The following is a 115,343-nucleotide window of genomic DNA, read 5'->3' on the forward strand; positions in this document are numbered from 1 at the left end:
ATCACTTACGCCCGTGTTTCCAAGGAAGATAGCAAATAGCGTTAAAACGATTACAGAAGGAAGTGTGAATCCTATGAAGGAGATGATCCCCCCAAATTTCCCACCTTTAAGAATTCCGATTCCGATCCCTACCTGGCTGCTGGCCGGGCCGGGGAGGAATTGACAAAGGGCAACCAGTTCCGAATATGTTTTTTCATCAATCCATTTCTTTTTTCTCACATACTCTTCATGGAAATAACCCAGATGGGCGATCGGACCGCCAAATGAAGTCAAACCAAGTCTGGTAGAGATCAGTAATAGCTCAAGCCAAGTCACGATTTTAGATTTCATTTTCCTTATCACCTCGTTAATCCTTTATTTCTTTAAAGAGTTCATAAGCTTTATTTCTGGCTTCATCCAGCACGATGATTCCTTTAGGGGTGATGCTGTAATACTTTCTGATTTTACCTTCCACCTTTTTGTCTTCCCGCTCCAATAGCCCATTTTTTTCCATGGAATGGAAGATAGGGTATAACGTTCCCGAGCTCATTTGATAACCATGCTCTTGAAGTTCATGAAGCATCCACGTTACATATAGGGGCTCTTTTTTGGCATGGTGAAGAATGTGTATATGAATGAATCCTAGAAAGAGCTTCCTGAGTACTCGATCTTCCATGCTATTGACCTCCTTGTGAATGTTAAAATCGAAAATCGATATCGAATTTCGTAATTATAATATCAGGAATGGTTGATCGGTTTCTATAGATTTCTGGAATTTTACACAATCTTAACAATTCATTTTTCAGAAGACGGACAAAAAAACATATTCTCCTGTGGCAGATATCCAAGCTATTTTTTTTGAATTGAATATGATAATGAAACTGTTTAGTGGGGTATTGTTTATGAAAATTAATGGTGATTTTAAAAACAACCGTTCTATGGATGTGAATGAAAGTTTTGATTATGTAAAATCGATAAATTTGGATCCGTATCATTTTCCAACTGGCTGCCCTTCTATTTTTCCAAAGTGTTCTTCTCCATGCCCCTCAGGACCCCAGGGGCCACAGGGACCACAAGGAGACCAAGGTGCAACCGGAGCTCAAGGTCCGCAAGGGGAACAAGGTGTTACTGGAGTCCAAGGGCCACAAGGAACTCAAGGTGTTACTGGAGTCCAAGGCCCACAAGGAACGCAAGGCGTAACAGGGGCTCAAGGCCCACAAGGAACACAGGGAGTAACTGGCGCTCAAGGATCACAAGGATACCAAGGTGCAACCGGAGCTCAAGGACCACAAGGAGTCCAAGGTGCAACCGGAGCACAAGGACCACAAGGAACACAGGGAGTAACTGGCGCTCAAGGACCACAAGGAGTCCAAGGTGCAACAGGAACACAAGGACCACAAGGAACGCAAGGCGTAACCGGAGCTCAAGGACCACAAGGAAGCCAGGGTGCAACCGGAGCTCAAGGACCACAAGGAACACAAGGAGTTACTGGAGCTCAAGGACCGCAAGGAGATCAAGGTGCAACAGGAGCTCAAGGACCGCAAGGAGATCAGGGCGCAACAGGAGCCCAAGGCCCACAAGGAACGCAAGGTGTTACGGGAGCCCAAGGCCCACAAGGAACGCAAGGTGTAACTGGAGCACAAGGGCCGCAAGGAGATCAAGGTGCAACAGGAGCTCAAGGACCACAAGGAGATCAAGGTGCAACAGGGGTTCAAGGACCGCAAGGAGCTCAAGGCGCAACCGGAGCACAAGGACCACAAGGAACGCAAGGTGTTACGGGGGCTCAAGGGCCACAAGGAACTCAAGGCGCAACCGGAGCACAAGGACCACAAGGACCACAAGGAACTCAAGGCGCAACAGGAGCTCAAGGACCACAAGGAACGCAAGGTTTAACGGGAGCTCAAGGACTTCAAGGGAACCAAGGTGTTACGGGAGCTCAAGGTCTGCAAGGAGATCAAGGCGTAACCGGAGCACAAGGAGCTCAAGGACCACAAGGAGCGCAAGGTGTTACGGGAGTTCAAGGACCGCAAGGAGCTCAAGGCGCAACCGGAGCCCAAGGACCACAAGGAACGCAAGGTGTAACAGGAGCTCAAGGGGATCAGGGGTTAATAGGGTCTCAAGGTCCACAAGGGGATCAAGGTGTCACTGGAGCTCAAGGAGTAACCGGATCCCAAGGACCGCAAGGGGATCAGGGGTTAACAGGGTCTCAAGGTCCTCAAGGAGATCAAGGCGCAACCGGGGCACAAGGCCCACAAGGAGACCAGGGTGTAACTGGAGCTCAAGGGCCACAAGGATCTCAAGGAGTAACCGGAGCTCAAGGGCCACAAGGAACTCAAGGCGCAACCGGAGCTCAAGGACCGCAAGGAGATCAAGGTGCAACTGGGGCTCAAGGAGCTACCGGAGCACAGGGTGCAACAGGAGCTCAAGGAACACAAGGAACACAAGGAGTAACCGGAGCTCAAGGGCCGCAAGGAGATCAGGGTGTTACGGGAGCTCAAGGACCGCAAGGAGATCAAGGCGCAACCGGGGCACAAGGCCCACAAGGAGACCAGGGTGTAACTGGAGCTCAAGGGCCACAAGGATCTCAAGGAGTAACCGGAGCTCAAGGGCCACAAGGAACTCAAGGCGCAACCGGAGCTCAAGGACCGCAAGGAGATCAAGGTGCAACTGGGGCTCAAGGACCTCAAGGCGCAACGGGGACGCAAGGAGCTACCGGAGCACAGGGTGCAACAGGAGCTCAAGGAACACAAGGAACACAAGGAGTAACCGGAGCTCAAGGGCCGCAAGGAGATCAGGGTGTTACGGGAGCTCAAGGACCGCAAGGAGATCAAGGCGCAGCCGGGGCACAAGGCCCACAAGGAGACCAGGGTGTAACTGGAGCTCAAGGGCCACAAGGAACGCAAGGTGTAACCGGAGCACAGGGACCACAAGGAACGCAAGGACCACAAGGAACGCAAGGTGTAACCGGAGCGCAGGGACCACAAGGAACGCAAGGTGTAACTGGAGCCCAAGGACCACAAGGAACGCAAGGTGTTACAGGAGCTCAAGGGCCACAGGGAACTCAAGGAGCAACCGGGGCACAAGGCCCACAAGGAGACCAGGGTGTTACGGGGGCTCAAGGGCCACAAGGAACGCAAGGTGTAACCGGAGCCCAAGGCCCACAAGGAGACCAGGGTATTACTGGCGCTCAAGGACCACAAGGAACCCAAGGTGCAATCGGAGCTCAAGGACCACAAGGCACAATCGGAGCCCAAGGACCACAAGGGACGCAAGGTGTTACTGGCGCTCAAGGACCACAAGGAACACAAGGAACACAAGGAACACAAGGTGTAACTGGAGCACAAGGGCCACAAGGAACCCAAGGTGCAATCGGAGCTCAGGGACCGCAAGGCACAACCGGATCTCAAGGTCCACAAGGTACTCAAGGACCACAAGGTGTACAGGGCGCACAGGGGCCAGCTTTCGCGGCAGAAGGTTTTTCAGGTAGAGCGGCTGGGATTACAACAGCAGCTTCCCAACAGATTGCCAACTTTTCGGTAGCAGCACCGTATTATAGCAACGCAAACTTTAACGCCACGACAGGGACCTATACAGTACCTGCAACTGGAAGATACTCAATAAAGGCAACCATCAATTATACGACGACAGCTGCCATTTCGGTCACTTTGGGTGGGGGAATTAATCCATCATTTGTGGTCAGAAGGATCGCAGATAGTACGACACTCGTATCAGGTTTGTTCCCCGTACTCAATGTTAACATTGCTTTGGTGTTGACGCTAAGGACCATATTAGGAAATGGGACTGTTACGCTTGCTGGAGATGTTCAGCTGAATGCCAACGATACAATTGGATTGTTTTATGTATCCGACGGTCTAACAGTTAACTTGAATCTCGGTGGTGGCCAAGGAATTGTCTGGTCGGTATATCGAATCGCATAATGTGAAAAGGATACGAATAAAGCCCCTATCTGTAGGTAGGGGCTTTATTAGGTCCATGGGATGAAATGATCAAGAATGGCTAGTTCTTTCTTCTCTTTTCAATATTCCTTCAACATATTGGCAAAAAATAGACAATAATAGTAAGTAGACAGAATAGTTAGAATAAGGAGTGAGGAAGTTGAAAAGAAAGATCAGTTATTCCTGTTTACTTCTCATGTTCCTGTTTCCTTCTTGGTCGTTAGCCGGGGATTTTGGTAAAGATGATCCTTCGGGCAATCCCGGTGAGTGGTATGTCGGAACGAATCCAGCTGCTCCAAAGCAGCCGATATTGTTTGTGCATGGGTTGAATAGCTCTTCAAATACATGGTGGAATGAGAATGATATGTACGATGTTGCTTATCGCAGTGGTTATAAGACCGCATTCATCGATTTATATCCACAAAAAGATATGTGGGCCAATGGTGCAATGTTAGCCGCGAAACTAGAAGAGATTTATGATTATTTTGGCGAAAAAGTGGTGGTTGTGGCTCATAGTAAAGGAGGAATCGATACTCAATCAGCTCTTGTCCATTTTGGGGCTGATCGCTATGTCTCCAAAGTGATCACACTATCGAGTCCTCATCATGGGTCACAGCTTGCTGATTTGGCTTATAGCAATTGGGCAGGCTGGCTGGCAGCCATCATCGGAAGCAAGAATGAGGCGACCGCATCTTTACAGACCGGGTATATGAGTCAGTTCAGGACACAAACTGATGGACGTAGTGGGAAGGTACCTTTTTACACGATGGGTGGAACTTCCTGGGGAGGATTCGGGGGATCATTGTATTGGGGAGGCTTATACTTATCTGGATATGGGAGTAATGATGGGGCTGTGACCATAGCAAGTTCAAGATTGTCGAATGCACAGGAGGTGGCCATAGGGAAGTGGGACCATAAAACAGTCAAAGAGGGATCTTCGACTTTCTCTATTTTTCAGTCATTATTATCATCATCCTCCACTCATGATGCGATATCCAGGAAGGAATCGGCCCTCAAGACCAATACTTCATCCTTCATCCGCGGAGGTGAGTACAAAGAGCATGCGGATGAAACTTTCTGGGTAGAGGTTGGGGCAGAAAGGATTACGATTGACTGGTTGGCTTCGAACTCGATGGAAGATGTCTACCTTACAAGCCCAGATGGGAAGGTAACGGCATTGAAACCATCTGGAAAGGATCAGGAAAGTTACTTCAACGGTGCGTTTCATCATGTGGGCACGGTTGAAAACCCTATTGAAGGCGAGTGGAAGGTGTCATCTTTGTCAAAAGAACCTGGGGCGTATTTACTGAATGTTGGTTTCACAAGTCCATTGAATGATGACTTGGTGGTAACGACGACCGAGAAGGGAGTCAGCGTTCAATCAAGTATCGTCAGTGGGTTCACCGAGCACACAATGTTTGAGTTCTACCCTAAGGGAAAATCTTTGTCCCAGTCTGTCAAGGGGAGTGGTGCAGTGTTCAATGGAGGAGAAGGAACCTACAACCTGACAACGGATATTAAGTCTGATTATAAAGGGAAACCGTTTAATAGAACCATCATCCAGAGTGTTTACCTGAACCAAAACGGCCAGATCGTAAAACAGTAGTGAACATAATGAAAGAGCCCACCATTCACGGTGGGCTCTTGTTTTATCCATTAGTATCTTACAGCTTTGTTTGAGTTGATTTTACCATACTTGAAGTTTGTTCCAGTGCCAGAGATCTTATCGGCGGTTTGCTCAATGGCCTGGCGGATTTGTACGTTATTCTTACCTTGACTTGCCAACAAAGCAGCCAAACCGGCCACGTGAGGGGATGCCATGGACGTACCAGACATGTAGGAGTAGCCATTATTCGGAACGGTTGATGCTATGTTCACACCTGGAGCAGTGACATCCACCCACGTTCCGTAATTGGAGAATGATGCTTTTCGATCATTGGAGTCAATGGCACCTACTGCAATGGCATTAGGGTAAGAAGCTGGTTGGAATGTACGGGATACATTGTCATTCCCTGCAGCGGCAACGACTACAGCTCCTTTGTTCCATGCATAGTCGACGGCACTCTTAAGAGTTGAGGAGTTGCATTCGCAACCAAGGGAGAGGTTGAGTACCTTTGCCCCTTGATCAGCAGCATAGCGGATACCTGAGGCAATGCTGTCAAGTGAGCCACTTCCATTGGCATCAAGGACCCGTACGGCAAGGATCTTCGTATCTGGCGCCATACCGGCTACGCCAATTCCATTGTTCGTATCAGCAGCAACAGTACCGGCAACATGGGTACCATGTCCGTTAAGATCCATTGGGTTATTGTCCCTGTCGATAAAGTCGTACCCTTTTATTACTTTTCTTGCAAGATCAGGGTGGTTATAATCCACTCCGGAATCAAGGACCGCCACCGTTTGAGTGCTGCTTCCACGGGTTACATCCCAGGCAGCAGGGGTTGAGGTGTTTTGTGGTCCATACTGGTAAGCAGAATAGTAAGGGTCATTGGGTGACCAAGTCGCTTGGAAGGTATAGTTTGGTTCAGCATATTCTACATTCGGATTGTTTTCCAGTGCTTTAACAGCTTGATCGACGTCCGCTACTTCCAATACCTGAAATGGATCTTTTGCTGATGCTTTCTGTTCATTTGCCTCCGCTTTGTTCAGAGCAGAACCTTGTGCCTTTTTGGATACACCATCTTTGAATTTGACGATGACTTCACCGGATTCGAAAGCGCCTTTATCCACAGTTTTGTTGATAGGTTGGAACGGTTTCGGTGCTTCCTTGGCCAGTGAACTACCTCCGAAGGCAGGGAATAAAGCAAGGGAAGTTGCTAAGGATAGAGCGGCTATTTTTTTGAACTTCATAAAAGCATTCCTCCATTTTCTATTTTTTTACGACAAATTAGCAGGTCGATCCTCCCTTCAGAATTCAAGATGAACAAAGGTCATTGTGATGAATGATAGATATGTAGGGGACCCTTATTACCTAGGATTCTAGCAGGTTGTGACAAAATATTGAATAGTTTTAATTTTCTATCAAAAAATGAATTCACTCTCAGTTTTTGATAGATTTCGCATAATGAACGTTTGGCATGAAAAGTTTCATGGTTTTATGGGGTTGAGCAACTTTAAGGCTAGGTGAATGGTCACTTATTTTCTCAAATTGAAAATCAAATCTATTAGGTTTATATAATATTATTATGGTAACTATAAGAAATTCTTATGGAAATCTTTCTGCTAGTATCAGTATACTGATACTAGGAGGTGATCATATGGAAATCCGTTTTCCGAAATCTGCAGTATCTCATGCAAAGCCTGTATGATTCGGCGATCCTTTGCATGGGGCGGTAGATATAGATGAATCGCCATTCATATGTCGGCTTTGTCCCTTATTGATCCAATAATGATAAGGAGCTGACACGATTGAAAGCAGTAAACCAAATACCTGATTACTTAATGAGAGAATTACAAAACTATGTTCAAGGTCAAACCATTTATATCCCAAAGCGAAAAGAAGAATATAATGCCTGGGGCTCAAAGTCAGGAGGAAGGGAAGCGCTTAAACGGAGAAACACGTCGATTCTTGAAGCCTTCACTGGAGGAGAGTCGATTGCTTCCATTTCAGATAGGTACTTTTTATCCATCGAGACTATAAAGAAAATCGTCTACGGTAAGCGCTGAAGCGATACATCGGGATGATCAAGCATTCATAAGAAACAGCTTGCTTTGGCCGAAAGGGGTCTGAGCAGGCTGTTTTTTAAAATGAGACAACCTTTACTGGCTTAGGCTACGAGCCAAAATGATACTTGAGTCCTGGTGCATAAAGCAGAAGATCATTCATGACAACTTGACTCACCTTTCATGTAGTCCGAAATCGGTTTTTATCATATATGTGACGTTCTTTCTAACATTGTTCTTTACCTATGAACATGTGGACGAATGGGATATAGTAGAGGTGAAAAGACGTAAGGAGAGGTCGTAATGGAACGATTTATACGAAATGATCAATATAATGAAATATCAAATCAAACGCAAATCTTACTGAATGGTTATTCCACTGTGAATGACCTGAATGTTCTGCACGCCCTAAGGGGACTTGTGAAAGACAAAGTGACAGGGCTGTTTACCGATCTAACCGTTTATCAGGAGGGAATGCTTAAAGCAATTGAGGCAGTAAAGGACCCTGAGCAGGCATCGGACTTTCTTTCAGGACTTGAACCCTATGTGATCCCGTTTCCACCACTGACCGAGGCAAAACTGAAGAAGCTATTTCCAAAAGTGAAGAAGCTGAAGATACCGGATCTTTTGGAGTTGAACGAAACAAACCTTTCGTATCTCGGATGGAATGATTACGGTCAGGAACGGAAATATTTAGTGATTGAACGGGAGGGGAAGTTGACAGGTTTAAAAGGCAGATTCACTCCTTCTAATAAAAAAGGGATCTGTGCCATCTGTCATTCATTCAGTGAAATTGGAATGTTCATGTCAGAATCAAAAAAATCCCAACAAGGAACCTACGTGAACAGAGGGAACTATGTCTGTCAGGATAGCATGGTTTGCAATGCTCGAATAAAAGGTCTTGAAAGACTACACGATTTTCAAGAGCGGATGAAGTCGTAATCCTCAGTGACTGTGTATAAATCCCTTGAAACATTGCGATACTTTCAGTAGTATAGATAAGTAGAAAATCGTAATGTTTTGAAATGAGGGTATAAAAATGGAGAAAACATCCATATACGGATTAACGATAGATCAGCTCACAGATTGGCTAGTCGAGCACGGCCAGAAGAAATTCCGTGCTGCCCAAGTGTGGGACTGGTTATATAAGAAGAGAGTAACGGAATTCTCTCAAATGAAAAACCTGAATAGTACCTGCATCGAACTGTTGGACAACCATTTCCACATTCAAACCCTTCAACAGGAAATCAAGCAGGAGTCCAAGGACGGAACAATCAAATTCCTATTCAAGCTTCAGGATGGGAACCTGATTGAGACGGTTCTTATGCGTTTTAATTATGGTCTGAGCGTATGTGTGACCACTCAGGTAGGGTGCAACATCGGTTGTACGTTCTGCGCAAGCGGCTTGCTGAAGAAAAATCGCGATTTATCCAGTGGTGAAATCGTGGAGCAGATCATGAATGTACAACATCACCTTGATGCTGCCGGCAAGGATGAGAGGGTCAGTCATATTGTGGTTATGGGAATCGGCGAGCCATTTGATAACTATGAGAATATGATGGACTTCTTCCGGGTCGTGAATGACCAGAAGGGCCTATCCATCGGAGCACGTCACATTACTGTTTCAACGAGTGGTTTGGCTGATAAGATTTATAAGTTTGCCGATGAAAACATCCAGATCAACCTGGCTGTATCCCTTCATGCACCAAACAACGAACTACGGACCAGGATCATGAAGATCAACCGTGCCTATCCACTAGAGAAACTGATGCCGGCGATCGATTATTACCTTGAGAAGACAAACAGAAGGATTACGTTTGAGTACATCCTCTTGAGTGACGTGAATGATCATGTCGAAGAAGCGAAGCAACTTGCCAAGCTCCTGAAGGATAAGCGACACCTGTCGTACGTCAATCTGATTCCATATAATCCGGTTGATGAGCACAATCAATATCAAAGAAGCACGAAGGATGCCATCGTGAAGTTCTACGGAACTCTCCTGGATAATGGGATCAATTGCGGAGTGCGAGTGGAACAAGGTTCAGATATTGATGCCGCATGCGGTCAATTGCGCAGTAAACAAATCAAGAAAGCTATGGCGTAATAGAAGGACTGCAGTTAAAATACAATACATGACCGGACGATTAGCTGATATGTTGATTCATATCGAGATCGTCCGGTTTTTATTTTTATTCTGTGACCTTTCTCCAGACGTTGAGGCAGAAGCCTCATCACCAAATGAGAATACAATTGATACATCAACGATTGAGTATTTGATTGAAACTTATTAGTTGACGCATCAATTATATCGTAGTATCATCATGCTTGTAACCTTTTAAAACAGTGCTTTAAAGAGATTACACCCTATGTTTGACGGGTCATGTAATATGAGCTGCATCCTTGACAGTCAGGTCGCTTTATAGTATATTAATTGATGTATCAACTATTGAGTGATCAATTGTTAAAGGAGGGGGATGCTTTGCCGAATCACTGTTCAGAAGAAGGTAAGATCATCTATCAGCTGAATGACATCTATAAATTAATGAGTCCCAAGTTCGAACGCTGTACCGGTATCAGTCAGTCACGCCTCGAGCTTCTCCATAAATTATTTGATGTTGACGAGATCAGTCAGACCCAGCTACAAAAAGAGGTTTGTATAGATGGTGCTGCCGTTACAAGACATTTGAAACAGCTTGAAGCACAAGGCATGGTCTCACGCAGGAAGAATCCTGCAGATAATCGTTTTACATTCGTCCGCCTGACGAAAGAGGGAAGAGAAAAAATCGATTCCTTTAAGCGGGAGAAAGAGCAATTCATCAGCAGGGTCCTGGACGGTTTTTCAGAGGCCGAGATGAAGAATCTTTCCGACAGTCTTTCCAGGATCCAGGACAACGTCAATAAAATAAACTATTAAGAAAAGGGGAATACCATCATGAATTCAATTCGCAATAACGACTTCCAAGACCTCATTACCGGTCGCCGTTCCATCAGGAACTATGATCCGAGTGTGAAAATCAGCAAAGAGGAAATGAAGGAGATCTTGACTGAAGCAACACTTGCTCCGTCTTCTGTAAACCTTCAACCATGGCGCTTCCTTGTCATCGATAGTGAAGAAGGAAAAGCCACTCTTGCACCACTTGCAAAATTCAACCAAACTCAGGTTAATACATCTTCAGCAGTCATTGCTGTTTTCGTGGATATGAACAGTCTTGACTACACGGATCGCATCTACAACGATGCTGTAGAAAAAGGCCTTATGCCTGCAGAAGTAAGAGACAGGCAGATTCCTGGGATTAAAGGAATGCTAAGTCAGGTTCCTGTACAGGAAATGCGTGAAATGAACCTGATTGATGCCGGCCTTGTATCCATGCAACTTATGCTTGCAGCACGTCACCACGGGTATGACACCAACCCAATCGGTGGGTATGAAAAAGATCAAATTGCCGAAGCCTATGGAATGGATAAAGAACGCTACTATCCAGTTATGTTGATTTCAATCGGTAAAGCTGCAGACGCCGGGTACCAATCAGTCCGCCTTCCAATCGATGAAATCACAGAATGGAAATAATACAGAACCAATACTAACCATCAGAGGAGAATGAACCATGATTATTACACACGCTGAACTACAAGTGAACCCTGCAAAAGAAGAAGAATTCCTAGCTGAGATCCGTACACTCATTGCTGCTTCTAAACAAGAAGAAGGAAACGTGGACTACTCACTTAAACGCGATGTTGAAAACCCAAATCATTTCACTATGATCGAAATATGGAAAGACATGGATGCAGTCCAAAGCCATAATAATAGTGAGCACTTCAAGGCATTTGGTGCGAAAGCACAAGCTTTCTTAGCCGGCCATCTTGCAGTGCGCATGTTCGAAGGACAAGAATTGAAACTTTCTTAATTGATGAATCAATAAGAAGCAGTTCCTCTTGGGACTGCTTTTCTTAATGGGAAAATGGAGGATGTACAAAAATGGAAAATTTACAAAAATACTTTGATCTATTCGATCAATCCAGAACAAGTGAAAAAGCGTTTGAGGAATTGAGCGGACTATTTACAGAAGACATGACGTTTGTATTGAATGGGCATGAAAAACATGGCATTGATCAATGGAATCAATTCGTAAAGATGGTGTTCCAGGAAAATGTCGACCTTAAGCATATGTTTGAAGGCTGGGTATACGATGAGAAAGAAGATCAGTATGTAACACCGTGGGCGGTTTGTGGAAAACGCAAATCGGGGGAAGTCTACACCCAGACAGGGAAAGATTTTGCCAAGCTAGACACTTCAGGGAAAATCACGTATCTTGCCAATGTGCCTGACAATACAGACATGTTCTCGGATTATAAGAAGTAATGCGGCATGGATTGACACCTTCTACAATAAGAAGGTGTTTTTTAATGGGCAGGGAATTTCTCTTGTGTCCTTTACACTATTTTATAAGTTTGAAACACCCTTCTTACGTCTATTCCCATGTATCGAATAGGATGAGCTGTTGACCACTACAGCAGCAATACATATATTCTAGAGAGGACAATACATGTAGTCCCCTTGGCTTTGAGAGCATCCAGTCTTTCTTCGGGGGTAGGGTTTGGCATGTCTATAAGTGGAAAGATAAAGGGTAATCATCATCATGCAGTGAGAAGCGCTGCTTTTTTTTATGAAAATCTTTCGGAAATGGGTATTCATACAGACAATGGACGCTTGTCCTGCTTATACTATCTTAGACCCAGAGAAAGAGAGGAGGATACAGATTATGTATAAAGGAAATAAAGGAGTCCAAGGTGCCCAAAGCGGACAGCAGCCAATGAACTGCGGCTATCCGCAGGTTTCTCCAGCCCAAACAAAACCAACACAAATGATGCCTGCCCAGACCAGCCCAACAAAACAATACACTGAAAATGTAAACCAGGAAGTTCAAATCCCTATGGTTCACCCGAGCCACACGACACAGGTGAATCACACACATTATAAATATGTACACTCTTATCCACACACACAATCGGTGGTCAATTCCGCTTCTGAAGAACATGTATGCGCAGAGCCGCAACAAATGATGCCGATGCATCACTGCCCACCGCCATGCCCGCCTCGTCCATGCCCACCACGTCCATGTGGAAGGCCTAGACCAGGATTCTTCTGGTAATACTTGATGGTGTCCTAAAAGGGCACCATTTTTTATTGTTTGGTTCCGTTCCAAACGGATAGTTGGTATCATGAGGAGTAGAATGCTGAAAGGAATCGAGATATGTACAGAATAACAGACCGCAAGATCAAAGATCGTTGTGGGGATCAATCGTATAAAAAAGGGCAAGAGTATGTTAGACGCGATCGCGTCTCCATCCTCTCTATGGGGGATGGGCATGTGAGCGCAACGGTGAAGGGCGATGAGGACTTTTCTGTGATGATCGACCTGAGCAATGACTCTGCGTCTTGTTCATGCCCCAAACTGGCATCGTTCAAAAAAGAATGCCAACACATTGCCGCGGTGTGGCTGACCATGAGAGATGAGGCGGCAGCTGAAGAACTGATCGCACTCTTCAATCAGGATACAAGTGTCCCCACCGTCAAGTCGCATTTTGAAACTAGGGAAATCTTGCAGTTATATTGGTACATAAAGTATGAAGAAATCATATACCTATCTCTTGAAATCGAAGGTAGGCCCGTTCAAGACATCCATGGCTTCACTCAAGCGGTTAAGGAGGGGAAGTGTTTCAGGATCTCAGACGATTTCGATTATCTCCCTTCCTCTCATTGCTTAGAGCAGGAAGATATGAAACTGTTAAATTGTTTCGAGCGTGGGAAGGAAGGCAATCAAAAAGCGGGATCACTTGTTGTTACAGTTCCTATATGGAGGGACATTCTTCCTCTTTTAGAGACAGTTAAGGCTTTCTTCGAATATCCAAAGGGGGAGCGTGTAGAATTTAGTATCAACCATGAGATGGCGGACATTGGTTTTCATTTTGATCAATCAGATCTAGGCTTTACCCTTCATATCAGGGGTGTACGGGATTTGGAGGTCATTCCTTCCTATGGAATGGTCATCGATCGCGGGACCTTCAGGGCATTGTCTGCACAAAATGGAAGAAAACTGATTGAGATGAAGAAACTGCTTGGGTCATCTACTGATGTGATCAGGATTCCTCAGACTCAGATCAATCTGTTTGTTGATAACGTCGCAGTAGGCTTGAAAGATCTGGGGGAAGTCACGTTCTCTGAAACGATGATGACCTTGCTCTCTCGCACCCCATTGGAAGCGAAGCTATACCTTGATCGAGTAGGGAATAGGTTGTTGGCTGGATTGGAATTTCAATATGGGCACCTCTCGATTAATCCGCTTGCTCCTGTTCAAGAGGATGGACAATTCCTGAGAGATCGTGTCCGGGAACAGCGCATTCTCGAGAAAATCGATGGGATTCCATTCACGCGAACGGAAGAAGGTTTATACCTCCAGAATGAAGAATTGGAATTTGATTTTTTGACATACGGGGTGAACGACCTAAAAGGGTATGTGGACATCTTTGCCACCACCGCAGTCCGCAATCGACTATATAAGCGCAAGGCATTACCGAGGCTTCGAGTGAAGGTGAATAAGGAACGGGGGAACTGGCTTCATTTCTCATTTGATATGAACGGGATCCCACATAAAGAAATTGAAGGGATCCTGGAGGCATTAGAGGAGAAGCGCGCCTATTATCCGATGAACAACGGGTCACTCCTATCCTTGAAATCGAAAGAAATACGCGACATGGAGAAGTTTCTTCATACCGTCCAAGCCGATCGCCAAGATCTCTTGAATGGAATAGGCATAGCCGTCCCACCAACCTCTGAACTTCTTGACCTCGTAGAAGATAGTGACCTCTATCATCGGGAGGAATCATATGATGCATTCATTCAAGGGATCCATCATCCTGAAACATTGCATTATCCTGTTCCTGAAGAATTGAAAGGGGTTTTGATGCCCTATCAGGAAACAGGTTTTGCTTGGTTGAAATATTTGGCTTCATTCCGATTTGGTGGATTGCTCGCTGATGATATGGGACTAGGAAAAACCTTGCAGGCAATCGCCTATATCCTCTCTGAAAAAACAGGATCCAATAAAACGAAAAGTCCGATTCTGGTGGTGTGCCCGTCTTCTTTGGTTCATAACTGGCAAAGGGAAGTTGAGAAATTCGCCCCCGTTTTGAGGGTGCAGGTAATTGGAGGAGCGCCAGCAAATCGAAAAAAACTCATGTTGAATACAGAGGCAGATGTATGGATTACTTCTTACCCCCTCATAAGAATGGACCATAGGCAGTATGAAAAGATGGAATTTCATACAGTATTTTTCGATGAAGCCCAAGCATTCAAAAATACATTCACTCAGACCAGCAGGGCGGTGAAGAAACTCCGTTCTCAGCGGATCTTTGCCATGACGGGCACCCCGATTGAAAATACTTTAGAAGAACTATGGTCGATTTTCCATGTGATCTCACCAGGTGTTTTGGGAGGGATTACTGATTTTAGCCATCTGCAACCTAAAGAAGCATCAAGGAAGGTGCGCCCGTTCATTTTGAGGCGAATGAAGAAGGACGTATTATCACAGCTGCCAGAAAAACATGAGTCGGTTGAAATGATTGACCTATTACCTGAACAGAAGGCATTGTATGCGTCTTACTTAGCAAAGCTGAAGCACGATGAATTAAAGCATCTTGACCGCCATACATTGGACAAGAATCGAATCAAGATCCTTTCGGGTCTTACAAGGCTACGCCAGCTTTGCTGTCATCCGGGTCTGTTTGTAGAGGGCTATCGGGGAGGATCTGCCAAACTCCTTCATCTCCTTTCTCTCGTTAAGGATGCCAAAGCGGAGGGAAGGAGGGTCCTGATTTTTTCCCAATTCACAAGTATGCTGAGAATCATCGGGGGCGAGCTGCTGAAACAAAGCACGCCGTATTTCTACCTCAGCGGTGAAACCGATCCTCTAGAGAGGGTTGAGCTCTCAAGGCGCTTTAATGAGGGGGAACGAGATTTCTTCTTGATTTCCCTGAAAGCGGGAGGGACAGGTTTGAATCTGCAAGGAGCCGATACCGTCATCTTGTATGATACATGGTGGAATCCGGCAGTAGAGAATCAAGCAATGGACCGCGCCCACAGGATGGGGCAAACGAAAGAAGTCCAAGTGGTCAGACTACTATCTAAAGGAACAATCGAAGCAAAGATGAATGAACTTCAGTTGAAGAAGAAGGCGTTATATCATGAGGTGATCGATCAGGATTACCGCTGGAGTCTGGAGGATTTAAAGATCTTAGTAGAAGAGTAAAAGAGCGCCTGGCTCCCAGGCGCTCTTTTACAATCAGATCAGATCTGCTTTTAATTCACGAATCTGATCGATATGCCGTTTTTCATGATACCCGATAAAAGGCACCCATTGATCTAATCGCACCATTCCGAATACTGGATGAGGGTTTGCCTTTGATTTCAAGTCATCCTCTGAAGGGATTGATTCAAGGAAATGTAGAAGGTCCTCGCGCGAGCTTTCAAGTCTGTCCTTCATCTCAACGAGCGTTTTCATTTCGTCAGCAGGTTCTACATATGAGGGGGCTTGAACTTTTTTCGAGCGGTCGACGGTAAGATGCACCGGTTTATCGTCGACACTTTGTTCATCACCCTGTTCAAGTGTTTGAATCAATGAGGCCGTAATAGCCTTTTCCATTAGATAGAGGTGATCGACAACTTGCATGATCGTCCACCGATTTGGGTGGATGGTTCGGTTAAGCTCTTCATCCGTAAGATTTTGTATTTCGTCGAGAAGTTCTTTACGAATATCTGTAATTAACGTAAAGGATTCTTTCATTATTAGACCTCCAATAGGTTTGTAGCCTACCTTCATTGTAGACCTTCAACCCTTATCCGTACAGTAAATGGGTTTCAGAGCGGTTCTTGAGGGTAATGTATGATATGAATGCAGATTACGCTGAAGGGGTGGAGGGATGGATACGATCAAGAACGACATTGAACAATGGATTGCTGAACACTTTTCCGGGGAAGATGTTATCATCGAAGAATATCCATACCTTCCCCACGGCAGAAAAATAAATGAACCGTTAAAGAATGATTACGTGATTGTCTATTATCACGCTCATTATGATAGGGTAAACTTCTATTTTAAGCCGAACTGAATATGTACCTTTGCTGGCCACTTTGAGTGATTTCCATTCAACAGTGGTCAGTTTTTTTTCTTATGGGCAAAGGTCTAATCAGATGATGCGTTGGATGAATAGGATGTAAAAACTTGTCCGGAATGAGGAGGATTATTTTATGCAGCCCTTGGTTTCAATCATCATCCCTTTTTATAACTGTGCGTTCGTCGATCAAGCCATTGAGAGCGCCCTGCAACAGTCATACCCAAACATCGAGGTTATTCTTGTGGACGATGGATCTGATCGAGAAGTAGAACAGATTCATCCTTATCTATCTTCGATTCACTATGTAAGGAAAGCAAATGGGGGGACAGCATCTGCCATTAACACAGGTATCCACCATTCAAATGGGGAGTATATCGCCTGGCTGAGTTCGGATGATGTTTTCCTGCCGCACAAGGTAGAACAGCAAATCCACTTCATGAAGAAGCACCATGCAAAGGCAAGCTTTACCAACTATGACTACATTGGGCCTGATAATAATCTTCTTATCCCTAAATGCGGAGAACAATTCCAGCATGCAGAAGGAGTATATCGCTCATTTTTGACATCCAACCCGATTAACGGGTGCACCGTTATCCTTCACAGGGAAGTCTTCGATCGCGTAGGCTATTTTTCTACGGAGTTCAACTATACTCAGGATTATGAAATGTGGTACCGCATCTTACTGAAAGGCATTCCATTTTACTATCTTGACCAAGTCCTGTTGAACTATCGCGCCCACCCCAATCAAGGTACCAGTAAAAACCAGGAAGGAATCAAGAAAGAAACCTTTATGATCAAACATCATTATATCCCTAGGCTTGAAAATTTCCTCAACTTCCAAGGAAACAGGTTAAAGCGAGTGGTGTTCGAATGAAGGCAAACCCGGACATGAAAGGTGAATCCGAATGAAAATCCTATTGGTTTCCTATTACCCTCTCCCTTATGCGGGGGGGATTTGGACGGTTGTTTCGAACCTTCAACAAAAGCTACTTTCACTAGGTCATCAGGTTGATTTGTTTTCCCAACGCCCCGACTTGAGCGGGTATCGCATGCATCATCTTGATCATGGGATGCTGCTCGAGTCCATGCGTTCGAAGATCATGACGAGAATCAACAGAGAACTACCATATCATCAACAGCATCCTATTATTCAGAAAGCAGAGATCTATCGACTCAATTTTGAAATGACATTAAGGGAGTATGGATTGGAATCATATGATGTCATTCATGCACAAGATGTTACCGCTGCTCAAATCATCGGATCGATGAAGCCTGCTCATATTCCGTTAGTCACAAGTGCCCATGGCAGTCTCACCAAAGAGATCTTCTTCGTACTAAAATCCGTTTATCCCCACCTATCCGATCATTCCATCCTGACGGGAAAGGATTTCAACTATTATAAACGACTTGAGAAAGAAGGATATAAAGAGAGCAAATATATCCACACCCAATCAAAATGGATGAAGTCACAAATTGAGACCGATTTCCGGGTGAATCCAATAAAGGTCATTTCATACCCATTGGGAATCCATAACAGGCAAACCGGTACCCCGATTTCAAAGAAAGATCGGTCAAAGGTGCTTATTTTCTCTGGAAGGGTTATTTATCTTAAGGGGATCACATTTTTACTTGAAGCCCTATCCCAGGTCAATTTGGGCCGTCAGGACTGGGAATGCCTGATTGTCGGGGATGGGGATTATCTACCGGCGGCAAAGGCGTTGGCAAAACGGCTTGGGTTGAATGACCGCGTTTCATTCCTCGGACATCAGCAGAACATGGAAGCCATCCTTGCTCAAGGCGATCTTCTCATCCAGCCGAGTCTTCAGGATACACAGCCCCTTTCGGTTGTGGAGGGTCAGTTTGCCGGATTGCCGGCGATCGTCAGTGATGCTGCCGGGCTTCCGGAGATGATTCAGGATGGATTGAACGGACTGATTGTTCCGACGGGTGATGCAAAGTCCCTACAGAATGCAATAGAGGCCTTGCTGAATGATGATGACCGACGCTGCCGGATGGGGCAGGCCGCGATTGCATGGGCCAATGAGCGTTGGACATTGGATGCCATGGTCTCTCAGACATTGGAGCTTTATAAGAGAGCTTTGACATGATCGCTAGGAGCTGTTTTGGAGAAATCGTGTGCCGTATTTCCGTATGTGCTTTTGGAGTGTTAAGTGAATGCCATGCGTAAATTAATCATTTTTGCCATCGTCGGTTTTTTTGCACAGGTTGTAGATGGTTCCCTGGGGATGGCGTTCGGACTGACGTCTTCCACCCTGCTTCTTGCCTATGGTGTTGCCCCGGCTATTGCATCGGCTTCCATCCATATGTCTGAGATCGCAACGACGGCTGCCTCAGGCATGCACATTGGAAGTTCGGTAATATCAACAAGCGGATGGCCTTCCTTCTTATGATTCCTGGTAGTATCAGTGCCTTTATCGGGGCGGCATTTTTAAGCAGTATTCCAGGAGAGGCAATCAGACCTTAAATATCTTCCTTTTTACTATTATTGGGATTGTATATATTCGTCCGATTTCTCTTTTGGCCTTCTCCATCTGATGATGAGCACAGCGCGAAACCTGCTGCTTCTGTGCGAAAACGAATCTTATTGCCTCTTGGAGCCACTGCAGACTTTTTTTACGCAATAGGAGGAGGTGGGTGGGGACCGATCAAAACACCCGTTTTGTTGTCGGGGAAGGAAGCGGTGCCACGGGAGGTCATCGGTACTGTGGATACAAGTGAGTTTGCCGTGACGTTATCCGCTACATTAGGGTTTGTCCTATTTTTAGGGTGGGAGAATTTTGATTGGCAGTGGATGGCGGCATTCGTCATAGGTGGCGTTGCAGCAGCACCTCTTGCGGCACTGTTGGTCAAGAAACTTCCTTCGTATCTTTTGGGCGTGCTTGTAGGCGGATTCATTATTCTTACGAATTCCTATACGTTACTCATTGTGTTCAATCAACCAGGCACCGTAATCCTTGGGATCTGCATAATCATCTTGGCCACGTGGATCATCGGGGTCATTTACTATCTGAAGGGAAAGGTAAAAAATAAAACATAATAATCCAACAACATTGTTCATAAGTGAGCAAAGTTGTTGACATATGACACGATGTCACATAAAGTGGATAAGGTTCCATGTGACATCGTGTCATTTTGTATTGGGAAGTTCTTGAGGGGTTTTGTCTTAATTTTATTGCATTGCGGGTATAGACCATTGAAGTTTTCTTCGTGGCAAACATCCGTCACAGAAGGAGTGTCTCAATTGCCCAAACCGACTTTTTTTAATTTGCGTGAAGAGAAACGGAGCAGATTGATCGATGCTGCTCGTGAAGAGTTTTCACGGGTATCCCTTTATGAAGCGTCCATTTCAAATATCCTAAAAATGGCGGGTATACCGAGGGGAAGCTTTTATCAGTATTTCGAGGATAAGGAAGACGCATTCTTCTTCATGGTGGGAGAACATGCAAGGGAGAGGTTCGAACACTTCACATCCTTATTGCGTGAACATAAAGGCGACCTTTTTGAAGCAAGCAGGGAATTATTCAGGATGGTCTTGCAGCATTCCAGGGCAAGTGACCAAAACCGTTTCATGCGGAATGTAATCCTGAACATGAATTATAAAATTGAAAAGACCTTTACCCAGCATTTGACCAAAGAAACGTTGGATCAGCGCTATGCAGAAGTATATCATCTGATTGATCGCAGTCTTCTTAACATCCAGACGAGGGAGGATCTGTACCATCTACTCCAGATCAACACTGCGATCACCTTCCATAACCTTGTGAAAAGCATATCGGATGAATTGACTGTAGAGGAAGCGCTGAATAAATATGACAGGGAGATCCACATGATAAGGAAAGGGGTTTCCATGTGAAGTATCTCCTGTGAAATAAGACCAGAAGAAAGAAGGAGAATAGAAAATGGAGGATTCGCAACAAACACAAACATTCAACAAAACACCACTGCTTATCGTCTTGATTTCCGGTGCGTTTGCCGCCATTCTCAATCAAACATTATTAGGTACGGCTTTGCCCCATATTATGAAAGACTTGAACCTTGATGAAAGTACAGCCCAGTGGCTGACATCGATCTTTATGCTGGTCAACGGGATCATGATCCCGGTTACCGCATTCCTGATCGGTCGTTTTACGACACGGGCTTTATTCCTCAGTGCAATGGGCCTCTTCGCGGTTGGGACAGCCATCTGTGCTGTCGCGCCTTCCTTTGGCTTTTTGATGGTAGGAAGAATCATTCAGGCCTCTGGTGCAGGTATCATCATTCCGTTGATGCAGACCATCCTGTTCATGATTTATCCCGTCGAAAAGAGGGGAGCAGCCATGGGGATGTTCGGGCTTGTTATCTCATTTGCGCCGGCGATCGGACCATCCCTTTCAGGGTGGATGGTGGAAGAACTGCCTTGGAGGAGTCTGTTTAATGTGATCCTGCCGATCGTAATCGTGGATTTCATCGTAGCCTATTTCCTATTGAAAAATGTGACAAAACGTACATTCCCTAAATTGGACATCCTGTCTGTCATCTTGTCTTCATTCGGGTTTGGCGGTTTGCTATATGGATTCAGTATCGCAGGATCCAAGGGATGGGGAAGCTACCAGGTGGACCTATCCATGATTGTGGGTGGATTATCACTTCTTTGGTTCATCCTTAGGCAGCTACGATTGAAAGAGCCGATGCTTCAGTTCCGAGTATTTAAAAATTCAATGTTCACGCTGACAACAGCTTTAGGCATGATTGTGTTCATAGCCATGATCGGTGCAGCCACGGTCCTTCCACTCTACATGCAGAATATGCTTGGATTTTCAGCGCTTGAATCCGGTTTGATGCTCCTGCCGGGTGCCTTGATCATGGGATTGATGAACCCGATAACTGGCCGATTATTCGATAAATTCGGAGCCAGGTGGCTCGCGATCATAGGCCTTACAATCTTATCTCTATCGACATTCATGTTCACCAATTTATCTGCAGAAACCACATTTGCTTACTTGGCAACATGGAATGCAGTAAGGATGTTCGGGGTGGCCATGGTGATGATGCCTGTTACAACAGCAGGACTCAATCAATTGCCTTCTAATTTGATCCCTCATGGTACGGCCATGAACAACACGATGCGTCAGGTTTCCGGCGCCATGGGTACGGCGATGCTCGTGACCGTCATGACCACAAGCGTCATTCCAACAAAAGGGTTGGAGGGAATGATCCACGGGGTCAACGTCTCCTTCGTGGTGGCGGGCATCACCGCAATCGTGGCACTGATCCTATCTTTCTTTGTGAGGAATCCAGGTTCCAGAAGAATCAAGGGGAGTGCGTAACACACAATACACGAAATCCAATACCTAGCACATTAATCCGAGCGGCCATTTGAGAATGGTCGCTCGGATTTTTACTTTATTTCCAAACCGCGAAGAATTCCGAATCTAGTAACTATCCAATCATCCACACCAACTCTTCCTCCGGTTCATATGGTATATGAGGAGGTGATAGACTTGTGAAAGCATTTTGGAAACACGTAAGAAATCCGCTTTCTTCGAATCCAGATCCCCTGCGTGATTCAGAAAAGGCAAAGGAGATACCGAGGATGGCTAACTTCGGCTTTGCCACACGCCCTCTCCGTTTCTAAATGATTGGCAGCTTGTCCGAACAAGCTGGTATAATCCTGCATATACTATAGTAGTAACGATTAAAGGAGGAAATAACAAGTGAAGGTCATAATGATTGATCCCGGTCATGGTGGAAGCGATCCCGGGGCAAGCTATAAAGGCCATGAAGAGAAATATTATAATCTGCTTATAGCTCTCGGACTGAGAGATTTCCTGCTGGAACATTATCAGGTCAACGTGATCATGACCCGTGAATCCGACCGGGAATTATCTTTAGAGGAAAGAAGCCGACTTGCCAATGCCAGGGAAGTTGATTTCTTTTTATCCATCCACCATAACGCAGGGGGTGGGACAGGGTTCGAAAGCTATATTTATGATGGAAGGGTATCAAATGATATGGTATCCCTCCAATCTACCATACACAATGAAATCGTTTCATCCATCAGCAAATATAATGTGGTGGACCGAGGAAAGAAAAGGGCGAACTTTCATGTATTGAGGGAAACAACCATGAATGCTCTATTAGTGGAGATTCTCTTCATCGATCGTGATACCGACGTCGCCTTGATGCAGTCAACGGCATTCCGATCAGATGTAGTCTCCGGATTAGGAAAAGGGCTTGCCAAAGCCTTGGCGCTGCCTGATGCACAAAAGGCCATTTTCAAAGTGATTGCGGGGTCCTTCGGTGATCGGAAGAACGCTGAAGAGAGGGTGGAAGAGCTTTCGAACAGAAAAATCGATTCTTTCATCACGTCTTTTCTTCTAGATGGAAAAACATATTTCCGGGTTCAAGCAGGGGCATTTGCCGATCGGCAGAATGCTGAAAATCTTGTTCAAACGTTGAAGGGGTATAAGATTGATGCCTTTTTGGTCGTTGAAGGAGCCGTTTCATCCATTCCTCCCGTCTCCCAACCAAAACCAACAAATACGCCAAAGCCGACCTCTCCGCCAACGTCCACCCCAAAACCGACCCTACCGCCACAGGCTCCTTCAAAACCGGGGTATTCCATCCTGGGTGAAAGTGTGTTGAAAGGTCATCAACTCGATGAGTTTGCAAGAAAGGTGAACCCTGCTGCACCTCTTCTGGGAACCTATTATATCACCCTGGGAAGATTGTATGGCATTCGGGGTGATGTAGCGTTTGCCCAAGCTCTGCATGAGACGAACTTCTTCCGATTTACTGGACAAGTCAAAGCTTCTCAAAATAATTATGCCGGTATCGGGACGACTGGTCCAGGTGTGGATGGTGCTCAATTCAAGACAGCCGAAGAAGGAGTCCACGCCCACCTTCAGCATCTATTCGCTTATACGACCACCTCTCCATTGCCAGCGGGCATTCAACTAGTAGATCCACGTTTTAATCTGGTGAAAAGGGGGATCGCCCGAGATTGGATAGAGTTAAACGGAAAATGGGCCGTGCCCGGAGCCACTTACGGTCAAATGGTTTTGGCTCTGCATGAACGGAATTTGAGCGATTCCATTGCGTCGGCAAAGGCACAGACCTTGTTGATGGAAGATGCGATGAAACAGCTGACGATTAAATAAATGCACAAAAAAGACTGGGACAAACATGTACCAGTCATAGTAAAACCCGAACTACTTGCCTGAGATAAGGCAACGTTAGTTCGGGTTTTCTATTTGTTTCATGGCCATTTTATTGTTTAAGTGGTTGAATGAGAAGACTGCTGCGAGACCAAGGAGGCTCATGGACTACCCGCGGAAAGCGAAGCCTTGCGTGGCAATCATAATCCGTTTAAAGAACCTCTACCTGTACTTTTTAAGTTTTGTCTCAGCTTCGTTTAGAAGAATATTAATCGTCTTTCAACAAATGGTGGATCATTCTTTCATGATCATTGAAGAATTGTTGCATGATACGGTAATGTCCGACTTCTTCCAATTTCCTTTCCCTTACACCGTCTTCGCCAAGCTCGATGATGGTTGAGGAGGGATAGGCCATCAAAATAGGGGAGTGGGTGGCAATGATGAACTGCGATTTTTGATTGACGAGCTCATGGATCCTTGTCAGCATAGACATTTGTCGCAGTGGGGAAAGGGCAGCTTCCGGTTCATCCAGGATATAGACCCCGTGACCGCGGAAGCGATTCATGAATGTGGAGAAAAATGCTTCCCCATGGGACTGCTCATGAAGGGATTTGCCGCCATACGAATCAATGATCGGTGCGCCAAAAGGGTCTTCATCGAGTTTTGAAATCTGGGTGGCTACATTGTAAAAGCTTTCGGCACGTAGAAAATAGCCATCTGTGGGTTTTTTGGGACCACGGATGATACGGAGATATTGATCAAGGTCACTGTGTGAATCAAACGTTGAAAACTGAAGGTGGAGGGAGCCTCCCTCAGGGTTGAATCCAAGGGCCACAGCTATTGATTCGAGAAGGGTTGATTTCCCCATACCGTTTTCACCGACAATAAAGGTCACATCACGGTCCAGGTTGATTTCGTCGAGAGTACGGATGCTCGGGATATTAAATGGGTATCGGTCAAATGAGGGAACCTCTTCTCTTTTTAACATAATGCTTCTCAGATAGCTGAACGTATGCATAAAAACCTCCTTATAATAAAAATGGACATCATTTAAACATGATGCCCACTTGTTCTTATGAGGATGACGTCAGTTCCAGGATGATGGAAGTGAGGTCTTCGATGTCTGAATAGTAGGTTACAGAATGGGGATCAGTCTTCAGTAGAAACAGCTGCCCTTCCCTGTCGAATGAAATGGAGATCTCTTTGGGTTCTTCACTCATGAAGGTATGAGTGATTTCACTTTCATCGAACTCCTTCATCGTTTTTAAAAGTTTGACTACAACATCACGTGTCATAGATTTCCCCCCCTTTGATCACTAAAGGGATTGACTAAATACAGTCTCTTAGACCCAATGACTATCCTCAGTATAACAGAGATATCCACAAAAAGAAACGCATGTTCTCTTGCGTATAGGGTTGGCCTCTCGCACATATGATGGGATAAAGAAAGGGGGAGGGAATATGAATCAGTGGAGAATCAGGTCGGAGACACGGTCTCCTGACTATCCTGACGACATGCTCGCCATCATAAAACGCGGCCTGCCGCAGGGAAAAGGGAAGAAAAAAATCTTGATCATAGGGGCAGGACTCAGTGGCCTAGTGTCAGCATCATTATTGAAGAAGGCTGGACATGATGTCACACTTTTGGAAGGTAATAAACGGCTGGGAGGCAGGGTGTATACGAAACGTTCCCCTTTTTCTAAGGGGAACTACCTTGATATGGGAGCCATGAGGATTCCGGATAACCATCGATTGGTCATGGAGTACATCCGCATGTTCAACCTGCCGACCAATGCCTTTTTGAACACTACGCCATACGACAAGCTGTATGTGAATGGGGTCTATAAAACGGTTGAAGAGTATGAGAACAATCCGGATGTTTTAGAGTTTCCACTGAACGAATTCGAAAAAGGCAAGACGGCGGAACAGCTTTTCCTGGAAACGACCAAACCGTTCATCGAAGCTTATCAGAATGGAAGCAGGGAGGAGCGCAAACGCCTTATTGAGGAATTCTCGAATTACTCAATGGGCAGATTCCTGCGGGAAAGTCCCTACGGAAACCCCCTTTCTCTCAATGCCATCAGAATGATCAGCGTGCTCCTCGGGATAGAAGGATTCCCGGAGTTTTCATTTGCCGATATTCTCACCGACATCATTTATCCGATCTTCAGGAAAGAAACGAAATTCAATCAGATCACAGGAGGAAATGATCGTCTTCCATATGCCTTCAAGGAAGAATTGAAAGAAAACCTGCTCATGAATCAACAAGTTTACCGGATCGTGCAGGGGCCTGACGGCGTTGAAGTATATACACGCAACGGAGAACCTGGCGTCCACAGGGGGGATTTTGCCCTGGTGACCGTTCCTTTCACGGTTTTGCAGACGATTGACATTGAACCCTATCAGTCTATTTCCTTTAAGAAGTGGCAAGCCATAACGGAATTGACCAATGTCCCTGCGGTCAAGGTTGGTATAGAGTTTAAAACCAGGTTCTGGGAGGAAATGAAGATCGGCAATATCACCTCAGATCTTCCGTCCCGGTTCACGTATGTGCCGAGTAACGGGATCGGCAGTGGCCGGCCCGGAGTCCTTCTGGCGAGCTACAGTTGGGGTCAGAATGCCCTTCTATTGAATAGCATGTCTAAAGAAGATGTTCTTGCCAATGTTCTGAAAGATCTTGAAAAGTTTTATGGCCCCAGGGTCTACATGGAAATCAGCTCTTATGCAGTATACAATTGGAGTGTCAATCCATTTTCGGCGGGCTGCTTTACGTTATTCACCCCTGGGCAGGAAACGGATATTGCTGATTATATCCAGCAACCTGAGGGAAGACTTCATTTTGCAGGGGAGCATACCTCATCCTTCCACGGATGGATGGAAGGGGCTATTGAATCTGGAATCAGGGCTGCTTACGAGTTGAATGCAAGATAGCATACCCAAATCTATGAAAATAGGAGCTTATCCCACACCTTTTCCTCTATGAAGCATACTCTATCAAGTAAGGTATTTTAGTAGGAAAGGGGGAAAAATAAGTGGGAAATTACCAACACAACAGAAGAGTTTCGCCTGATCGTGATAGAGATCGTGATGAAGTCATCGTAAACCCTACTCAGCGCGTTGTGAATACCCGTACGAAAACGCGTACCGTCAAAAATATCCACCCGACTGAAATCATCAATGTCAACCGTACCATTATCCGTAATGAAAACTACTACCCTGTACGTACGAGGGAGGTCAACGAAACAGTGGTTGAAAACTACGACTGTGGAAGAGATGTCAATCGTCCTGACTGCAGAAGGGTAAGTCCTGGAAGCGGCTGGGTCCGTCCGGCAAATGATGATCGCGATCGATATGATGGCGGCGGCCATCGATGTGGGAACCGCAACCGCCGCTGTGGCTGCAGGTGGTTCTAGTATAAAAGCATCCTTCGGGGTGCTTTTTTTATTTGCTGGGAATTATCCCTTCTATTATTCATCAATGGAGCATAGATTGAACTAGTAAAACTAAAAAATGGGAGATCTTATGATGCCGAATTTTCCTAGAAATCGAAACAATTTAGTTCCACTCGTTGCCGTCTCATTGAAAGCAATCATAAGGGTCGTCATAATTGGAATCGTCGTGATGTATGCCTCTATCTGGCTTATTTCCACCATGGCCATCAAACTTAAGGTCGATAGCCTCCTGTACTCCTCTGTCTCGGAAATGGTTCCGAAACAGACCTTCCTTATGCTCCTTTCACAGGAGATGACGGGACTGAGGATAGCCAATGAAGATCAGCTCAATCATGATTTCGATTGGCTTGAAAGTGTCACGAATGTATCCCTATTGGATCCCAGGAGTTTATTCGGAAGGGAAATACCAGGAATTGAAAATTATCATACACATATAGCGGTAGCTGGTAAAGGGACAGATATTACAAATCTACCGTACGAATCACCAGCCCCAACCGATGAGCAGCTGACCAATCAGGAAGTTGATCAGGATCAGATTGATCAGGCGAATGACTCGAAGGACGACGGTGTCAAGGAAGTGGACAAGAAGTCAGTGTTCATCTATCACTCCCACAGCTGGGAAGCATTCAGCCCACTCATAAAGAATAATCAATCGAGCGACCCGGCCAGCACGAACGAAAAAGTCAACGTCATCGCAGTCGGAGCCAAGCTGAAACAGGAATTGGAATCAAGAGGGATCGGGACCATCCAAGACAAAACTGATGTAAACCAGGCACTGAAAGAAAAGAGTTGGAGCTATTACGAATCCTATAAATTATCAAGAGGGCTCGTCCAGGAAGCCATCGCCCAAGACGAAGATCTAAATTATATCATTGATGTACACCGCGACTCACAACCGAAGAAAGTAACCACTAAAACCATTAACGGAAAAGCATACGCCCGCCTATTCTTTATCGTCGGGAAGGAAAATAAGAATTATGAAAAGAACTTGAAAATTGCCAGGGACCTACACGCCAAGCTTGAAAAAGAGTATCCGGGTATCAGTAGGGGGGTATTCGTCAAAACAAAAGCAGAAGGGAATGGAGTTTATAATCAGGATCTGACGGAAAGGGCTTTGCTACTCGAATTCGGCGGGGTTGAAAATAACCTGGTGGAACTGTACAATTCTACAGAAGCTTTTGCAGAAATCTTTGCAGAATATTATCATAAAGATGCAGTCGAAGTAAACAATTGAACGGGCCTTAATGGCTCGTTCTTTTTTTGTGTAAAAAAAGAATTGAAGAAAGCGTAAACAAGGAATATAATGGCGTAATATTCAAAAAAAGAGGAAGTGTGTCGAGGATGAAGCAAAGGATCGCTGTCGAAGCCATCACAGAAAGCTTGAAAAAAGATAAGCGGGTGAAAAGTATATTTTTGAAGGGATCGATGGGGAGGGGAGAGGAAGATGAGTTCTCCGATGTGGATCTTTATTGCCTTGTCGAGGAAGTGGATCTGGAGTCTTTCGTCCAGGACCGGATTCGACATTTGGAAGCCTATGGGAAGCTCCTGTTCCATGATGACTTGTTCATCATCGCACCACAGATCATCGCGGTTTATGAGGATCTGCTTCATGTCGATCTCTTCACGGTGACGAAAAAGACATTCAAGCAAAAAGATTATTTCAAGGTCATCCATGATCCAGAGTGCAGGATGAGTCCATTTGAAGAAGGTCAAAACCTCCTATTATCCGATGCCGAATTTCACGACTTTGCTGTTGACACAGGCTGGTTCCTATTTCAATACTACAAGGCCATGCGCAGGGGAAACGATCTATGGGCTGCAGAAATGTTACAGCACGTAATGAGGAATTTCTCCAGTGTCCTTTTGCAACGATATAATCCTGATAGGGCGCAGCTTGGCTTTAAGACGCTCGAAGCTAGTCTTCCGGAGGAACATGTCGGGAAAGTGAAGAAAATCATGGGGCTTATAGGTCCGTTCACACATCAACAGGCAGCCTATGAGATTCTGTTGTTGATTGAGGCTGAGAGAAACTGGATCAGGTCTGTATGGCTAGATGAACCTGGAAACCGACTATTGGATACCATGCTCGGTACATTGGGTGCCATAAGAAAGTAGAAAGTCTGATACATAATCCCTTCTTCCATGTAAATCCTAAAGGCAGGAGGGATGTTCTTGAAGTATGTGTCAGCATTTCTATTAAAACTGGTCGTCACATTCCTGATCCTCTACACGGTTTTGGCAGGGGTCACAGGTCTATCGATGGGTTCCATCATTGCGTTGACTGGTGTGCTCGTTCTGATCGGTTATTTACTTGGTGATTTGTATCTCCTGCCAAGGACCACGAATGGTTGGGCGGTGCTTGCAGATTTTGGTTTGAGCTCGATCATGGTGTATTTTCTCAGTTCGGCCTTGGTGGCTGGTTCTCAAACCTTTCTTGTAAGATCTTTTGTGGCAGCAGTGGCTGTAAGCTCATTTGAGTGGTTTTTTCACCATCATCTTAGGAAAAATGTTTTTTTGCCTGATTCCTCTGCACCCGTTTACCGGCAGGATTATCAAACTGAGGCATCAGAAGAGTTTCAACCCGACCTCGATCGGGACGAAAGGTAAAAGGACGGTATGCCCCCATACCGTCCTTTTGCATGTTTCAACTTGAGTCGCCTTGATTGAATGTCTTTGAGAACTGTTTTACTACAGCATGGACCTCATTTGTTTTTTCATCTTTTAATAATGGCGTGATCCTGGGGAGGAAAGAGAGTGCGTCTTCTTCTGAGAAGGTTCCTTCTTGTTGCTTTTTGAAGTTCTCCATTAGAATTAGTTTTGCCTCTTCTTCCTTGCCATCTTGAACGCGTTGTAAAATGAAAGATAAAAATTTTTCTTGCCCTTGTGAATCCATTACACTTCCTCCTTGAGTTCATGATTTAATATCCCTTTTTTATTTTACCAGATGGACGCCTGTGAGGAGAGGAAATGAAATTATCAGTTGTAAATTGGCTGATTTCGACTATAATTAGTACCAGGTATTAAAACTAGATGATGGGGTGATCTCATGTATTCATTTCTTGCAAATCTGGCAAAATTGATTTTTGGAAAAGTGGAAATTCGAAATACCCATCTCCTTCCTGAAGAGGGAGGTTATATTGTGACATGTTCACACAAAACATGGCTTGATGTCGTCGCCCTTGGCTTCAGTATGCCCGGACCCGTACACTTTATGGCAAAGAAGGAACTATTCGACCGGAGAATCCCCGCCTTTATTTTACATAAGATTCACGCCTTTCCTGTGAACCGTGAGAACCCTTCTCCTTCAAGTATCAAAAAGCCTGTTAAACTACTTCGGGGAGGGGCAATCGTAGGAGTCTTCCCTGGAGGTACCCGTTCAGATGAGGATGTCGAAGCGAAACGTGGAGCCATTACGATAGCAAACCTCTCCCGGGTGCCAATTGTACCGGCAGCCTATCACGGGCCGACATCGTTTAAAGAATTATTGCGTAACCGTCATAAAGTCGTTATCGTCATCGGTCAACCATACACCGTACGTGCAAAGGACAAGGAACAAATGACAGCAGAGACAAAGGTGTTATCAGGGAAAATCAATGACTTGATCAAAGAAGCCCAAAAAATAAGCTGAAAGCTGTCTGTACAGATTTGACAATAAATCTGTACAGACAGCTTTTTATTTGGAAAAGGATTCATACCATATTTTCATTTGATTAGGTATGAATCCTATTCCATGGCAGAAACTAACCAAAGAATGAAGCAGGGAGGGGATCTTATGAGGCGGTTGAATAATGCAGGTGAACAAGGGAATCTTGCGTACGTCAGCATATTCGGTACCACTCAGATTCATTTGAGGAACCCCATGATTGTTGCGCTCTGGTCCATGGCCTTCCCAGGATTCGGTCATCTTCTGCTTTCAAAATACCTCAGAGGTTTCGCCCTGGTGATATGGGAGATCTATATCAACCAGACCATTCACTTGAATACAGCCATGGTTTACACGTTCATGGGTGATATCGACGCAGCAAAAAGCGTTCTCGATATCCAGTTCATGCATTTATACATTCCGGTGTACTTGTTTGCCATATGGGATAGCCACAGAACCGCCGTCGACCTGAATAAAGTCTATTTAAGCCATAAAGGAAAAAAGTCGACCATCAACAGGAGGCTCGTCATTCGACCGCTTGAAATCAACTATCTTGATAAGAGATGCCCTGTTTCAGCTTTTTTTTGGTCCATGGCCGTACCGAGTGTTGGACATTTTTATAATCACCGGATCATATCGGGGCTTTTCACGCTTGTGACCACTGTTATTTATGTCTGTAATTCCCATCTATTGGAAGGGATTCATTATCTTATCTTGGGAAGATTGGAAACCTCTGTGAACGTACTCGATAAACAATGGTTATTGTACATGCCATCCTTTTACTTTTTCACTATTTATGACGCGTATGTGGGGGTCGTAGAGAATAACAAACTTTTTGACAGGGAACAGTCCGCCCTTTTAAAAGAGTATTACCAAAAAGGATCCTTGTTGATTGGCAAAGGATGGAGGGTTAGATAGTGCAAATCATCGCATCGTTCAATCATTCTTCCTACATCGAAATGGCCATCGTCAAGCTTGAAGAGAAGGGGCTGGATGATCTATATGCCATTCCACTTGAAAGCAGGCAGAGAGAAACAAGGCTCTTTGACTCCATCCATTATTCAGATGGTCATTCCCTTCTCAATAAAGGCATGTTCCTTGCCGTGATCTTTTCGGTTATTGCCACAAGTCGTGGGTTTACTTTGGAATGGGGGCCGATCTATTGGGGGTTGATCGGGGCAGGGAGCGGATTGGTCCTTGGTTTCCTCATCGACCTGTTCTTGGTGAAGATCAAAGAGAGGAATCAGATTTTGGAAGATCATCATCAACCATCTGAAATCATCCTCATTATCAACTGTCGGTCAAAGGATGAAGAATGGGTGACCAGGACGCTATGGGAACATCATGCATTGGGGATTGCCGCGGTCGGAAATGAGTGAAAGACGCACCAAACGATAAAAAACCATTCAATGCCTCATCATTGAATGGTCCAATCTTGCTTTATGTGGAAGACATCGTCGGTCTAAACGGTTACTTTGGTGCAATTGATCCAATGGATGGAGCCCGACTCGGTATGGGGATGGCATTCTTTTTTTAAGCTTCTAAACTCTTCTTCCAATTCTTCGAGGGTCAATTCGAACAGCTGTCTTTCTCCTTTTTTGTACACTTTGTGCACGATCAACTTATTGATCAATTCATTTCTTCTTTGCGTGGTTTCCATCATACTCACTCCTCATGAATGGTTGGGAAGAGGATATAAAAATCCCTCTTCAGGATAAGAAGAAGGATTGCCCGGACTCTTCGACTCATCTTTCAAGCACCTGCTTGTGGAATTAGCACAGTATTCCGAATTGGAACCTGTTGCTGAGGCTTCACAGGGCCATTCCCTCTGCCTCTCTTGATAAGCGTTATATAAAATATAGTATAAACCAAGTATACCAAGTTGTCAACTTGGTTTAATGTGCGATTTCAGACACACAAAATGAAGTGAATCACTCGTATTACCCGGTCAATCATGGTACCGTATGTAATAGAATGAATAAAGCGGTTTGGAGTGAAAGAGATGAAGACAGTGGCAGTTGTGGGTGGAGGTATCACCGGCCTTACGACACTATACTACTTTCAGGAATACTTGAAAGGTGAGGACGTAAGACTGATATTGATTGAGGGAGAAGATATGCTTGGAGGTAAAATCCAGTCGATCGCTTCGGATCCCTTCATCATGGAAGTTGGTGCCGATTCAATTGTGTCAAGACATCCGGGTGTCCTCGAGCTTGTCGGGGAATTAGGGCTCATGGATGAACTTGTGTATAACGAAACGGGTACATCGTTCATCTACACGCACGACAAACTACATAAGATTCCAACAGATTCAGTGTTTGGGATTCCCATGACGAGAAATTCCCTGATGGAGAGTACGCTTATTTCCGACGAAGGAAAAAGGGCTGCACTACTGGATTATGAAACGGTGAATGACACGTTCACAAAGGAAGATTCCATCGGGGATTTCCTGGAGTTTTTCTTAGGAAAAGAGCTCGTACAAAACCAGATTGCACCTGTGCTATCTGGAGTATATTCAGGGGACTTATATACACTGAGCATGTCTTCCACACTGCCATACTTATTGGATTATAAGAATACTTATGGCAGTATCATGAAGGGGCTATGGATCAACCGTGAAAAACATCTGGGGAAATCCAACAAAAAATTTGTTTCGTTTAAAACCGGATTATCAGCCATCATCAATCGGCTGGATGAATGCACGCCTCACGTAGAAAAGTACAAGGGGATCGGCCTCAAGACCCTGAAGAAATCCGGTCGTGTGTATTCATTGGAACTCACCAATGGTGAAACCATATCAGCGGATGCAACCGTCCTAGCCATTCCACACAATCGTGCAAGGGGAGTCCTCAACCACCCGGAACTGAATCAAGGCTTTTCCCTTCTTAAAACTAAATCGTTAAAAAGCATTTACCTTGGATTCGCCCTTCCTGATACCGTATTGCCTGCAGATGGTACAGGGTTCATCGTTGCAAAAGATCAAGATGGAGTGAAAAGCGACGCGTGCACGTGGACAAGTAGAAAGTGGAAACACACGTCTGTGGATAGTCAACTCCTCGTCAGGCTTTTCTATAAGGATTCCAATCCCCACTGGGAAGAAATTAAACATCTCACCGAGGTAGAGTTGGTTCACACTGCTCTTAAGGATATAGAAGCGACGATGGGACTCAAAGAGGTACAGCCCATTCAAAAAGAAGTAACAGACTGGTCCGGCCTGATGCCCAATTACAACCTGGAACATGCACAATCAGTAAGACAATTGGAAACAAGCCTTGCTGTTGAATTCCCTGGGATCATGCTAGCGGGTGCTTCCTATTACGGTGTGGGCATTGGTGCCTGCATTCAAAACGGAAAAAAGACAGCAGAGCAGCTGTCTTCACGACTTCTTTGAACGATGTGAGGCCATGCTCCTGAAAAGCAGGGAGGCCAGGCCGATCACCAATAGTAGCACCATGCTCAGATAGAATCCGTATCTGCTCTCCTTCAATGTGAACGTTCCGCTGATGGCCAACACCAAGATTCCCAGTGCAACGAGGCTCACTCCGTTCCTCATGACGTCCCTGTCAAGAAGTTTGAAGGAAGAAAGCAGAATGAATGCCCAATTACAAAGCAACAGGATGCCGGCGGCAGTGATGAATGCTTCAAAAATGATTCCTGGCAAAAGATGAGAAGCAATGATGGCACTCGTCATACCGGCAACGGATAGTAATAGGGATGGAAGAGGGATATCCCTTTTCCATCTTTTTTTGAAGATTGCAGGGGCTTCACCTTCATCCGCCATAGACCGTAGGAGTCGGGTGACGCTGAATAACGCTGCAGCCAATGCGGAAAAACCGGCTAACAGAATGACGCCGTTAAAACATGATGCGACAATCGGAACATTCCCCCGGTTCAGGACAGATATGAAGGGGCTCTCCTCACTGGAAAAGTGGGTAGGTGCCTGTAGATTCAATGTGATCCAGAGTGCCATTACATACAATGAGCCAAGGCAAATGATCAATGCCCTTCCGCTTTTTAAAATATCTTTGGTTTCCGAGAGCCTCGACGCCATCAGACCGATGACTTCGATGCCTGCAAAGGAGTAGAATGCAAAAATCAGGGAAGTTCTTACCTCACTGAAGCCTTCACTTAAAGGGATTGAACCATTCTCAGGGAGGTGGATTCTGCCCCCCAGTAACCAGGCAGCCCCTATGAATAAAAAGATCACAAGTGCTGAAAGCTTGATGATGGAAAAAAAGTCTTCTGCTACATCGAATCCCCTTGCGCCGAGCAATACGACCGAAATGGATAGCACCGCAAAGATAAGGGTGAAAACCCATAGCGGAATGGAAGGGAACCAGTACCTGGACAAAATCCCAAGGGCGGTCAACTGCCCTCCCATGATCAAGATCGTAGAAATCCAATAAATCCAGCCGCACAGGAAGGCAGCCCAACTTCCATATGCTTTTCCAGCGTAAGTACAGAAAGATCCTTCACAAGGATCGGCCATGGTCATCGTGGCAAGTCGCTTGTACACAATCCAAGTTGCAAATGCTGCGATTAGGAAAGCAGGGATGATGAAGCCCCCCGACGATTTAAGCGCTATGCCTGTACCCAGGAAATACCCGGTCCCTACCGTACCCCCAGCACCGATCAAGGATAGGTGCCACCACGAAAGTGCAGGTTCTGCTGAAGAATGCTTCATGATGATCCTTCAGCCGGCTGCGGTTTCTTCTTATCATTTGTGTGGATCCAAAACATAACCAAGGCTATGATGATCACGGCAAACAGTCCCGCCCCGATAAAACTCACATTCAATCCATTTTTCATAACCAGCGAAACCAGGGGAGGACCAGCTGCAACCCCAATAAATCGGGAAGAACTATAGAGGGAAGAAATAGTCCCGCGTTCCTCTTTTTCAATGTTTTCCGTGATCAACGCATCCAAGGTCGGCAGTAGGGCCCCGATAGCAATTCCAATAAAACCTGTAAGACAGAGAAGGAAGACCAATTGATCTTTGAGAAACCCGACAAATGGTACGCAAAGGGTCAAAATGGCAAGACACCCCAAGATGATGCCCTTCATGACTTTTACATTTCCTTTGATGTTTTTTCCTGAAATGTAAGAAGAGATGCAAAGAGCGAGCAAAGGGATTGCCAGAACAAACCCCTTCTTCACACCGTACAAGTGGTGAATTTTTTCGAATGAATCACTCAAGTAAAAAAGAATGCCGAATAGGACCAGCATCACATACGCCCCGATGGTAAATACGGTGAAAATCCATTTGCCATGCTCTTTGAAGATCCCTTTCGTTTTATGGATGAACTCCTTAAGTTCCATGGGAGGATCCTTCTTCTTGGGTACTTTAATGAAAAATATGACAAGGAGGATGGAAATAAGACTGAAAAAAGAGATGGAGAAAAACGGCAGGAACCACAAGAAAGCCGCGAAAGCCGCTCCCAATATTGGACTCAACACCTTGCCAAATGTATTAGACGTTTCAATAATGCCAAGGCAAGAGCTTGTTTTCTCATCATCATCTTTGTAAAGGTCACCCACCAGTGGAAGAATGATGGGGGCTGCTCCTGCCGCTCCGATTCCCTGGAGGATCCTTCCGATAATGATCCAAAGGAAAGGATCACTCATTTTCCAAGATGCGTAACCTGCAATCAGACCTCCGATCAAAGAAAACACAAGACTGGGGAGGATGACCATTTTCCGTCCGAAACGATCCGATAAATAGCCGGCAATGGGAATTAAGAAGATGGAAGCGATTGAGTAACTCGTGATGATCATGCTGGTTTGGAAGGATGAGATGCCAACCTTCTTTTCAAAAATCGGAAGTACTGGTATCAACATGGAATTCCCGAGCGTCATGACGAGCGGGATGGAGGCCATACTGACGACACACCAGTTACTCACTTTTGATTGATCGTTCATTTTGACACCTCATAGTCATTTTGGTTTATCACAAATAATGTTCCTTCTTACAAGTATGCGGCACGGCTTCACGAGCAATCCGTCGAAAATTATTCCAAGTGGCTTCTTGATCCATTGTCAGAAGCCATCGTCTTCCTTTTGAACGAAAGGAGCACAAAAAAAGAGGCTGCAGCCGCACAGCCTCTTCAATCGATCTTATAGCTTTCCTGTAAGGAATTGAGCTTCCCCTTTACCGAAACTCCAATCGGCATCACGATTCGTCACAATCGAGACCATCAAATCGTCTGGAGAGATACCGCAATCCTTCTCAAGTTTTTCAGCCAACAATTGATACAATTTCTTTTTCTGTTGATCGGTCCGTTGTTTACTCGTGATGGTGATGACGACCACATCATCACTTCTGTTGAATCCGAGTCCCGTATCTTCAATGATCATCTCATGCTTCGGGTGTTGGTGAACAATCTGATAGCGGTCCCTTTCTGGAACACCAAAAGCCTCAAGGACTGCTTGGTGGGCGCTATCCAAGATTTTTTTTACTGTTGAAGGGTCCCTTCCCTCGATTAGATCGAATGTGAGCAATGGCATACAATCGCCTCCTATTCTTGATGATAACGATAAGATACCACTTTAGAGCAACGTTAAACATGGTAATGAATGACGGCATGAATTACTTGAAAATTACGGGTCATTCCATACATAATGGAAATAAATCCATTTATATTTAGAGTTGTTGAGAGGAAGATGTGTGTGACCTGTCACATTTTGATTGCCACAATCAGGAATATCGACGCCGAATCCGCCAGATGGGAAGAAGAATTCGGGGTCGGTCTGACCTCCGCGGAACACTATAGAGAGGATGTACCTGTCACCTTGCCGTATCTCTATGAGGCATATGATGATGACCTTCCTTTGTTGATGTTGTTGAATGAGCTTATGACAATAGGTGATGTAGTGGAGCTGTATGAATATTGTGAAGGGAAAAAGGGAGTAGTGGCCATGAATAGAAGAGAGGAAGCCGTAACGGTGAATCTTCATCAAAAGACCTATCAGGATCAGCATGGTACCTATAAGCTGAATCAAAAAAAATGGTTGAATAACCTGGCCACCAAAAGGTATTTGACTGACCGTAGTGTGACCACCTTTCTTAAATACTGAAAGGATGAATAAGGAAGAATTGATTGACTTTTACAAGGCGAGGGTGTATTCTTTTGGAAATATTTAAATTCCATGACGGGAAGAGTACAGAAGGAATCCTCCTTAAGAGAGCCGCTGGTTGGTGGAAAGCGGTGGAGAACCTTCCGGAAAATCACCCCCGAGAAGTCCTGTTGAAGGAAGCTTAGGCAGGATCGGTGCACAGCCGTTACTGTGTTGACCGAGTGCCGTACAGATGTACGGAAGATGGGTGGTACCGCGGAATAACATCCGTCCCTTTTTATAAGGGGCGGATTTTTTTGTTTCATTATCCAGGAGGAAGAGGGTACAAGATGAAAACAGTCGATGTATTAGAAAAAGCGCATAAGCGTGAAGAGCGGATCCAGAACTATTGGAAGGAAGCAAATACGTTTGAAAAGTCAATTTCAGAGCGGGAAGGAAAAGAAACATTTGTTTTTTATGAGGGACCACCGACAGCCAACGGCCTGCCCCATGCCGGTCATGTTCTGGGACGGGTCATCAAAGATTTTGTTGCAAGATACAAAACGATGCAAGGTTTCCAGGTGCATCGCAAGGCAGGGTGGGATACCCATGGATTACCGGTTGAGCTGGAAGTGGAAAAGCAGCTCGGCATCTCAGGTAAACAGCAGATCGAAGACTACGGAGTGGAAAAGTTCATCAATGAATGCAAGAACAGCGTCTTTCATTATGAGAAACAGTGGAGGGAGTTCACGGAGGCAATAGGGTATTGGGTAGATATGGATGATCCGTATGTAACCTTGGAGAACGACTATATCGAGAGTGTGTGGCATATCCTCAGCGACCTTCACAAACGGGATCTCCTTTATAAAGGTCATCGGGTCACGCCGTATTGCCCGAGCTGTCAGACTACACTCAGTTCCCATGAAGTTGCTCAAGGCTATAAAGATGTCAAGGATCTCTCTGCTACCGCAAAATTCCGCATCGAGGGAAGCGATAATGAATTCATCCTCGGCTGGACGACCACGCCTTGGACGCTACCGGCGAATATTGCCCTCGCTGTTAATCCGGAGCTCACATATGTAAAAGTAAAAAGTGACGGCGATACGTACATCGTTGCCGAAAGCCTGAAAGACAAGCATTTTTCTGAAGAAGCACCCATTGTATCCCGATTCAAGGGCAGTGAATTGGAGGGAACTGCCTATGTCCCACCTTTTCCATTTGTGAGTCCTGAAAAAGGAAATATCGTAGTTTCAGGGGAATTTGTCACTGCCGATAGTGGAACAGGGATCGTGCATATCGCTCCTGCTTACGGAGAAGATGATTACCAGCTGGTGAAAGATCATGGACTTTCATTTGTGAATGTCGTAGATGGACAAGGAAAGTATACGGATGCCGTCCCCCCATTCCAAGGGCGGTTTGTCAAAGACTGCGACGTGGATATCGTGAAGTATCTTGCAGCCGAAGGGCTCCTGTTCCATAAAGAGAAATATGAGCATAGCTATCCCCATTGCTGGCGCTGTGATTCACCGCTTCTTTACTACGCAATTGAGAGCTGGTTCATCCGCGCGACGGCTTTGAAGGATCAGTTCATCCAAAATAATGAACAAGTGGAATGGTACCCTGAGCATATTAAGGAAGGTCGTTTCGGTCATTTCCTTGAAAATATGGTGGATTGGAATATCGGCAGGAATCGCTATTGGGGCACACCACTTCCTGTCTGGATCTGCGAATCTTGCAGTCATCAATACGCACCATCAAGCATCGAAGACTTGCGTAATCGCTCTGTGGAAGAGATCGATTCCGTTGAGCTGCATAAACCATTTGTCGATCACATCCATCTCTCCTGTGATCAATGTGAAGGCTCTATGACACGGGTACCCGAGGTGATTGATGTTTGGTTCGACAGTGGAAGCATGCCTTATGCACAACAGCATTATCCATTCGAGCATCAGGAACGATTTGAAAAGCAATTCCCGGCAGACTTTATCTGTGAAGGGATAGACCAGACCAGGGGCTGGTTCTACAGCTTATTGGCTGTTTCCACCTTGTTCACGGGGAAGGCTCCTTATAAGAAGGTACTTGCTACAGGCCATATATTAGACGGCGAGGGCAGGAAGATGTCTAAGAGTAAAGGGAATGCATTGAATCCGATGGACCTTGTCACTAAGTTCGGTGCCGATGCTCTAAGATGGTCTCTCCTTGCCGATAGTGCACCTTGGAATAATAAACGTTTCTCTGAAAGAGTAGTGCTCGAAGCGAAATCGAAGGTTGTCGACACTCTGGTGAATGTTCATTCGTTCTACACCATGTATGCAAAAATCGATTCATTCACCTATTCAGATCTAGGCCAAGGACAAAGGACTCTGCTGGACAGGTGGATCCTTTCTAGATTGGACAGCGTATCACAAACGATGTGTGAAGCGTTGGATCGCTATGACTTTACCAAGGGAGCACAGGCTCTTGAAGTATTCATCGGGGAAATCAGTAACTGGTATATCCGCCGCTCTCGGGATCGTTTCTGGGAGGAAGGCGTGTCAGATTCAAAACTTGCTGCATTCTCCACACTCCATTATGTGCTGGTAGAAACGAGTAAACTGGCTGCACCTTACATCCCATTCCTTGCAGAAGATATCCACCTTAACCTTACGGGCAAAAGCGTCCATCTTGCCGAATATCCGAAAGGAGGAACAGGTTACAGCGATCCATCGATCGAAAGGGAAATGGCTGCCGTCCTTCAAGTGGTTGAACTCGCTCGGAGCGTCAGAAATGCAAAATCGATCAAAACGAAGCAACCTCTATCGGAAATGACCGTCATTGCCACCGAACCACATAACGGTGAAGCGTTAAAAAAACATCAAAGGATCATTCAAGAAGAGATCAACGTCAAACGGGTCCTTGTGCAGGAAACATCCAATGATCTTGTATCGTATGAAGTGAAGCTTAATTTCAAAAAAGCCGGTCCCGTATTAGGAAAAAAAGTCGGCGCAGTCAAGAAATATTTAGATCAATTAAGTCAAAGTGAAGCAGAACAGATTGTCCAAGCGGAAACGTTACATCTGGATATCGAAGGCGAGCCATTGACTGTTCCATTTGAGCTTCTTCTTGTGGAGAGGGTGGCAGATGAAGGGCTTTCCATGGGAGCAAATGCTTCTTATCAGGTTATCCTCAATACGGAAATCACAGAGGAATTGAAGCTTGAAGGTCTGGCTCGTGAGGTCATACGGGCCATCCAGACCGAGCGGAAAGAACGCGATCTCCCAATTGAAGCTAGGATTTCCCTTCGGTTGGACGGAGACCCGGAAATACGGAAGGCGATCGAAAACAATGAATCACTGATACGTGAAAGTGTTTTGGTGAAGGAGATGAAAATAGAAGCATTATCTGGTGGAAAGGAAGTAACGTTGAATGACCGGAAATTGATCATCGACATCGGTTAAAAAGAAGAACCCCGTTCAAGAAACGGGGTTCTTCTTTGTGATGAACAGCCCCATTTGATCGAGGGCATAATGGATGCCTTGCTGAAGGACAGAAAAACATGGGATCCGCTTGATGTCATGTCCGCTTTGTGCAATTTGGATACTGAATTCAGCTGAAATTCCTACCAGTAGGCAGCGGGTCCCGAGAAGGGAGGTGGCTGCTACAAATTTTTGAATGAAATTCAAAGTGAAATCATCCACACCGATTAAGCTTGTAGCGTCGAGGATGAGGTAATCCGCCTTATACCCTGGGAGATTGAGGAGGGTACGGTTAAGGAGCTCTTCACCCCTCGTTTCATCATAGCGACCAACCAAGGGCACTACAAGGATGGAATCGAGGACGGGTATGATCGGAGAAGAAATCTCCTTGATGATACTGGAAAGAGTATGTGTTCTCTCGGCTGTTGCAAGCTCCATCTTTTGCTGCATTTCATTTGTTTGTTCTTCGATTAAGGCGCTGACATTCAATGAAGGTGTGATGTCAGAGTGATTGAATTCATACTCACTATATTGATCGCCTTCCAGTTGGCTCCTGTTCACCTTGTACCACATTTTCTCCCCGAATAAGCCCGTCAGGACCCCGGCCCAGTGACCTGGAAGAAATGTGCCTTCTTGATTTTTCCCTTGCTCTTTATTGACCTGATATTCCCAGCTGTTCCGGACGCGAATCACTGCATGAAGCTCTTCTTTTGAATAGGATACGATCTCTGTATCACCCCAGCCCGCTGTCACATAAGTTGTCGGAAGCTTGCCGAGGATGTCATCTACTTTCCCGAGGGAGCGCTTGTAAAAATCACTTACGATGGTTCCAGTCCTGTATCCCGAAGTTTCCAGTACAAGTCTTGACTCTTTATGGCCTGCTATCTCTTCGATCGTATCAAAAAGGGTTTTGAATGCCGTATCCACCCAGAACAATACGACCCGTTCATTTTCAAAATGAACTTCCCCGTTTACAAGGTCCCAGTCGAATAAAGAGCCGCTTATATCGATTGCATGTTTCACGATTGACGCCTCCAACAAGATGATTTCTTTTCATATGTATAGAAGAGAGTGCAAAAAATCTGCAAACCTAAATATGATTACCCTCCTTTTAATGTGAGTAAACATCTTCCCGATGATTTTTTAAGGATTTATCAATAGGTCCAGGGGGTATAGTATGAGAAATGACAGTCAGGGGGAGAAAGCATGAAAGAGGCGATGATTATTATCAATCCTTCTTCGGGCAAAGAAGAAGCGGTGGACTACAAGAAAAAAGCTATACATAATCTCAAAGGCTATGAGGTCTTCGTGCGTGAAACGAAGGGAGAAGGGGATGCCACATTGTTTGCGGAGGAAGCATGCAAGAGGGGCTTTGACCTCATCATTTGCATGGGGGGAGATGGAACCGTGAACGAAGTGATCAATGGCATGGCTGAGAAACCCCATCGCCCAGAGCTTGCTTTGGTGCCACTGGGAACGGTGAACGATTTTGTGAGGGCAATATCACTGCCGCTCGAACCTGAGGAGGCCCTCGAGGTTCTGAAATCAACCAATACCCGGGAAGCCGATATAGGAAAAGTGAATGACCGCTACTTCATTAACATCATCGCCGTGGGTGCATTGGCTGAAGCTTCATTCTCTACGACTGCAGAGCAGAAATCAAAGCTCGGTCCTCTCGCGTATGTTGTGGAAGGTATGAAAAAAATGAAGGAAAAACAGCCATTTCCTTTAGACCTGTCAGGCGAGCAGAACTGGAGTGGGGATTCCTTATTGACCCTCATCGCCATGACGAATTCCATCGGGGGATTCGAATCCATCGCCCCGGAAGCGGAAGTAGATGATGGATCACTTCATGTCTACATCATCGAAGATATGCCGATACCCAAGTTCCTCTTATTACTTCCCAAAATATTGGCAGGTAAACTGACAGAAAGCCCTCAGGTTCATCACCTGAAAGCATCAGAGATCGAGGCGTCCTCATCATTCGATATGAAGGCGAATATTGATGGGGATGAAGGATGCACATTGCCGCTGACTGTAAAAAGTCTTCCCCGTCACGTGAAAATAAGAATTCCAGAAGGAGGATCAGCATGAATTTAACCTTGACAGAGCCTGCATTAAATAAGCTGACAGACATACCCCCTGGCCATTTGGTGCAGCTTGCCCTCGACCGGGGGAGCTGTGATATTGTGAATAATGTATACGAAATGAAAGTGGTCCCGTCCAGAGAGCTTCAAGACCATGAACGCAGCATCGAATATAAAGGTGTCACCTTCATTGTGGACGATGATTTTGAAGATGCCTACGATCATGAACTCACCATCGATTTTCAGAAAAATGCATTTGTCTTCAAGAATAAGAATCAAACGTTCAACAATCGGGTAGGCCTCCGTTTTTTGTGAATGAGATGGCTTTCTATCCCGTTATATGATACTATTAGCCCTTACAGTATAAAAAGGACGTGACGTTCAATGATCAATATTACCATTCCAAAAGCGGATGTATCCATTACAGAACGCAAGCAGAACGAAAATGAAGAAATCAAAATCCAACCGATCGAAGGTTTTATCGACCTTCATGAAATTCCACGTGATAAAGGAGGAATCATCCTTTTTTATGATAACAAGGACGAACTTCTGTTTGTTGGAAAAGCCAGAAAGCTGAGACAGCGTGTCAAAAAGCATCTGGAAGATAAAGTTTCACCCCTTCGTGAACACAGGAAGGAAGTTCATCGCATCGATGTCTTGTTTGTAGAGGATGCAATGGAGCGTGAAATCTACGAAACATATATCATCAATGCGCTTAGAGCAAGATACAATGTGGAAAAAGCATTCTTTTAATGCGTGATCGGAAGCTCCTCTAAATGGGGGCTTCTTTTTTTATATCGGGTGATGTGTGTTCCATTTCAGGAGATCCTCCTCTGAAATATGGGTATGGAGGGTTCCATTTCCGTCTTCCACATGGTAGGTCACCTTTGTGCCGTTGTCATGCCAGGTTAGTGCTATTCCTTTAATGAGAGCTGTCCTGAGCATTCCGGCTATATGCAGATGTACTCTATCTTGCAGGTCAAATCGGGTTTGATAGAAACGGGGCACACCATTTGGTTCACTGGAAGCCACATTAATATGCAGCCGGCCATTGTTTTCAATCATGTAAAATAGTTGGGCTCCCGCTTGAGACATCTCGTAACAATATCCCACCACGGCGCCTGTATAGCCGCCTTCATAAAATACGTCTCCGATTTCCATTGCCATGACGCAGCCTTTCATCCTTTTCCCTCCCCGTAAAATCAATTATCCCATCCTATGTAGAGAAGCACGGAGGTAGAACGAGCCCTGTAAATGTATCTACTGGAATTTATTGATCTATGATACATTTAGTAGACAGAAACGTTGAAAGGGAGCGGCCATGTACATATCACTCAGAATTCGACTATTACTAATCTTTACACTTGTCCTGACCATTCCTTTCCTTACCCTGTCCCTTCTGGTACCTGAGTGGTTCGGTACCATCATGGAAAAGAAAACGACCGAAGCGACCGTAGAGATGATGGATCAATTTTCTCAATATTCCGATTCGCTGACCTCTCAGGTTGAAGACCTTGGGAAACAGGTTCTAGTGAATCCAGCTACACAGGAGTGGGTGCGATCAGAGGAGAACGGGCTGTCCGATTCAGATCTTCTATACATGAAGAATCAGCTGAAAACAGAGTTGTCCTCAATGATGGTGAATAATTCAAAATCAATGTCTGTATCTGTCTATTTAAATGATGGAACAGGTACTTCACAGAAGCTTCCTCCTCTTAGGGAGATTGTTTGGTTCAAGGAATTTTATGACTATGATCAACGTTGGATGCGGTCACATCATGAGTGGAATGAGGATGAAGTCAACAGTTACCTTCTCCCTCTTTTTGATTTGAATACGATGGACCTTTCCGGCGTCATCAAAGTGAATTTTCCTACCATCCTGCTAGAGGAGTCACTTGAAAAAGTAAAGCTTGGAGATGAGGGGCACGTATCATTGCTGGATGCTAAAGGGAGAGACGTGTTGGGAGGGAATCCGGATATATCATCCGATATCGTGAAGATGTGCCTGCACGAGATGAAGGATCATTCTGGAAGGACAGGTGTAGTGGAAGTGACTAAGGGGGAAACCAAGCATCTGGTCTTTTATCAAAAAATGGGGGTTGGCGATTGGATCCTGATGAGCGAAATAAAAAAATCCGATCTCTACGCGCCTGTCCACTCACTGCAGAGGAATCTTTTATTGATCAGCGGCTGGATCTTTTTACTGACAATCTTGATTTCTTACATCCTGTCTTCGAATATCGTCAAGCCGCTATGGAAATTGACGGAATCTATGAAACTTGTCGAAAAGGGAAAGTTCTCAGAGGCTGAAAAAGGGTTTCCGGCGATCCGCACGAGGAACGATGAAATCGGTTATGCCGTAAAGGCATTCAAGAATACAACCAAGACATTGGACCAACTGATCAAAACGGAGTATCAGGAAAAGATCAGGAGGAAGGACGCGGAGTACAAAGCACTGCTGCTACAGATCAATCCGCACTTCCTGAACAATACGCTTGAAGTGATAGGAGGACTATCTGCTCAAGGGGAAAATCGTAAAGTCATTGATGTGACCGTCCACTTGGGGAGGATGCTCTCGTATTCCCTTGATACTGAAAGGGATGTTGTCACAATTAGGGAAGAAATAAACTATATGCGCCGATATACGGAAGTATTGAAACTTCGTCATGAAGATGCCCTACAAATACAGATTGAGGAGGATCCAGCACTCGATAATGTACCGATCATCAAGTTCGTCCTGCAACCTCTCGTCGAAAATGCAGTAAAGTATAGCTTTATACGGAACGATGTGGCTTCCATCGGAATTTCCACCCGAAAAGTCGGAGATGAGGCGGTTTTGATTGTGGAGGATAATGGAATCGGCATACCTGGAACGGTCATCAAGGAACTTGCGAAGATTGATCGAAACGAAAATAATGTACTGGACAGCAGGGGCAAGAGCATAGGACTGAAGAACGTGCTTGGAAGATTGAAGCTTTCCTATGGAAACCGCTTTTCGTATTCGATTGAAAATAAGAATCCCGGTGGGACTCGGATCACCCTTATAATTGCAATGGAGAAGGAGGAGAGTGAAGAATGAAGGTGCTGATAACCGATGATGAAGCTCAGGTTCGAAAGGGGCTGCTATGGAAGCTTGATTGGGAGAAGGAGGGGTTCACGGTTGTCGGGGAGGCGTCAAACGGAAGAGAAGCTCTGCGTCTCATGGAGGAAAAAGAGCCTGATATTGTCTTGACGGATGTAAGGATGCCGATCATGGACGGGATTGCGCTGGTGAAAGAACTGGCCAGTAGCTATCCGAAGATCAGGACCATCATCCTTTCGGGATATGCTGACTTTGAATATGTCAGAGCCTCAATGCATGAGGGAGTCAAGCGATATTTGCTGAAGCCCGTGGATCCCGAGGAATTATCTTCAGCCTTAAAGGATATTAAAGACGAATTGATCCGTGAAAAGGCTGAAGAATATAGGGAAGAACGAGCAAAAAAATTGATGGAAGATCAGCTTGCGGATATAAGAGAGCAATATCTCCTACAACTTGTGAGGGATGAATGGGCAGGCCTCTCCATCAGTGAAGAGAAGTTGATGTACCTGGGTTTAGAAACATTTTGCAACCAGGAAGTGAGGTTCCTGTCAGTTGAGATCAGGGGAAGCATGTCCAGGTCCGACCTTAGGGCCCTCTTCCTGCCTTTCCGGATGATCTGTCGGGAACTTGCCGAGGAAAGGGCCCTTTCATTTGTAGACGCGAGCTATCCCCATATGGTTCATTACATAAGCAGGATCGATGATGTGAACACACTGGCAACAGATGTACAACGAGCTGCAAAGGAATTTCTCGGGCTTGAATCAGTGATAGGATTAGGGAAGCCGGTGAGGGGGGCGATGGCTCTTAAAACCGGCTATGAATCTTCCATCCTCGCATGGGGGCAAAGCTCGATCAATATAGAATCACAATTAATCGATGATAACAAGAGGGAAAATGACCCCGATTTTTCCGATGAAGCTGTAAAAGTGCTTAACGCTTATATTGAACAGGGTAATGAAAGTCTTCTGCAGTCGTTTCTTACAAATCTGCTTGAAAGACAGTCATCGGTAATGGATTTTACACTGACAGCGAATCGAATCCTCCTGCATCTCAATCTCCTTGCTGGAAAGTATGACCCCAAAAGGGCCGAGGTAGGGGAAGAGGTTTGGAAATGCCAGATAAGTATATGGGAGTTAACCTCATATCAGGAAGTAATCCATCAATTGACGGAGCTATCCAACCGTATCATGAGAATGGCCAGCAAGCTGAAGACGCCGGCTAATGGAGAAGAGGTCGTTTCCCAAATCAAAGCATATATGGACATCCACTATGCCACTGACATGTCCCTTGCGACACTGGCAGGTCAATTCCATATTAATGCAGCCTATTTATCGGAACTCTTTAAGGCCCAGGTAGGGCAAAATTTTACGGACTATCTGATTTCTCTGCGCATGAAAAAAGCCAAGGAACTTCTTGTTGATACCGGGCTGAAAGTCATTGATATCGCCCATATTTGTGGATTTTCAAGTTCAGGTTATTTCAGTACGGTGTTTAAAAAGAAATTCGGTGTGAAACCGATTGATTACAGAAAAGGCCTAGGCACTCAAGGGGGGGAAGAGAAGTGAAATGGAAGCTTCCGATCCTACTGGTACTCATCCTTGTATTGGGGGCAGCCGGGTATCTTTCCATTGAACCGATTTTCAATGAGGGAGGAAAAGAAGTGGCAACCGCCCCCAAGCATACACCTGAAACCACCCTGAACTTCTGGAGGAATAAGGGGACGGCTCTTGAAAATCAGGCGTATGAAGAACTGGTCAAGACGTTTAACGAAGAGCACTCTACTATTCAGGTGAAGATGACCCAGATCCCATACGGGGATTATGAACTAAAGCTCCGGACGGCCATTGCTGCAGGGAGTCCGCCGGATATCATGACGATTGATACACCGACGCTGGCCCTGTATGCGAGTGCCGGTGCCCTTACATCCATCGATGATTATATGAAAAAGGAGGGACGGGTGGAGGATCTGGCTGAGCCCACTTTGAAAGGATTGATGTATGAGGGGGACATCTACTTGTCTCCCATCGCAGAGTCCAGCGTCGGATTGTTCTACAACATCCGGCTATTTGAAAAAGCCGGCGTTCCTCTTCCTTCGAAGGACCCGGAGGATCCCATGACATGGGATGAGGTAGCCGAAGCCGCCGAACGAATCTCTGCGCTATCAGATGAGATCATAGGTATCGATCCTGCTCAAGGGTTTCCCGACGGTGAATCACCCGCATATTACAAGATCCCGCTCATTTGGCAGTTCGGCGGGGAGATCATGGACCCTGACAACCATACGGCAGAAGGGTATCTAAATTCGACCGAAAGCCTGCAGGCACTTCAGTTTTATCAGGATATGTATCAAAAACGGGGCATAGCGAAAGTTGAAATGCCCCCGGATTCATTTGAAAACGGTCAGTTGGGGATGGTCATACAAGGATCGTGGATGACAGATAGCTATGAACAGGAAAACCCTAAATTCAAGCTTGGAAAAGAATATGGCATCACATCCTTACCAAAAGGGGTTCAGCGGGTCGTGCCAAATGGCGGGTGGGCCCTTGGTCTTTCATCGAAGGCGTCACATCCCGATGAAGCCTGGGAATTCATCCGTTATGCGACGAGCTATGAGGGTTCAAGACGCTATATTGAGATTACAGGGGATGTGCCGGCAAGGTATTCTGTTGCTAAAAGCTTTCCAGAGCTGAAAGAGTACCCCAAGAATATATTTGTCCATCAGGCACAGGAGTACTCTAGGAACAGGCCAGTTACAGCCGCTTATCCTGTAGTGAGTGAGGCCATGCGCATCTTGTTTGAAGATGTGGGAATCGCCAATAAAGATGTTGGTTCTGCGGCCGATGAAGCCGTAAAGAAGATCGAGGACGGCATCAAGGATATGGAAGAATGAAGATAGCTATAGAGGGAAGGGACCTGGATGGTCTCTTTTTTTATTTGTCCAGGGCTTTCTAGTCCAAGTCCCCAAAAGGCACAGAACGCCTTTCCGGAGCCTTTGCCTTATGCTTGTCGGGTCAGGGCAAGCACCCTCCGCTTTTCTACATGTCTAGTTCCGGGTGCTTGAGGCTCGAGGTCATAAGTCAAAGATCTCAAAAAGGCAAAGGACGCCTTTCCGAGATCTTCGCCTTATGCTTGTCGCCTCATTGCAAGCACCCTCCGCTTTTCTTTACACCCGAAAATGTTGTAATGTATCAGCCGAAAATAGTGGACGTTTTTAGGTGGGGTATCCTTTAAAGTGAGATTTGTAGAGGGTGATATCGCTTACATAATAGAGAAAAAGGGGGAAACGATGTGCAGGAAATAGCTAAGGCAGGTACCGAACCTGCCGTGTCAGCAAAGCCGCAGAGCCGCTTGAAGGTCAAGTGGTCTTCCATTAAGAGAAATCATCTTCTTTATTGGTTATTGGCACCGGCCATTTTGTTAACCATTGTATTCAAATACGTACCGATGTACGGTGCATCCATCGCTTTTAAGGACTTCAGCCCGATCCGTGGGATCATGGGGAGTGAATGGGTAGGGTTGAAGCATTTTACTAGCTTTCTATCTTCCCCGAATTTCATGGAGATCCTCCTTAACACGATCAAACTGAGTTCGTTTGAACTGTTGATCGGCTTTCCGATTCCGATCATCCTTGCCTTGATGCTTAATCAGATCAGGAGGGCGGGTGTGAAGAAGAATATACAGCTCGTTCTATATGCACCCCATTTCATTTCGGTGGTGGTCATATCTGGGATGGTTTTCCTTTTCCTTTCTCCAACCGGCCCGATCAACGCCATGCTTTCCTTGTTTATGGATAAGCCCGTCTCATTCATGTCAGACCCCGATGCGTTCCGTAGCATCTATATATGGTCAGGTGTATGGCAAGGTGCGGGATGGGCGTCGATCATCTATGTGGCTGCATTGTCCAATGTGGATCCACAGCTCCATGATGCTGCAACAGTTGATGGAGCATCCCTTCTGCAAAGGATCTGGCATATCGATTTGCCAACACTAAAACCGGTAATGGCCGTCCTGTTCATTCTGGCTGCAGGCGGGATCATGGCCATCGGATTCGAGAAAGCATACTTGCTGCAGACGTCTATGAATATCCCATCCTCTGAAATCATTTCAACCTATGTGTACAAGCGGGGACTGCAGGCGGGGGATTATTCCTTTGCAACGGCTGTTGGGTTATTCAATGCGCTGGTAAACGTCATCCTCCTTGTTTTCGTCAACGGCGTCGTCAAGAAGCTGAATGAGGGGGAAGGACTTCTTTAGAAAGGGGAGCATTGAGATGAACAACTATTCAAAATCAGATCGATTCATTCTATTCACCAATAAGATCCTGTTATGCGGCATCGTCGTCGTGGTACTGTTTCCATTACTCTATGTGCTCTTGGCCTCCCTGTTGGAACCGAATGTGTTGCTGAGTAAGGGATTGTCCTTCAATTCTTCTGATTGGACACTTGAGGGATATCGGAAGATTTTCGAAGATGGGTCCATTGTAAGGGGATTCATAAACTCCATGCTATATTCAGCGGGTTTTACCTTGGTGACAGTGACGGTCTGCATTCTCGCAGGCTATTCTCTATCATCAGATGAATTGGTCGGGAAGCGATTCATCATGATCTTCTTCTTAATTACGATGTTCTTCAATGGTGGACTGATTCCGACCTACCTTGTGATCAAGAACCTCGGCATGCTGAATACCGTTTGGGCCATCATCATCCCGAACGCCATCAATGTATGGTTCATCATTCTATCGAGAACCTATTTCAAATCAATACCCAATGAACTGAAGGAAGCGGCGAGGATCGACGGAGCTTCTGAATTCAAAATCTTCCTGAAAATTGTATTTCCGCTATCAAAACCGATCATTTTTGTCATTGCACTGTATGCGTTCATCGGCCAGTGGAACTCCTATTTCGATGCCATGATCTATCTTGAAGACAGGGACCTTTATCCACTACAACTCGTCCTGCGATCAATCCTTATACAAAATGAAGTACAGCCTGGAATGATCGGGGATCAGCAGGCGGCCGCAGAGCTACAGAGGATTTCAGAAATGATTAAATATTCATCCATCGTTTTGGCGAGTCTACCACTAATCATTATGTATCCATTCTTCCAAAAGTACTTTGAAAAGGGTGTAATGGTCGGTTCACTCAAATAATCTCAAGGGGGAAATGTAAAATGAAGAAATGGTCAAGAACAATGTCAGCTGCAGTGTTGACAGGGATCCTTGTTACTGCCGGGTGCAGCAACAACAGTAAGAGTGCATCGTCCGAAGATTACGAGCTGAAGGATGTCACATTTCCTTTGAAAGAAGAGGTCAGTCTGAAAATCATGACCTCCAGTTCACCACTTGCACCGAATGACCCAAATGAAAAACTGATCCTGAAGAGGCTGCAGAAGCAAACAGGCGTGGAAATCGATTGGACCAATTATTCGGCAGGGGAAACCTTCGATGAGAAACGGAATCTTGCTGTTGCGAGCGGTGATTTGCCCGACGCCATCATGAACACAGGGTACGGGGATTATGAAATCCTGAAACTCGCAAAAGACGGAGCGATAGTACCGGTGGAAGACCTGATTGAAAAACATATGCCAAACTTGAGAAAGGTCCTTGAGGATGCCCCTGAGTATAAAGCAATGATGACGGCTCCGGACGGACATATCTATTCGTTCCCATGGATAGAGGAGCTTGGTGCAGGAAAAGAAAGCATCCACTCTGTCGATGATTTCCCATGGATCAATGTGGAGTGGCTGGATAAGTTGGGGCTCGATATGCCCACAAATACTGAAGAGCTGAAAAATGTTTTGAAAGCGTTTAAAACACAGGATCCAAATGGGAATGGAAAAGCAGATGAAATCCCGATGTCGTTCATTATCAACCATGGAGGAGAAGATGTATCACATCTTTTCGGTGCATTCGGTCTTGGGGAGAACGGGGACCATACTGTGGTGACCGACGATGGTGAAATCAAAATGACGGCTTCTGAAGACGGCTATAAGGAGGCAATCCGTTATTTGAATGAGCTTTACAAGGAAGGACTGATGGATGTAGAGGCATTTGAACAAGACTGGAATACCTACCTTTCAAAAGGAAAAGAAGGGCGATATGGAATGTACTTCACCTGGGACAAAGCCAACATCACTGGGATGAACGACACGTATGATCTTCTGCCTCCACTAGAAGGGCCTGATGGGGAGAAAAACGTGACAAGAACAAATAATATGGGGTTCGACCGGAATAAAATGGTCATCACATCGGCCAACAAAAATCTGGAGCTTACCGCAAAATGGATCGACCAATTGTATGACCCGCTCCAATCCGTACAGGATAATTGGGGAACGTATGGTGATGAAAAACAACAAAATATCTTTGAATTCAATGAAGCTGATCAAGCATTGAAACATCTCCCTTTGGAAGGAACGGCCCCTGTTGAGCTCCGTGAGAAAACCTCAATCGGTGGTCCTCTTGCCATATTGGATGAGTATTATGGACCTTTTACCACCAAGCCGGATGATGCTGCATGGAGACTGGGGCTTATGAAAGATGTAATGGTCCCTCATATGAAGGCAGAAAATATCTACCCTAAAGTATTTTTCTCCTTGGAGGACCTCGATAAGTTATCCAAGATTGAAACAGATCTTTTTGCTTATATCAACCGTAAAAAAGCCGAATGGATTACAAACGGCAAGATTGATAAGGAGTGGGAAGCGTATCTGAAGGAATTGGACCGGCTTGGACTCCAAGAATGGTTGGAAATCAAGCAGGCCGGGTATGATCGAAATCAGGAATAAGATAAAGGAGAGTCATGAAGATGAAAAATCAGACTAAAAAGGAAATCTATACTGAAAAATTCCGTCCTCAATTCCACTTTTCACCTAGAGAAAAGTGGATGAATGATCCGAATGGAATGGTGTATTTCGAAGGAGAGTATCACTTGTTCTTTCAATATCATCCCGACGGAAACACATGGGGCCCGATGCACTGGGGGCATGCAGTCAGTAAGGACTTGGTCCATTGGGAGGAACTTCCCATCGCCCTTTATCCTGACGAACTCGGGACGATCTTTTCCGGAAGTGCGGTGGTGGATTGGCACAATACCTCTGGCTTTTTCCAGAATGGTAAGCCGGGGCTCGTCGCGATCTATACCAATCACGATACCGATCCTATATCGGGAGACGTCAGGCAGCGGCAAAGTGTCGCCTATAGTGTAGATAAAGGACGGAGTTGGTCAAAATATGAGGGGAACCCTGTTCTGGAAAATGCATCCGAACCAGATTACCGCGACCCGAAAGTGTTCTGGCATGGGGAATCCGGACAATGGGTGATGGTCCTGGCAACCGGTCAATCCATCACCATCTATCATTCTCCTGATCTGTTGCAGTGGACGTATGCAAGCGCATTCGGTCATGGAGAAGGGTCCCATGCAGGGGTGTGGGAATGTCCTGACTTGTTCCGTCTTGAATGTGATGGGAAAGAGCGATGGGTCATGCTCGTAAGCATAGGAGATCATCCAGATACCCTTGAAGGTTCTAGGACCCAGTATTTCATAGGGGATTTTGATGGGAAGACATTCATCAATGAAAATCCAGCCGATCTCATATTATGGCTGGATCATGGCAGGGATAATTATGCAGGGGTGAGCTGGTCCGACCTGCAGGATGAGAGGAAGATCTATATCGGATGGATGAGCAATTGGCGTTATGCAAATGATGTTCCCACGGAAGGGTGGAGGAGCGCCATGACGCTGCCAAGGGAGCTTGGTTTGAAGAGGTCGCTTTCGGGATACCGGCTCGTCCAGCATCCAGTGTGTGAACTGGCTGTAATCTCAGGATCCGGAAAAGAGATGATGACGCCACATTCACTAAATGAAGGGGAAACTTATCAAGAACAGATGCAGACAAATATTGCTCATCTCCATTTTGAAACGGAGTCAGATATAAATTCAGTCTGGGTCCTCACAATCCGTCATGGAAAGGAAGAAGTGTCACTCTTAACCTGTCACGTCGAAGAAGGAACCCTCACCCTAGACAGGCGTCGATCAGGAATCCATGCATTCTCTACGTCATTTCCGGCAGTACAACTAGCGGAATATGCAGGAAGTGAACGGGGTGGTTTCCATCTTTACATCGATACTTCATCGATCGAGGTGTTTAGTACAGACGGTGAACTGGCGATAACCAGTCTGATATTCCCGGAAGGTGAAAGCTTAGATTTTGAATTTAAGAGCTTGACGGGTAAAGTCGTTTTGAAAGAATGGAAGGCTTCTGCACTCAAGTCCATTTGGTCTTAAGAGAGTGCGTATATCACCATTCGCAAACAAAAGACTGCAGGTGTCCTGCAGTCTTTTATGCGTTCAAAATGTCAGCAATGCCATGAACCGGTTTTTTCCCACAGCTGAAAGGAGAAGAGGCAGCCTGGGGCCATTTTTCTTTCCAAGGATAAGCATGTAGATGGATTGGAACAACGTTTTTTGTGCTGATTTCATTTTCTTTTTATCTTCCTGACGACAGATTTCATAAACAGAATGCATGGGGTCCGCTCCAGTTGCGATAGAGGACCGGAAGAGTTGAACTTGCCTTTTTACATCATCAGGGAGCGTGAGGAAGTATGCCACATCCTTGTCGGCATTAACCTTGAATTCCTTATCTGGATTCCATTTCTGAATCCAGTTCTTTACCCTTGTGGAGACCTCTTCAAGTTCTTCAGATTGGACCGCGATTCCCTGATCGCTCAATATGGAGACAAGCAGATCGGTGCGGAATGAAATCAAGGGAAGCAGGCCAGCGATCTGATTGAAGGAGACCATTGGCATCGTTACATCGGAAGCGGTAAGGTCCACTACTTGCTTCATGATAGGATCATACAGTGAACCATCTTGATAGGCAGTAAGAACTCTTGCAAACTCGGCGTGGTTTTTGATCACATCATCATCCAACCCTATATGAAAAGCAGATTCCGGGCGGTGACGGGCGAACAGGAACAGAACCACTTCCGGGGGATATACATCCAATAGATCTTCAGCCTTTAAGACCTGTCCTGAAGAACTTGACATTTTCTTGTGTGATCCCTTCTGGCTGATGAACTCGTATGAGGTATAAAGGGGAGCCCTGTAATCAAAGATTCTGTCGGAAATCACCTTCGAGACCGCAAAGCTGCCGTTTTCAGAGGAATGATCCCTACCGCCAGGCTCGAACTTCACGCCTTCAACAGACCATCTCATGGCCCAATCCACTTTCCAATTCAATTTAAGCAGAATTGAATCAAGTTTTTCCGTTTCTTTCACTCCACATCTGCAGTGATACGTAAGTGTCAAAGCTTCTTCAGAAAATAAGTCGATATGAACGTGGTCCTTTCCGCACGTCTTGCAATAAACAGTCGCAGGGTAAAAGGCATCGCGCTCTTCCCTGGACGGTTCATTCGTCTTGAACTCCATAAGAATGTCGTAGATTTCCTTCCGTTTTTTCAATGCACGTACAATCGAGGGAAGATATCTCCCGGACGAATATTCCTTATGTTGATAAATAAACTCAGGGTGTATGTTGAACGTTTCGAGGGATGTTTCAAATTCGTTCTCGAAATGAGCCGCCCATGTTCCCTCTCCAAATGGATTAGGCACTTCAGAGTATGGCTTTCCTATGTGTTCAGAAAAGGCAACATCAATGTTGGAGGGGATCTTCCTTAACCGATCATAATCATCCCAAGAGAAGATGAAACGGACGTTTTTCCCCATAGCCTTCAACGCTTGTGCCACAAAATGAGTTGTTACTACTTCCCTGAAATTCCCCATATGAACGATTCCTGATGGGCTGATACCGGAAGCGAGTGTATAGGTTTCAAGGTCAGGATCAGTAAGTATGATCCTTTTGGCTATTTCATAAGCCCAGTGCATGATGAAATCCTCCTTTATCTACGATCTTGCTTTCAACAAAAAAGCTCCCACCCCCAAGATCGAAATCTTGAGGGCGGAAGCTTACACATCCGCGGTACCACCTCAGTTTACCGTTACAGTCACCTGTCCGGCCTTATCAGGTACGGCTTTATGCGATACCCTATCCTTTTAACGGTGGAATCCGCCACATCATCCTTGAGAACTCAATTCCTTGTGGAGCTCAGAGGTTTTTTTCATTAGGATTCCACAGCCTCCTTTTCAGCTACCGGAGGTCTCTTTACTGTATTTACCCTAGCTACTCGTCTCATCATCGCTTTTAGATTGAATTGATGATATCAGAATATTCCTGATATGGCAAGGTGCAATTGAGTATTTGTTTCAAAATGAAAAAGATTTACAAAGCTACAGGATGATTTTATCCTGATCGTGATTCCATTATTCCTGATCCTATTCAATATATTGACGGGACTGGTTTTACCGGAAAGGAACACCGCGAAATCCGTTCTTACTTTTGTAGGTTGCCCATTTAGCTTTTTGACTTATAATTCGGCTTTAACGATAAAAAGACCTGGACTCAGTCCAGGTCTTTACCGTTTAAAATATGATGCCCAGCAGGGAAAATACAATGACAGCAGAGAATAGCAGTGTCATGTGAAGTAAAGAATAAAAGAACATGGTATTTGCCCATTGACGCTGTTCCATTTTACGTCTTCCGTAGATGCTCAGAACAAGCCATCCTGCACTGAGTACAAGTCCGATTGTCATGAGGGTGATGCTCAAGGGCATAAGAAGGAGACTTGCCAATGCCAACACTACGAGATACACATTCGTCTGGATGACAGTGCGCTTGAATCCTTTTACAACAGGCAGCATTGGCACACTTGCTGCTTTGTAATCGTCATGCTTCCTGATTGCGATGGCATAGAAATGCGGCATCTGCCAGATCATGCTGATGACGAAGAGGCTGATAATAGCAGGATGATCGATGGAAGAATGGACGGCGGTCCACCCGATCAGGACGGGCATCGCTCCGGAAATACTCCCTATCTCTGTATTATAGATCGATCGTCTTTTGCTCCACATCGTATAGGGAACGACGTAGAAGAAGAGACCGAGTAGACCGAAAAGAGCAGCCATCGGTGTCGTGAGTGCCAAAAGTAGCAATCCCACCAGGGCCATGCTGATCGCCATCCACAGGACTGTCATCGGCTGAATATCCCCTGTGACAGTAGGGCGGTTCTTAGTCCGCTCCATAAGGATGTCGATATCCCGGTCATAGAGATTATTGAATGCACCGGCAGCACCAATCACCAGGGCAGACCCGAGAACGGCCAAAATAATATTAGGCAAATTCTCGATCAAATTCAAATTGAACGTATAAATTGCCAGTGTCAATCCGGCAACCATTGGAATAAGGTTGGATTTAATGATCCCGGTCTTGATGGTTTGAGTCAAGACCTCAGTATATGCGCGTTTCGTTGGTAAAACGTGCTCTTGAGTTTTCATAATTATCATCTCACTTAGCTGGATTCTATGAAGATAGTAATTCGGTTTGCACATACCGAAAAGAATATATATACTATAAGGTATATTAATAGTATATTCGTAAACTGTCAAGAAATCAGGAGGGCATAATGAATAGAAGAATGACGCAAGAAGAAAGAAGGAACGAGACAAGGCAAGCACTTCTGGGTGCAGCAGTGGAATTATTTGCACAAATGGGCTTCCACGGTGCTTCCATAGATAAAATTTCTGAAAAAGCAGGCTACAGCAAAGGTGCATTTTACGCCCATTTTGACTCAAAGGAAAACCTGTTCCTGACAATCCTTCAGCAGCAGATGGAAGGGTACGTGAACGACATCGAATCGATCCTAACGCAACAGGCTACCATTGAAGACTTTGTGACAGCCATGAATCATTACTATGAACAACGGAAAAATCTCGAACGATCATCCTGTTTGCTTAACATAGAATTCCTACTTTACGCCATGAGGGATGCTTCCGTAAAGGAAAAGTGGTCTAACCTCATCCAAGCCTCAGTAGACCAGATTGCTTCAGGCATCAAGAAGCTACTGGGGGGTGTATATCCTTCTAAAGAGCTGACGCCGGAAGAACTTGCCTGGGCCATCTTATCACTGGAGAATGGGATATCCATCTACTCCTTCATCCGACAAGATCAGGTTCCATCACAATTATACGAAAAAACATTGAAAGATCTCTTGATCTGTTAACATACGCTGGCACTATTCATTGACCATTTTTTATTATACCAGTTGTACATACAGACAGAGCAATCTGGATGTGACATTTCTCTAAACAATCTAATCTACCATATACGGAGGAAAACATGGAAAAATGGATTATTGAAAGCATGGAGCAATACGGTTACCTTGGGATTTTCTTATTGGTGGCACTTGAAAATATCTTCCCACCCATCCCATCTGAGATCATCCTGACGTTCGGCGGGTTCATGACGACAACGAGCAGTATGACGATTCCGGGCGTCATTCTCGCATCTACTGCAGGTTCTGTGGCAGGGGCCATCATCCTTTATGGAATCGGAGTATTACTCTCAAAAGACAAACTTGAACGGATTGTAGATAGATGGGGGCACATTCTCAGAGTCAAAAAGGAAGATATAAGAAAAGCGCATAGATGGTTTGAGCTTTATGGGTATCGCGTCGTCCTCCTCGGACGCATGGTACCGTTGATCCGAAGCCTCATTTCCATTCCTGCAGGAGTTGCAAAGATGAAATTCATCTACTTCCTCCTCTTCACCTTGATTGGTACATTGATATGGAATACCGTTCTGGTATGGGTGGGATCGGCTGTTGGAGATTCATGGGAGAGCATCGTTCAATATATGGATGTATATTCTTACGTCGCCTATGTGCTTATTGCACTCGTACTGATCTATTTTGCATACAAATGGACGAAGCGATTCAAGAAGAAGTAAACGTTGAGACCAGGCTCACTCATATGGGTCTGGTCGTTTTTGTGTGGAAAGGAATCCTGCTGGCTATACTACACATAAGGAGGAATGAATGCATGACATCAAAGAGTGAGAGCTTGGAATGGAAATACAAGAAACTCGAGAGTCTGCTTGCTTCAACCCTTCAGTATTTGTCTGATGATGAAGTGGAAGAAATTGACCTCGAGTATCTGATGGAGCATACGGAGGGACTCCGAGAATGGTGGCAGGAGTACCGGGAGGAAAATAAGAAAGCATTGGAAAAGGAAATTCAGCATCTTCTTCCTTCTCTTTCTCTTGAAGAACTAGAGGATTTAAGGGCAAAACTGAAAAGATGAAACCCTTATCAAAAGGTCTTGGAGTTTGATGAACAAAGGGTGAACAAACGTTTACAATTAGGTTACAACTGCACATTATAGTTGGAACCCCCACCCATCAATCTGTTATAATCAGGGTAGTTAGAGAAAGGGGCAGGGGGCCATGGAGCTGCAAAATTTAAGCACAGAAGAGATTGAACTCTGTTATCGCGCCGATCCATTCGAGATGACCCGGTCAATCTTAAAAGAGGACCTCAGGGGGCTTGAAATCATCTCGCTCAAAGGGATTGAAAAGCGAAACCTGCTTCCGAAAGAAGTCGTCAATGTACTGTTGATTTATTTCTATCAGGAATTTGCTGGCCAGGTATATAATCGCACCGATTTGATCAAACTTTACAATTCCTGGGCATCAAATAATGTCAATACATTCAATGAAGCCGTCCAGATGGCAAAGGAAGATATCCGACAGCACCTTGGCCGCTGATTATGAACGTTCATAGATTTGAAAAGAGTCTGGGACAAGAGCGTTTTAGTTATAGTAAAACCCGAACTATCCTGCCCGAGATAGTTCGGGTTTTTGATTTTTTTCATGACCATTACTTTTTACTTGTTCCTAGCGGTTGATTGGAGTGCAAGACGAAGACTCCAGCGGGAAGAGTAGCAGATGTGAGACCCCGCAGGCTTGCCGAGGAGGCTCACGGGCTACCCGCGGAAAGCGTAGTCTTGAACGGAAATCATGAGCGGTATAAAGAAGCCATACTGATCGTCAGGACCTTTTTTGTTTTCCCAATCTCTATTTGTTCCAAAGATTTTTATCTTTTGTTTACTTTTAGTAGAGCATGCCACCGCTTTTGTATAAGGAAGAAAAAATGTATAAATCGTGTCCTGCTTTATTATCAGATTATATTGAAAAATGAAACATTCGTTGGTATACTGTGAAAATCGTATCGAAGGAGGAATAGATTGTTGATCAACTACCATAATCGCATATTTACAGCTGTTGAAAACTCAGAAAACGGGGAGGTATCGACTCGCACCATTTTCAAATACCGGCAGGAAGGAGATCTCCTGACAGGTTCCTATGAAGGAGGGGATATACAAAAAGGCTTCCTTATCGGATTGGTGGGCGAAGATGGGTGTCTTGACTTCCGGTACAATCATGTGAATGTGAATGGAGCCATCCGGGGAGGGATATGCCGTTCTACTCCTGCTGTTTTGGAGGACGGCCGAATCGAGTTGAAGGAAGAGTGGGAATGGCTGGATGAGGCAAGATCGAAGGGGCATTCTGTGATCAGGGAAATCAAGGTGACCGACCGTTGACCATTGTACATACAACGTTTTGGACGCTATGCTTGATCAAGGACGGAAATCGGGTACTGCTGATCGACCGGCAGCATGATGATTTTACAGGTTTTATCCCTCCGGGTGGTAAAGTAGAGTTTCCTGAATCCTTTACCGAAGCCGCCATCCGCGAGGTGAAGGAAGAAACCGGTCTTGGAGTAAAGAACATGCAATACAAAGGGATTTATGAGTATGTCAACCCTGAGAGAATGGAAAGGTTTATCATCTTTAATTATCTTGCGACTGAGTTTACCGGAGAACTCCTGAAAAAACCGGCGGAGGGCATCCCCACGTGGATTGCCCTGTCCGACGTTCCAGGCCTCCCTATGCAGGCATCCATCAGGAGGCGATTTCCTTACCTGTTGAGAAAAGGTACATTCGAGATACATGTGACATGGGATGAATCCAGAGGTTGCGAGGGTAATGTCAGTATAACTGTCACATGAAGGAGTCAAAGACGAGCACGTTAATAATGGAAGCGGGACAAAAATTGAAGAAATTGCTGCTGAGTTTCATGTGGATATTTCCAAAGGGAGTATGCATTTGCTTCCGGTAGTTCAAACGAATGGACAGGAATTTCCATCAGTCTCCCTTCAAGAAGTTCCCTTCTGACTGTGGAAGACGGCAAAAACGATACGCCAAGCCCCTCGGTAATGAAACGTTTGGTGATGTGAATCTGTGACACCTTCATCATCTTGGAGTTGGGGTAAAAATGTTTCAGGATCTCGCACAGTTCCTCCCAATAGCCTGGATGGTTATGGGTGAGGATCCTCGCATGGTGGAGAACTTCTTCTTCATCGAGGGGAAGGGCGGATTCAAAATCTCTCCCATCATGCGGCGCGACAAGCATGACCCGATCCGAGTAAAGTTTTTCGCTTCCCACCTCTTTATGAAGGGAGGGAAGACAGGACAGCCCGATATCAACTTCTTCGTTCATGACGGCGCGTTCAATATCATTGGATTCGATGATTTTCACGTCCACTTCAACGTACGGATATTCGTTCATGAATCGTTTCAATACGGCAGGCAGGATGGTATCGGCTATCAAAGGAGAGATGGCAATCTTTAATGCAGCGGTATACCCTTGCATGAAGGATCGCATCTTCTTCAATCCATCTTCATGAACCTTCACCATTTCTTTGGCTTCCCCCACAAAATATCGACCTGCTTCGGTCAATGCCACCTTCTTGTTGCTCCGTTCAAAAAGGGCCACACCCAGCTCTTTTTCCAGCTGTTTGATATGGACCGATACCGATGGCTGAGAGATATACAATTGTTCAGATGCCTTTCTGAAATTGCGTGTCTGGGAAGCAACGATAAACGTCCGTAACCAACTCAACTCCAATAGGATCCCTCCCTGATTAAAAAAAGTAATTAACTCATTTAAATATATATAATGTTCTTAATTGATACTCTACTATAAACTGAGAGTAATAACCAGTTAGGAGTGAAGAGCATGTATCAACCGGGTTTGAAAGGAATCGTCGCAGCTCAGACAGCCATCAGTCATATTGATGGAGAAAAGGGTCTTCTTATCTATAGAGGACATGATGTAAGGACACTTACGGGAAAATGTTCATTTGAAGAAGCTGCTTATATTCTTTGGTACGGGAGGATGCCCTCTACAGAAGAAGCCAACCATCTTGGTGAGGAGTTAAAAACCAACCGGACGCTATCTGAACCTATGCTTGATGTTCTTACACATCTTCCTGTAAACATGGATCCCATGAGCGTGCTAAGAACCGTGCTGTCAGCAGAAGGAGGTACAGAATATGGATGGAAGCCAACCCTGGATCAAGCAGTACGGATTACGGCGCTGATTCCGACCATCATCGCCTACAGGGAACGGCATCTAAAAGGGGCAGCTTTCATAAAGCCTCACGATGAATTGGGACATGTTTCAAACTATCTTTATATGCTTACCGGCATGGAACCCGACCGTACTGTTTCCCAGGCGCTTGAAACCTATATGATCCTGACGATGGAGCACGGGATGAATGCTTCCACGTTTTCTGCCAGAGTGACGGCATCTACTGAATCGGATTTAATTTCGTCTGTCATTTCAGCAATCGGCACGATGAAAGGCCCCCTCCATGGAGGGGCACCGACTGGGGTTATCGCTCTTCTGGAGGAGATAGGGACTGAAGAAAACGCGGAAAGTGTGATCCGGAAGAAGATTTCCCAAGGAGAGAAATTGATGGGGTTCGGTCACAGGATCTATAAGACGCGTGACCCCCGTGCAACCGCCATTAAAGGAAAATTGCTCGAATTCCACGGTGAAAATGAAGAGCTTGATCTCGCTATTGCAATTGAAGACATTGCGGTGAAGCTTCTTAAAGAATTGAAACCTGGCAGGGGTCTATACACGAATGTGGAGTATTACGCAGCATCGATCATGAGAGCAATCCATCTCCCCGATAATCTCTTCACTCCGACGTTTACAGCAGCAAGGGCGGTTGGATGGACGGCCCATGTACTCGAGCAATCAGAAAATAATACGATATTCCGGCCGCAGTCTGATTACATCGGAAGCCTTGTATAGAACCAGATGCTACCATGGATTAAAGATAGGGTCCTCCATTAGGAGGGCTTCTTTTTGATGGAAAAATTATGGGTGATATGTTAGGAACGAACATATGCCAGAAATGGATGAAAACAGGATAAAAAAAACACATTTTGTCAAAAAAAGATGCAATTAGACATGATTTTTAGGATATTTATGGTAAGTTATAAGAGAGCACTATACGAATATAAAGAATGGTGGTGAGTGCCTTGAATGTGGTACCTGTTATGGAGCTGAAAGTCAAGGAACGTGTGGGCTTTTTCCTTAGACACTGGGGAGGCACAGAAATGGTCATCTCTACAGGCATCCATGATTGTGTCAATCTGGATGGATTTGCTTGTTTAGAAGACAGCGAGATCCTAGGACTCATCACCTTCGTGATGGGAAATCAAGAGTGTGAAATCATTTCATTGGACAGTTTGCGAGAAGGAGTCGGCATCGGTTCGTCCCTTCTTGGAAAGGTGGAAGAGGAAGCCAGCATCAATGGGTGCCTCTCCCTTTCTGTTATTACGACAAATGATAATCTCCATGCACTCGGGTTTTACCAGCGAAGGGGATTCCAATTAGTAGACCTTAAATGCAACGCTGTTGAAACAGCGAGAATTCATAAACCTTCCATTCCATATATAGCGGAAAACGGAATTCCCATAAGGGATGAAATTCTATTAAGCAAGCACCTTTGAAACCATCCAATGACCCCATTAGTGGAGGAGGATAAGCATGGAGTATATGTTATTAGTCGCTATTGCATTTATACCATTCATCATCTCGATATCATTAACCATCTACTCCAGAACGACCGTCTCCATCGCCCTAGCCTGCTTCCTGGTGCTGCTCGGTGCTTGGCAGCTTGAAATTGCAGCCCTCTATGCAGATGGGCTCCTACCAGAATCGGTGATTGATCGCCTGTTCAGATTTTTCAGGATCGGTCCGATACTGATCATGCCGATCATCTATTATTTCATTTATTATCTGGTAAGTGAGCATGAAGAGTTGAGACGCTACAGGAAATGGATCAATCGAAGCAGCCTGAGTATCATGATCGGATACAGTATCCTGGTCTACATCATCAACTTCACGGACTATGGTGTCACTTCCTATATGGTTGCCCCGGGGAGGGTATATTCCCCTACCCACTGGCTTCCGGTCTATGGATCACTGAACTGGACGTTCCTCCTAAATATTTTTCTTGTATTCGTTCACACATTCCTGCTACTCAGGGTCACCATCTTGATGAAGGATCCGATCTATAAACTCTTTTATGGAAAACTGATCATCGGTGCACTCTTTGTATTCTTGAATGGAGTGACAAGTGGATTTGGGTTATTCCCCTTATTCTTTTCAAGTTTCAATTCGATTTTGGTTGCCATCCTCTTATTCGTCGGATTCTTTCAGATGCAGACAGCGCGTGTAAAACAGGCAAACACACGTTTAGCGAAACAGAGTGAACTCTTGGAAGCCATTATGAATCTGAATCCGAACTATTTGATCGTCATGGACCAATCGAATCAGATCATCAAGGTCAATCAATCTGCTGAAAAGCTTTGGGATGTGAGCAAGGATGAACTCATCGGGAAAGATTTCAGCGTAGTAGCAGAGCCTCCATACTCAATCAACCCATCGCGTAAAGACGTGCAGAGATTCATGAATAAAATGGGAAAACCGTACTATATCCAGTGGGGATTTCAAAAATTAGATCAAGCGGAGAAGGAATATCACACCCTGTTCTATGGAATCGACTTTTCGAAACAAAAAGAGAATGAGCGGTTGTTGCTGGTTTCTGAAAAATCAAAAGTCATCGGGGAACTTGCAGCAAGCATCGCCCATGAAATCCGGAATCCATTGACTACCGTCAGGGGATTTATACAATTATCAAAGGAAGTCCAGAAAGAAAAAGGATATGAAGATATCGTCCTTGAAGAAATCGATCGTATCAATGAGGTCTTGAAGGAATTATTGCTTCTCGCCAAACCCGAAGCGCAGGTGGAACAAAACGGGGATAGTACAACCTCCATATCTGTTGTTCATGAGGTCAATACCATCAAGCTTCTGTTCGAGGCCATTGCCTTGGAACAAAATAAAAGCATCAGCATTTACCATACACTTGAACAGGGACACCTTGCCCGATTCGAGAAATCCCATTTCAAACAGGTGATCATCAATATATTGAAGAACAGTTTTGAAGCACTCCCGAAAATGGGGAAAATCAAGATCAAGATTGATGAGAAAAACAGAAAAACGAGGATCCGCATTTTGGATAACGGACGGGGTATTGCGAGAGAACGACTATCCCGAATCGGTGAGCCTTACTATACCAATAAAGAAAAGGGCACAGGGATCGGTTTGACGATCTGCTTTAAATTGATTGCGGATTATGGTGGACAAATGAAGGTGAAAAGCAAGATTGGATGGGGGACGGTCGTCACCATCACCCTTGAACCGGTTGCGAAGGAAAGTGTAGTATTTCATGAAGAATCAGAGGGAAGGAGCACGGTGGTGTGAACAGTTGGGAGAAAGCATATCGGAAAACGGACAACCTTTGGGGGGATAGCGTTGATTGTTCCCTAATCGAATACAGTTCTCTCCTCAATGATGGAGACGCCGTATTAGACCTCGGGATGGGAGAAGGAAGGAACGCGCACTATTTCGCTGCTAAAGGGCATCCCGTCACAGGTGTCGATTATTCTTCCTCAGCGGTTAGTCGCTGCCAGGAGTTCTGCATTGAGTCAGGATTCGAGATGGAAACGATGGTAGCTGACATCACGCAGTTTCCCGTCCCCTCTTCATCGTATTCACTGATTATCATAAGCAATGTACTGAACTTCTTCCATCCAGATGAGATCCAACGAATCATTCAAAAGGCGATCAGTGGCCTTGTTGTGGGGGGCATGATCTATATTCAAGCCTTCAATCGCAACGATCCTGCATATGCCAGAAATGAGAAGATGGCGGCAAAAGTAGATGAAGGTACCTTCTATAGAGAGAAGAATGATACGTACATTCATTTTTTCACCAAGGATTCACTCCTTGAGTATTTCACTGGTTTCGAGATCCTGGTGATGACTCAATCCTACCGACTGGATCTTACACACGGAGATCCCCATCATCATGGCATCATTGAGATGCTGGTCAGGAAGCAAGCAGGATGAAAGAACAGATCCGCTCCGTGAAGGTCCGGAGTGCTGCTATGGAAGTATGGGAAATGGGAGAAGGATCTCCAGTGATCATCTTAACTGGCATGAATTCGCCTATTTGGGAATGGCATGCTGTTGTACACGCTCTCTCAGTACAGCACCGTGTCATTCTATTTCATCGTCCTGGTCTTGGTAAGAGTGAATTAGGTGAGGGCATCCGAAGGACTGGAGCCCTGTCTGAAGAACTGGCTGAGCTGCTTCCTTTGCTTTCGGTCCATGAACCTGTAATGCTCTCATCGGACATTCTTATGGAGGCCTATGTGCCCAGCATTTCGCCCGTTCGCACCCCTTCATGATCAAGGCGCTTCTTCTCGTGGATTCAACATCGGTCAACCTTCACCGACTGGACGACCTCATTCTCCCTGTGATGGACGCAGACAATGATGCTGCATGGCTCGAAACCTGTCGCATCTATAGTGGGAAAACTTCCGAAGAACTTAAAGACGTTATTGCCCCCGGTTGTGTTCCTGGCCTGCCCACCTTACTGAATGAAAAGCTCGAAGATTTCAATTAGAATCCCCTCATGTATGCGGCCATGTACTCAGAGGTCACATGGTGGAAGGAAGATGCGATGATTATGAAAAATGGTCCTGGATTCCCGCAAATTCCGTTAACAGTCGTTGCCCGTGATAAAGAATATGTCATCCGGCAGCAAGACGGACTCCCTGAGTGGGAGAAAAGAATATTTGAAACCCTTTGGGAAAAGCTGATGTATGAACAGTCAGAGCTGACTGACGACAGCCGGTTCATCATAGCGGAAGAATCAGGACACGCAGTTCATCTTGATCGGCCCGATGTCGTCGTGGAAGCCTTTCATCATTTAGCGGAGAAGGTGCAGGGAAATGAAGGTGCTGATTGATCTTGTTTTGTCCATTGATGGGACACATATGAGAAAAGGCGGGGAATTTGATGTGAGGAAGCGATCGGATGTCCCGTTACTGGTTTGCCGATGGATCAATCAGATCAAGATGGAGACCGGATATAGAGAAACGGAAATTGTCAGCGTATATCTGGACGGAGATGAAGATGTAACGGAACAAGTCAGGCTAGCTTGCCGATAAATGAGCGGTTATGGAAGATGGACCGCTTCAAGGGGCTGAGCTTTACATTGACAATACAGACCCATGGGAGGTCGATACAATGATCAAAGCGGTTTGTTTTGATCTTGATAATACTCTTCTGGACAGGGATAAGTCGCTCCATTCCTTCCTGGAGGATCAATACGCACGGCTGAATATGTTTCATCATGTGGAAAAGGACCTTTACATGAATCGATTCATCGAGCTTGATGACCGGGGGAATGTATGGAAGGATACCGTGTATGAAACGCTGATTCGAGAATTTGACCTGAGGGGACATACTGTAGAAGAGCTTCTGTCTGATTATCTACTACATTTTCAACACCACTGCATTCCATTGGGTCCCGTGGAAGAAGTGCTGAGGGAACTGTGTGCAAAGGGGATACTCATCGGAGTTATCTCAAATGGATATCATCAGTTTCAATCTGACAATCTAAAGGCGTTATCCATCCACTTATATGCACATACAATCCTCATTTCAGAATCGGAAGGGATGCGCAAACCGGATAAGAGAATCTTTCAATCGATTGCAGGCAAAATGGGCGTGCAGGTTGAGGAATGCGCATTTGTGGGCGACCACCCCATCAATGATGTAAAGGGTGCCAAGGATGCAGGTATGACCTCGATATGGCTCCGGGGTGATGGGTACAGCGTACCTGATCATGCAGATGCCATCATCGAACAGCTTCCTGAGCTCATGGGTGTTTTGAGAAATCTTGGCGTTGAAAGGCCGACCCTGACAAGGCATGATTCCTTTTAATCTATATAAATGAAATCTTGCCTTGTGATTTATATTATGCTATTATTGTGAAAATTCGAGGTGTTTCTTATGACTTTATTCACTCAGACACAATTCCATCATCATATCAAGTAGCCTTGCCGGTTGTTTTTTAAAAAAACCAGGAAGGCTATTACCCATTGAACCGCATCTGACTTAAGTTTCTGCTTAGATCAGCTGCGGTTTTTTGTGTTCTGGATAAGAGGCACTAAAATGAAAGAAGGAGGAAGATAAAATGAGAAAGATGGATTATCAGAATGTAAGAGGAACAGCTGATTATTTGCCTGAAGCTGAAGGGATTCGAAGAAAGGTGAGGAATACACTGGAAGACGTGTTCATACAATACGGCTGCAAGCCGCTGGAAACGCCCATTCTAAATTATACGGATCTGTTGGCATCCAAATATGGAGGTGGGGCGGAAATCTTGAAGGAGATGTACGTGCTGAGCGACCGGGGGGAACGTGATCTTGCCCTGCGTTATGATTTAACGATCCCTTATGCCAAAGTAGTGGCCATGAATCCGACGTTGAAAATGCCGTTTAAACGCTATGAAATCGGTAAAGTGTTCAGGGACGGTCCAATCAAAAAAGGAAGGATGAGGGAGTTCACCCAGTGTGATGTAGACGTCACGGGCATTGATTCATGTGCAGCAGAAGCAGAGCTTATCATGATGGCACTGGATGCGTTCGACCGGCTGGAAATGGAAGTGGTCATCCAATACAATAACCGAAAGCTGCTTGCAGGCATGCTGGAATCCTTCGGCATCCCACCTGAGAAAAGTGGGGAAGTGATCCTCGTCCTGGATAAATTGGAGAAGATCGGCCTGGAAGCAAGTGAAGAGGAACTGAAGAAAAAAGGACTTAGTACAGGAGCATTAAATGAAACAAAGCAGTTCATATTGGATGCCCCCAATTGCTTGGAGTACTTTGCACCCTATATAGAAAAAAACACATTGATCTCTGAAGGGCTGGCAGAACTGAGAGAGCTGGAGCAACTCCTTGAAGGTTTGGGATTGAATGCTCAGTGCCAATTCAATCCATACCTTGCCAGGGGACTGGACATTTATACGGGAACCATCTATGAACTCTTCATGAAGGACGGCAGCCTGCGGTCGAGCATCGGAAGCGGTGGTCGCTATCATAATGCCATTGCCGGGTTGAAAGGGGAGGAGGGAGGATCCTATTCCACTGTCGGAATCTCCTTCGGCCTGGATGTCATTTTGACAGCCCTTTTGGAAAAGGAAGAAACCGTCCCCGATCCTTGGGTGGATTACTTGATCATTCCGGTCCAAGAAATGGAGCACTGCTTTCGGATGGCACGGGTTCTTAGACAAGAAGGGAACAGGGTCGAAGTGGACATGTCTGGAAGGTCCGTAAGAAAAAGCATGGACTATGCCCGTAAGGCAGGGATCCCGTTTGTAGCGGTGATAGGAGAAAGGGAAGTTTCAAACCGGAGTTGCATGGTCAAGGATATGATGACAGGAAATGAGTCAGAATGGGTATTCAGATGAACTTCGGTATAAAGGGGAATGCCGCAAAAAGATGATTTTATTTAAATTTTGCCAAAACTAGTTTATCATATGATAGAGAATGTCCATTGCTTGAAAAGGAAGGTACCCTATGTCAATTGAATCAGAACAGAACATTACCAGGATACATATTGAAGACAAAGAATTCATCCTCATCGGCACGGCCCATGTTTCCAGGCAAAGCGCCGAGCAGGTCAAGGAGGTTATTGAGCGGGAAAGGCCGGATACAGTATGTATTGAGCTTGATGAACCGCGTTATCAATCCATTGTCGAAGGAGACAAATGGAAGCAGACGGATATCTTCCAAGTAATAAAGGAGAGAAAAGCAACCCTGCTCCTTATGAACCTTGCCATCGGATCATTCCAGAAACGGATGGCCAAGCAGTTCGGGATCAAACCGGGGCAAGAAATGATTCAGGGAATTGAATCTGCCAAAGAGACGGGCGCCGAGCTGGTGCTGGCCGATCGAAATATTCAGGTCACATTTTCACGGATTTGGAATAATCTCGGATTCACCGGTAAAGCAAAATTGCTCACCCAGATCATTTTCAGCATCTTCAGCGACGAAAGCATCACCGAAGAAGAACTGGAGCGGATCAAATCAAAGGATATGCTTGACTCCATGCTCAATGAATTTACCCAGGTGTTCCCGCAGTTAAAGACACCACTCATCGATGAACGTGATCAATATCTGGCCCAAAAGATCAGGACTGCACCCGGGGAAAAGGTGGTCGCTGTCCTGGGTGCGGCCCACGTTCCAGGCATCACAAAGGAGATTCATAAAGAGCATGACTTGAAACGATTATCTGAGCGTCCTACGAAATCAAAGGCGCCAAAAATCATTGGTTGGATAATCCCGCTAGCCATCATCGCGCTGATTGTCTATACCTTTATCAACAACCCTTCGGCCGGATTCGACCAATCCATCAGCTGGATTTTGTGGAATGGTGGATTTTCAGCACTTGGGGTATTGATCGGGATGGGGCATCCGCTGGCCATTTTGACGGCTTTCATTGCCGCACCCATCACCTCTTTGCATCCGCTTCTCGCTGCGGGGTGGTTCGCAGGTTTCGTGCAGGCATACTTTAAGCGTCCGAGTGTAAAAGATTTTGATACATTATCGGAAGATGTCCTGAGCGTAAAGGGATTTTGGAATAACAAGGTGACCCGTGTCCTATTAATTGTGGTGTTAGCAAACCTTGGAAGTACCTTGGGTACCATCATCGGAGGAGCAGATGTGGTACGACTATTTATTAAGAATTTCACATAAGGGGGAGCGATTGCCTGGACAATTATCCCCTGATCTTTTAATCAAAGATAAAACAAGAAGGAGCAGGGATGACCTGCTCCTTCTTGTTTTTTTATACTGTTTTTTCAACTTCAAGGTAGTGTATCTGATGACCATCATTATCATGGATCCTGAAGGTGTACCCTTCTTCGGTGACGATTTCCTTGCTTGCATTGGAATCGATGTTTTCAGAAAGGAACCATCCTCCTATTGTATCCACTTCCTCATCGCTGAGATTCGTACCCAGGAGATTATTGACGTCCTGTATGAGAAGTTTGGCATCCAGGATGTAGTGTTCGTCTTTTACCTTCCTGATCTCAGGTACTTCATCATCATCGAATTCATCACGGATTTCACCTACGATTTCTTCGATGATGTCCTCGACGGTTACCATACCGGATGTCCCGCCATATTCATCAAGGAGGATGGCGATGTGGACGCGCTCTTTCTGCATCTTCACGAGAAGATCATGGATCGGGATGGTTTCAATGACTCGAATCAAAGGATTCACATATGGCTCAAGATTGTCGATTCCATCAGCAGTTTGAATTGATGCGGTCAGAAGCTCCTTCACGTTCACAAAACCGAGAACATTATCTTTGTCTCCGTCTACTACAGGATATCTGGTATAGTGCTCTGTCGTAATGACGTCCATCACTTCATCCATGGTGGCATCTTTTGAGATGGAGATGATTTCCGTTCTGGGGACCATGATTTCCTTCGCAAGTCTTTCATCAAACTCAAAGATGTTATTCACATATTTGAGTTCCGACTGGTTGATTTCGCCACTCTCATAGCTTTCAGAAAGGAGGATGCGAAGTTCTTCCTCCGAGTGGGCCAACTCATGCTCCGATGCGGGTTTTAAACCGAACAGTCCGACGAAGAAACGTGCGGATCCATTCAGGAACCAGATGAACGGAAACATGATGCGGTAAAACCAGATAATCGGAGATGCAAAAAGCATTGTGATGGTTTCCGCTTTTTGAATCGCCATCGTTTTTGGTGCTAGTTCCCCGACAACCACATGAAGGAATGTCACAAGGGCAAATGCAATTCCGAACGATAGGATGTGAGTAAGGGATGCGTTCAAGTGAAAGTACTCGAATAATGGATGTAACAGGGTTTCCACCGTGGGTTCCCCGAGCCACCCGAGGCCGAGTGCCGTCACGGTGATACCAAGCTGACAAGCTGATAGGTACTCATCAAGATGTGTAACGACTTTCTTAGCCGACACCGCACCTTTCTTTCCTTCAGCGATCAGTTGGTCGATCTTGGATGTACGTACTTTGACAATGGCAAATTCCGTGGCGACGAAAAAGGCCGTCAAGGCGATCAGTACGAAAATTGCTGCTAACTTAATTAATAATAATGAATCAATGTCCAATGAATCGTCTTACAAGCGTAAGACGTTCACCTCCCAGTAAAATATTTAGTTTAACAGCAGAAGGAGGGATTGGATAAGCGTTTGACTTTCTTTGGAAAGGTCCTTCTTTGCTTGTGAAAGTTCTTTATGGTTCAAAATCTCCGTCACTTCTGTGTTCAGGTCTTTCAGTTTCCATCTGAGTGCCCGTACGTCGATTTCTTCGGTATCTTTTTCGATCATTTTCTTCCTTATCATGTCCAAAGACATGCCGCTTGATTTCATATCATTGACTTCTCTTATCGTGTTTAAACATGAAATATCATAATAGCGATAATTAGAAGGAGAGCGTTCGACTTTTAGAATCCCTATATTCGTATAATGATCGATCGTACGCTTAGTTACGTTCGCCAACTCGGCTAGTTCTCCAATTTTCAGTTTCTCTGTCCCAAACGATTTCCTCCTAACCGTCACGTGATAGTCTCTATTTTAAAGTATACGACCAAAAAAGAAAATCTTTTTTCATTATTTGAGTATACTCAGATGTCCATGGGTGAAAAGGAGGTGGGGCATGGCTCTATTTTTAGGAGTTTATTCCTTTTTTTCTCGAAATACCTTGTCACTTCCTTGTTTAATTATTATAATATTAAGAAAATTTAATAATATTTTCCTATGAAAGGAGGACGCAAGGTGAAGATTTATATTTCGGTGGATATGGAGGGAATCTCGGGGCTTGTGGATCAAACCCACGTTGATTCCAGGATGCACAATTATGAAAGGGGAAGGAGAATCATGACGGATGAAGCCAATGCCGTCATCACTGCTGCTTTTGAAGCAGGCTGTCAAGAGATCCTCGTCAATGACAGCCATTCACAAATGAATAATCTGATGATTGAACTGCTGCATCCCGACACATCCCTGATCACTGGTGGAGCAAAGCCGTTTTCCATGGTACAGGGGTTGGACGAGTCATTTTCGGGTGCTTTTTTTATTGGCTATCATGCGCGGGCATCGAAAAAGGGAGTGCTGTCCCACTCCATGACCTTCGGGGTGAGGAATATGTATATCAATGACATAGCCATAGGAGAAATGGGATTCAACGCTCTCGTGGCGGGATTCTATGGCGTCCCTGTTCTCATGGTATCGGGTGATGATCAGGCAGCCCTTGAAGCAAATGAATTGATCCCAGAGGTCACGACGGCAATCGTGAAAGAGGCCATTACCAGGTCGGTAGCCAAAAGCCTTACGCCGAAGAAGGCCGCGGGCCTGCTTGCCAGACAAACCCGGTCGGCCCTTTCCAACCGGTCGATTGTCAAACCCCTGATCCCTCCGGAAAACCCGATCCTTCGCATCGAATTCGCCAACTACGGTCAGGCTGAATGGGCCAGTACCATGCCAGGCACAATCCTGGAACCGGATTCGACAACGGTCCGCTTTTATGCAAAAGATATCCTTGAAGCTTATCGTGCGATGATTGTCATGACCGAACTTGCAATGAAAACTACATTCTGTTAGAAAGTGTGAAGCTGATGAGTACATACCTGTTGAAGCGATTGGTTTCCATGGTGATCACCTTGTGGCTGATCATCACATTGACGTTCTTCCTCATGCATGCCATACCGGGATCACCATTTAACGAAGAACGCAATACAAGCGAAGCCGTCCAAAAAAATCTTGAAGCCCATTATCACCTCGATGAGCCCCTGATGGTCCAATACGGGCTATATTTGAAATCGCTTATGACACTGGATTTTGGTCCCTCCATTACCAAGCCGTCCCAGACGGTCAATGATTTGCTGAGCAGAGGCTTTCCGATCTCATTCGAACTCGGGATGATCACCTTGGTCATCGCCGTCATTTCCGGGATCACACTTGGTATCGTGGCAGCCCTGAGACATAACGGATTCATTGATTATATGGCCATGACATTCGCTGTGCTGGGGATCTCGATCCCAAACTTCGTCATGGCTACCATGCTGATTCAACAATTCGCAGTGTACTGGGAGATTCTACCGGTTGCCACTTGGCAGAGCTGGAGGCATATGATTCTGCCCACCTTGGCGCTCGCCACAGGACCAATGGCCATCATAGCCAGGCTGACGCGTTCAAGCATGCTCGAAGTCCTTACCCAGGATTATATCCGGACAGCACGGGCCAAGGGGCTCTCCCCGTGGAAAATCGTGTTCAAGCACGCCCTCCGAAATGCCCTCATGCCTGTGGTGACCATCCTTGGTACACTGGCAGCCGGAATATTGACGGGTACATTCGTCATTGAACAAATCTTTGCCATACCGGGCATGGGGAAATATTTCGTCGAGAGCATCAATCAGCGTGATTATCCGGTCATCATGGGGACGACCGTCTTTTACAGTGCCTTCCTGATCGTCATGCTTTTCTTGGTGGATGTGGCATATGGACTGCTCGATCCGCGGATCAAACTACATAAGAAGGAGGCTAGATGATGGCGATCCCCAAACGAGAAGAAAAAGTGACAACCGTTCCTGACGAATGGTTTGCCCCATTGGATAAGAGTAAAAATGAGCGAGAGGCAGTCGTCAGGCCGAGCCTCTCCTACTGGCAGGATGCGTGGAAGCGACTCGTGAAGAACAAGCTTGCCATGCTCGGACTGTCTTTTCTGGTCGCCCTGATTGTCATGGCCATTCTCGGACCGATCCTCTCTCCTCACAATGTCACGAAACAGATTCTTGCCGACCAGAACCTCCCGCCTTCAGCCGGTCATTGGTTCGGAACGGATGACATGGGAAGGGATGTTTTCACCCGGACATGGTATGGAGCTCGCATCTCCCTGTTTGTCGGGTTCATGGCGGCTCTCATTGATTTTGTCATCGGGATACTTTACGGAGGGATATCAGGCTATAAAGGGGGAAAAACGGATAATGTGATGATGAGGATCGTCGAGATTCTTTACGGACTTCCTTACCTTCTGGTCGTGATCCTGCTTATGGTCGTCATGGGACCGGGATTGTTGACCATCATCGTCGCCCTCACCGTGACGGGATGGATCGGGATGGCGAGGATCGTAAGGGGACAGGTGCTCCAGATCAAGAATTATGAGTTCGTTCTTGCTTCAAAAACCTTTGGAACGAAAACGGGAAGAATCATCCGGAAGAATCTTCTTCCGAATACAATGGGACCGATCATTGTCCAAATGACCCTGACCGTTCCCAGTGCCATCTTTGCCGAAGCATTCCTGAGCTTTCTAGGATTGGGGATCCAGGCACCATACGCGAGCTGGGGGGTCATGGCCAATGACGGGCTGTCGACGATCCTGTCGGGGCACTGGTGGAGATTGTTCTTCCCGGCGCTCTTCATCTCCCTCACCATGTTCTCTTTCAATGTCCTGGGTGACGGTCTGCAGGACGCGCTGGATCCGAAATTAAGGAGGTAACACCATGGAAGAAGTTCTATCAGTGAATGACCTGCATGTATCGTTTTCCACCTATGGAGGCGAAGTTCAAGCCGTACGTGGTGTGAGTTTCCAGGTGAAGAAGGGGGAGACTCTCGCGATTGTCGGGGAATCAGGTTGCGGGAAAAGCGTGACATCTCAAAGCATCATGAGGCTCATCCCCAGTCCACCGGGCAGGATCCGAAAAGGGTCCGTCCTGTACAAAGGAAAAGATCTTTTAAGATGCTCGGAGGCTCAGATGCGGCGTATACGGGGGAAGGATATCTCCATGATCTTTCAGGATCCGATGACCGCACTGAACCCGACCCTGACCATAGGGGAGCAGATCAAAGAAGGAATCCTGCAGCATGAGGATGTTACACGAAAGGAAGCGGGGGTGCGTGCGCGGAAGATGCTGGAGCTTGTGGGCATCCCCAACCCCGAGGAGCGCCTCAAACAATATCCCCATCAGTTCTCAGGTGGTATGAGGCAGAGGATCGTCATCGCCATGGCCCTTGTCTGTCAGCCAGATGTGCTGATTGCAGATGAACCGACCACCGCCCTTGATGTTACGATACAAGCTCAGATTCTTGAACTATTCAAGGAAATCCAAGACAAGACGGGTGTATCCATCATCCTGATCACCCATGATCTCGGGGTTGTCGCCCAGGTGGCAGATCGGATCGCTGTCATGTATGCAGGGAAGATCGTGGAGGAGGGGACACGCAGGGAAATATTTTATACCCCTCAGCATCCCTATACGAAGGGACTTCTCCATTCAGTACCAAGGCTCGATCTCGTAGGGGAGAATCTGATTCCCATACCCGGATCACCCCCGGATTTATTTGCACCTCCTGCAGGATGCCCATTCGCTGCAAGATGCGACATGGCCATGGAGGTATGCGACAGGGTGCACCCTGAGAAGACCCGCCTTTCAAAGGATCATCATGTGGATTGCTGGTTGCAGGATGATCGGGCAAAACAAGCCATGCTTTCAGCTGTGAATATAACGATCCGTTAGATTCACAGATTGATAGATTAAAAATCATAAGGGGGAAATCAGATGAAGAAATGGAGCAAGCTGTTTATTTTCGGGATCATCCTTGTCATGCTGGCTGCTTGTACGGCCAACGAAGATGCTGGAAGCAAATCGGAAGGAAAGGATTCAAAGGACGGGAAAGGGGAAAAGATCCTTTATTTGAACAATGGAGCGGAGCCGACATCCTTTGATCCGCCGATCGGATTCGATTCCTATTCATGGACAGCGCTGAATAACTTAATGGAAGGGTTGACGAGACTAAGCGACAAACATGAGCCGGAAGGAGCCATGGCTGAAAAGTGGGATGTATCGGAAGATGGAAAAGTCTATACCTTCCACCTGAGAGAAAATGCCAAGTGGTCAAATGGGGACGATGTAACGGCCAATGATTTCGTATTTGCCTGGAAGCGCCTGCTCGATCCAGAAACCGGATCCCCGGCATCCTTCCTCGGGTACTTTATCGAGGGTGGTGAAGCATATAATACCGGAAAGGGCAGTGCAGATGACGTAAAAGTGAAAGCGGTGGATGAAAAAACGTTCGAAGTGACATTGAAAAGCCCTCAGGCTTACTTCCTGAGCGTCATCGCCAACCCGGCATTCTTCCCGATCAATGAAAAAGTCGCCACCGATAATCCTCAGTGGTTTGCCGAGGCCGACAGCTTCGTGGCGAATGGTCCTTTCAAATTAAAGGAATGGGAGCATGACAGCCATTTTGTAATGGAAAAGAATGATCAATACTGGGACAAAGAGAACGTGAAGCTAAAAGAAGTCCACTGGGCCATGGTAAATGACTCCAACACAGATTATCAATTATTTAAAACAGGCGAGCTCGATACGGCAGACGTACCGGCAGATCTGAGCGAGGAACTGTTCAAGGACGGAAAGGTCAACGTAGAAGATCAGGCTGGTACGTACTTCTACAGGTTCAATCTTGATCAGGAGCCATTCCAAAATAAAAATATCCGGAAAGCGTTCTCCATGGCAGTGGATCAGAAGCAGATGGTCGACTATGTAACCAAGAACAAAGAAGAAGCCGCCTACGGATTTGTCGCGAGTGGGTTCAATGATGCCGACGGAAACGATTTCCGCAAAACGAGCGGTGATCTTACCGCGACGGATGTAGAGGAAGCCAAGAGTCTTTTAGAAAAAGGAATGAAGGAAGAAGGCTATGAAAAGCTTCCTGCCGTCACCTTGACCTACAGCACGAGTGACACTCATCAGAAAATTGCCGAAGCGATGCAGCAAATGTTCAAGGACAATCTCGGAGTTGAAGTGAAGCTTGCCAATATGGAGTGGAATGTGTTCCAGGATGAACAAAAAGCAGGTAAATTCCAGCTTTCCAGAAGCTCATTCCTGGCAGATTATGCAGATCCGATCAACTTCCTTGAAAACTTCCAGACGGGGCATTCCATGAACAGGACCGCTTGGAGCAATAAGAAATACGACGAGTTGATCCAATCGGCTTTGAACGAAGCAGATGAACAGAAGCGTTTCGACATGATGTATGAAGCAGAGAAAATCCTCATGGACGATATGCCGATCATCCCGATCCATTTCTACAACTACGTATATATGCAAAATGAAGATGTTTCAGGTATCGTCCGTCATCCAGTAGGCTATATGGAGCTCAAATGGGCGGAAAAAAAATAAAAGGAGCGGGAAGGACAGTGGGAATCTCATTGTCCCTCCCTCTTTTTCTACTAAAAGGATGTGCTACCTATGAAAGCTTCACCTCTACAAAAGGGAGATAAAGTGGGTGTGATTGCACCGGCCAGCCCCCCAAATGTCGAAAACTTCAAAAAGGCACTGCCTTTTCTGAAAGAGCTCGGACTGGAACCTGTGATCGGAAAGCACCTTTATGAAAAAAATGGATACCTTGCAGGCAAGGATGAAGAACGACTGGCAGATTTGCATGACATGTTCAGAGATCCCGAAATAAAGGGAATCATTTGTGCATGTGGTGGAGTGGGAACAGGAAGGATCGTTTCAGATCTTGACTTCGGCCTCATCGGCCTCAATCCAAAGATTTTTTGGGGCTATAGTGATATCACATTTTTACATACGGCCATATTCCAGCAGACTGGTCTCGTAACTTTCCACGGTCCCATGCTAAGCTCTGATATCGGACTTGACTCTGTACCGGAGTGGACAAAGAAATCTTTTGATCAGCTCTTTGGCACTGAGGATGTCATTTATCCAGAGTCACTTTCAACCATTGAAACATTGGTAGAAGGGAAAGCAGATGGAGCCGTTGTAGGCGGGAACTTGACACTGTTGGTCAATTCATTGGGAACACCGCATGAGATCGATACAAAAGGAAAACTCTTCTTCATCGAAGAGATTGATGAGGAACCTTATAAAGTGGATCGGATGCTCAATCAATTGAAGATGGCCGGGAAATTAGCCGATGCGTCCGGTATCATCATCGGAGATTTCAAAAACTGCGATCCAGTTAAACAGGACCGCTCCCTTAGCTTGGATGAAGTGATCAACCACCATATCATTCCCGCTGGAAAACCGACCCTTAAAGGATTCATGATTGGTCATTCTTCACCTAGCTTTGCCATTCCATTCGGTGCACATGGCTTTATGGATACACAGGATCTTTCCTTTAGAATCGAATCTGGGCTTCGAAAGGGGTCATGATCATGATCATCCAAAAAATTGAAACATTTCAAACCCATGTTCCACTGATCAAGCCATTTAAAACAGCCCTAAGGACCGTGACCGCCGCTGAAGCGATCATTGTGAAAATCACCTGTGAAGATGGACGGATCGGGTGGGGAGAGGCCCCGCCCACAGCTGTCATAACAGGAGAGACCCTTCAAAGTATAGAAGGAGCAATCCACTATCATCTGAAGCCTATCTTGTTAAAAGGGGATCTATTGAATCATGAAGAAATATTCCATCGGATCCAAACATGCATGACCGGGAACGGAAGTGCAAAAGCAGCCGTTGATATGGCAATCTATGATCTAGTAGCCCAGCGAAGCGGGCTGCCCCTTTATCAGTTTCTTGGAGGGCACAAGAACCGATTGGAAACGGATTTCACCGTCAGTGTCAATGAGCCGTCTGAGATGGCCGATGATGCACGTCAGTACATAAGAGAAGGATTTGATGTATTAAAAGTCAAGGTAGGTAAAGATGACATAGAAAAGGATATCCGCCGGATCCAGGCGATTCGGGAGGCAATTGGTAGGGAAGTGCAGATCCGGCTCGATGCGAATCAGGGCTGGGGAGCAAAAGAGGCAGTCCGTGCCATCAAAAAAATGGAAGACTCTGATCTAGGAATCGAATTGATCGAACAGCCGGTTCCCGCTCATGACCTGAACGGACTCAAATGGGTGACGGACCAAGTCGATACACCGATCATGGCCGATGAGAGTGTCTTCAGTCCACTTCAGGCATTGGAAGTGGTAAAGCACCGATGTGCGGATCTCATCAATATCAAACTGATGAAAGCAGGTGGGATTCACCAGGCTATCAAGATCAACGTCCTTGCAGAAGCTGCGGGAATGGAATGCATGGTGGGGAGCATGATCGAGTCCCGTTTAGGTATCACCGCTGCAGCCCACTTTGCAGCCAGCAGCCGGAATATTACCCGATACGACTTTGACGCTCCCCTTATGCTAGCGCACGATTTTCTTGAAGGCGGGGCGACCTATGAAGGGAAACAAATCAGGCTTTCTGAAAGTCCTGGAATGGGCATTAAACATATTCACTTGGAGAAAGGGAGGATAACCAATGATGGAAAGGTCAGTAGTTAATGTGGCCGTGGCCACTTTATGGACGACACCACAATCCCCGAGAAAACGTGATGAAGAAATCCTGTCCGACCCTGTAGACATGGAAAAGTGGATTGCCCCGCAGGACTATGAATCACTATTGGAGCTGTGCGATCGCAATCTAATCCAATCACAGCTCTTGTTCGGAACCGAAGTAAACGTGGTAGGGATAGAAGGGGAATGGTCTGAAGTAGTCGTGGCGGAGCAGCCTTCATCCAAATGTGCAGACGGATATCCAGGATGGATCCCGAGCTGTCAGTTGAGCAGGGATGAATGCAAGGAACCGAAGGACGGGTATGCCATCGTCATTGTCCCGTTCACTGAGTTGGAATATGAGAATGGAAGAATGAAGTTAAGCTATCTGACTGCCCTTCCGGTAATCAATCAAACGGAGGAAGCCGTTCGGGTACAGACACCCAAAGGGCCTGGTACCCTACAAGTGGAAGATATCGTTTTCTCTTCACGTACTATACCGGATGTGCAGGGAGACGGTGCTGCGATTGTGAAAGACGGAAAGCAATTTTTGGATCTCCCTTATCTTTGGGGAGGAATGAGCGCTTTCGGATATGATTGCTCAGGTTTCTCCTACAATATGTGCCGTGCTAACGGTGTGATCATCCCAAGGGATGCAAATGATCAGGCCCTGCACGGAAAGAAGGTGCCATTGGATGCATTGGCTCCTGGAGACCTCCTGTTTTTTGCTTATGAGAAAGGCAAGGGTGCGGTCCATCATGTTGGAATCTACCATGGGGACGGCGTGATGATCCACTCTCCAAAAACAGGGAAGACGATCGAGACCCTATCGCTGAAAGGAACGTATTATGAGGAAGAACTTTGTGAAGCAAGGCGCTATTGGAAAGACTAGGAGGCGGTAAGGATGACCAATGAAAAGCTACTTCAAGTGAAACGGCTCAAAAAACATTTCCGACTGGATAAGGGGAAGTTACTGAAAGCGGTGGACGACATATCCTTTGATATATATCGTGGCGAAACATTCGGGCTTGTAGGAGAATCCGGATGCGGAAAATCGACGACTGGACGAACGATCATCGGGCTCTATGATTGTACGGGCGGGGAGGTGGAATATGCGGGTCGGAATCTCCACGCACTTAGCGCAAAGGAGCAGCATGCATTTCACCGTAAGATCCAGATGATATTCCAGGATCCTTATGCTTCTCTCAATCCCAGATCCACTGTGAAAGAAATCATAGCGGAGCCCATGGAGTCCCATCAGCTTTATAAGGATAAGAAGGAACAGTTGGAAAAGGTCTATCAGTTGCTGGAAGACGTCGGTTTGAACCGGGATCATGCTAACCGATATCCACATGAATTCAGCGGCGGACAGCGGCAGCGGATCGGGATTGCACGGGCTCTTGCTCTCGATCCAGAGTTCATCATCGCAGATGAACCGATATCAGCGCTTGACGTATCCGTACAAGCCCAAATCGTCAACCTCCTTAGGAAACTCCAAAAGGAAAAGGGCATTACCTTCTTGTTCATAGCCCATGACTTATCCATGGTGAAGCATATCAGCAATCGGATCGGCGTCATGTATTTGGGATCGATCGTCGAGCTGACTGAGAGTAAGGAACTGTACAAAAAGCCTCTGCATCCATATACACAGGCGCTACTATCTGCCATCCCGATTCCGGATCCCGACGTGGAGGACAGGAGGGAGCGGATCATCCTGAAGGGTGAGATCCCTAGCCCCATCGATCCCCCGAGTGGATGCGTATTCAGGACACGCTGCCCTCACGCAATGGATGTTTGTGCAGAGAAAAAACCAATTTGGAAAGAAGTGGAACCGAGTCATTTTGTAGCGTGTCACCTTTACGATGAAACCATAATCAAAGATCATGACGAAGTGGCCGTAACCAAATGAGAACCGCAGGACTGGAAGATTTGAGAGAGGATTTGATGAAGGTCGTACATGAGTGTCCCGGAAGTGTAAGTTTCACGATCCTCTCACATGACGAGTCCCTGTCTTGGGAAGAGAACCGGCGCAAATCATCTGCCAGCCTGATCAAGCTGCCGATCATGATGGCTGCATTTGAACAGATTCAGACAGGCAGCCTCAATGGTGATGCCATGGTGGTCCTGCGTCATGAAGATCATGTGGAAGGCGCAGGGGTCTTGAATGGATTGCATGATGGAATCACACTGTCCATTGAAGATTTGTTGATGCTCATGATCACCGTCTCAGACAACACAGCCACCAACCGGCTGATCGAGCTAATTGGAAAGGATACAATCAACAGATTCTGCCTGACGTGGAATCTAAAGCGGACGTTCTTGAACCGTAAGATGATGGACTTCCGATCGTTGGAAATGGGACAGGACAATTGGACGTCATCCATGGACGTGGTCAGCTGTCTTAAAGCAATCAACGAAGGTCCCTTTAAGGAGGCATCCAGGAGAAAAATGCTTACAATGCTCTCACGCCAGCAATTTCGTGATAAACTTCCTGCATTGGTAGGGGGAGATGTAAAAGTCTTCAATAAGACCGGGGAACTACCTGGCGTTGAACATGATTGTGCGATCTTGGAGTCAACTTCAGGAAAGATTGCTTATGTGGCTGTTCTGATTGATGAGCTGCAGGCTCCAGAGGATGGAAGGAGGGCGATCTCGAGAATCGGAAAGCTTGTTTATGATTACTTAACCGCTTAATACCTGTAATCATTTTGTCATAATTGTCATATAAAACATCCAGCCAGACATGGGTGCTCCTCCCAAAAAGGCGCAGAAAGACCTACAACTTTGGAGGAAGATGGTAGGCTACCCTGATTCTACAGCCTATCCTACCGGCCGATCAAGGTAAAGAAGAGGGGCATACGGCTCATTTGAGAGTTCCTGGGTCCGACCCTTTTCCTGTGAAAAACATCATTGTTTCATACGGGTGTAACATGCCTATTCTTTCCTTCCTGTACAATAATAGGAGGGGGGATATACGATGAGAGAATGGATTGTAGATGAAAACGATGTATTGAAGATGCTGGATTCATGGTTAAGGGACCCCAAGCCTTTTTGGGAAGGATTTTATGAAAATCGCGAACGGAAAATTCCTATTTTTACAAGTAGACCCGATGAGAACCTTGTGTCGTATGTGAACAGTGGTCGATTGAAAACGGGCAAAGCACTGGATATTGGCTGTGGTGCCGGAAGGAATGCCATTTATCTCGCCAGTAATGGATGGGAGGTCGATGCAATGGACCTTTCTTCGACTTCCTTAAAGTGGGCAGGGGAACGCGCAGAAGAAGCGGGTGCTACGATCCGCTTCTTCCAGGCAGACCTCCTCGAACATCAGATTGAAAAGGATGCATATGATCTAGTGTACGACTCGGGGTGTTTTCACCATATTGCTCCACACAGAAGACCCCGGTACAGAGAAGTGATCCTGAATGCGTTGAAGCAAGATGGATATTATGGCCTCGCCTGTTTTTGTGAAGACGGAGAATATGGGGGTGCCACCCTATCAGATTGGGAGATCTACCAAAAGGGGTCGCTCCATGGCGGGATGGGATATACAGAAGAAAAGCTCATTCGGATTTTTGAGTGCTTCACCCCAGTGGAAATACGGAAAATGGTCGGGGATAGCGATCAGGATGTATTTGAATCCGATGGACTATGGGCAGCATTATTCAAGCATGATCTGCCCCGGTCCTGAACAAAAAGTAAAAGAGTTGGGCGTCCATCGCCCAACTCTTTTAGTCTATCAATAAACTTTGTCGCCATTGAAGATCGAATTTTTCACTACCACATAATCGACGGTCCGGATGGCATCGAGTTTCGTTCCGCCTGCATAGGAGATCGAGGATTGAAGATCCTGTTCCATTTCCGTCAGGGTATCCTGAAGGGAGCCTTTATGCTCAACGAACATTTTCTTCCCTTCCACGTTTTTCTTTTCACCTTTTTGGAATTCAGAGGCAGAACCGAAGTATTCTTTGACGCGTTTTCCATCAATTTCCGTCGTCTCACCAGGAGATTCTTCATGCCCTGCGAATAACGACCCGATCATGACCATGCTGGCACCGAATCGGATGCTTTTCGCGATATCCCCATGGGTCCTGATCCCGCCGTCAGCGATAATCGGCTTGGTTGCAGCTTTTGCGCACCATCTTAATGCCGCAAGCTGCCAGCCACCGGTTCCAAAACCGGTTTTGATCTTTGTGATGCAAACTTTGCCCGGACCGATCCCAACCTTGGTCGCATCTGCTCCAGCATGTTCAAGTTCTCTTACCGCCTCTGGTGTCCCCACGTTTCCAGCAATAACAAAGCTCGTAGGCAGGAGTTTTTTAATATGTTGGATCATGCTGATCACGGCATTTGAATGGCCATGTGCAATATCGATCGTGATGTATTCAGGTACCAACCCTTTAGAGGCCAGTTCCTCCACAAAACTATATTCTTCTTCCTTCACGCCCACGCTGATGGACGCAATCAGTCCGCGAGCGTGCATATCCTCGATGAAGCTGATCCTTTTCCCAGGTTCGAAACGGTGCATAATATAGAAATAGTTATGTTCTGCAAGGTACATAGCAATCTTCTCATCGATGATGGTCTGCATATTGGCAGGTACCACAGGAAGTTTAAATGTATGTCCACCTAATGTGATGGCTGTATCACATTCTGAACGGCTGTTAACAATGCATTTGGCTGGAATCAATTGAATATCTTCATAGTCGAACACGTTTTCCATCATGAACACTCCTAAACACGAATAATTATCGTCGGACGAAAATGAAATGTTCGTCCATTGGTAATGTACATGATTTCTTGACTGTTGTCAAAGTTTTTTATCAATTCAAGATGACATCATTGTAATCGATTACTATTTTTCGCAGCAGCAGGGGCAGTCGCATTCTTTTTTTGTTTCACACAGACAGTTTGGGCACGAACATTCGTGGACCATCAGGACACCTTCTTTCTTTTACCAACCAGTATATCCAGATGAAAGAATGTTCAATCGATTTTCATTCTCCCATTGCAAATCGATCGCTAATGGATTAGAGTAGGAATAACCGTTAAATTATTTTTACCGAGTAAAAAGAGGTGTGCAGTATGGCAGGAATCTATATCATCAAAGATCTTGATCAGCTTAAAGCTCTCAGCGATCCGTTTCGGGTCAGGCTGATGTTCAAACTGATTGAACGGCCGTATACGGGTCAGCAGCTGTCCGAAATCTTCGAGCTTTCACGAGCACGGATTCATTATCACCTGAAAGAGCTTGAAAAACTTGGTCTTGCAGAAATCGTGAAAACTGAAGAGAAAAATGGCATTATTCAAAAGTTCTATCAGTCTGTGGCAACAGGATTCTATCCCCATTCAAGTCTTTTCCCACACACGAAGGAAATCAGCGATATGAAACAATATCTCATGCTTGAAATGATGGAACAGACGACATCAAAGCTAATATCTGCACCATCTGAAGCTCTTGAAGATGTTGATTCGAGTGAAGATCCTTCTGAGTGGAATATGTTGGCGTCTTCCTGGGAAATTCAAGCTTCGGAAGATACCTTCAAATGGTACATCAAGGAACAATTCAAACTGATGGAAGAACTTGATCGCCGCGCGGAAGCAGAAGAGGCGTCGGTCAAGAAGAGATATTTTGTATCCAACTATGGTTTCCGGGTAGAAGAGCCTGTTTTTGAAAGAGTAAAAGACAAAGACCAGTGAGAGGTCTTTTCTTTTAGCACTACGGTAAAATAATTTTAACTGAGTATATTTTTTTACTATAATGGTCAAAAAAACTTACAGTCAGGAGATGGTGAATGGGATGAAAGAGCATTTGTTTAGAAATCGAAACTTCAGATTCATGTTTATAGGTAGGATCCTATCGAATATGGGGGACAGCATCTACTATGTTGCCGCCATGTGGCTTGTGTACGAACTGGGAGGAAGTGCCTTTTATACGGGGTTGGCCGGTTTCCTCACTATGCTGCCGACGGTTCTGCAGTTCTTGATTGGTCCACTGGTCGATCGTTTCAGTACAAAGAAGCTGCTGACATACGTACAGGTGCTTCAGGCAGGACTGATCCTGATGATTCCGGTTGCCCATTTCATAGGCTATTTGAATGTGGCCGTGATCTTGACGATCATGCCGGTAGTATCCATGATGAATCAGTTTACGTATCCCGCCCAAACAGCCGCCTTGCCACGGATCATCAAAAAAGAACAGCTTGTAAAAGGGAACGCTCTGTTTACATTCGCTTACCAAGGAGCCGACATGATCTTCAATGCCCTTACAGGAATCCTTCTCCCATTGATTGGTGCCGTAACCCTCTTTATGATGGATTCTGCTGTGTTCTTAGCAGCCGCTCTAGTGTACAGCTCCCTTCGTTTGCCAGAGAAAAAAAGGACCAGGAAAAGAACGTTGAAGGAATCGACTATTCTGTATAAGGGGGAGTTGGCAGAGGGGATGATGATTGTTTTTCGCTCATATATGGCCATCTTCTTGGTCGCGTCCGTGATTGCAAATGGGGCAATAGGCGCTACATATGCCATCCTACCTGTATACACGGGTGAATCAGCAGGGGCATCCTGGTTTGGGTGGTATCTTGGAGCCATTTCACTTGGTCTTCTGTCTGGTGCAATGTTCGCTCCCGTTCTATCCAGATTTCCGCTTGGCCGGTTAACCATTACATTGTATTTTCTAGGCGGGGCCAGCTGGATCGTGTCGGGCCTTTCGGGTATTTCCATAATCGGAGCTATATTGTTTGGCCTGGCCTGGCTACCCATCGGTGCAACGAATGTCATTACGGGGGCTGCCATCCAGTCCATCTTGCCACCGCATCTGATGGGAAGGGTATTTTCGGTTGTCGCGTCCATGAGTGCTGTGGCCATGCCCCTAGGCTCCCTTTTTGGGGGGATTATGGCCGACCGGTGGGGAAGCGGCATCATCTTCATGTCGGCAGCGGGCGCAATCGTCTTCATTTCGGTATTCTGGTTGAGTGTCTCCAAGCTCCGCAGGCTTCCAAGTACACATGAGCTGTCTGCTGGGGATCTCCATTTACCTGAAAATTCCCACTCCACAAACATTGGATGATAATGGTAGAATAAGAAGGGATAGTTAGTCTTTGGAGGCATGAATATGATATTGAACACAACCATTCAAGAAGCAGGTTACAGCCGGGATGACCTGATTCTGCAAGACATTTCATTTGAGGTCGGGAAGGGTGAGCTTGTCGGTCTGATCGGGCCCAACGGTGCGGGGAAAAGCACAACAATCAAAACCATCCTGGGTCTTATGAAGCATGTGAAGGGAACGGTCGAGATTTCTCCCTATGCGTATATACCGGAACGTCCGATTTTTTATGAACGGCTGACGATGAGGGAACATATTGACTTTCTGTACACGACCTTAGATGGAGAACAGGCAGCCTTTGAAGAAAAAGTGACTAGCCTGGTCAGCTACTTCCGGTTGACCCATGTTCTTCATCATTATCCTGATCAGTTCTCAAAAGGGATGCAACAAAAAATGATGCTGATCCTGGCGTTTCTGAAAGAACCGGATCTTTATATCATTGATGAGCCGTTCATGGGGCTTGATCCGACTGCAGTGAAAAAACTCCTCGCCCTTTTGGAAACTGAGCGTAAAAGGGGAGCGGGCGTCCTGATGTCGACCCATATCCTTGACACCGCCGAGCGGATCTGCGACCGCTTTGTACTGATAGCAGAAGGGGAAATGATCGTCGAGGGGGACCTGAAGGCCATCCGGAGAAAGAGTGGACTCCCAGCAGGCTCGCTATTCGATTGCTTCGATGCGCTGACAGAGGGGGAGGAGAATGATGGTCTGGCCCATTTTTCGGCACCGATTCAAGGATGAGTGGCGGCAGAAATGGAAGGTAATCCGCTCGGTCATCGACTGGACGATCGCCCTCTACCTTGTAGTTCCGTTTGCGATCATGGCGCCTTTTTTCTATCGGGATTGGTGGACTGAAACGGAATCCTATTGGGCTTCTGGTATCCCGGTCTGGATCCTTCTGTCAATACTGGGCTTCATGACACTCGGGGGAAACATACGCACTTATGTCCTAGAGCCGGATCTATTGTTCCTGATAGAAAAGAAGGAGCAAGTCATTGCACTTAAAAGACTGGGCCTTATGGTCACCCTGGGACAGATCCTGATGTCACTCGTTTTACCTGCTGCCCTGTCCCTTCCCATATTCGTGAACATATATGATGAACGTCCCTTGACTATAGCCGTGATCTTCATTCTATTCGTCTTGCTCAAATGGTCAGTGCTGCTCATGAAGAAATACATAGCGGGACAATGGTCAAGGGGAGTCTTGATGCTATTCATGGTAGCAGCCTTTGTACTGATCTCAACGGTTGCGGATTCTCCGATATATGGGATCGCGGCAGTGTTGATCCTGCTGTCGACTATCTTTGGTTACTTCGTTCAAGGGGTGAAAAGTACAGGGGATTTCCAAAGTGAAGTGGAGACCGAGCAATCGGAACGAAATCAATATGTAAACCTGGTATATAGCCTTTCCTCTCAAATAGAGAAAGAAAAAGGAGGGAAACGTGGCAGGCCATTGATCTTGTTCAGGAACTCAAGGCGTTTATTCCGGGAACGGACAGCTGAAAATGGAATCCTGGAACTATGTTTAAAAGCATTTTTACGTAATGGAACTTTCTTTCGGACATATATACAGATGATTTCCATCACCACAGGCGGAATTCTGTTCCTTCCCCTTTTATTGAAGTGGTTGCTGTTTGGGGGCATCCTCGTTTTCATGACCTTCTGGCTCCATACCATTTTCAAGAAGCTCATGGGCAACCGGTTCTTTGAAGTGGCGCCATTTGATCAAGAGGCGGAGTACGCTGCTGCCAACCGATTTGGTAAGTGGCTCGTAACGCCCGTCCTTATCTGGACAGGGACAATCACGATAATCTCGACAATCTGGTCGGTTTATTTTTAACTAGGAGGAATCTACATGGTTGAATTGAAGAAAATGAGTGATCATGAGTTTGAAGCATGGCGGAATAGAAGCGTCGCTTCTTATGCCGCTGAGAAAGTAAAAGCCGGTAATTTTAAGGAAGAAACGGCAATCGAAGAGTCTGAGAGCGAATTTCAAAAGCTTCTGCCACAAGGGAAGGATACACCGGATCACCATCTGTTCACCGTCATGGACGAGGGAGAGAATGTTGGGATGTTATGGTTTCATGCCAATAACGAAATGAAGGAAAATTACATTTTTGATATTGAAATGCTCGAAAGCAAGCGGGGAATGGGGTATGGAAAACAGACGCTTCAGGCATTGGAAGAGCTCAGCCGGGATATGGGGATGGAGAAAATTTCACTTCACGTGTTCGGTCATAACAAAACAGCCATCGGCCTTTATACGGGCACAGGGTTTGAGACGACCAATATCATTATGTCTAAGCAGCTGTAATCTTTATGTAAGGGCTCCTCAAAAGGGGCTCTTTTTCGTTTTTAATCCTTTCTAATGAATGGTGACGTAATCCTCATCCACGCTATCTTGTCCTTCCTCAAACTTGAGCTTTGTCCTGAATAGGTACCTTGCTCCTGCGTGTTCAACCGGCAGATCATCTGGAATCTGGTAAACGAATGAATACATATCCTTCTCTTCAGTCTCAAGAGCATGAGTGATCGCCACGATCCTCGTATCGATTATCTCTTCTTTCTTGCCGTTCTCATAGATCATGACAAGCTGACATTCAATTTTTGTCAGGAGCTGGTCCACGATCCCCCCGTTGATATGGAATTTCCCTGATAGCTTTTCCCCTTTTCGGTAATGATCTTTGGGAAGGGTCAAATCGATCATTGCTGAGCCGACACCGTTTAAGGACATGTATTTTCGCAGTAACATAGGGCTCCTCCTTTTATTTATTGAACGTAAAAGACCTTTACCAAGAAGAGATGCCACATTTAGCCACATACTTCCGGTAAAGGTCTCGCTAACAACCATGTTGCCGATGAAGCCGGGGGTCTTCACCCCGTAATGACGACCTCATCGTATAAGCTACTCCCCTTTATGGGATTCAGTTGAGATTATCATAAGGAGAAATATCTATTCTGTCAAATGTTACGGTTAATGGATGTAAGCCGTTCCCAAAAGGACGAGCTTTTCATATAGTAACGTAAAAGGAGTGATGACTATGGCTAAGGCCAGTGACTTTTTGATTGCACTTGATGACGGGCATGGAATGGAAACTGCGGGGAAAAGGACCCCTTATATTGAATCCCTTGGTAGGCAGATCCGAGAAAATGAATTCAATGCTGCTGTGACGAATTATCTGAAGATCGAGCTGGAGAGATGTGGTTTCCGAACGGTTTTGACTGCCCCTACAGATGTGGATACCCCACTAAAAGAAAGGACGGATCTCGCCAATTCACTGAATGCTGACGCGCTTGTATCCAATCATTTCAATGCTTTGAAAGACCGGTTCGACCCCGGTGGCAATGACCCTGAAGGACATTCCATCCATATATACCCGGGAGATGCAGTAGGAAGACAATTCGCAGAAACGGTGGCAAAATATATCCGTCAAAATCCCCGTCAGAAGTTCAGGGGGATTATCGAACAAAATCTCCATATCACCCGCGAGTTCAAGAATGCGGCCATCTTGATTGAGAATGGATTCATGGATAACCGCAGGGAATCCTTACTGATGATCAATCAGACCTTCCAACAGGAAAGGGCACGTGAAGAGGCACAGGGAATCTGTGAGTATTTCGGTGTGCCTTATGTAGGGGGAAGCGCGCCTGCTCCAGCCCCGGCTCCATCCCCAACCCAAAAGCCTGTAACTGGGAGTGAGATAGGAAAACGTGTCGAATCAATCTACCGAGGTGCGGATCAATTGAATTTTTATTCTAAACCGACCTTCAACCAAGCGTTCGTGGCAGGAAAACTTGCATTCGGGTTTGGCTTTCCTACTATTACAGCGAAGCTGAACGTAGAAGGTGCCCAGATGTATGAAGTGAAGAATTCTAAAGGAAACACCTACTATGTGACGGCGTCCCCTCAGTTTGTGAAGGTCGTCGGTGCTGGTACCAGTACACCTCAGCCCCCATCATCACCATCGATTAAAGCCATCGGAGAAATCACCATCATCGGGGTGGCGAATGCTGCCATCATCCAAGACCGGCCGGATCGACTCGCATCCGTCAATCTCGGTACCATCAATCGAGGACAGACCATACGGGTTGCTGGCTCGGTCAAAGGGAAGAATAGTCCTACCGGCTACTGGGAAGTCATCTACAATGGGAAACGAGCATATATATCAGGTGAATTTGGACAGTTCCGTTCTTATTAATCAAGAAGGCCCGGATTTTCATTCCGGGCTTTTTTATATGGATGAGAAGGGACTAAGAAGAGGGATGTCGTATATCCATGATAGGGAGGGATTGTATGTATGAACTGAAAACGAAGGAAACGGATGCGGACGTCCTGGAATACATCGAAACGTCCGTGCCTGAGATTCGCAGGGAGGATGCTTTCAAACTGCTGGATCTGTTTACTGAAGCATCAGGTTTCGAAGGGAAGATGTGGGGGAAGAGCATCATTGGCTTTGGATCCTACCACTATACGTATGCAAGTGGGCATGAAGGGGATGCGGCATTGGCAGGATTTTCACCGCGCAAATCCAAGATTTCTATCTATCTGGGCTGTACGGGAACTGATAAAGACAAACTCTTATCGAAACTTGGCAAACACACAAGCGGAAAGGGCTGTGTGTATATCAATCGGTTAAGTGGCGTAGACACGGATATTCTGAAAGAATTGATCCGGTTATCGATCCATGAACTTCAAACCAAATATCCTGCAAACGGGTGAAGAAGAGTCAGTCAAAAGACTGATTTTTCTTTTTTGCTTCGCTGGTAAAATGAGTTCTTGTGTTAGAGATTTCAATCATATTCCACCCCATCGCAAACTTATGGCTTGCAATCGAGGCGGATATCTTATATGATTAATCTCGAATTAAGAATATCTCAGTTCAAGATATACGAGGTATTAACTCCCAAGATAAGAAAGGAACGAATACACACATGTCAAAAGTATTGTACATCACTGCACATCCACATGATGAGTCTGCTTCATTCAGCATGGCAGCAGGTAAAGCATTCATCGATTCTTACAAAGAAGCCAATCCATCAGATGAGGTTGTTCATATCGACCTTTACAAAGAAAACATCCCTCACATCGATGCAGATGTATTCAGCGGATGGGGCAAACTTCAAAGCGGAAGCGAGTTCAACGCATTGTCTGCTGAAGAGCAAGCAAAAGTAGCCCGTCTGAACGAACTATCTGACCAGTTCGTTGCAGCTGACAAATATGTTTTCGTCACACCATTCTGGAACTTCTCTTTCCCTCCAGTTATGAAAGCGTATATTGATTCTGTCTCTGTTGCAGGCAAATCATTCAAATACACCGAGCACGGACCTGTTGGACTTCTGACAGACAAAAAAGCCTTGCATATCCAAGCACGCGGCGGTATCTACTCTGAAGGTCCTGCAGCAGCAATGGAAATGGGACATCGCTACCTTGAACTCATCATGCAGTTCTACGGTGTACCTAGCTTCGAAGGTCTCTTCATCGAAGGACACAACGCTATGCCTGAAAAAGCGCAAGAGATCAAAGAAAACGGAATTGCCCGTGCAAAAGATCTTGCGAAAACATTCTAATAGGTGAAATTGAAAAGACCGCCAGGCTGGATGACCAGCCTGGCGGTTTTTTATGAGTACTCCCTCTGCAGCGAAAGAAGCACCCTTATCCGTTCGTTTATCTAGGGAGGAAGGTGGGTAATGCATGATCTATGCTTGTCTTGCTTGTCCGGTCACGGATTAGCCGGCGGTAGCCAATGCCGTGAAACTTTCAGGGCCGACCCTGACAGTACCCAATGCTGTGGCACTGACATAGGCGGAGTAAACCAGTGGACCACTCGCAGGGATTCCAGGATTGAAGTCAGCGCCAGCGAATGTGATCAATTGTGGACCTACAATGGATAAATCCAAAACTTGCCTTGCTGTATACACTGTAATTAAACCAGATTGTTGTGTACCACGGATGATAGTGATATCAACGTTCGTCGCAATTGGGAGCAATGGCAGCTGAACAGCCATCGTTCCTTCGAATTGAACCCTGATCTGCCCGACAGTCGCTTTTGTAACATCTAGTCCGACGACTCCGAAAAGACTATTTTGACCTACAAGGATTGGTGTTGAAATCTGTCCATACGTGCTCGCATTTTGTGACGTACGCGCATCAAGAAAAATTCCCATATTTTCACCTCCTGTCTTGTTATCTAGTACAGTATATGCATGTCCACTGAATGCGTCTGTGCACATGATTCAGTTTTGAAAAATGGATGATACCCCCAAATGAAACTTTTCCACCCGCTATATCGTATATAGAAGAAACCATACATAAATTGGGGGAGTCAACATGTGGATCAGCATCGGTTTCAGCATCATCTATCTTTTTTGTATCATTTATATGATTTCTTATCGCCTGAATATAAAAAAAGCGGTTGAACGTAAAGATGAGGCCTATTATCCTTCAGTGCAAACGAATTTAGATAATATTATCGTCCCTGACAGGTGGGAGCCTATGATCCCATTTGATAAACGTTCTAAATCCTATCGGACCCTCCACTGGGGAACGCCTGCCCTCATCCTTCTGATGAGCATTCTATTCATCCTAGTATTCGGAATGGATTTTTTGCATGGTTCATTCATTAATTTTGGTTATATTTTCTTTACCTTCTTAGTCATGATCCGGCATCAGGGTAACATCTACCTGTTGAATGATGGCGTCATTTTAAATGGCAGGTTCTTCTCGTGTAATAAGGTGAAGGGCTATAAAGTGGAGAAAATTGTGAAGTGGCACGAATTATATGGGTTGGACGAACGATTGAACAATAGTTACAAGGTCAGCCTGCTATTGAAACGGGGGATTTTCCAGCCGAATTACGTAGTACTCACAGAAGAGCGTGACATGAGAACCGTCGTTCAGCTGCTGGAGGATAAAGGAATTGAGGGGACGGTAGCGTATGTACTTCCTCAACCGGAGGTGCAACGATGACCATCGAGCGTGCCCTCAAGGCTGCAAAAGAATTGATCCGTGTCCGGTTCCCTTCATGTGAGGCTGCCGTATTAAGTGGAAGCGTGGTGAGAGGACAGGGCACGGCAACTTCTGATTTGGATATCGTCGTCGTGATCAACGAACTCTCTTCTTCATTCAGGGAAAGCCTGATGTGGCAGGGGTGGCCGGTTGAACTATTTGTCCACACCCCGACGGGGATCCTGGACTTTTTCAGAGATGATTGTCTCCGCGGCAGGCCATCACTCCCGCGGATGATCTCAGAAGGGCTGCCTCTAACAAATAATCAAACCCTCGATTCATTAAAGGCTACCGCAAACAGCCTGCTGAGTGCCGGACCGGAACGCTGGGATGAAGATACCATTGATAGGAAGCGGTATTTTCTAACCGATGCCCTCGATGATTTCAACGGTTGTAACGATAGGGGAGAAGGATTGTTCATTGCCGGCCATCTGGCAGAGCTGCTTCATGAATTTGTCCTGAGGACCAATGGTTGTTGGATCGGCAGTTCCAAATGGATCGTGAGGGCACTGAAGAAATTTGACCCTGAATATGCACGACATTTTGTACATGCATTCGATTCCTATTATAAACACGGGGAGAAAAAGGGGGTGATCACTCTGGTGAATCAAGCTCTCAGTCCGTTCGGTGGCCGCTTGTTCGAGGGATTCTCAATCGGGAAACCCTTAGACGGGCCATTCTCCTGACTATACTGAAAAGGGTGTTCCGGTTGAACCGGAACACCCTTGGTTTTTTAATCAAGTATGATTTGGAAGCTGTCATGATCTTTGCGATGCATGCCTTCTTCAAAAATGAGACGAGTAACAAATTTATACGAGATGCCCTCTTTACTTGGAGGGAATGTATCTGCCAATCGGCAGGCAAATTGGATTTTTCGTTGCTCTCCTGCTTTCATAATGGAAGAGCTCAGGATTGTATTCTGGTGAAGGATGGATGAGCACTCGGTCTTTTCATTGTATTGAAGCAGATCCGTCTCGATCCTTTTCAGCTTCTGGTCGACTTTACCGCCGATCAGTTCGTATTCCCCTTTAATAAGTTCTCCTGGACAATAGGCAGAACGATGCAATACAAGATCGATCTTCGCAGCACCGATCCCCATCTTACACATCAACTTTGCAAACATCATTCTCACCCTCGCTTTCTTTATAATATTTATCTGATCATGGGCAGAATTATCCTCTAACAAAGCTATATTGTAAAGAAAGAAATCAACGATGTCTACACTAGATTTTCGACATTTTTCGATTAAGCTCACTAACCTCATGAAAATATAAAATATAATGGAATAGTTGTAAAATAGAGGTAGATTAATAGGGTGACTTTCTATACAATAAGAAGCGGAAGAAGTCTTATCTGCCGGACGCGCAGGTAGTGAATATAACGTACAAAGGGGTTATCGAATGAAGGAAAAGAAAGCGAAGAAAAATCAGACGACGGTCCGGATGAATCTGCTGTTCGTTTCCGTGTTTTTTCTGTTCTCCATGCTCATTCTCCGACTTGGTGTCGTGCAAATTGTCAAAGGAAGTCAATATGAAGCGGAAGTATCGAGAACGGAAAACGTCAAGTCGGATAACGGCAATCCACCCCGAGGCAAGATCTATGACCGCTACCGGAATGTGATTGTCGATAACGTCCCGATGAATGCCATTACGTATACGAGCACTCAGTCGACGACATCTAAAGATATGTTGAAAGTGGCAAAGGAATTAGCCAAATTGATTGAAATCGACCAAAAGGTGATTGATAGCATTTCTGATCGCGATAAAAAAGACTATTGGTTACTTCAAAATAGCAAAGAAGCCGCTAAATTAGTCACCAAGGATGAGTTAAAGAAACTCGAAGCCAATGAAGAACTTGCAGAAGACGAGCGAAACAAAAAAGTGTACCAAATGCAGTTGGAGAGAATTTCCGAAAAACAGTTTGATACCTATACAAATGACGAACTAAAGGTACTCGCCATCTTCCGTCAGTTTAACACTGGATATGCCTTGTCACCTAAAATCGTAAAAAACAAAGATGTAAGTGACGAAGAAATGGCAAGGGTGAGCGAAAACCTATCCAATCTTCCCGGGGTGAACGTAACGACGGATTGGGAAAGGAAGTACACGCAAAAAAGTACGCTTCGTTCGATTCTAGGTAAAGTGTCTACAACCGAACAGGGCATTCCGACGGAACTTGTCGAGCAATACAAGTCTAAGGGCTATGCCATGAATGATCGTGTCGGGACCAGCTATTTCGAATCAGAGTACGAAAGTCTCCTGAAAGGGAAGAAAGAGGAGATTGAACATATTACGAAGGGTGGAAGCCTGATTGATTCAAAGCTGATCACGGAAGGACATAGCGGAAAGGATGTTTACCTTACAATCGACTTGAAGCTACAAAAAGAGCTGGAAAAGATTGTTGAGGAGGAACTTAGTAAACAAGCAGCTAAATATTGGGAGTCTCCTTATTTGGACCGTGCATATCTAATCATGATGAATCCAAATACAGGTGAAATACTCTCAATGGTCGGGAAAAAATACGGTAAAGATGAAGATGGAAAAGTAGAACTACAGGATGATGCTTTAGGTACATTTACATCCGAATATGGTGTAGGTTCTGCGGTAAAAGGTGCAACTGTATTAACTGGTTATATGACGGATAGTTTAGCGATAGGAGAAACGCTTTATGATGAAGAAATTCAAATAAAAGGAACAAAACCAAAACGTTCATGGTTTTATCAAAATGAGGGCCCACAGTATATGACAGATAAAACGGCTTTAGAGAGATCTTCAAATGGATATATGTGGAAGGTTGCGTTCAAAGTATCAGGGGTGAATTATGTAAGAAACCAACCGATGAACATCAAAAGAGAGTCCTTCGACACGTTCCGTAATCATTTTAAGCAATTTGGATTGGGCGTCAAGACGGAAATCGATCTACCAGGTGAAGCTGATGGACTACAGGGGACAGGGTATAAGCCAGGGAACTTGATGGACTTCGCGATTGGACAGTATGATACCTATACACCTATGCAATTGGCTCAATATGTATCCACTATTGCCAATGGAGGATACCGGATGCAGCCACATATCATGAAGGAAATCAGGGAGCCAAACTATGAAAGCGATAAAGTCGGCTCCTTACTATACGAACACGAGTCTAAAGTTCTCAATAGGCTTGATGCTACTGAGGAAGAAATACTTTCTGTTCAACAAGGGTTCTATAGAGTAGCACATGGATCTCGAGGAACGGCGGATAACTTTAAAAATGCTCCTTATGACGCCGCTGCAAAATCGGGAACTGCCGAAGCATTCTATTATGCCCCTGAACGCGGAAAGAACCTGGCCACCTATAACACGACGCTGGTAGGATATGCTCCATATGCCAATCCTGAAGTTTCATTTGCAGTTGTACTGCCTGCCTCTCATCAGGATAGAGACCCGTATGTCAACAAAACCATGGCCAAACGAGCCATGGATAAATACTTCGAGCTGAAAAAGGAATACGAGAAAAAGGGTTATTACAGCGAATCAACAGATAAAGAAGTTATAGATTCAGAAGAAGAATGATTAGACAGGCATTCCCTACTAAGGGGAGTGCCTGTTTTCTCATAGAGGGGAGATTGAAATGAAGACAGAGTCGGAAATTACCGAAATAATTAAAAATGATCCATGGATGATGAATATACTCCAAGTCACAGCCGAATTAGACCTCCCCGACTGCTGGGTATGCGCAGGCTTTGTACGAAATAAGGTGTGGAATCATCTCCATGGTCGGGGTTGGGAACCAATGAATGACATCGATGTGGTGTATTATGACACTAGTGAAACCGACGAAGAGACGGAGAAAAAGATGGAACTTCAGCTTCTGCAATCTGTTCCCCATGCTCCTTGGTCGGTGAAGAATCAGGCAAGGATGCATGAGGTGAATGGGGATGAGCCATATGCATCCACGGCCGATGCCATCTCAAAATTCCCTGAGACAGCGACGAGTGTAGCAGTCCGAATCAATGATTCACAGGCTCTCCAATTGCTTGCTCCTTGGGGAATCAAGGATCTTGTCAACATGGAAGTACGTCCGACCCCACATTTTAAAGAAACGCCACCTGGATACACGGTTTATGAGAAGAGAATACAGGAAAAAGGATGGAACAAAAAATGGCCGATGGTGAAGGTCTTTTCCAGAGGGGGAGCGCTTTATGACTGAAGGGTACGATTTATCTTCGAACACCATTGAACAATGGAAAGTACGGATCCTGCCGGAAGTGGATTGGTTTTTCTTCACGAACGATGAATGCTTTCCCTATGGAGAGATGGACATGTTAGTGAAAAGCAATCTTTCACTGGATATCAGAACATCGTATTTGACGTGGTCTCTTCCTGAAGGGGTATTTGTAAAAAAAATGCATCCAGGCGAATTTGAGGAGCTTTCATATGAAGCCAGACAGAGAATCGCCGAAATTCAATGGCAACTCGGGAGGGGCTTAGTATTTGATCACGAAGAAACGGAAGAATGGTTTGGTGAACATGGACCGCCATTATATAAAGGAGCCGGAAAGAAACTCGTACTCTTTACTATCGATTTTTGGCGTTCACTTGAGGTGGGGCAGGTAGAAATTTTTTAGTCATTAAAAGAGTTCATTAGTTTTCTTCCAAAATATTAAATAAATTGATAAAATTAGGTTTATACAGTGGTGAAAGGACGATATTATGGAACAAGAATCGCAATATTCTTTTTTGGGTGGATTTTTTTTAGAACATGTGGACGAGAGGAATTTCAAAGAAAGAGTTACGAATGAACTAGATTACAGTACTGATTCATTTAATATTCCAAAAGCTTATGAAGAAATAACTGAAAATAAACCGAAAGAGAAGAGGACCTTAGATAAAATCTTGTTCGAAAGTATTCTTTATGGAAATTTAGCAAATATATATTTAGATAAGCTTACCCGCGTTTCCCAGATTGATGAAAGTGATCTCATTAAATTAATGGAGAATTTTATTGAAAGAGTGAATTATGGAAAATTAGATGAAGCCCTTGAAAAATATATGTCACCCAAGGGTTTCTACTTAATGGAGGCAATTTCAAACACTGAACTAGGAAATTTCTTCTTAGCAGGATTTGATTATACAAAAAACAGTGAGAACAAAATTAGCACAATAAGAATGCTATTTTCTACAGTAGTACCTTTTTCTATTGAAAAAAAAGGATACTTCATATCTGGACTAGAAATTGATTTTGAAAAACAAATCTCAATTTTATTGTTTAGAAATATGGATAATACTATTAGTAGTGAGTTTGAGGATATAAAAAGGGACACCACAACAACCAAATATTATGAAAAGATTAAAAGTTTAGTATATCCGATTCTAGGTGTTTCAAATTCAATAGATTATAAACGCGATAGAACTGCAATGTTTAAAATGTGTAAAGAGTTGGACGAAATTATACTAAAAGAATTTAGAGAAGATATGTTAAGAAAATTAGGAGAAGATGAAATTGACTTGAAAGTCACTTCTATGCTTCAAAAACTGTTACCTCAAACAATATTACCAGTATATGAACAAAGACAAGTATTGGCAAAGAGGGTGCAAGCATTAATTTTGGCAACATACATTAACGCTTTAGTTGATAATGATGACTTAATTTCAATTGCAAAAGAAAGAAAATTGGTAGGTTTCCCTACAAACATTTCTTTTAAATCAGGGAATTCTTCAAAAAGTGCAACAGGTACGTCTGTTAAAGATATACCTATTTCAGGAGAAATAATGTTTCATAGTCTTTATACTGATTTTGATGAATCATTAGAACTTCCACAATGGTCAATATCATGGTTTAAGGATTATCTACATGTTGCCCCTATTAATACGGATGTAGTACAAACCACAATAAGGTCAACATCAAAGTATTTATTAATAGTTTTCAAAAACAGGCAATATCTAAATGAAGGGCTGATAAAACATGTCGTTAATTACGCTAACAGATACCGTAATCAAAGAGTTTAATATTTCCCATTATCGAGCACTTATCACTATAGCTTCAATTTTACAAAAAACAGGAAAAAGTTTTAATGAAGCGAAATTAAATTCAGTAATTGAGACATTAGGAGAAATGGAGAAGGATATTTTTAGTAAGATGGTTGAATTTGAATTAATTTCAAAAAAGTGGCATGTGAGTTGTCATATAAATGAAGAAACGTTTGTGTGTAAAACAGATGCAAGTAACTGTGAATCTTGCAGTCAAATGCTTAATAACAGTAATCATGAAATAACAGATTATTATAAACTTAAAAAGGGGGCTATGCGAGAATTAGAAAATTTAACAAGAGAATATGCTCTACAAGAATATTTAATAGGATTTACAAATCATAATTTCGAAGAATTAGTTAAAAGAAAAGATAATATCATACCATTTATTGGTTCAGGGGCTTCAGTACCCGTAGGCTTACCCTCATGGGGACAGATGATATTAAGGTTGCAAGACAACATCGAAGAAGATTTTCGTCCTCCTTTTATTAAATATGTTAAGCAAGGTAATTTTTTAAAAGCATTGTCATATTTAAAAGAACATTCATTATTGTCAACTGATCAAATTAAAGAAATGATTCGAGATGATTTCGATAAAGTACCTGCAGATGTTCTGTTGGTAAAAGATAGTAATTATAAGGATTTTGCAAGTATTTCTAGTAAAACTTATATCACAACTAATTATGACAACTTTCTCACTGATTATATTAGTCAGATAGAAAATTCGGTTGCAGTTCCATATACATGGAAGGATATAATTGATACACAAAATCTCCTCCACGAAAATAAAAAGAGAGTATTTCATATTCATGGTCATGTTCAAAAATTGGATACAATGATTGTAACGGTCGAGGATTATATTGAATTGTATAAAGACCAAATATTCAAAGATAAATTGTTAGGAGTAATGGCTTCAAATCATTTGCTTTTTATTGGTTTCTCCTTTCAAGACGAGTACTATAAGGAGCTGTACACTCGAATTATTTCCTCAATAAATGGGGTTCATTATATTGTTTTACCAAATGTCACCTTAGAAGAAGCTAAGAAAATTAGTCAGGAAGCCCCCAACTTGAGAGTGATTGGAATAAATGTTAAAAAAGATGAAAATTCTTATTATATTATGTCGGATTTTATTCAAGCAATTAGGACTTTGATAATACACTTAAATAATTGAATATAAACTAAAAAGGGGCAGAAATGCTCCTTTTTAGTTTATCTATTTGAAAATAATAATATTCAGTGTATTTACTCTGCAATGTTTATAATTATCAATCAGAGTTACATTAGGACTACAAATTACTAGTAAAACATTAATCAAGTAAAATAAACTTATAAAAATAATGGATAGCTCCTATATTAATAATGATTTAGTAAAGTGTACCGAAATGGGAAAGCCATAGCGGACTCGAACCGCTGACCTTTTGGCTGCCAGGGAAGAGGTCGGGAACATAACCGGCAAGGAGGTCCTGGTGTGGAGGGACTCTGAAGGGAAGATCATCCATGCGTGTTATGCGTTGAATAAAGAATTTGTTTTCAATAAGCACGGACAGACGATGTTCAATCCCTGGCAGCTTCTAACGGTTGAACAGGTGATAGGCTCCTGGGGAGATCCGGTCATATACAGATAAGAAAAGAAGGGACCCATCAGGAGGTCCCTTCTTCGTCACTTTCTTTTTCGTTAAACCATAGAGGATCGTCATTATCGACTTCACCATTGTAGTTGATAAACAGCTCTTCGCCAGCTTTGATATCCCGATACGCATAAAAATCGAATGTATGATTATCAAAGTTGATGTCATAGATCGTATTTGGGGTATAAGAATGGTTGAAAAGCATTCCATATCCGAGGAGAAGTGCCGTATGGTTCATGCCATACTCAAACACATAATCCGCCAAGAAGGTCTTTTCAATATAGTGATGCTCTTCATTTGGGTATGGAATCACGGGAGCCTCATGAATCAGCTCTCCTTTTGGGATATCCTGTTTAGCAAAGACACCTCTTCTAAGCTCCCCGTCACTGACGGGAGACATTTTCACTTCAATCATCCTGACACCTGCTTTCAAAATTCTCTTCTAGATCTGTCAGGCCGACCGGCTCATGCATGATTAGAAAAGGTATAAACGGTTTTTCATCACTGTTCCGGATTGGCAACAATCAGAAAACCTCTCCCCTTAGCCTGACAGACTTACCGGTAAATTGCAATCGTTAAAAAAGGTCTTTAAAGAAAGACTTGATGCCCCTGGCGCTTCGTACAACCCAGCTCGCTTTTTCAACCGTTTCTTCAGCCGTTACGTCCACTGAGTAAGAAGCAGGTTCACCGTCAGGGATATACTCCTCTTCAGGAGGATTTTTCACCTTGAGGACACCGACCTTTTCTCCTTTTTCAATCGGAGCGATCAGCTTACCGTCATCTGTTACTTTATCCGGATCCAGGACCAATTCCACTTCGGTCTTTTCTTTTTGTACTTTTGGAAGGGTGAGTGCAATCGGTTCTTTTATGGAGACACTGAGCTCTCTTTCTTTTCCATTGTATACCTTTATGTTTCCAGGTGCTGCGGTTGCATCCTTTAGGGATAAATCCACTTCCTCGAATTCATTGAACCCGTAGTCCAAAAGCTCGGCAGATTGAATGAACCGCTCGGCACTGCTGGATTGACCATTCGCATCCTTTGCATCCAAGATGACGGATATGTAGCGGTTTCCATTTCGTTCGGCTGTGGCCGTGAACGTGGTGCCGGCAAATGGGGTCGTCCCGGTTTTCAACCCGTCTGCTCCTTTATAATAGAAGGATTTCCCTTTCAGCAGCCCGTTTGTACTTTTCATCGTCAATTCTTCATCGGTTCCCGGTCGGAACTTCTTGGATGAAAGACCCGATGTTTCAAGGGTTTCAGGGTAGTCGTGAATGAGGCGATAGGCAAGGATGGCCATATCTTCAGCAGAGACGACATTCTCATCATCCGGTTCGGTACCTTCAGGATACATGCCAAGCATATCCACGTTGCTGAGACCGGAAGAATTGACGAAGTGATAATGCTTCATCCCGAGTTCTTTCGCTTTTGCATTCATCTTCTTGACGAACTCACCTTCTGATCCGGCGACGATTTCCGAAAGGGCGATCGCAGCGCCGTTTCCAGATTTGATGACCATGGCTTCATAAAGTTCTTTGACTGTATAAGATTCGCCCTGCTTCAGAGGGACATTGCTCAATCCGGGAGCGTTGGCGAGCTGATAGACTTTGTCGCTGATCTTGTAGGAGTGATCCCATTTGATCTTCCCATCTTTAACAGCTTCTTGAACCAGATACTCCGTCATCATTTTGGTCATGCTGGCAATTCCCAGCTCTTCATGTTCATTTTCACCATACAGGATCTTTCCTGTGTTTCCATCTATCACAATGGCCGCATCCGCATGGATTTCCGGCTCCCTCGCCGCAAAGGCTTCACCTTGAAACCCGGCGACGGCAAGCATGGATACCAAGAGGGCAGATGCCGTCTTACGTCCAATCATATCTGTATACCTCCAACGTCAAGTGACTTACAACCCCGTTATTTTACCATAGTTTCATTGGAAGGTACGAGTCAGTTTGTGACAGATACAGAAGGATATGCCGGAAGAATGTCGAATGGGTAGAGAAGTCTTGCCTAAAAGGAGGAAATCACCATTCCTAATTTAAAGATCAATTTCGAAACCTCATTGATTCCATGGGTGGAGGATATCGCCCGCAAAAATGATAGTTCAGGCCACGCCCTCTATATTATGAAAGATGGGAAGACCGTGCTTGAACATTACGGCGGATACCACTCGTTTGAACCCGCTGCCCAAGAGGTGAAGACAACATCACGCTTCAATATCGCATCCGCAAGGAAGAGTTACATAGCGTTGGTGATTGCATATGCCCTATACGACAGATTGCTTGAATTAGATCGACCCTTAGAGGATTATATGGAAGAAAGTAATCCAGTGTTCAGTGGGGTCTCAATCAGGCATCTCCTCACCCACACCCATGGTATCGGGGAAGGGGGCGAGGGCCTCTATACGGAATTTACTCCAGGAGAGAACTGGAGCTATAACAATGTTGGAGTAGATACATTGGCGCATCTGGTGATGGAGATGTACGGTGGGACCATCAGCTCCTTCCTTCAGGAAAGAATCTTCGACCAGCTTAATTGGACGGAAACTGGCTGGGAAAATGAAGATTCTCCCCAATTGGTTAAGATTATCAGCAGCAGAGATGAAAAAGCTTTAAACGGTCTGCATGCAGATTGCGATGGTTCAAGGAAAAATTTATTTGTTTCTGCAAGGGAATTCGCTTGGTGGGGTCAGCTGCATCTTGATAAAGGGAGGGTCGGTAACCGGCAAATCATTCCAGAAGAAGTGGTCAAGCTTGCAACTACCATCCAGACGCCCAGTGGACTTCCTTACGACCTGCCGCGGAACGGGGCTTTTTAGTATGTATAGGACATCCCACGGATGAAAAGTGAAATCGGGGATGCTGTCCCCGTTGGTTCCTACCAGATTCTCGGGGTGACTGGGCCCACGATCCTGGTGATCCCGAAATATCAAATTGTTGCTGTCAAAATGTATAACAAAAGGTATAATTACGGAGGCGCAAATTACCTTCATTTTTTGAAGGAATATAGTAATCGGGTGGCAGACGCCTGTACATAAAATAGGGGATGAATGGAATGAGTGAGCAGCGAAGGAATAACCTGAAGAATTATGCGGCCCTTGCAGTGAAGGTAGGGGTGAATATCCAAGGGGGACAGGCACTTTGGATCAGTGCTCCACTCGGGACGGAGGAATTTGTCCGTTTGGTGGTGAAAGAAGCCTATTTAGCCGGTTCGAAAAATGTGCATGTCCAGTGGTTCGATGAAGAAATCTTGAGGACCCACTATGAACTGGCACCGGAAGAAACTTTTTATGAGTATCCTGAGTGGCTGGCCGCTGCCCACGAATGGCTTGTTGACCATAAAGGTGCTTTCCTACAGGTTGACTCAGGGGACCCCGATCTTTTGAAGGGAATTGACGCGGAAAGGATCACCGCTTTTGAAAAAGCGAGCGGAGATGCTCTGGACCGATTTTACGAAGCCATCGAAAACGACCACATACCATGGTCGATCGTGGCAATCCCTTCTCAGAAATGGGCAGAGAAGGTGTTTCCTCACCTAATAGGCACAGAGGCAGTCGATGCCTTATGGGGACATATCTTCCAATCGGTACGGATGTATGAATCGGATCCTGTTGAAGCGTGGAAAAGACATATCAGCGAGCTGACAAAAAGGGCAGAAAGACTGAACGATTTGAACTTAAGGAAATTACATTATACTGCACCAGGCACAGACCTTACCGTGGATCTCCACGAGGACCATATTTGGCTGACAGGTGCAAGCAAAACACCAGATGGAAAGGACTTCATTGCCAACATGCCTACGGAGGAAGTGTATACCGTTCCGGTCAAAAACGGGGTGAATGGGACTGTCCGTGCAACAAAACCCCTTGCCTACAACGGCAATGTCATCGATGATTTCACCCTTGCATTCAAGGGAGGGAAAATCATTGATGCTACTGCTCAAATAGGAGAAGAGGTCCTGAAGAAGATGATCGAAGTCGACGAAGGGGCGGCATTCCTTGGGGAAGTAGCCCTCGTTCCCCACGATTCACCGATCTCAAACTCCGGAATTCTATTCTTTAATACGCTCTTTGATGAAAATGCATCCAATCACTTGGCAATCGGTTCTTCCTACCCTACCTGCATGAAGGATGGCAGCATTCTCTCTGATGAGGAGAAGGAAGCAAAGGGACTGAACGAAAGCGTCGTTCATGAAGATTTCATGATCGGTTCCGAGAGGATGGATATCGTCGGTACAACCATGAATGGAGAGAGTGTACAGATTTTCAAAGACGGGAACTGGGCATTCTGATTCGAGGAAAAAGAATTAAAACATGAAAAATTATGGTAATTTAGGTTTAGTTCAAACTACCTTGAGGTATTGAAAAACAGGGCGATTTTTCCAGTCGCTTTGTTTACTTTAATACTTAAGGAGGGTAGAGCGTTCTCACTAACTTAATAAGATGAGTAGGAGCGATGAGTCATGAGCTGGTTTTTAAAGGGTATGAAGCAATACGCTGATTTCAGTGGGAGGGCAAGAAGGCAAGAGTTTTGGATGTACATGCTGTTTTATTCTATTTTTGGAATAATTCTTTATGGTGTAGCAGTAATTGGAATGGCCATGCAGTCTGAAGGAATCATATTGCTTGGAATGGGTATTTATATTCTATATGCACTCGCACTCCTTTTACCAACATTGGCGATAACTGTGAGAAGGCTTCACGACACTGGACGAAGCGGGTTTTGGTACTTCATCGGGTTCGTTCCATTAGTCGGAGGAATCATTCTATTGGTGTTCTGCTGTCTTGATAGCGAAAACGGAAACAACCAGTGGGGGTCGAATCCTAAGAATAGCGATAGTATGATTGAAGCAATCTAAAAGGACTGGGAGACCCTTCCTACACTAGGAATGAAAGGATCGAGGAGCCTTGAATCATTCGTCTCTTCCAGCTACCAATGTGGATGCGAGAAGAAAGAAAGGCTCCACTTTCCTATTTACAAATGAAACGGTGATGCAAAATGAGTTTTGAAGGACAAAGTATTTTACCTGCAGTGAGATCGATGAAAGATTTTGACAAGATGCTCAAGACTTCATTCCAATACGGAGTCTTTCTTGATCTCCACGTAGGGATGCTGAAAAGTGTGTTTGACTATGCTAAAAAGGAAAAACGGAATATGTTCCTCCATCTGGATTTGATCCACGGCTTATCAAGTGATGAATATGCTACAGAATATATCTGTCAGGAAATCAAGCCGTACGGGATCATCTCCACCAAAGGGAGCGTGATTAAAAAAGCACGTCAGCGGGGGATTTATGCCACCCAGCGAATATTTGTCATTGATTCCAGTGCCATGAAAAGGAGCATTGAACTCATTCACAAGACGGACCCCGACTACATAGAGGTGCTTCCCGGGGTAGTACCTAAAATTATTCGTGAAATAGGCGAAAAGACGGGTAAACCGATTTTTGCAGGTGGTTTGATTGATACCGTGGAGGAAGTAGAGGCATCCCTTGAAGCCGGTGCCACGGCCATAACAACCTCCAATCTCGATCTTTGGAAATATTATGATAGAAAAAATCTTAATAACTGATTGACAACGCTTCCATGTTATTTTAATATAGGGATTAAGTTAATAACCAGTGAATGAGACCTAAGAGACTCACAAGATTTTTTTCCGTTTATAACCATTATAAAAGGGATATTTCTGTGGGTCTTTTGTCTGTGAACTGATTGTTCCATAGACCAATTGTTATACCAGAAGTTGAAAGCGGAATCAATCAAAGGGGTAACGGGGTCGAACGTCTATGGAATTGACTTATACTATCTTGTTGGAAAGAAGGGGTATTATGTCTCCATTTTTAGCTGAAGTGTTGGGAACTGCACTGCTTATCGTATTCGGTGCAGGGGTATGTGCCAACGTCAATTTAAAAAAATCATTTGCTTATAACTCCGGATGGATCGTCATCACATTCGGTTGGGGCTTGGGTGTTGCTATGGCTGCCTATGCAGTCGGTCAATTCAGTGGAGCCCATTTGAATCCGGCGGTTACATTTGGACTTGCTTTCAACGGGGACTTCCCTTGGAGCGATGTACCGATGTACATTCTAGCTCAAATGATCGGTGCCATTATCGGTTCTGCGATCATCTATCTGCATTTCCTTCCACACTGGCATGCAACAAAGGATCCGGGAGTAAAGTTGGGCGTGTTTGCAACAGGTCCTGCAATCCCACATTATTTCTCGAATATCTTAAGTGAAATCATTGGAACTTTCGTCTTGGTTATAGGATTATTGACAATAGGGGCGAATACATTTGCAGAGGGATTGAATCCATTCATCGTCGGGTTCCTGATCATCGCTATCGGTATCTCGCTAGGTGGTACCACTGGATATGCGATCAACCCTGCACGTGACCTCGGTCCACGTATCGCTCATTTCATCCTGCCGATCCCGGGTAAAGGATCATCCAACTGGGGGTACTCATGGATTCCGGTTCTTGGTCCGCTATTGGGTGGATCATTCGCCGGTGTATTCTACAAAGCATTCTTCAGCGGATCGATGACATCGGCGTTCTGGATCATCCTTGCCGTGATGGTTGTAGTGTTGGTACTCGCCTACATGGCAGACAGGAAACAATCTCTTGCTGAAAAAGCTGCATTACTAGCAGACGAAAATTGAATGGAGGAACAAAATCATGGAAAAATTCATTCTCTCCCTTGACCAAGGGACCACAAGCTCAAGGGCAATCCTTTTCAATCAGAAAGGTGAAGCTGCCCATACGGCACAAAAAGAATTCACTCAACATTTCCCTAAACCAGGCTGGGTAGAACACAATGCCAATGAAATCTGGGGATCGATCCTTGCTGTCATTGCAAGCGTTTTATCCGAATCAAGCGTAAAAGCAGAGCAAATCGAAGGAATCGGAATCACAAACCAGCGTGAAACAACAGTGGTATGGGATAAAGAAACAGGCGATCCCGTATATAACGCAATCGTTTGGCAGTCAAGGCAAACGGCTGGAATCTGTGATGAACTGAAGGCCCAAGGATTGAACGACAAATTCCGGGATAAAACCGGATTGTTGATCGATGCATATTTCTCCGGGACAAAAGTAAAATGGATCCTTGATAATGTTGATGGGGCCAGGGAAAAAGCTGAAGCTGGAAAACTTCTATTCGGTACGATCGATACATGGCTCATTTGGAAGATGAGTGGTGGAAAAGCGCATGTAACGGATTATTCCAACGCATCCCGTACACTCATGTACAACATCTATGATCTTGAGTGGGACAAAGAACTACTTGATATCCTTGGGGTTCCTGAAAGCATGCTGCCAGAAGTAAGACCGTCTTCTGAAGTGTACGGAACGACGATTCCTTATCATTTCTTCGGGCGTGAAATCCCGATCGCTGGAGCTGCAGGGGACCAGCAAGCAGCCTTGTTCGGACAAGCTTGTTATAACGAAGGTATGGCAAAGAACACTTATGGTACAGGTTGCTTCATGCTGATGAATACTGGAGAGAAGGCTGTGAAATCTGACAACGGCCTATTGACGACACTTGCATGGGGAATCGATGGTAAGGTCGTATATGCCCTTGAAGGAAGCATCTTCGTAGCCGGATCGGCAATCCAATGGCTTCGTGACGGTCTGCGCATGTTCAACAACGCAGCAGACAGTGAGGCTTATGCAGAACGCGTTGATTCTACGGATGGCGTGTACGTAGTACCTGCTTTTGTAGGTTTGGGAACACCATACTGGGATAGCGATGTCCGCGGATCTGTATTCGGATTGACACGTGGTACGTCTAAAGAACATTTTGTCAGAGCAACATTGGAATCCCTTGCGTATCAAACGAAAGATGTCTTGACTGCTATGGAAGCCGATTCCAACATTCCTCTGAAGAAACTACGTGTTGATGGTGGAGCAGTCAAAAATGATTTCTTGATGCAGTTCCAAAGTGATATCCTAGACGTGCCGGTTGAGCGTCCGGTCGTCAATGAGACGACTGCCCTAGGTGCTGCGTACCTTGCAGGACTTGCCGTTGGATTCTGGAAGGATCAAAATGAAATTTCTCAACAGTGGAACATGGAGAAGCAATATGATCCGGATATGGAACAAGAAAAACAGGAAGAACTTTACAATGGGTGGAAAAAAGCCGTAAAAGCAACTATGGCTTTCAAATAAGATCAACCTGTGATATAATGAACTCAAGTTAATAAAACGGTTAGAGACCAAGAGAGACCATTTCCACATTTATAGAGATTATTTCTATAATGCTGGTTTTGGTCTCTTTTTTTATGGTTAAAGTATAAGAGAGATTACTTCTTAACCGTTCACAACCATACATTCTAGGAGGAACCACTTATGACTTTTTCCAGCACGCACAGACAAGAAGTGAAAAATGCATTAAAAAATGAACACTATGACTTGATCGTAATCGGTGGGGGGATCACCGGATCAGGTATCGCTCTTGATGCTTCCAAGCGCGGCATGAAGGTTGCGCTTGTTGAAATGCAGGATTTTGCTGCAGGGACTTCCAGCCGTTCTACCAAGCTTGTCCATGGTGGTTTGCGCTATTTGAAACAATTCGAAGTAAAAATGGTTGCAGAGGTCGGAAAAGAACGTGAAATCGTGTATGAAAACGGGCCACACGTCACCACGCCTGAATGGATGCTGCTCCCGATGCACAAGGGTGGTACATTCGGTAAATTCAGCACATCCATTGGTCTTAAAGTATATGACTACCTTGCAGGAGTCAAACGCAGTGAGCGCCGGACCATGCTTTCTGTATCGGATACATTGACGAAAGAACCTTTGGTGAAGAAACAAGGACTCAAGGGTGGGGGATATTACGTAGAATACCGGACAGATGATGCACGTCTGACCATCGAAGTCATGAAGGAAGCCATCGCACACGGGGCAACTTCCATTAACTATACAAAATCCCAACGTTTCATTTACGATAATAAGAAAGTCGTCGGAATCGAAGCCGAAGATCTGCTTACCAATGAAACCTATGAGATCCGGGGAACAAAAGTCGTGAATGCTGCGGGTCCTTGGGTCGATGATGTCCGCCATAAAGATTACAGCACGAATAATAAACAGCTACGCTTGACTAAAGGGGTACACCTTGTCATTGACCAAAACAAATTCCCGCTTCGTCAGGCTGTATACTTTGATACTCCGGATGGCCGGATGGTCTTCGCTATTCCGCGTGACGGAAAAGCTTATGTGGGTACAACAGACACCATCTTTGAAAAAGATAAAGCACATCCTTACATGACATCCGAAGATCGTGATTACATCATGAATGCCATCCACTTCATGTTCCCTGATGTGAAAATCACCAACGATGATGTAGAATCAAGCTGGGCTGGTGTACGACCGCTGATCTTTGAAAAAGGGAAAGATCCTTCAGAAATCTCACGTAAAGATGAAATCTGGGAAGCCGAAAGCGGTCTGATCACCATTGCCGGTGGTAAATTGACCGGATACCGCAAGATGGGTGAAACGGTTGTAGATCTCGTCGCAAAACGATTGAAGGAAGAAGCGAAGCGTAAATTCCCAGAGTCCACTACCAAACATATGCCGATTTCAGGTGGCCATGTGGGTGGGTCCAAGAACTTCCCAACATTCGTCGACGAGAAAGGGAAGGAAGCGGTACGCTACGGTCTTTCTGAAGAAGAAGGACGCAAACTGGCGACAATGTACGGTTCCAATGTAGATCAGCTGTTCAAACTTGCCCATGCATATACTGGAACCTCAGGAGACAAAGAGGTACCCGCTTCCCTTTATGCTCAACTGCTCTATTCCATCCAAGAAGAGATGACGGTTACACCGGTCGATTTCTTCATCCGTCGTACAGGCGCGTTATTCTTTGATCGTGCATGGGTCGTCAAGTGGCATGAGCCTGTGATTGAGATGATGAATGGATTACTCAATTGGACACCTGAGCAAAAAGAGAAATTCACCAATGATCTGAAAGTAGAATTGAAGAATGCTGTCGTACCGATCGATCAGCAGTAATATGCTTAGAATTATAAAAAAGGTCATGTGTGTTAAAGACTCTGACAATCCGAGCGTCTTATTACTCTAAACAAAGCTTTATTGCTTTAAATGGATATTGAACGCATCGGAAAAAGTCTTTACCATTAAGAATGAAATTGACCCTCATAGAAAAGAACGGTTCCCGCGATGGGAGCCGTTCTTTTTTTGATATACTTGAATACTAAGGGAGGGATCGTATGAATCACAAAGTGGCCATCGTGACAGGAAGCAATAGCGGATTCGGCCTTCTCACGGCGGTAGAGCTCGCCAAAAGCGGATTCAGAGTGATTGCCACCATGAGGGACACCGCCAAGAAAGAGGATTTGCTGAAGAGAGCATCATCTATGCAGGTTGAAGACCGTATTTTCATCAAGGAACTCGACGTAACCTCTGCATCGTCCCTGGAATCGTTCAAGGAATTCCTGACGTCTTTGGATAGAATAGACGTTCTCGTGAATAATGCAGGATTTGCACAGGGAGGTTTCCTCAAAGAAGTATGTTTGGAAGAGTTCCGTCAACAATTCGAAACGAATGTATTTGGAGTCATCGGAGTGAGTCAGCTGATTCTGCCGTATATGAGGAGACAGGGCAGGGGAAAGATCATCAATATCGGCAGCATCAGCGGTCGGATTGGTTTCCCCGGCCTGAGCCCTTATGTATCATCCAAGCATGCGCTGGCTGGCCTTTCAGAAAGTCTGAGACTCGAAGTGAAGCCATTCGGGATCGATGTCCATCTGATTGAAGCAGGCTCGTATCAAACAAGCATCTGGTCAACAGGAAAGAAAATTACAGAGCGATCCTTGCAATCAGAATCCCCTTATTATGCACAATTGAAAAAGCTGAATGCCCATTTAGTTGAATCAGAGGAAACGTATGGGGACCCAATGGATGTCTCGAATCTGGTCGTAAGGATTGCCACTGGCCGTAATCGAAGATTTAGGTATCAGGTCGGGAAGGGGACTGGGATCACGATCACACTTAAATCGCTCCTGCCCTGGAAAATCATTGAGCGAATAATACTCCACAAACTTAGCTGACATTCCTTCCAAGTTCTTTATAGAAATGGTGGAATTTTCATGGTAGAATGAAAAACGTGCAGAGCTTGTATGATTTTCTATAGTAGAATAAAAGTCATTGTTTTTACATACTTATTAGAGAAGAATAATAGGATGCACAAATTATACTTATAGTTTTTAAAGGAGAGAGAAGAATGGTAAAACGTACTGGAGAAGTCGTAATGGGAATATTTGCAATTATCTTTTCGTTTGGATTCACTGTACTGGGCGTACTTTTCAATGCAGGGGCCAACAACGATGAATTTTCATCTTCATTCCAAGAAAGCTTTACACAGAATGATCCTACACTTACTTCGGAAGACGCTGACTTATTCCTTGGCGTCATGCAATCACTTGGAACAGGGATGATTTGGTTGGGTATCATAGCAGGTATCATTGGGATTCTTGCAGTCATCTTCATTACAAAGAATAAGAAACCTGTTCTTTCAGGCATTCTATTTATAGTAGGAGCATTGATTATCGGTATTGGTACGATTGGAGCAGGATTTGTTCCAGGTCTCCTTTACCTAATTGCTGGTATCATGGCCCTTGTCCGCAAACCAAAACCGATGGACACGGCACTATAATTTCCACAGTAGAGCATCCCTTAGAGGGGTGCTCTTTTTTTTTATCAAATTCCAGACCATTCAATCAAACCGCCAAATATGGTAGCATAGAGAAGGAAAGACCTTAACCAGCACTGGAGGAAGAATCATGAACCGATTGGAACAATTCAAAGAATGGCTGCAACACGAACAGATTGATGCAGCATTCATCAATTCAAGTGAAAATGTATTTTATTTAAGTAAATTTCTAACTGACCCACATGAGCGCCTCGTCGGGGTCTTTGTATTCCCTGAAGCGGAACCATTCGTTATCGCACCGGGAATGGAAGTACGTCAGGTGAAAGAAGCCGGGTGGCCATATGAAGTGATCGGATACTCCGATCATGAAAACCCTTGGGACTTTGTAGGAAAAGCTATGGAAAAGAGGAACATCAAAGCCAAAAAGGTGAGCTTCGAAAAAGAAGTGGTCACCTATGCACGAAGTGAAGCGTTCCTCAATCTCTTTGATGCACCTGAAATCATCAATGCTGAAGACCGGTTGAATGACATGCGCGTTTGCAAATCTCCTGAAGAGATCGAAATCATGAGAAGAGCAGCGAAGATGGCCGATTACGGTGTGGAAATCGGAGTTGCTGCACTTAAAGAAGGAATTTCAGAAATGGAGGTCCTTGCCACCATCGAGTACGAACTAAAAAAACAGGGCGTCCGTGAAATGTCTTTCGCCACGATGGTCCTGTTCG

General features: G+C 45.1%; 115 protein-coding genes, 2 pseudogenes, 1 riboswitch and 2 other annotated features (2 of these 120 running past the window's edge). Of the genes and pseudogenes, 92 read left to right on the forward strand and 25 right to left on the reverse strand.

Annotated elements, in window-relative coordinates:
* Both chrA and ABJ225_RS03550 read right to left on the reverse strand, forming a co-directional pair.
* On the reverse strand, positions 1 to 330 hold the beginning of the coding sequence (chrA, locus tag ABJ225_RS03545; protein WP_347318453.1) for a chromate efflux transporter. The gene continues 849 nt to the left of window position 1, outside the view; 330 of the gene's 1,179 nt are visible here — the first part of the coding sequence; the start codon lies at positions 328 to 330; the stop codon falls past the left edge of the window.
* Between the two features lie 16 nt (positions 331 to 346).
* The gene (locus ABJ225_RS03550; RefSeq protein ID WP_218247216.1) at positions 347 to 655 is read right to left on the reverse strand and encodes a PadR family transcriptional regulator; all 309 of its coding nucleotides are present in this window, start codon (positions 653 to 655) and stop codon (positions 347 to 349) included.
* A gap of 382 nt (positions 656 to 1,037) precedes the next feature.
* On the opposite strand from ABJ225_RS03550, the pseudogene ABJ225_RS03555 reads away from it, so the two are divergent.
* Positions 1,038 to 3,509 (forward strand): annotated as a pseudogene (locus ABJ225_RS03555) (collagen-like protein); the annotation flags it as partial.
* Positions 3,510 to 3,613: 104 nt separating this feature from the next.
* Here the strand turns inward: ABJ225_RS03555 and ABJ225_RS03560 are convergent.
* Positions 3,614 to 3,739 carry a hypothetical protein gene (locus ABJ225_RS03560; protein ID WP_347319326.1) on the reverse strand — a complete coding sequence of 42 codons (126 nt, stop codon included), beginning with the start codon at positions 3,737 to 3,739 and terminating at the stop codon, positions 3,614 to 3,616.
* A 356-nt stretch (positions 3,740 to 4,095) separates the two neighbouring features.
* On the opposite strand from ABJ225_RS03560, the gene ABJ225_RS03565 reads away from it, so the two are divergent.
* Positions 4,096 to 5,541, forward strand: a complete 1,446-nt coding sequence (locus tag ABJ225_RS03565) for an esterase/lipase family protein (RefSeq protein WP_347318455.1) — start codon at positions 4,096 to 4,098, stop codon at positions 5,539 to 5,541.
* Between the two features lie 50 nt (positions 5,542 to 5,591).
* Here the strand turns inward: ABJ225_RS03565 and ABJ225_RS03570 are convergent, their stop codons facing one another.
* Positions 5,592 to 6,785: a S8 family peptidase gene (locus ABJ225_RS03570; protein ID WP_347318457.1), complete on the reverse strand. Its 1,194-nt coding sequence runs from the start codon at positions 6,783 to 6,785 to the stop codon at positions 5,592 to 5,594.
* 549 nt (positions 6,786 to 7,334) lie between these two features.
* Here ABJ225_RS03570 and ABJ225_RS03575 point away from each other — a divergent pair.
* The 9 genes from ABJ225_RS03575 to ABJ225_RS03615 all read left to right on the forward strand — a co-directional run bounded on the left by ABJ225_RS03575 (position 7,335) and on the right by ABJ225_RS03615 (position 15,904).
* Entirely contained in the window at positions 7,335 to 7,601 is a 267-nt protein-coding gene (locus ABJ225_RS03575) for a CD3324 family protein (protein WP_142245919.1), read from the forward strand.
* 300 nt (positions 7,602 to 7,901) lie between these two features.
* Positions 7,902 to 8,540 carry a FusB/FusC family EF-G-binding protein gene (locus tag ABJ225_RS03580; RefSeq protein ID WP_347318459.1) on the forward strand — a complete coding sequence of 213 codons (639 nt, stop codon included), beginning with the start codon at positions 7,902 to 7,904 and terminating at the stop codon, positions 8,538 to 8,540.
* A 97-nt stretch (positions 8,541 to 8,637) separates the two neighbouring features.
* Complete coding sequence (gene rlmN / locus ABJ225_RS03585) at positions 8,638 to 9,702, forward strand: dual-specificity RNA methyltransferase RlmN (protein ID WP_347318461.1); 1,065 nt, start codon at positions 8,638 to 8,640, stop codon at positions 9,700 to 9,702.
* A 375-nt stretch (positions 9,703 to 10,077) separates the two neighbouring features.
* Positions 10,078 to 10,512: a MarR family winged helix-turn-helix transcriptional regulator gene (locus ABJ225_RS03590; protein WP_152915544.1), complete on the forward strand. Its 435-nt coding sequence runs from the start codon at positions 10,078 to 10,080 to the stop codon at positions 10,510 to 10,512.
* A 15-nt stretch (positions 10,513 to 10,527) separates the two neighbouring features.
* Positions 10,528 to 11,166 carry a nitroreductase family protein gene (locus ABJ225_RS03595; RefSeq protein ID WP_347319299.1) on the forward strand — a complete coding sequence of 213 codons (639 nt, stop codon included), beginning with the start codon at positions 10,528 to 10,530 and terminating at the stop codon, positions 11,164 to 11,166.
* A gap of 37 nt (positions 11,167 to 11,203) precedes the next feature.
* A complete protein-coding gene (locus ABJ225_RS03600; RefSeq protein ID WP_347318463.1) occupies positions 11,204 to 11,503 on the forward strand; it encodes a putative quinol monooxygenase in 300 nt (99 codons plus the stop codon).
* A gap of 71 nt (positions 11,504 to 11,574) precedes the next feature.
* The gene (locus ABJ225_RS03605) at positions 11,575 to 11,958 is read left to right on the forward strand and encodes a nuclear transport factor 2 family protein (protein ID WP_056536804.1); all 384 of its coding nucleotides are present in this window, start codon (positions 11,575 to 11,577) and stop codon (positions 11,956 to 11,958) included.
* Positions 11,959 to 12,463: 505 nt separating this feature from the next.
* Positions 12,464 to 12,748 carry a CotD family spore coat protein gene (locus ABJ225_RS03610; protein WP_286157396.1) on the forward strand — a complete coding sequence of 95 codons (285 nt, stop codon included), beginning with the start codon at positions 12,464 to 12,466 and terminating at the stop codon, positions 12,746 to 12,748.
* A 102-nt stretch (positions 12,749 to 12,850) separates the two neighbouring features.
* Positions 12,851 to 15,904: a DEAD/DEAH box helicase gene (locus ABJ225_RS03615; RefSeq protein WP_347318466.1), complete on the forward strand. Its 3,054-nt coding sequence runs from the start codon at positions 12,851 to 12,853 to the stop codon at positions 15,902 to 15,904.
* Positions 15,905 to 15,937: 33 nt separating this feature from the next.
* Here ABJ225_RS03615 and ABJ225_RS03620 read toward each other — a convergent pair whose 3' ends face one another.
* The gene (locus ABJ225_RS03620; RefSeq protein ID WP_347318468.1) at positions 15,938 to 16,438 is read right to left on the reverse strand and encodes a DinB family protein; all 501 of its coding nucleotides are present in this window, start codon (positions 16,436 to 16,438) and stop codon (positions 15,938 to 15,940) included.
* A gap of 136 nt (positions 16,439 to 16,574) precedes the next feature.
* On the opposite strand from ABJ225_RS03620, the gene ABJ225_RS03625 reads away from it, so the two are divergent.
* From ABJ225_RS03625 to ABJ225_RS03655, 7 genes and pseudogenes are all read left to right on the forward strand, one after another.
* Entirely contained in the window at positions 16,575 to 16,763 is a 189-nt protein-coding gene (locus tag ABJ225_RS03625; protein WP_056536796.1) for a hypothetical protein, read from the forward strand.
* 139 nt (positions 16,764 to 16,902) lie between these two features.
* Positions 16,903 to 17,643 carry a glycosyltransferase gene (locus tag ABJ225_RS03630; RefSeq protein ID WP_347318470.1) on the forward strand — a complete coding sequence of 247 codons (741 nt, stop codon included), beginning with the start codon at positions 16,903 to 16,905 and terminating at the stop codon, positions 17,641 to 17,643.
* 31 nt (positions 17,644 to 17,674) lie between these two features.
* The gene (locus ABJ225_RS03635) at positions 17,675 to 18,877 is read left to right on the forward strand and encodes a glycosyltransferase family 4 protein (RefSeq protein ID WP_347318472.1); all 1,203 of its coding nucleotides are present in this window, start codon (positions 17,675 to 17,677) and stop codon (positions 18,875 to 18,877) included.
* A 72-nt stretch (positions 18,878 to 18,949) separates the two neighbouring features.
* Positions 18,950 to 19,827: pseudogene (locus ABJ225_RS03640) on the forward strand (sulfite exporter TauE/SafE family protein).
* 204 nt (positions 19,828 to 20,031) lie between these two features.
* Positions 20,032 to 20,643: a TetR/AcrR family transcriptional regulator gene (locus ABJ225_RS03645; protein ID WP_218247195.1), complete on the forward strand. Its 612-nt coding sequence runs from the start codon at positions 20,032 to 20,034 to the stop codon at positions 20,641 to 20,643.
* A 46-nt stretch (positions 20,644 to 20,689) separates the two neighbouring features.
* A complete protein-coding gene (locus tag ABJ225_RS03650; RefSeq protein ID WP_347318474.1) occupies positions 20,690 to 22,096 on the forward strand; it encodes an MDR family MFS transporter in 1,407 nt (468 codons plus the stop codon).
* A 387-nt stretch (positions 22,097 to 22,483) separates the two neighbouring features.
* Complete coding sequence (locus ABJ225_RS03655; RefSeq protein ID WP_347318476.1) at positions 22,484 to 23,929, forward strand: N-acetylmuramoyl-L-alanine amidase; 1,446 nt, start codon at positions 22,484 to 22,486, stop codon at positions 23,927 to 23,929.
* A gap of 265 nt (positions 23,930 to 24,194) precedes the next feature.
* Here the strand turns inward: ABJ225_RS03655 and ABJ225_RS03660 are convergent, their stop codons facing one another.
* Positions 24,195 to 24,944, reverse strand: coding sequence for an AAA family ATPase (locus ABJ225_RS03660; RefSeq protein ID WP_347318478.1), 750 nt, complete (start codon positions 24,942 to 24,944; stop codon positions 24,195 to 24,197).
* Between the two features lie 55 nt (positions 24,945 to 24,999).
* Complete coding sequence (locus ABJ225_RS03665; RefSeq protein WP_063191491.1) at positions 25,000 to 25,221, reverse strand: hypothetical protein; 222 nt, start codon at positions 25,219 to 25,221, stop codon at positions 25,000 to 25,002.
* 166 nt (positions 25,222 to 25,387) lie between these two features.
* Here ABJ225_RS03665 and ABJ225_RS03670 point away from each other — a divergent pair, with 166 nt between their 5' ends.
* The 5 genes from ABJ225_RS03670 (at position 25,388) to ABJ225_RS03690 (ending at position 29,985) form a co-directional block, all read left to right on the forward strand.
* Positions 25,388 to 26,857 carry a flavin monoamine oxidase family protein gene (locus tag ABJ225_RS03670; RefSeq protein ID WP_347318480.1) on the forward strand — a complete coding sequence of 490 codons (1,470 nt, stop codon included), beginning with the start codon at positions 25,388 to 25,390 and terminating at the stop codon, positions 26,855 to 26,857.
* Between the two features lie 101 nt (positions 26,858 to 26,958).
* Positions 26,959 to 27,339: a spore coat protein gene (locus tag ABJ225_RS03675; RefSeq protein WP_347318482.1), complete on the forward strand. Its 381-nt coding sequence runs from the start codon at positions 26,959 to 26,961 to the stop codon at positions 27,337 to 27,339.
* A gap of 166 nt (positions 27,340 to 27,505) precedes the next feature.
* A complete protein-coding gene (gene spoIIP, locus ABJ225_RS03680) occupies positions 27,506 to 28,612 on the forward strand; it encodes a stage II sporulation protein P (protein WP_162244140.1) in 1,107 nt (368 codons plus the stop codon).
* A gap of 107 nt (positions 28,613 to 28,719) precedes the next feature.
* The gene (locus ABJ225_RS03685) at positions 28,720 to 29,493 is read left to right on the forward strand and encodes a nucleotidyltransferase domain-containing protein (protein ID WP_347318484.1); all 774 of its coding nucleotides are present in this window, start codon (positions 28,720 to 28,722) and stop codon (positions 29,491 to 29,493) included.
* 66 nt (positions 29,494 to 29,559) lie between these two features.
* Positions 29,560 to 29,985, forward strand: coding sequence for a DUF2512 family protein (locus tag ABJ225_RS03690; RefSeq protein WP_347319302.1), 426 nt, complete (start codon positions 29,560 to 29,562; stop codon positions 29,983 to 29,985).
* Between the two features lie 37 nt (positions 29,986 to 30,022).
* On the opposite strand, the gene ABJ225_RS03695 is transcribed toward ABJ225_RS03690, so the two are convergent.
* On the reverse strand, positions 30,023 to 30,271 hold the full coding sequence (locus tag ABJ225_RS03695; RefSeq protein WP_347318486.1) for a hypothetical protein: 249 nt from the start codon (positions 30,269 to 30,271) through the stop codon (positions 30,023 to 30,025).
* A gap of 153 nt (positions 30,272 to 30,424) precedes the next feature.
* On the opposite strand from ABJ225_RS03695, the gene ABJ225_RS03700 reads away from it, so the two are divergent.
* The 3 genes from ABJ225_RS03700 to ABJ225_RS03710 all read left to right on the forward strand — a co-directional run bounded on the left by ABJ225_RS03700 (position 30,425) and on the right by ABJ225_RS03710 (position 32,400).
* Positions 30,425 to 31,006, forward strand: coding sequence for a lysophospholipid acyltransferase family protein (locus tag ABJ225_RS03700; RefSeq protein WP_347318488.1), 582 nt, complete (start codon positions 30,425 to 30,427; stop codon positions 31,004 to 31,006).
* Positions 31,007 to 31,150: 144 nt separating this feature from the next.
* Positions 31,151 to 31,939, forward strand: a complete 789-nt coding sequence (locus ABJ225_RS03705) for a hypothetical protein (RefSeq protein WP_347318490.1) — start codon at positions 31,151 to 31,153, stop codon at positions 31,937 to 31,939.
* Complete coding sequence (locus ABJ225_RS03710; protein ID WP_347318492.1) at positions 31,939 to 32,400, forward strand: hypothetical protein; 462 nt, start codon at positions 31,939 to 31,941, stop codon at positions 32,398 to 32,400. The genes ABJ225_RS03705 and ABJ225_RS03710 overlap by 1 nt, the downstream gene beginning before the upstream one ends.
* Before the next feature lie 83 nt (positions 32,401 to 32,483).
* On the opposite strand, the gene fbpA is transcribed toward ABJ225_RS03710, so the two are convergent.
* On the reverse strand, positions 32,484 to 32,681 hold the full coding sequence (gene fbpA, locus ABJ225_RS03715; RefSeq protein ID WP_347318494.1) for a Fur-regulated basic protein FbpA: 198 nt from the start codon (positions 32,679 to 32,681) through the stop codon (positions 32,484 to 32,486).
* 82 nt (positions 32,682 to 32,763) lie between these two features.
* Positions 32,764 to 32,868: riboswitch (SAM riboswitch) on the reverse strand.
* Positions 32,869 to 33,023: 155 nt separating this feature from the next.
* Here fbpA and hemG point away from each other — a divergent pair.
* Positions 33,024 to 34,412, forward strand: coding sequence for a protoporphyrinogen oxidase (gene hemG / locus ABJ225_RS03720; RefSeq protein WP_347318496.1), 1,389 nt, complete (start codon positions 33,024 to 33,026; stop codon positions 34,410 to 34,412).
* Here hemG and ABJ225_RS03725 read toward each other — a convergent pair.
* From ABJ225_RS03725 to ABJ225_RS03735, 3 genes are all read right to left on the reverse strand, one after another.
* A complete protein-coding gene (locus ABJ225_RS03725) occupies positions 34,398 to 35,705 on the reverse strand; it encodes an amino acid permease (protein WP_347318498.1) in 1,308 nt (435 codons plus the stop codon). The two genes, hemG and ABJ225_RS03725, sit on opposite strands and share 15 nt — an antisense overlap.
* Positions 35,702 to 36,940, reverse strand: a complete 1,239-nt coding sequence (locus tag ABJ225_RS03730) for an MFS transporter (RefSeq protein WP_290030969.1) — start codon at positions 36,938 to 36,940, stop codon at positions 35,702 to 35,704. The genes ABJ225_RS03725 and ABJ225_RS03730 overlap by 4 nt, the downstream gene beginning before the upstream one ends.
* Before the next feature lie 195 nt (positions 36,941 to 37,135).
* Positions 37,136 to 37,525 (reverse strand): tautomerase family protein, encoded by a 390-nt coding sequence (locus tag ABJ225_RS03735; RefSeq protein WP_056536728.1) that lies wholly within the window; start codon positions 37,523 to 37,525, stop codon positions 37,136 to 37,138.
* Between the two features lie 162 nt (positions 37,526 to 37,687).
* Here ABJ225_RS03735 and ABJ225_RS03740 point away from each other — a divergent pair, with 162 nt between their 5' ends.
* On the forward strand, positions 37,688 to 38,095 hold the full coding sequence (locus ABJ225_RS03740; protein ID WP_347318500.1) for a hypothetical protein: 408 nt from the start codon (positions 37,688 to 37,690) through the stop codon (positions 38,093 to 38,095).
* 63 nt (positions 38,096 to 38,158) lie between these two features.
* Positions 38,159 to 38,373 (forward strand) — a binding site (T-box leader).
* A gap of 51 nt (positions 38,374 to 38,424) precedes the next feature.
* Complete coding sequence (gene ileS / locus ABJ225_RS03745) at positions 38,425 to 41,511, forward strand: isoleucine--tRNA ligase (RefSeq protein WP_347318502.1); 3,087 nt, start codon at positions 38,425 to 38,427, stop codon at positions 41,509 to 41,511.
* A 15-nt stretch (positions 41,512 to 41,526) separates the two neighbouring features.
* Here ileS and ABJ225_RS03750 read toward each other — a convergent pair whose 3' ends face one another.
* Entirely contained in the window at positions 41,527 to 42,552 is a 1,026-nt protein-coding gene (locus ABJ225_RS03750; protein WP_347318504.1) for an STAS domain-containing protein, read from the reverse strand.
* A 183-nt stretch (positions 42,553 to 42,735) separates the two neighbouring features.
* Here ABJ225_RS03750 and ABJ225_RS03755 point away from each other — a divergent pair, with 183 nt between their 5' ends.
* The 3 genes from ABJ225_RS03755 (at position 42,736) to ABJ225_RS03765 (ending at position 44,369) form a co-directional block, all read left to right on the forward strand.
* Positions 42,736 to 43,623, forward strand: a complete 888-nt coding sequence (locus ABJ225_RS03755; RefSeq protein WP_347318506.1) for a diacylglycerol/lipid kinase family protein — start codon at positions 42,736 to 42,738, stop codon at positions 43,621 to 43,623.
* Complete coding sequence (locus tag ABJ225_RS03760) at positions 43,620 to 43,931, forward strand: iron-sulfur cluster biosynthesis family protein (RefSeq protein ID WP_056536712.1); 312 nt, start codon at positions 43,620 to 43,622, stop codon at positions 43,929 to 43,931. Before ABJ225_RS03755 ends, ABJ225_RS03760 begins: the two co-directional genes overlap by 4 nt.
* A 69-nt stretch (positions 43,932 to 44,000) precedes the next feature.
* Positions 44,001 to 44,369, forward strand: a complete 369-nt coding sequence (locus tag ABJ225_RS03765) for a nucleotide excision repair endonuclease (protein WP_048003582.1) — start codon at positions 44,001 to 44,003, stop codon at positions 44,367 to 44,369.
* A gap of 39 nt (positions 44,370 to 44,408) precedes the next feature.
* Here ABJ225_RS03765 and ABJ225_RS03770 read toward each other — a convergent pair whose 3' ends face one another.
* Complete coding sequence (locus tag ABJ225_RS03770; RefSeq protein WP_218247177.1) at positions 44,409 to 44,783, reverse strand: hypothetical protein; 375 nt, start codon at positions 44,781 to 44,783, stop codon at positions 44,409 to 44,411.
* A 154-nt stretch (positions 44,784 to 44,937) separates the two neighbouring features.
* Here ABJ225_RS03770 and ABJ225_RS03775 point away from each other — a divergent pair, with 154 nt between their 5' ends.
* From ABJ225_RS03775 to ABJ225_RS03805, 7 genes are all read left to right on the forward strand, one after another.
* Positions 44,938 to 46,695, forward strand: coding sequence for a sensor histidine kinase (locus ABJ225_RS03775; RefSeq protein ID WP_347318509.1), 1,758 nt, complete (start codon positions 44,938 to 44,940; stop codon positions 46,693 to 46,695).
* Positions 46,692 to 48,263, forward strand: a complete 1,572-nt coding sequence (locus ABJ225_RS03780) for a response regulator transcription factor (protein WP_347318511.1) — start codon at positions 46,692 to 46,694, stop codon at positions 48,261 to 48,263. The genes ABJ225_RS03775 and ABJ225_RS03780 overlap by 4 nt, the downstream gene beginning before the upstream one ends.
* Positions 48,260 to 49,588, forward strand: coding sequence for an ABC transporter substrate-binding protein (locus ABJ225_RS03785; RefSeq protein ID WP_048016321.1), 1,329 nt, complete (start codon positions 48,260 to 48,262; stop codon positions 49,586 to 49,588). Before ABJ225_RS03780 ends, ABJ225_RS03785 begins: the two co-directional genes overlap by 4 nt.
* Before the next feature lie 398 nt (positions 49,589 to 49,986).
* Positions 49,987 to 50,952 carry an ABC transporter permease gene (locus tag ABJ225_RS03790; RefSeq protein WP_481900590.1) on the forward strand — a complete coding sequence of 322 codons (966 nt, stop codon included), beginning with the start codon at positions 49,987 to 49,989 and terminating at the stop codon, positions 50,950 to 50,952.
* Between the two features lie 16 nt (positions 50,953 to 50,968).
* A complete protein-coding gene (locus ABJ225_RS03795; protein WP_079516063.1) occupies positions 50,969 to 51,847 on the forward strand; it encodes a carbohydrate ABC transporter permease in 879 nt (292 codons plus the stop codon).
* Between the two features lie 20 nt (positions 51,848 to 51,867).
* A complete protein-coding gene (locus ABJ225_RS03800; RefSeq protein ID WP_218247174.1) occupies positions 51,868 to 53,481 on the forward strand; it encodes an ABC transporter substrate-binding protein in 1,614 nt (537 codons plus the stop codon).
* A 20-nt stretch (positions 53,482 to 53,501) separates the two neighbouring features.
* Positions 53,502 to 54,980: a glycoside hydrolase family 32 protein gene (locus ABJ225_RS03805; RefSeq protein ID WP_347318514.1), complete on the forward strand. Its 1,479-nt coding sequence runs from the start codon at positions 53,502 to 53,504 to the stop codon at positions 54,978 to 54,980.
* A 63-nt stretch (positions 54,981 to 55,043) separates the two neighbouring features.
* Here ABJ225_RS03805 and lysS read toward each other — a convergent pair whose 3' ends face one another.
* Both lysS and cyoE read right to left on the reverse strand, forming a co-directional pair.
* Positions 55,044 to 56,579 (reverse strand): lysine--tRNA ligase, encoded by a 1,536-nt coding sequence (gene lysS, locus ABJ225_RS03810; RefSeq protein ID WP_347318516.1) that lies wholly within the window; start codon positions 56,577 to 56,579, stop codon positions 55,044 to 55,046.
* 66 nt (positions 56,580 to 56,645) lie between these two features.
* Positions 56,646 to 56,899 (reverse strand) — a binding site (T-box leader).
* 274 nt (positions 56,900 to 57,173) lie between these two features.
* Positions 57,174 to 58,085, reverse strand: coding sequence for a heme o synthase (gene cyoE, locus ABJ225_RS03815; RefSeq protein WP_347318518.1), 912 nt, complete (start codon positions 58,083 to 58,085; stop codon positions 57,174 to 57,176).
* Between the two features lie 128 nt (positions 58,086 to 58,213).
* Here cyoE and ABJ225_RS03820 point away from each other — a divergent pair, with 128 nt between their 5' ends.
* The 6 genes from ABJ225_RS03820 to ABJ225_RS03845 all read left to right on the forward strand — a co-directional run bounded on the left by ABJ225_RS03820 (position 58,214) and on the right by ABJ225_RS03845 (position 61,654).
* Complete coding sequence (locus tag ABJ225_RS03820; protein WP_347318520.1) at positions 58,214 to 58,810, forward strand: TetR/AcrR family transcriptional regulator; 597 nt, start codon at positions 58,214 to 58,216, stop codon at positions 58,808 to 58,810.
* A 116-nt stretch (positions 58,811 to 58,926) separates the two neighbouring features.
* Complete coding sequence (locus ABJ225_RS03825; RefSeq protein WP_347318522.1) at positions 58,927 to 59,535, forward strand: DedA family protein; 609 nt, start codon at positions 58,927 to 58,929, stop codon at positions 59,533 to 59,535.
* A gap of 92 nt (positions 59,536 to 59,627) precedes the next feature.
* Entirely contained in the window at positions 59,628 to 59,888 is a 261-nt protein-coding gene (locus ABJ225_RS03830) for a hypothetical protein (RefSeq protein ID WP_218247169.1), read from the forward strand.
* Positions 59,889 to 60,030: 142 nt separating this feature from the next.
* The gene (locus ABJ225_RS03835) at positions 60,031 to 60,351 is read left to right on the forward strand and encodes a hypothetical protein (protein ID WP_056536654.1); all 321 of its coding nucleotides are present in this window, start codon (positions 60,031 to 60,033) and stop codon (positions 60,349 to 60,351) included.
* A 479-nt stretch (positions 60,352 to 60,830) separates the two neighbouring features.
* Positions 60,831 to 61,187: an avidin-fold protein gene (locus tag ABJ225_RS03840; RefSeq protein WP_481900591.1), complete on the forward strand. Its 357-nt coding sequence runs from the start codon at positions 60,831 to 60,833 to the stop codon at positions 61,185 to 61,187.
* Positions 61,184 to 61,654 (forward strand): 8-oxo-dGTP diphosphatase, encoded by a 471-nt coding sequence (locus ABJ225_RS03845; RefSeq protein WP_347318525.1) that lies wholly within the window; start codon positions 61,184 to 61,186, stop codon positions 61,652 to 61,654. Before ABJ225_RS03840 ends, ABJ225_RS03845 begins: the two co-directional genes overlap by 4 nt.
* 20 nt (positions 61,655 to 61,674) lie before the next feature.
* On the opposite strand, the gene ABJ225_RS03850 is transcribed toward ABJ225_RS03845, so the two are convergent.
* Complete coding sequence (locus ABJ225_RS03850; protein WP_347318527.1) at positions 61,675 to 62,553, reverse strand: LysR family transcriptional regulator; 879 nt, start codon at positions 62,551 to 62,553, stop codon at positions 61,675 to 61,677.
* Between the two features lie 111 nt (positions 62,554 to 62,664).
* Here ABJ225_RS03850 and ABJ225_RS03855 point away from each other — a divergent pair, with 111 nt between their 5' ends.
* From ABJ225_RS03855 to ABJ225_RS03900, 10 genes are all read left to right on the forward strand, one after another.
* Entirely contained in the window at positions 62,665 to 63,750 is a 1,086-nt protein-coding gene (locus ABJ225_RS03855) for a citrate/2-methylcitrate synthase (protein ID WP_347318529.1), read from the forward strand.
* Positions 63,751 to 63,980: 230 nt separating this feature from the next.
* Complete coding sequence (locus ABJ225_RS03860) at positions 63,981 to 64,454, forward strand: GNAT family N-acetyltransferase (RefSeq protein WP_309516932.1); 474 nt, start codon at positions 63,981 to 63,983, stop codon at positions 64,452 to 64,454.
* Positions 64,455 to 64,491: 37 nt separating this feature from the next.
* On the forward strand, positions 64,492 to 66,273 hold the full coding sequence (locus ABJ225_RS03865; protein WP_218247165.1) for an ATP-binding protein: 1,782 nt from the start codon (positions 64,492 to 64,494) through the stop codon (positions 66,271 to 66,273).
* The gene (locus tag ABJ225_RS03870) at positions 66,270 to 66,920 is read left to right on the forward strand and encodes a class I SAM-dependent methyltransferase (protein ID WP_218247164.1); all 651 of its coding nucleotides are present in this window, start codon (positions 66,270 to 66,272) and stop codon (positions 66,918 to 66,920) included. Before ABJ225_RS03865 ends, ABJ225_RS03870 begins: the two co-directional genes overlap by 4 nt.
* Complete coding sequence (locus ABJ225_RS03875; RefSeq protein ID WP_347318532.1) at positions 66,917 to 67,261, forward strand: alpha/beta fold hydrolase; 345 nt, start codon at positions 66,917 to 66,919, stop codon at positions 67,259 to 67,261. Before ABJ225_RS03870 ends, ABJ225_RS03875 begins: the two co-directional genes overlap by 4 nt.
* 227 nt (positions 67,262 to 67,488) lie before the next feature.
* Positions 67,489 to 67,824, forward strand: a complete 336-nt coding sequence (locus tag ABJ225_RS03880; protein WP_347318534.1) for a hypothetical protein — start codon at positions 67,489 to 67,491, stop codon at positions 67,822 to 67,824.
* Positions 67,808 to 68,026, forward strand: a complete 219-nt coding sequence (locus ABJ225_RS03885) for a hypothetical protein (RefSeq protein WP_347318536.1) — start codon at positions 67,808 to 67,810, stop codon at positions 68,024 to 68,026. Before ABJ225_RS03880 ends, ABJ225_RS03885 begins: the two co-directional genes overlap by 17 nt.
* Positions 68,027 to 68,105: 79 nt before the next feature.
* Entirely contained in the window at positions 68,106 to 68,804 is a 699-nt protein-coding gene (locus ABJ225_RS03890; RefSeq protein ID WP_347318538.1) for an HAD family hydrolase, read from the forward strand.
* A 262-nt stretch (positions 68,805 to 69,066) separates the two neighbouring features.
* The gene (locus tag ABJ225_RS03895; protein WP_481900604.1) at positions 69,067 to 70,332 is read left to right on the forward strand and encodes a histidine--tRNA ligase; all 1,266 of its coding nucleotides are present in this window, start codon (positions 69,067 to 69,069) and stop codon (positions 70,330 to 70,332) included.
* A 109-nt stretch (positions 70,333 to 70,441) separates the two neighbouring features.
* Positions 70,442 to 71,620 (forward strand): TraB/GumN family protein, encoded by a 1,179-nt coding sequence (locus ABJ225_RS03900; protein ID WP_347318542.1) that lies wholly within the window; start codon positions 70,442 to 70,444, stop codon positions 71,618 to 71,620.
* Between the two features lie 91 nt (positions 71,621 to 71,711).
* Here ABJ225_RS03900 and ABJ225_RS03905 read toward each other — a convergent pair whose 3' ends face one another.
* Together ABJ225_RS03905 and ABJ225_RS03910 are read right to left on the reverse strand one after the other, a co-directional pair.
* Positions 71,712 to 73,016, reverse strand: coding sequence for a hemolysin family protein (locus tag ABJ225_RS03905; protein ID WP_347319306.1), 1,305 nt, complete (start codon positions 73,014 to 73,016; stop codon positions 71,712 to 71,714).
* A 51-nt stretch (positions 73,017 to 73,067) separates the two neighbouring features.
* Positions 73,068 to 73,412, reverse strand: coding sequence for a MerR family transcriptional regulator (locus ABJ225_RS03910; RefSeq protein WP_481900592.1), 345 nt, complete (start codon positions 73,410 to 73,412; stop codon positions 73,068 to 73,070).
* A 276-nt stretch (positions 73,413 to 73,688) separates the two neighbouring features.
* On the opposite strand from ABJ225_RS03910, the gene ABJ225_RS03915 reads away from it, so the two are divergent.
* The 11 genes from ABJ225_RS03915 to ABJ225_RS03965 all read left to right on the forward strand — a co-directional run bounded on the left by ABJ225_RS03915 (position 73,689) and on the right by ABJ225_RS03965 (position 84,892).
* Positions 73,689 to 74,513, forward strand: a complete 825-nt coding sequence (locus ABJ225_RS03915) for a M55 family metallopeptidase (RefSeq protein ID WP_347318546.1) — start codon at positions 73,689 to 73,691, stop codon at positions 74,511 to 74,513.
* A gap of 14 nt (positions 74,514 to 74,527) precedes the next feature.
* Positions 74,528 to 75,460: an ABC transporter permease gene (locus tag ABJ225_RS03920; protein ID WP_056536621.1), complete on the forward strand. Its 933-nt coding sequence runs from the start codon at positions 74,528 to 74,530 to the stop codon at positions 75,458 to 75,460.
* Positions 75,460 to 76,407 carry an ABC transporter permease gene (locus tag ABJ225_RS03925; RefSeq protein WP_053427086.1) on the forward strand — a complete coding sequence of 316 codons (948 nt, stop codon included), beginning with the start codon at positions 75,460 to 75,462 and terminating at the stop codon, positions 76,405 to 76,407. The genes ABJ225_RS03920 and ABJ225_RS03925 overlap by 1 nt, the downstream gene beginning before the upstream one ends.
* A 4-nt stretch (positions 76,408 to 76,411) precedes the next feature.
* Positions 76,412 to 77,425 (forward strand): ABC transporter ATP-binding protein, encoded by a 1,014-nt coding sequence (locus ABJ225_RS03930; RefSeq protein WP_347318549.1) that lies wholly within the window; start codon positions 76,412 to 76,414, stop codon positions 77,423 to 77,425.
* 42 nt (positions 77,426 to 77,467) lie between these two features.
* Positions 77,468 to 79,093, forward strand: coding sequence for a peptide ABC transporter substrate-binding protein (locus ABJ225_RS03935; RefSeq protein WP_347318551.1), 1,626 nt, complete (start codon positions 77,468 to 77,470; stop codon positions 79,091 to 79,093).
* Positions 79,094 to 79,162: 69 nt separating this feature from the next.
* Entirely contained in the window at positions 79,163 to 80,089 is a 927-nt protein-coding gene (locus tag ABJ225_RS03940; RefSeq protein ID WP_347318553.1) for a S66 peptidase family protein, read from the forward strand.
* 2 nt (positions 80,090 to 80,091) lie between these two features.
* Positions 80,092 to 81,210 (forward strand): dipeptide epimerase, encoded by a 1,119-nt coding sequence (locus ABJ225_RS03945; RefSeq protein ID WP_347318555.1) that lies wholly within the window; start codon positions 80,092 to 80,094, stop codon positions 81,208 to 81,210.
* Entirely contained in the window at positions 81,188 to 82,093 is a 906-nt protein-coding gene (locus ABJ225_RS03950) for a C40 family peptidase (protein ID WP_347318557.1), read from the forward strand. Before ABJ225_RS03945 ends, ABJ225_RS03950 begins: the two co-directional genes overlap by 23 nt.
* Before the next feature lie 12 nt (positions 82,094 to 82,105).
* Positions 82,106 to 83,110 (forward strand): ABC transporter ATP-binding protein, encoded by a 1,005-nt coding sequence (locus tag ABJ225_RS03955; protein ID WP_347318559.1) that lies wholly within the window; start codon positions 82,106 to 82,108, stop codon positions 83,108 to 83,110.
* Positions 83,111 to 83,145: 35 nt separating this feature from the next.
* Complete coding sequence (locus ABJ225_RS03960; RefSeq protein WP_218247153.1) at positions 83,146 to 83,895, forward strand: serine hydrolase; 750 nt, start codon at positions 83,146 to 83,148, stop codon at positions 83,893 to 83,895.
* Positions 83,896 to 84,178: 283 nt separating this feature from the next.
* Positions 84,179 to 84,892 (forward strand): class I SAM-dependent methyltransferase, encoded by a 714-nt coding sequence (locus ABJ225_RS03965; RefSeq protein WP_347318561.1) that lies wholly within the window; start codon positions 84,179 to 84,181, stop codon positions 84,890 to 84,892.
* A gap of 48 nt (positions 84,893 to 84,940) precedes the next feature.
* Here ABJ225_RS03965 and guaC read toward each other — a convergent pair whose 3' ends face one another.
* Positions 84,941 to 85,924, reverse strand: a complete 984-nt coding sequence (guaC, locus tag ABJ225_RS03970; RefSeq protein ID WP_347318563.1) for a GMP reductase — start codon at positions 85,922 to 85,924, stop codon at positions 84,941 to 84,943.
* 362 nt (positions 85,925 to 86,286) lie between these two features.
* On the opposite strand from guaC, the gene ABJ225_RS03975 reads away from it, so the two are divergent.
* The 5 genes from ABJ225_RS03975 to ABJ225_RS03995 all read left to right on the forward strand — a co-directional run bounded on the left by ABJ225_RS03975 (position 86,287) and on the right by ABJ225_RS03995 (position 90,623).
* A complete protein-coding gene (locus ABJ225_RS03975; RefSeq protein WP_218247150.1) occupies positions 86,287 to 86,901 on the forward strand; it encodes an ArsR/SmtB family transcription factor in 615 nt (204 codons plus the stop codon).
* 100 nt (positions 86,902 to 87,001) lie between these two features.
* Positions 87,002 to 88,270 (forward strand): MFS transporter, encoded by a 1,269-nt coding sequence (locus tag ABJ225_RS03980; RefSeq protein WP_286188396.1) that lies wholly within the window; start codon positions 87,002 to 87,004, stop codon positions 88,268 to 88,270.
* Positions 88,271 to 88,315: 45 nt separating this feature from the next.
* Positions 88,316 to 89,050, forward strand: a complete 735-nt coding sequence (locus ABJ225_RS03985; RefSeq protein WP_218247148.1) for an ABC transporter ATP-binding protein — start codon at positions 88,316 to 88,318, stop codon at positions 89,048 to 89,050.
* Positions 89,013 to 90,149: an ABC transporter permease gene (locus ABJ225_RS03990; protein WP_347318566.1), complete on the forward strand. Its 1,137-nt coding sequence runs from the start codon at positions 89,013 to 89,015 to the stop codon at positions 90,147 to 90,149. Before ABJ225_RS03985 ends, ABJ225_RS03990 begins: the two co-directional genes overlap by 38 nt.
* A 15-nt stretch (positions 90,150 to 90,164) precedes the next feature.
* Entirely contained in the window at positions 90,165 to 90,623 is a 459-nt protein-coding gene (locus tag ABJ225_RS03995) for a GNAT family N-acetyltransferase (protein ID WP_347318568.1), read from the forward strand.
* 51 nt (positions 90,624 to 90,674) lie between these two features.
* Here the strand turns inward: ABJ225_RS03995 and ABJ225_RS04000 are convergent, their stop codons facing one another.
* The gene (locus tag ABJ225_RS04000) at positions 90,675 to 91,061 is read right to left on the reverse strand and encodes a sporulation protein (RefSeq protein ID WP_347318570.1); all 387 of its coding nucleotides are present in this window, start codon (positions 91,059 to 91,061) and stop codon (positions 90,675 to 90,677) included.
* 289 nt (positions 91,062 to 91,350) lie between these two features.
* Between ABJ225_RS04000 and ABJ225_RS04005 the strand changes: the two genes are divergently transcribed.
* From ABJ225_RS04005 to ABJ225_RS04015, 3 genes are all read left to right on the forward strand, one after another.
* Positions 91,351 to 92,508, forward strand: coding sequence for an N-acetylmuramoyl-L-alanine amidase family protein (locus ABJ225_RS04005; protein ID WP_238281092.1), 1,158 nt, complete (start codon positions 91,351 to 91,353; stop codon positions 92,506 to 92,508).
* Positions 92,509 to 92,603: 95 nt separating this feature from the next.
* Positions 92,604 to 93,029 carry a DUF1801 domain-containing protein gene (locus tag ABJ225_RS04010; RefSeq protein WP_238281093.1) on the forward strand — a complete coding sequence of 142 codons (426 nt, stop codon included), beginning with the start codon at positions 92,604 to 92,606 and terminating at the stop codon, positions 93,027 to 93,029.
* A 212-nt stretch (positions 93,030 to 93,241) separates the two neighbouring features.
* On the forward strand, positions 93,242 to 93,877 hold the full coding sequence (locus tag ABJ225_RS04015) for an FMN-dependent NADH-azoreductase (protein WP_053427070.1): 636 nt from the start codon (positions 93,242 to 93,244) through the stop codon (positions 93,875 to 93,877).
* A gap of 159 nt (positions 93,878 to 94,036) precedes the next feature.
* Here ABJ225_RS04015 and ABJ225_RS04020 read toward each other — a convergent pair whose 3' ends face one another.
* Positions 94,037 to 94,474: a hypothetical protein gene (locus ABJ225_RS04020; RefSeq protein WP_053427069.1), complete on the reverse strand. Its 438-nt coding sequence runs from the start codon at positions 94,472 to 94,474 to the stop codon at positions 94,037 to 94,039.
* Positions 94,475 to 94,637: 163 nt separating this feature from the next.
* Here ABJ225_RS04020 and ABJ225_RS04025 point away from each other — a divergent pair, with 163 nt between their 5' ends.
* A complete protein-coding gene (locus ABJ225_RS04025) occupies positions 94,638 to 95,276 on the forward strand; it encodes a hypothetical protein (RefSeq protein WP_347318574.1) in 639 nt (212 codons plus the stop codon).
* Positions 95,273 to 96,001, forward strand: a complete 729-nt coding sequence (locus ABJ225_RS04030; protein ID WP_347318576.1) for a nucleotidyltransferase domain-containing protein — start codon at positions 95,273 to 95,275, stop codon at positions 95,999 to 96,001. The genes ABJ225_RS04025 and ABJ225_RS04030 overlap by 4 nt, the downstream gene beginning before the upstream one ends.
* A 47-nt stretch (positions 96,002 to 96,048) precedes the next feature.
* Here ABJ225_RS04030 and ABJ225_RS04035 read toward each other — a convergent pair whose 3' ends face one another.
* Entirely contained in the window at positions 96,049 to 96,438 is a 390-nt protein-coding gene (locus ABJ225_RS04035; RefSeq protein WP_056536563.1) for a sporulation protein, read from the reverse strand.
* 277 nt (positions 96,439 to 96,715) lie between these two features.
* On the opposite strand from ABJ225_RS04035, the gene ABJ225_RS04040 reads away from it, so the two are divergent.
* The 6 genes from ABJ225_RS04040 (at position 96,716) to ABJ225_RS04065 (ending at position 102,951) form a co-directional block, all read left to right on the forward strand.
* Positions 96,716 to 98,866 carry a peptidoglycan D,D-transpeptidase FtsI family protein gene (locus tag ABJ225_RS04040; protein ID WP_317949289.1) on the forward strand — a complete coding sequence of 717 codons (2,151 nt, stop codon included), beginning with the start codon at positions 96,716 to 96,718 and terminating at the stop codon, positions 98,864 to 98,866.
* 109 nt (positions 98,867 to 98,975) lie between these two features.
* Complete coding sequence (locus ABJ225_RS04045; protein WP_347319308.1) at positions 98,976 to 99,503, forward strand: nucleotidyltransferase family protein; 528 nt, start codon at positions 98,976 to 98,978, stop codon at positions 99,501 to 99,503.
* Positions 99,496 to 99,921, forward strand: coding sequence for a hypothetical protein (locus ABJ225_RS04050; RefSeq protein ID WP_347318578.1), 426 nt, complete (start codon positions 99,496 to 99,498; stop codon positions 99,919 to 99,921). Before ABJ225_RS04045 ends, ABJ225_RS04050 begins: the two co-directional genes overlap by 8 nt.
* A gap of 85 nt (positions 99,922 to 100,006) precedes the next feature.
* On the forward strand, positions 100,007 to 101,302 hold the full coding sequence (locus ABJ225_RS04055; RefSeq protein WP_347318580.1) for a hypothetical protein: 1,296 nt from the start codon (positions 100,007 to 100,009) through the stop codon (positions 101,300 to 101,302).
* Positions 101,259 to 102,497: an SIR2 family NAD-dependent protein deacylase gene (locus tag ABJ225_RS04060; RefSeq protein WP_347318582.1), complete on the forward strand. Its 1,239-nt coding sequence runs from the start codon at positions 101,259 to 101,261 to the stop codon at positions 102,495 to 102,497. Before ABJ225_RS04055 ends, ABJ225_RS04060 begins: the two co-directional genes overlap by 44 nt.
* Positions 102,498 to 102,744: 247 nt before the next feature.
* On the forward strand, positions 102,745 to 102,951 hold the full coding sequence (locus ABJ225_RS04065) for a hypothetical protein (protein ID WP_347318584.1): 207 nt from the start codon (positions 102,745 to 102,747) through the stop codon (positions 102,949 to 102,951).
* A 16-nt stretch (positions 102,952 to 102,967) separates the two neighbouring features.
* Here the strand turns inward: ABJ225_RS04065 and ABJ225_RS04070 are convergent, their stop codons facing one another.
* Both ABJ225_RS04070 and ABJ225_RS04075 read right to left on the reverse strand, forming a co-directional pair.
* A complete protein-coding gene (locus ABJ225_RS04070; RefSeq protein ID WP_048003866.1) occupies positions 102,968 to 103,369 on the reverse strand; it encodes an SET domain-containing protein in 402 nt (133 codons plus the stop codon).
* Positions 103,370 to 103,529: 160 nt separating this feature from the next.
* The gene (locus tag ABJ225_RS04075; protein WP_347318586.1) at positions 103,530 to 104,831 is read right to left on the reverse strand and encodes a D-alanyl-D-alanine carboxypeptidase family protein; all 1,302 of its coding nucleotides are present in this window, start codon (positions 104,829 to 104,831) and stop codon (positions 103,530 to 103,532) included.
* A 198-nt stretch (positions 104,832 to 105,029) separates the two neighbouring features.
* Between ABJ225_RS04075 and ABJ225_RS04080 the strand changes: the two genes are divergently transcribed.
* The 10 genes from ABJ225_RS04080 to ABJ225_RS04125 form a co-directional block, all read left to right on the forward strand.
* Positions 105,030 to 105,773 (forward strand): serine hydrolase domain-containing protein, encoded by a 744-nt coding sequence (locus tag ABJ225_RS04080; RefSeq protein WP_347318588.1) that lies wholly within the window; start codon positions 105,030 to 105,032, stop codon positions 105,771 to 105,773.
* A gap of 236 nt (positions 105,774 to 106,009) precedes the next feature.
* The gene (locus ABJ225_RS04085) at positions 106,010 to 107,245 is read left to right on the forward strand and encodes an aminopeptidase (protein ID WP_347318590.1); all 1,236 of its coding nucleotides are present in this window, start codon (positions 106,010 to 106,012) and stop codon (positions 107,243 to 107,245) included.
* Positions 107,246 to 107,416: 171 nt separating this feature from the next.
* A complete protein-coding gene (locus tag ABJ225_RS04090) occupies positions 107,417 to 107,812 on the forward strand; it encodes a DUF805 domain-containing protein (RefSeq protein ID WP_218247135.1) in 396 nt (131 codons plus the stop codon).
* A gap of 140 nt (positions 107,813 to 107,952) precedes the next feature.
* Positions 107,953 to 108,525, forward strand: a complete 573-nt coding sequence (locus ABJ225_RS04095) for a glycerol-3-phosphate responsive antiterminator (RefSeq protein WP_053427058.1) — start codon at positions 107,953 to 107,955, stop codon at positions 108,523 to 108,525.
* A 256-nt stretch (positions 108,526 to 108,781) separates the two neighbouring features.
* Positions 108,782 to 109,612 (forward strand): MIP/aquaporin family protein, encoded by an 831-nt coding sequence (locus ABJ225_RS04100; protein WP_053427057.1) that lies wholly within the window; start codon positions 108,782 to 108,784, stop codon positions 109,610 to 109,612.
* A 16-nt stretch (positions 109,613 to 109,628) separates the two neighbouring features.
* Positions 109,629 to 111,119: a glycerol kinase GlpK gene (gene glpK / locus ABJ225_RS04105; RefSeq protein WP_142128068.1), complete on the forward strand. Its 1,491-nt coding sequence runs from the start codon at positions 109,629 to 109,631 to the stop codon at positions 111,117 to 111,119.
* 180 nt (positions 111,120 to 111,299) lie between these two features.
* Positions 111,300 to 112,961, forward strand: a complete 1,662-nt coding sequence (locus ABJ225_RS04110) for a glycerol-3-phosphate dehydrogenase/oxidase (protein ID WP_347318593.1) — start codon at positions 111,300 to 111,302, stop codon at positions 112,959 to 112,961.
* Between the two features lie 218 nt (positions 112,962 to 113,179).
* Positions 113,180 to 114,019: an SDR family oxidoreductase gene (locus ABJ225_RS04115; RefSeq protein ID WP_347318595.1), complete on the forward strand. Its 840-nt coding sequence runs from the start codon at positions 113,180 to 113,182 to the stop codon at positions 114,017 to 114,019.
* Between the two features lie 173 nt (positions 114,020 to 114,192).
* Complete coding sequence (locus tag ABJ225_RS04120; protein ID WP_079516101.1) at positions 114,193 to 114,624, forward strand: DUF4064 domain-containing protein; 432 nt, start codon at positions 114,193 to 114,195, stop codon at positions 114,622 to 114,624.
* A gap of 127 nt (positions 114,625 to 114,751) precedes the next feature.
* Positions 114,752 to 115,343, forward strand: partial view of a M24 family metallopeptidase gene (locus ABJ225_RS04125; RefSeq protein WP_347318597.1) — the 5' portion only. The gene runs 503 nt beyond the window's last position; the window shows 592 of its 1,095 coding nt (coding positions 1-592); it begins with the start codon at positions 114,752 to 114,754; the stop codon falls past the right edge of the window.

Source organism: Rossellomorea sp. RS05, from assembly GCF_039822645.1.
Taxonomy (GTDB): Bacteria; Bacillota; Bacilli; order Bacillales; family Bacillaceae_B; genus Rossellomorea; species Rossellomorea marisflavi_B.

What these genes read in the sequence shown, in the direction of transcription:
- ABJ225_RS03940 (WP_347318553.1), top strand. Translation starts at nt 79,163, where the DNA reads ATGAAAGCTTCACCTCTACAAAAGGGAGATAAAGTGGGTGTGATTGCA.
- ABJ225_RS03650 (WP_347318474.1), top strand. Translation starts at nt 20,690, where the DNA reads ATGGAGGATTCGCAACAAACACAAACATTCAACAAAACACCACTGCTT.
- ABJ225_RS03730 (WP_290030969.1), bottom strand. Translation starts at nt 36,940, where the DNA reads ATGAACGATCAATCAAAAGTGAGTAACTGGTGTGTCGTCAGTATGGCC.
- ABJ225_RS03975 (WP_218247150.1), top strand. Translation starts at nt 86,287, where the DNA reads ATGGCAGGAATCTATATCATCAAAGATCTTGATCAGCTTAAAGCTCTC.
- ABJ225_RS03755 (WP_347318506.1), top strand. Translation starts at nt 42,736, where the DNA reads ATGAAAGAGGCGATGATTATTATCAATCCTTCTTCGGGCAAAGAAGAA.
- ABJ225_RS04015 (WP_053427070.1), top strand. Translation starts at nt 93,242, where the DNA reads ATGTCAAAAGTATTGTACATCACTGCACATCCACATGATGAGTCTGCT.
- ABJ225_RS04060 (WP_347318582.1), top strand. Translation starts at nt 101,259, where the DNA reads ATGTCGTTAATTACGCTAACAGATACCGTAATCAAAGAGTTTAATATT.
- ABJ225_RS03930 (WP_347318549.1), top strand. Translation starts at nt 76,412, where the DNA reads ATGGAAGAAGTTCTATCAGTGAATGACCTGCATGTATCGTTTTCCACC.
- ABJ225_RS03885 (WP_347318536.1), top strand. Translation starts at nt 67,808, where the DNA reads ATGAAGGTGCTGATTGATCTTGTTTTGTCCATTGATGGGACACATATG.
- ABJ225_RS03705 (WP_347318490.1), top strand. Translation starts at nt 31,151, where the DNA reads ATGAGGCGGTTGAATAATGCAGGTGAACAAGGGAATCTTGCGTACGTC.
- ABJ225_RS03935 (WP_347318551.1), top strand. Translation starts at nt 77,468, where the DNA reads ATGAAGAAATGGAGCAAGCTGTTTATTTTCGGGATCATCCTTGTCATG.
- ABJ225_RS03895 (WP_481900604.1), top strand. Translation starts at nt 69,067, where the DNA reads ATGGATTATCAGAATGTAAGAGGAACAGCTGATTATTTGCCTGAAGCT.
- ABJ225_RS04090 (WP_218247135.1), top strand. Translation starts at nt 107,417, where the DNA reads ATGAGCTGGTTTTTAAAGGGTATGAAGCAATACGCTGATTTCAGTGGG.
- ABJ225_RS03635 (WP_347318472.1), top strand. Translation starts at nt 17,675, where the DNA reads ATGAAAATCCTATTGGTTTCCTATTACCCTCTCCCTTATGCGGGGGGG.
- ABJ225_RS03990 (WP_347318566.1), top strand. Translation starts at nt 89,013, where the DNA reads ATGGTCTGGCCCATTTTTCGGCACCGATTCAAGGATGAGTGGCGGCAG.
- ABJ225_RS03615 (WP_347318466.1), top strand. Translation starts at nt 12,851, where the DNA reads ATGTACAGAATAACAGACCGCAAGATCAAAGATCGTTGTGGGGATCAA.
- ABJ225_RS03880 (WP_347318534.1), top strand. Translation starts at nt 67,489, where the DNA reads ATGTATGCGGCCATGTACTCAGAGGTCACATGGTGGAAGGAAGATGCG.
- ABJ225_RS03700 (WP_347318488.1), top strand. Translation starts at nt 30,425, where the DNA reads ATGTATTCATTTCTTGCAAATCTGGCAAAATTGATTTTTGGAAAAGTG.
- ABJ225_RS03620 (WP_347318468.1), bottom strand. Translation starts at nt 16,438, where the DNA reads ATGAAAGAATCCTTTACGTTAATTACAGATATTCGTAAAGAACTTCTC.
- ABJ225_RS03610 (WP_286157396.1), top strand. Translation starts at nt 12,464, where the DNA reads ATGCCTGCCCAGACCAGCCCAACAAAACAATACACTGAAAATGTAAAC.
- ABJ225_RS03800 (WP_218247174.1), top strand. Translation starts at nt 51,868, where the DNA reads ATGAAGAAATGGTCAAGAACAATGTCAGCTGCAGTGTTGACAGGGATC.
- ABJ225_RS04085 (WP_347318590.1), top strand. Translation starts at nt 106,010, where the DNA reads ATGAGTGAGCAGCGAAGGAATAACCTGAAGAATTATGCGGCCCTTGCA.
- ABJ225_RS03765 (WP_048003582.1), top strand. Translation starts at nt 44,001, where the DNA reads ATGATCAATATTACCATTCCAAAAGCGGATGTATCCATTACAGAACGC.
- ABJ225_RS03805 (WP_347318514.1), top strand. Translation starts at nt 53,502, where the DNA reads ATGAAAAATCAGACTAAAAAGGAAATCTATACTGAAAAATTCCGTCCT.
- ABJ225_RS03835 (WP_056536654.1), top strand. Translation starts at nt 60,031, where the DNA reads ATGGAGCTGCAAAATTTAAGCACAGAAGAGATTGAACTCTGTTATCGC.
- rlmN (WP_347318461.1), top strand. Translation starts at nt 8,638, where the DNA reads ATGGAGAAAACATCCATATACGGATTAACGATAGATCAGCTCACAGAT.
- ABJ225_RS03950 (WP_347318557.1), top strand. Translation starts at nt 81,188, where the DNA reads ATGATGGAAAGGTCAGTAGTTAATGTGGCCGTGGCCACTTTATGGACG.
- ABJ225_RS04040 (WP_317949289.1), top strand. Translation starts at nt 96,716, where the DNA reads ATGAAGGAAAAGAAAGCGAAGAAAAATCAGACGACGGTCCGGATGAAT.
- ABJ225_RS04030 (WP_347318576.1), top strand. Translation starts at nt 95,273, where the DNA reads ATGACCATCGAGCGTGCCCTCAAGGCTGCAAAAGAATTGATCCGTGTC.
- ABJ225_RS03865 (WP_218247165.1), top strand. Translation starts at nt 64,492, where the DNA reads ATGGAGTATATGTTATTAGTCGCTATTGCATTTATACCATTCATCATC.
- ABJ225_RS04075 (WP_347318586.1), bottom strand. Translation starts at nt 104,831, where the DNA reads ATGATTGGACGTAAGACGGCATCTGCCCTCTTGGTATCCATGCTTGCC.
- ABJ225_RS03925 (WP_053427086.1), top strand. Translation starts at nt 75,460, where the DNA reads ATGGCGATCCCCAAACGAGAAGAAAAAGTGACAACCGTTCCTGACGAA.
- ABJ225_RS03550 (WP_218247216.1), bottom strand. Translation starts at nt 655, where the DNA reads ATGGAAGATCGAGTACTCAGGAAGCTCTTTCTAGGATTCATTCATATA.
- ABJ225_RS03955 (WP_347318559.1), top strand. Translation starts at nt 82,106, where the DNA reads ATGACCAATGAAAAGCTACTTCAAGTGAAACGGCTCAAAAAACATTTC.
- ABJ225_RS03570 (WP_347318457.1), bottom strand. Translation starts at nt 6,785, where the DNA reads ATGAAGTTCAAAAAAATAGCCGCTCTATCCTTAGCAACTTCCCTTGCT.
- ABJ225_RS03605 (WP_056536804.1), top strand. Translation starts at nt 11,575, where the DNA reads ATGGAAAATTTACAAAAATACTTTGATCTATTCGATCAATCCAGAACA.
- ABJ225_RS03760 (WP_056536712.1), top strand. Translation starts at nt 43,620, where the DNA reads ATGAATTTAACCTTGACAGAGCCTGCATTAAATAAGCTGACAGACATA.
- ABJ225_RS03725 (WP_347318498.1), bottom strand. Translation starts at nt 35,705, where the DNA reads ATGAAGCATTCTTCAGCAGAACCTGCACTTTCGTGGTGGCACCTATCC.
- ABJ225_RS04005 (WP_238281092.1), top strand. Translation starts at nt 91,351, where the DNA reads ATGGCTAAGGCCAGTGACTTTTTGATTGCACTTGATGACGGGCATGGA.
- ABJ225_RS04035 (WP_056536563.1), bottom strand. Translation starts at nt 96,438, where the DNA reads ATGTTTGCAAAGTTGATGTGTAAGATGGGGATCGGTGCTGCGAAGATC.
- lysS (WP_347318516.1), bottom strand. Translation starts at nt 56,579, where the DNA reads ATGCACTGGGCTTATGAAATAGCCAAAAGGATCATACTTACTGATCCT.
- ABJ225_RS04045 (WP_347319308.1), top strand. Translation starts at nt 98,976, where the DNA reads ATGAATATACTCCAAGTCACAGCCGAATTAGACCTCCCCGACTGCTGG.
- ABJ225_RS03795 (WP_079516063.1), top strand. Translation starts at nt 50,969, where the DNA reads ATGAACAACTATTCAAAATCAGATCGATTCATTCTATTCACCAATAAG.
- ABJ225_RS04000 (WP_347318570.1), bottom strand. Translation starts at nt 91,061, where the DNA reads ATGTTACTGCGAAAATACATGTCCTTAAACGGTGTCGGCTCAGCAATG.
- ABJ225_RS03735 (WP_056536728.1), bottom strand. Translation starts at nt 37,525, where the DNA reads ATGCCATTGCTCACATTCGATCTAATCGAGGGAAGGGACCCTTCAACA.
- cyoE (WP_347318518.1), bottom strand. Translation starts at nt 58,085, where the DNA reads ATGAAAACTCAAGAGCACGTTTTACCAACGAAACGCGCATATACTGAG.
- ABJ225_RS03965 (WP_347318561.1), top strand. Translation starts at nt 84,179, where the DNA reads ATGAGAGAATGGATTGTAGATGAAAACGATGTATTGAAGATGCTGGAT.
- ABJ225_RS03855 (WP_347318529.1), top strand. Translation starts at nt 62,665, where the DNA reads ATGTATCAACCGGGTTTGAAAGGAATCGTCGCAGCTCAGACAGCCATC.
- ABJ225_RS03685 (WP_347318484.1), top strand. Translation starts at nt 28,720, where the DNA reads ATGAAGCAAAGGATCGCTGTCGAAGCCATCACAGAAAGCTTGAAAAAA.
- ABJ225_RS03695 (WP_347318486.1), bottom strand. Translation starts at nt 30,271, where the DNA reads ATGGATTCACAAGGGCAAGAAAAATTTTTATCTTTCATTTTACAACGC.
- ABJ225_RS04050 (WP_347318578.1), top strand. Translation starts at nt 99,496, where the DNA reads ATGACTGAAGGGTACGATTTATCTTCGAACACCATTGAACAATGGAAA.
- ABJ225_RS03560 (WP_347319326.1), bottom strand. Translation starts at nt 3,739, where the DNA reads ATGTTAACATTGAGTACGGGGAACAAACCTGATACGAGTGTCGTACTA.
- ABJ225_RS03830 (WP_218247169.1), top strand. Translation starts at nt 59,628, where the DNA reads ATGACATCAAAGAGTGAGAGCTTGGAATGGAAATACAAGAAACTCGAG.
- ABJ225_RS03580 (WP_347318459.1), top strand. Translation starts at nt 7,902, where the DNA reads ATGGAACGATTTATACGAAATGATCAATATAATGAAATATCAAATCAA.
- ABJ225_RS03920 (WP_056536621.1), top strand. Translation starts at nt 74,528, where the DNA reads ATGAGTACATACCTGTTGAAGCGATTGGTTTCCATGGTGATCACCTTG.
- ABJ225_RS04025 (WP_347318574.1), top strand. Translation starts at nt 94,638, where the DNA reads ATGTGGATCAGCATCGGTTTCAGCATCATCTATCTTTTTTGTATCATT.
- ABJ225_RS03780 (WP_347318511.1), top strand. Translation starts at nt 46,692, where the DNA reads ATGAAGGTGCTGATAACCGATGATGAAGCTCAGGTTCGAAAGGGGCTG.
- ABJ225_RS04120 (WP_079516101.1), top strand. Translation starts at nt 114,193, where the DNA reads ATGGTAAAACGTACTGGAGAAGTCGTAATGGGAATATTTGCAATTATC.
- ABJ225_RS03660 (WP_347318478.1), bottom strand. Translation starts at nt 24,944, where the DNA reads ATGCATACGTTCAGCTATCTGAGAAGCATTATGTTAAAAAGAGAAGAG.
- ABJ225_RS03980 (WP_286188396.1), top strand. Translation starts at nt 87,002, where the DNA reads ATGAAAGAGCATTTGTTTAGAAATCGAAACTTCAGATTCATGTTTATA.
- ABJ225_RS03770 (WP_218247177.1), bottom strand. Translation starts at nt 44,783, where the DNA reads ATGGCAATGGAAATCGGAGACGTATTTTATGAAGGCGGCTATACAGGC.
- ABJ225_RS03945 (WP_347318555.1), top strand. Translation starts at nt 80,092, where the DNA reads ATGATCATCCAAAAAATTGAAACATTTCAAACCCATGTTCCACTGATC.
- hemG (WP_347318496.1), top strand. Translation starts at nt 33,024, where the DNA reads ATGAAGACAGTGGCAGTTGTGGGTGGAGGTATCACCGGCCTTACGACA.
- ABJ225_RS03900 (WP_347318542.1), top strand. Translation starts at nt 70,442, where the DNA reads ATGTCAATTGAATCAGAACAGAACATTACCAGGATACATATTGAAGAC.
- glpK (WP_142128068.1), top strand. Translation starts at nt 109,629, where the DNA reads ATGGAAAAATTCATTCTCTCCCTTGACCAAGGGACCACAAGCTCAAGG.
- ABJ225_RS03775 (WP_347318509.1), top strand. Translation starts at nt 44,938, where the DNA reads ATGTACATATCACTCAGAATTCGACTATTACTAATCTTTACACTTGTC.
- ABJ225_RS03820 (WP_347318520.1), top strand. Translation starts at nt 58,214, where the DNA reads ATGAATAGAAGAATGACGCAAGAAGAAAGAAGGAACGAGACAAGGCAA.
- ABJ225_RS03670 (WP_347318480.1), top strand. Translation starts at nt 25,388, where the DNA reads ATGAATCAGTGGAGAATCAGGTCGGAGACACGGTCTCCTGACTATCCT.
- ABJ225_RS04055 (WP_347318580.1), top strand. Translation starts at nt 100,007, where the DNA reads ATGGAACAAGAATCGCAATATTCTTTTTTGGGTGGATTTTTTTTAGAA.
- ABJ225_RS03875 (WP_347318532.1), top strand. Translation starts at nt 66,917, where the DNA reads ATGAAAGAACAGATCCGCTCCGTGAAGGTCCGGAGTGCTGCTATGGAA.
- ABJ225_RS04010 (WP_238281093.1), top strand. Translation starts at nt 92,604, where the DNA reads ATGTATGAACTGAAAACGAAGGAAACGGATGCGGACGTCCTGGAATAC.
- ABJ225_RS04020 (WP_053427069.1), bottom strand. Translation starts at nt 94,474, where the DNA reads ATGGGAATTTTTCTTGATGCGCGTACGTCACAAAATGCGAGCACGTAT.
- ABJ225_RS03625 (WP_056536796.1), top strand. Translation starts at nt 16,575, where the DNA reads ATGGATACGATCAAGAACGACATTGAACAATGGATTGCTGAACACTTT.
- ABJ225_RS03890 (WP_347318538.1), top strand. Translation starts at nt 68,106, where the DNA reads ATGATCAAAGCGGTTTGTTTTGATCTTGATAATACTCTTCTGGACAGG.
- ABJ225_RS03985 (WP_218247148.1), top strand. Translation starts at nt 88,316, where the DNA reads ATGATATTGAACACAACCATTCAAGAAGCAGGTTACAGCCGGGATGAC.
- ABJ225_RS03665 (WP_063191491.1), bottom strand. Translation starts at nt 25,221, where the DNA reads ATGACACGTGATGTTGTAGTCAAACTTTTAAAAACGATGAAGGAGTTC.
- ABJ225_RS04095 (WP_053427058.1), top strand. Translation starts at nt 107,953, where the DNA reads ATGAGTTTTGAAGGACAAAGTATTTTACCTGCAGTGAGATCGATGAAA.
- ABJ225_RS04070 (WP_048003866.1), bottom strand. Translation starts at nt 103,369, where the DNA reads ATGATTGAAGTGAAAATGTCTCCCGTCAGTGACGGGGAGCTTAGAAGA.
- ABJ225_RS03825 (WP_347318522.1), top strand. Translation starts at nt 58,927, where the DNA reads ATGGAAAAATGGATTATTGAAAGCATGGAGCAATACGGTTACCTTGGG.
- ABJ225_RS04100 (WP_053427057.1), top strand. Translation starts at nt 108,782, where the DNA reads ATGTCTCCATTTTTAGCTGAAGTGTTGGGAACTGCACTGCTTATCGTA.
- ABJ225_RS03630 (WP_347318470.1), top strand. Translation starts at nt 16,903, where the DNA reads ATGCAGCCCTTGGTTTCAATCATCATCCCTTTTTATAACTGTGCGTTC.
- ABJ225_RS03995 (WP_347318568.1), top strand. Translation starts at nt 90,165, where the DNA reads ATGGTTGAATTGAAGAAAATGAGTGATCATGAGTTTGAAGCATGGCGG.
- ABJ225_RS04110 (WP_347318593.1), top strand. Translation starts at nt 111,300, where the DNA reads ATGACTTTTTCCAGCACGCACAGACAAGAAGTGAAAAATGCATTAAAA.
- ileS (WP_347318502.1), top strand. Translation starts at nt 38,425, where the DNA reads ATGAAAACAGTCGATGTATTAGAAAAAGCGCATAAGCGTGAAGAGCGG.
- fbpA (WP_347318494.1), bottom strand. Translation starts at nt 32,681, where the DNA reads ATGGAAACCACGCAAAGAAGAAATGAATTGATCAATAAGTTGATCGTG.
- guaC (WP_347318563.1), bottom strand. Translation starts at nt 85,924, where the DNA reads ATGGAAAACGTGTTCGACTATGAAGATATTCAATTGATTCCAGCCAAA.
- ABJ225_RS04115 (WP_347318595.1), top strand. Translation starts at nt 113,180, where the DNA reads ATGAATCACAAAGTGGCCATCGTGACAGGAAGCAATAGCGGATTCGGC.
- ABJ225_RS03960 (WP_218247153.1), top strand. Translation starts at nt 83,146, where the DNA reads ATGAAGGTCGTACATGAGTGTCCCGGAAGTGTAAGTTTCACGATCCTC.
- ABJ225_RS03600 (WP_347318463.1), top strand. Translation starts at nt 11,204, where the DNA reads ATGATTATTACACACGCTGAACTACAAGTGAACCCTGCAAAAGAAGAA.